The organism is Bradyrhizobium sp. S69 (assembly GCF_009766005.1).
In the GTDB taxonomy this organism is placed as follows: domain Bacteria; phylum Pseudomonadota; class Alphaproteobacteria; order Rhizobiales; family Xanthobacteraceae; genus Bradyrhizobium.
In genome coordinates, this window is record NZ_LMUK01000046.1 from 317,232 (window position 1) to 430,018 (window position 112,787).

106 protein-coding genes (1 of these 106 only partly in view) are annotated in these 112,787 nt (G+C 62.7%); 58 read left to right on the forward strand and 48 right to left on the reverse strand.

The window, feature by feature from the left end; translation table 11 throughout:
* Both GSQ88_RS26235 and GSQ88_RS26240 read left to right on the forward strand, forming a co-directional pair.
* On the forward strand, window positions 1-321 hold a 321-nt coding region (locus GSQ88_RS26235; RefSeq protein WP_174248125.1), incomplete at its 5' end, for a flavin reductase family protein.
* Window positions 318-1,007 (forward strand): TetR/AcrR family transcriptional regulator, encoded by a 690-nt coding sequence (locus GSQ88_RS26240; RefSeq protein WP_159010666.1) that lies wholly within the window; start codon window positions 318-320, stop codon window positions 1,005-1,007. The genes GSQ88_RS26235 and GSQ88_RS26240, both read left to right, overlap by 4 nt.
* A gap of 335 nt (window positions 1,008-1,342) precedes the next feature.
* Here GSQ88_RS26240 and GSQ88_RS26245 read toward each other — a convergent pair whose 3' ends face one another.
* The 3 genes from GSQ88_RS26245 to GSQ88_RS26255 form a co-directional block, all read right to left on the reverse strand.
* Entirely contained in the window at window positions 1,343-1,561 is a 219-nt protein-coding gene (locus tag GSQ88_RS26245; RefSeq protein ID WP_159010667.1) for a DUF6894 family protein, read from the reverse strand.
* A gap of 50 nt (window positions 1,562-1,611) precedes the next feature.
* Window positions 1,612-1,806, reverse strand: a complete 195-nt coding sequence (locus tag GSQ88_RS26250; protein WP_159010668.1) for a hypothetical protein — start codon at window positions 1,804-1,806, stop codon at window positions 1,612-1,614.
* 168 nt (window positions 1,807-1,974) lie between these two features.
* The gene (locus GSQ88_RS26255) at window positions 1,975-2,292 is read right to left on the reverse strand and encodes an HPF/RaiA family ribosome-associated protein (protein ID WP_159010669.1); all 318 of its coding nucleotides are present in this window, start codon (window positions 2,290-2,292) and stop codon (window positions 1,975-1,977) included.
* A gap of 105 nt (window positions 2,293-2,397) precedes the next feature.
* On the opposite strand from GSQ88_RS26255, the gene GSQ88_RS26260 reads away from it, so the two are divergent.
* The 3 genes from GSQ88_RS26260 (at window position 2,398) to GSQ88_RS26270 (ending at window position 4,755) form a co-directional block, all read left to right on the forward strand.
* A complete protein-coding gene (locus GSQ88_RS26260; RefSeq protein ID WP_159010670.1) occupies window positions 2,398-3,150 on the forward strand; it encodes an SDR family NAD(P)-dependent oxidoreductase in 753 nt (250 codons plus the stop codon).
* Between the two features lie 113 nt (window positions 3,151-3,263).
* Window positions 3,264-4,403, forward strand: a complete 1,140-nt coding sequence (locus GSQ88_RS26265; protein WP_159010671.1) for an oxidoreductase — start codon at window positions 3,264-3,266, stop codon at window positions 4,401-4,403.
* 127 nt (window positions 4,404-4,530) lie between these two features.
* On the forward strand, window positions 4,531-4,755 hold the full coding sequence (locus GSQ88_RS26270; protein ID WP_159010672.1) for a hypothetical protein: 225 nt from the start codon (window positions 4,531-4,533) through the stop codon (window positions 4,753-4,755).
* A gap of 635 nt (window positions 4,756-5,390) precedes the next feature.
* On the opposite strand, the gene GSQ88_RS26275 is transcribed toward GSQ88_RS26270, so the two are convergent.
* Window positions 5,391-6,272: a polysaccharide deacetylase family protein gene (locus tag GSQ88_RS26275; RefSeq protein ID WP_159010673.1), complete on the reverse strand. Its 882-nt coding sequence runs from the start codon at window positions 6,270-6,272 to the stop codon at window positions 5,391-5,393.
* 27 nt (window positions 6,273-6,299) lie between these two features.
* Window positions 6,300-7,406: an LLM class flavin-dependent oxidoreductase gene (locus tag GSQ88_RS26280; RefSeq protein WP_159010674.1), complete on the reverse strand. Its 1,107-nt coding sequence runs from the start codon at window positions 7,404-7,406 to the stop codon at window positions 6,300-6,302.
* 345 nt (window positions 7,407-7,751) lie between these two features.
* On the opposite strand from GSQ88_RS26280, the gene GSQ88_RS26285 reads away from it, so the two are divergent.
* The 9 genes from GSQ88_RS26285 to GSQ88_RS26325 all read left to right on the forward strand — a co-directional run bounded on the left by GSQ88_RS26285 (window position 7,752) and on the right by GSQ88_RS26325 (window position 17,764).
* On the forward strand, window positions 7,752-9,005 hold the full coding sequence (locus tag GSQ88_RS26285; protein WP_159010675.1) for an ABC transporter substrate-binding protein: 1,254 nt from the start codon (window positions 7,752-7,754) through the stop codon (window positions 9,003-9,005).
* A 46-nt stretch (window positions 9,006-9,051) separates the two neighbouring features.
* On the forward strand, window positions 9,052-9,936 hold the full coding sequence (locus GSQ88_RS26290) for a branched-chain amino acid ABC transporter permease (RefSeq protein ID WP_159010676.1): 885 nt from the start codon (window positions 9,052-9,054) through the stop codon (window positions 9,934-9,936).
* Between the two features lie 2 nt (window positions 9,937-9,938).
* Window positions 9,939-10,937, forward strand: a complete 999-nt coding sequence (locus GSQ88_RS26295; protein WP_159010677.1) for a branched-chain amino acid ABC transporter permease — start codon at window positions 9,939-9,941, stop codon at window positions 10,935-10,937.
* Window positions 10,934-11,704, forward strand: coding sequence for an ABC transporter ATP-binding protein (locus GSQ88_RS26300; RefSeq protein WP_159010678.1), 771 nt, complete (start codon window positions 10,934-10,936; stop codon window positions 11,702-11,704). The genes GSQ88_RS26295 and GSQ88_RS26300 overlap by 4 nt, the downstream gene beginning before the upstream one ends.
* A 4-nt stretch (window positions 11,705-11,708) precedes the next feature.
* Complete coding sequence (locus tag GSQ88_RS26305; protein WP_159010679.1) at window positions 11,709-12,413, forward strand: ABC transporter ATP-binding protein; 705 nt, start codon at window positions 11,709-11,711, stop codon at window positions 12,411-12,413.
* A 180-nt stretch (window positions 12,414-12,593) separates the two neighbouring features.
* Window positions 12,594-13,253, forward strand: coding sequence for a hypothetical protein (locus GSQ88_RS26310; protein WP_159010680.1), 660 nt, complete (start codon window positions 12,594-12,596; stop codon window positions 13,251-13,253).
* Window positions 13,254-13,284: 31 nt separating this feature from the next.
* Window positions 13,285-15,435 (forward strand): adenylate/guanylate cyclase domain-containing protein, encoded by a 2,151-nt coding sequence (locus tag GSQ88_RS26315; RefSeq protein ID WP_159010681.1) that lies wholly within the window; start codon window positions 13,285-13,287, stop codon window positions 15,433-15,435.
* A gap of 311 nt (window positions 15,436-15,746) precedes the next feature.
* Window positions 15,747-16,151, forward strand: a complete 405-nt coding sequence (locus GSQ88_RS26320; protein WP_159010682.1) for a VOC family protein — start codon at window positions 15,747-15,749, stop codon at window positions 16,149-16,151.
* Window positions 16,152-16,246: 95 nt separating this feature from the next.
* Window positions 16,247-17,764, forward strand: a complete 1,518-nt coding sequence (locus GSQ88_RS26325) for an amino acid permease (protein WP_159010683.1) — start codon at window positions 16,247-16,249, stop codon at window positions 17,762-17,764.
* Here the strand turns inward: GSQ88_RS26325 and GSQ88_RS26330 are convergent.
* The gene (locus tag GSQ88_RS26330) at window positions 17,734-18,645 is read right to left on the reverse strand and encodes an NAD(P)-dependent oxidoreductase (RefSeq protein ID WP_159010684.1); all 912 of its coding nucleotides are present in this window, start codon (window positions 18,643-18,645) and stop codon (window positions 17,734-17,736) included. The two genes, GSQ88_RS26325 and GSQ88_RS26330, sit on opposite strands and share 31 nt — an antisense overlap.
* Before the next feature lie 171 nt (window positions 18,646-18,816).
* On the opposite strand from GSQ88_RS26330, the gene GSQ88_RS26335 reads away from it, so the two are divergent.
* The 3 genes from GSQ88_RS26335 (at window position 18,817) to GSQ88_RS26345 (ending at window position 21,919) form a co-directional block, all read left to right on the forward strand.
* On the forward strand, window positions 18,817-19,797 hold the full coding sequence (locus tag GSQ88_RS26335; protein WP_502706772.1) for an ABC transporter substrate-binding protein: 981 nt from the start codon (window positions 18,817-18,819) through the stop codon (window positions 19,795-19,797).
* Between the two features lie 147 nt (window positions 19,798-19,944).
* A complete protein-coding gene (gene ilvD / locus GSQ88_RS26340) occupies window positions 19,945-21,654 on the forward strand; it encodes a dihydroxy-acid dehydratase (RefSeq protein WP_159010686.1) in 1,710 nt (569 codons plus the stop codon).
* A 97-nt stretch (window positions 21,655-21,751) separates the two neighbouring features.
* Window positions 21,752-21,919: a hypothetical protein gene (locus GSQ88_RS26345; protein ID WP_159010687.1), complete on the forward strand. Its 168-nt coding sequence runs from the start codon at window positions 21,752-21,754 to the stop codon at window positions 21,917-21,919.
* Between the two features lie 174 nt (window positions 21,920-22,093).
* Here GSQ88_RS26345 and kynU read toward each other — a convergent pair whose 3' ends face one another.
* Entirely contained in the window at window positions 22,094-23,344 is a 1,251-nt protein-coding gene (kynU, locus tag GSQ88_RS26350) for a kynureninase (RefSeq protein ID WP_159010688.1), read from the reverse strand.
* Window positions 23,345-23,618: 274 nt separating this feature from the next.
* On the opposite strand from kynU, the gene kynA reads away from it, so the two are divergent.
* The 6 genes from kynA to GSQ88_RS26380 all read left to right on the forward strand — a co-directional run bounded on the left by kynA (window position 23,619) and on the right by GSQ88_RS26380 (window position 28,833).
* Window positions 23,619-24,482 (forward strand): tryptophan 2,3-dioxygenase, encoded by an 864-nt coding sequence (kynA, locus tag GSQ88_RS26355; protein ID WP_159010689.1) that lies wholly within the window; start codon window positions 23,619-23,621, stop codon window positions 24,480-24,482.
* Window positions 24,482-25,114 carry an arylformamidase gene (gene kynB / locus GSQ88_RS26360; RefSeq protein WP_159010690.1) on the forward strand — a complete coding sequence of 211 codons (633 nt, stop codon included), beginning with the start codon at window positions 24,482-24,484 and terminating at the stop codon, window positions 25,112-25,114. The genes kynA and kynB overlap by 1 nt, the downstream gene beginning before the upstream one ends.
* Window positions 25,115-25,256: 142 nt before the next feature.
* Window positions 25,257-26,102 (forward strand): ABC transporter ATP-binding protein, encoded by an 846-nt coding sequence (locus GSQ88_RS26365; protein WP_159010691.1) that lies wholly within the window; start codon window positions 25,257-25,259, stop codon window positions 26,100-26,102.
* Window positions 26,099-26,884, forward strand: a complete 786-nt coding sequence (locus GSQ88_RS26370) for an ABC transporter permease (protein WP_159010692.1) — start codon at window positions 26,099-26,101, stop codon at window positions 26,882-26,884. The genes GSQ88_RS26365 and GSQ88_RS26370 overlap by 4 nt, the downstream gene beginning before the upstream one ends.
* Window positions 26,881-27,648 carry an ABC transporter permease gene (locus GSQ88_RS26375; RefSeq protein ID WP_159010693.1) on the forward strand — a complete coding sequence of 256 codons (768 nt, stop codon included), beginning with the start codon at window positions 26,881-26,883 and terminating at the stop codon, window positions 27,646-27,648. The genes GSQ88_RS26370 and GSQ88_RS26375 overlap by 4 nt, the downstream gene beginning before the upstream one ends.
* 138 nt (window positions 27,649-27,786) lie before the next feature.
* On the forward strand, window positions 27,787-28,833 hold the full coding sequence (locus GSQ88_RS26380) for a 2,5-dihydroxypyridine 5,6-dioxygenase NicX family protein (RefSeq protein ID WP_159010694.1): 1,047 nt from the start codon (window positions 27,787-27,789) through the stop codon (window positions 28,831-28,833).
* A 164-nt stretch (window positions 28,834-28,997) separates the two neighbouring features.
* Here the strand turns inward: GSQ88_RS26380 and GSQ88_RS26385 are convergent, their stop codons facing one another.
* The 6 genes from GSQ88_RS26385 to GSQ88_RS26410 are packed head-to-tail and all read right to left on the reverse strand — an operon-like array spanning window position 28,998 to window position 35,159.
* Window positions 28,998-29,984 (reverse strand): 3-hydroxybutyryl-CoA dehydrogenase, encoded by a 987-nt coding sequence (locus GSQ88_RS26385; protein WP_159010695.1) that lies wholly within the window; start codon window positions 29,982-29,984, stop codon window positions 28,998-29,000.
* Window positions 29,981-31,075 (reverse strand): NAD/NADP-dependent octopine/nopaline dehydrogenase family protein, encoded by a 1,095-nt coding sequence (locus GSQ88_RS26390; RefSeq protein ID WP_159010696.1) that lies wholly within the window; start codon window positions 31,073-31,075, stop codon window positions 29,981-29,983. Before GSQ88_RS26390 ends, GSQ88_RS26385 begins: the two co-directional genes overlap by 4 nt.
* Window positions 31,072-32,607: a class I adenylate-forming enzyme family protein gene (locus GSQ88_RS26395; protein ID WP_159010697.1), complete on the reverse strand. Its 1,536-nt coding sequence runs from the start codon at window positions 32,605-32,607 to the stop codon at window positions 31,072-31,074. The genes GSQ88_RS26390 and GSQ88_RS26395 overlap by 4 nt, the downstream gene beginning before the upstream one ends.
* A gap of 6 nt (window positions 32,608-32,613) precedes the next feature.
* Entirely contained in the window at window positions 32,614-33,897 is a 1,284-nt protein-coding gene (locus GSQ88_RS26400; protein WP_159010698.1) for an acyl-CoA dehydrogenase family protein, read from the reverse strand.
* Complete coding sequence (locus GSQ88_RS26405; RefSeq protein WP_159010699.1) at window positions 33,894-34,703, reverse strand: alpha/beta fold hydrolase; 810 nt, start codon at window positions 34,701-34,703, stop codon at window positions 33,894-33,896. Before GSQ88_RS26405 ends, GSQ88_RS26400 begins: the two co-directional genes overlap by 4 nt.
* Before the next feature lie 6 nt (window positions 34,704-34,709).
* Window positions 34,710-35,159, reverse strand: coding sequence for a cupin domain-containing protein (locus tag GSQ88_RS26410; RefSeq protein WP_159010700.1), 450 nt, complete (start codon window positions 35,157-35,159; stop codon window positions 34,710-34,712).
* Between the two features lie 162 nt (window positions 35,160-35,321).
* Here GSQ88_RS26410 and GSQ88_RS26415 point away from each other — a divergent pair, with 162 nt between their 5' ends.
* From GSQ88_RS26415 to GSQ88_RS26430, 4 genes are all read left to right on the forward strand, one after another.
* A complete protein-coding gene (locus tag GSQ88_RS26415; RefSeq protein ID WP_159010701.1) occupies window positions 35,322-36,083 on the forward strand; it encodes an SDR family NAD(P)-dependent oxidoreductase in 762 nt (253 codons plus the stop codon).
* Window positions 36,084-36,208: 125 nt separating this feature from the next.
* Window positions 36,209-37,045, forward strand: a complete 837-nt coding sequence (locus tag GSQ88_RS26420; protein ID WP_159010702.1) for an enoyl-CoA hydratase family protein — start codon at window positions 36,209-36,211, stop codon at window positions 37,043-37,045.
* Between the two features lie 247 nt (window positions 37,046-37,292).
* Entirely contained in the window at window positions 37,293-39,644 is a 2,352-nt protein-coding gene (locus GSQ88_RS26425; RefSeq protein WP_159010703.1) for a bifunctional salicylyl-CoA 5-hydroxylase/oxidoreductase, read from the forward strand.
* 51 nt (window positions 39,645-39,695) lie between these two features.
* Entirely contained in the window at window positions 39,696-40,946 is a 1,251-nt protein-coding gene (locus GSQ88_RS26430) for a flavin-dependent oxidoreductase (protein ID WP_159010704.1), read from the forward strand.
* A gap of 444 nt (window positions 40,947-41,390) precedes the next feature.
* Here the strand turns inward: GSQ88_RS26430 and GSQ88_RS26435 are convergent, their stop codons facing one another.
* Together GSQ88_RS26435 and GSQ88_RS26440 are read right to left on the reverse strand one after the other, a co-directional pair.
* A complete protein-coding gene (locus tag GSQ88_RS26435) occupies window positions 41,391-41,846 on the reverse strand; it encodes a cupin domain-containing protein (protein ID WP_159010705.1) in 456 nt (151 codons plus the stop codon).
* A gap of 49 nt (window positions 41,847-41,895) precedes the next feature.
* Window positions 41,896-43,068: an ABC transporter substrate-binding protein gene (locus tag GSQ88_RS26440; protein WP_159010706.1), complete on the reverse strand. Its 1,173-nt coding sequence runs from the start codon at window positions 43,066-43,068 to the stop codon at window positions 41,896-41,898.
* Between the two features lie 265 nt (window positions 43,069-43,333).
* Here GSQ88_RS26440 and GSQ88_RS26445 point away from each other — a divergent pair, with 265 nt between their 5' ends.
* The 4 genes from GSQ88_RS26445 to GSQ88_RS26460 all read left to right on the forward strand — a co-directional run bounded on the left by GSQ88_RS26445 (window position 43,334) and on the right by GSQ88_RS26460 (window position 46,977).
* Window positions 43,334-43,834, forward strand: coding sequence for a MarR family winged helix-turn-helix transcriptional regulator (locus tag GSQ88_RS26445; protein WP_174248111.1), 501 nt, complete (start codon window positions 43,334-43,336; stop codon window positions 43,832-43,834).
* Entirely contained in the window at window positions 43,831-44,649 is an 819-nt protein-coding gene (locus GSQ88_RS26450; protein WP_246785013.1) for an alpha/beta hydrolase, read from the forward strand. The genes GSQ88_RS26445 and GSQ88_RS26450 overlap by 4 nt, the downstream gene beginning before the upstream one ends.
* Before the next feature lie 143 nt (window positions 44,650-44,792).
* Window positions 44,793-46,499 carry an AMP-binding protein gene (locus GSQ88_RS26455; RefSeq protein ID WP_246785015.1) on the forward strand — a complete coding sequence of 569 codons (1,707 nt, stop codon included), beginning with the start codon at window positions 44,793-44,795 and terminating at the stop codon, window positions 46,497-46,499.
* 19 nt (window positions 46,500-46,518) lie between these two features.
* Window positions 46,519-46,977, forward strand: a complete 459-nt coding sequence (locus GSQ88_RS26460) for a RidA family protein (RefSeq protein WP_159010707.1) — start codon at window positions 46,519-46,521, stop codon at window positions 46,975-46,977.
* A gap of 201 nt (window positions 46,978-47,178) precedes the next feature.
* On the opposite strand, the gene GSQ88_RS26465 is transcribed toward GSQ88_RS26460, so the two are convergent.
* The 9 genes from GSQ88_RS26465 to GSQ88_RS26505 form a co-directional block, all read right to left on the reverse strand.
* The gene (locus tag GSQ88_RS26465) at window positions 47,179-47,973 is read right to left on the reverse strand and encodes a class II aldolase/adducin family protein (protein ID WP_159010708.1); all 795 of its coding nucleotides are present in this window, start codon (window positions 47,971-47,973) and stop codon (window positions 47,179-47,181) included.
* 171 nt (window positions 47,974-48,144) lie between these two features.
* Window positions 48,145-48,933 (reverse strand): sulfur oxidation c-type cytochrome SoxA, encoded by a 789-nt coding sequence (soxA, locus tag GSQ88_RS26470; RefSeq protein WP_159010709.1) that lies wholly within the window; start codon window positions 48,931-48,933, stop codon window positions 48,145-48,147.
* Window positions 48,930-49,250, reverse strand: coding sequence for a thiosulfate oxidation carrier complex protein SoxZ (gene soxZ, locus GSQ88_RS26475; RefSeq protein WP_159010710.1), 321 nt, complete (start codon window positions 49,248-49,250; stop codon window positions 48,930-48,932). Before soxZ ends, soxA begins: the two co-directional genes overlap by 4 nt.
* Complete coding sequence (locus GSQ88_RS26480) at window positions 49,250-49,741, reverse strand: SoxY-related AACIE arm protein (RefSeq protein ID WP_159010972.1); 492 nt, start codon at window positions 49,739-49,741, stop codon at window positions 49,250-49,252. The genes soxZ and GSQ88_RS26480 overlap by 1 nt, the downstream gene beginning before the upstream one ends.
* A gap of 44 nt (window positions 49,742-49,785) precedes the next feature.
* Window positions 49,786-50,244 (reverse strand): sulfur oxidation c-type cytochrome SoxX, encoded by a 459-nt coding sequence (gene soxX, locus GSQ88_RS26485; RefSeq protein ID WP_502706770.1) that lies wholly within the window; start codon window positions 50,242-50,244, stop codon window positions 49,786-49,788.
* Window positions 50,237-51,505, reverse strand: coding sequence for an NAD(P)/FAD-dependent oxidoreductase (locus tag GSQ88_RS26490; protein WP_159010712.1), 1,269 nt, complete (start codon window positions 51,503-51,505; stop codon window positions 50,237-50,239). Before GSQ88_RS26490 ends, soxX begins: the two co-directional genes overlap by 8 nt.
* A 56-nt stretch (window positions 51,506-51,561) precedes the next feature.
* Window positions 51,562-53,745 (reverse strand): xanthine dehydrogenase family protein molybdopterin-binding subunit, encoded by a 2,184-nt coding sequence (locus GSQ88_RS26495; protein WP_159010973.1) that lies wholly within the window; start codon window positions 53,743-53,745, stop codon window positions 51,562-51,564.
* 19 nt (window positions 53,746-53,764) lie between these two features.
* On the reverse strand, window positions 53,765-54,214 hold the full coding sequence (locus GSQ88_RS26500) for a (2Fe-2S)-binding protein (RefSeq protein WP_159010713.1): 450 nt from the start codon (window positions 54,212-54,214) through the stop codon (window positions 53,765-53,767).
* A 158-nt stretch (window positions 54,215-54,372) separates the two neighbouring features.
* Entirely contained in the window at window positions 54,373-55,761 is a 1,389-nt protein-coding gene (locus tag GSQ88_RS26505) for an MFS transporter (RefSeq protein ID WP_159010714.1), read from the reverse strand.
* Between the two features lie 346 nt (window positions 55,762-56,107).
* Between GSQ88_RS26505 and GSQ88_RS26510 the strand changes: the two genes are divergently transcribed.
* On the forward strand, window positions 56,108-58,066 hold the full coding sequence (locus GSQ88_RS26510; RefSeq protein WP_159010715.1) for an alkyl/aryl-sulfatase: 1,959 nt from the start codon (window positions 56,108-56,110) through the stop codon (window positions 58,064-58,066).
* Between the two features lie 109 nt (window positions 58,067-58,175).
* Here the strand turns inward: GSQ88_RS26510 and GSQ88_RS26515 are convergent, their stop codons facing one another.
* The 5 genes from GSQ88_RS26515 to GSQ88_RS26535 form a co-directional block, all read right to left on the reverse strand.
* Window positions 58,176-58,880: an ABC transporter ATP-binding protein gene (locus tag GSQ88_RS26515; protein WP_159010716.1), complete on the reverse strand. Its 705-nt coding sequence runs from the start codon at window positions 58,878-58,880 to the stop codon at window positions 58,176-58,178.
* Window positions 58,880-59,623 (reverse strand): ABC transporter ATP-binding protein, encoded by a 744-nt coding sequence (locus GSQ88_RS26520; protein WP_159010717.1) that lies wholly within the window; start codon window positions 59,621-59,623, stop codon window positions 58,880-58,882. The genes GSQ88_RS26515 and GSQ88_RS26520 overlap by 1 nt, the downstream gene beginning before the upstream one ends.
* A gap of 10 nt (window positions 59,624-59,633) precedes the next feature.
* Window positions 59,634-60,620 (reverse strand): branched-chain amino acid ABC transporter permease, encoded by a 987-nt coding sequence (locus GSQ88_RS26525; RefSeq protein WP_159010718.1) that lies wholly within the window; start codon window positions 60,618-60,620, stop codon window positions 59,634-59,636.
* The gene (locus GSQ88_RS26530) at window positions 60,620-61,489 is read right to left on the reverse strand and encodes a branched-chain amino acid ABC transporter permease (RefSeq protein WP_159010719.1); all 870 of its coding nucleotides are present in this window, start codon (window positions 61,487-61,489) and stop codon (window positions 60,620-60,622) included. The genes GSQ88_RS26525 and GSQ88_RS26530 overlap by 1 nt, the downstream gene beginning before the upstream one ends.
* Before the next feature lie 107 nt (window positions 61,490-61,596).
* Complete coding sequence (locus tag GSQ88_RS26535; protein WP_159010720.1) at window positions 61,597-62,871, reverse strand: ABC transporter substrate-binding protein; 1,275 nt, start codon at window positions 62,869-62,871, stop codon at window positions 61,597-61,599.
* Between the two features lie 192 nt (window positions 62,872-63,063).
* On the opposite strand from GSQ88_RS26535, the gene GSQ88_RS26540 reads away from it, so the two are divergent.
* The gene (locus GSQ88_RS26540; RefSeq protein ID WP_246785016.1) at window positions 63,064-63,807 is read left to right on the forward strand and encodes a GntR family transcriptional regulator; all 744 of its coding nucleotides are present in this window, start codon (window positions 63,064-63,066) and stop codon (window positions 63,805-63,807) included.
* 6 nt (window positions 63,808-63,813) lie between these two features.
* On the opposite strand, the gene GSQ88_RS26545 is transcribed toward GSQ88_RS26540, so the two are convergent.
* The gene (locus tag GSQ88_RS26545) at window positions 63,814-64,881 is read right to left on the reverse strand and encodes a glycosyltransferase family 4 protein (RefSeq protein WP_159010721.1); all 1,068 of its coding nucleotides are present in this window, start codon (window positions 64,879-64,881) and stop codon (window positions 63,814-63,816) included.
* A 329-nt stretch (window positions 64,882-65,210) separates the two neighbouring features.
* On the opposite strand from GSQ88_RS26545, the gene GSQ88_RS26550 reads away from it, so the two are divergent.
* The 4 genes from GSQ88_RS26550 (at window position 65,211) to GSQ88_RS26565 (ending at window position 71,176) form a co-directional block, all read left to right on the forward strand.
* A complete protein-coding gene (locus GSQ88_RS26550; RefSeq protein WP_159010722.1) occupies window positions 65,211-66,974 on the forward strand; it encodes an ABC transporter ATP-binding protein in 1,764 nt (587 codons plus the stop codon).
* A gap of 66 nt (window positions 66,975-67,040) precedes the next feature.
* A complete protein-coding gene (locus GSQ88_RS26555; RefSeq protein WP_159010723.1) occupies window positions 67,041-69,242 on the forward strand; it encodes an amylo-alpha-1,6-glucosidase in 2,202 nt (733 codons plus the stop codon).
* 27 nt (window positions 69,243-69,269) lie between these two features.
* Window positions 69,270-69,824, forward strand: a complete 555-nt coding sequence (locus tag GSQ88_RS26560) for a PRC-barrel domain-containing protein (protein ID WP_159010724.1) — start codon at window positions 69,270-69,272, stop codon at window positions 69,822-69,824.
* Entirely contained in the window at window positions 69,821-71,176 is a 1,356-nt protein-coding gene (locus GSQ88_RS26565) for an MFS transporter (protein WP_159010725.1), read from the forward strand. The genes GSQ88_RS26560 and GSQ88_RS26565 overlap by 4 nt, the downstream gene beginning before the upstream one ends.
* Window positions 71,177-72,010: 834 nt before the next feature.
* Here GSQ88_RS26565 and glgA read toward each other — a convergent pair.
* Entirely contained in the window at window positions 72,011-73,426 is a 1,416-nt protein-coding gene (glgA, locus tag GSQ88_RS26570) for a glycogen synthase GlgA (RefSeq protein WP_159010726.1), read from the reverse strand.
* A gap of 182 nt (window positions 73,427-73,608) precedes the next feature.
* On the opposite strand from glgA, the gene GSQ88_RS26575 reads away from it, so the two are divergent.
* The 3 genes from GSQ88_RS26575 to GSQ88_RS26585 all read left to right on the forward strand — a co-directional run bounded on the left by GSQ88_RS26575 (window position 73,609) and on the right by GSQ88_RS26585 (window position 77,179).
* Window positions 73,609-74,814, forward strand: a complete 1,206-nt coding sequence (locus GSQ88_RS26575; protein ID WP_159010727.1) for a CaiB/BaiF CoA transferase family protein — start codon at window positions 73,609-73,611, stop codon at window positions 74,812-74,814.
* Window positions 74,815-74,898: 84 nt separating this feature from the next.
* On the forward strand, window positions 74,899-75,966 hold the full coding sequence (locus tag GSQ88_RS26580; RefSeq protein WP_159010728.1) for an alcohol dehydrogenase: 1,068 nt from the start codon (window positions 74,899-74,901) through the stop codon (window positions 75,964-75,966).
* Window positions 75,967-76,099: 133 nt separating this feature from the next.
* The gene (locus GSQ88_RS26585) at window positions 76,100-77,179 is read left to right on the forward strand and encodes an isocitrate/isopropylmalate dehydrogenase family protein (RefSeq protein ID WP_159010729.1); all 1,080 of its coding nucleotides are present in this window, start codon (window positions 76,100-76,102) and stop codon (window positions 77,177-77,179) included.
* Between the two features lie 79 nt (window positions 77,180-77,258).
* On the opposite strand, the gene GSQ88_RS26590 is transcribed toward GSQ88_RS26585, so the two are convergent.
* The 4 genes from GSQ88_RS26590 to GSQ88_RS26605 all read right to left on the reverse strand — a co-directional run bounded on the left by GSQ88_RS26590 (window position 77,259) and on the right by GSQ88_RS26605 (window position 81,615).
* Window positions 77,259-78,488, reverse strand: coding sequence for a CaiB/BaiF CoA transferase family protein (locus tag GSQ88_RS26590; RefSeq protein ID WP_159010730.1), 1,230 nt, complete (start codon window positions 78,486-78,488; stop codon window positions 77,259-77,261).
* A 12-nt stretch (window positions 78,489-78,500) separates the two neighbouring features.
* Window positions 78,501-79,322, reverse strand: a complete 822-nt coding sequence (locus GSQ88_RS26595) for an enoyl-CoA hydratase (protein WP_159010731.1) — start codon at window positions 79,320-79,322, stop codon at window positions 78,501-78,503.
* 34 nt (window positions 79,323-79,356) lie between these two features.
* On the reverse strand, window positions 79,357-80,091 hold the full coding sequence (locus tag GSQ88_RS26600; RefSeq protein ID WP_159010732.1) for a glutathione S-transferase family protein: 735 nt from the start codon (window positions 80,089-80,091) through the stop codon (window positions 79,357-79,359).
* Window positions 80,092-80,292: 201 nt separating this feature from the next.
* Complete coding sequence (locus tag GSQ88_RS26605) at window positions 80,293-81,615, reverse strand: L,D-transpeptidase family protein (RefSeq protein ID WP_159010733.1); 1,323 nt, start codon at window positions 81,613-81,615, stop codon at window positions 80,293-80,295.
* 286 nt (window positions 81,616-81,901) lie between these two features.
* Here GSQ88_RS26605 and GSQ88_RS26610 point away from each other — a divergent pair, with 286 nt between their 5' ends.
* On the forward strand, window positions 81,902-82,882 hold the full coding sequence (locus GSQ88_RS26610; RefSeq protein WP_159010734.1) for a Bug family tripartite tricarboxylate transporter substrate binding protein: 981 nt from the start codon (window positions 81,902-81,904) through the stop codon (window positions 82,880-82,882).
* Between the two features lie 100 nt (window positions 82,883-82,982).
* The gene (locus tag GSQ88_RS26615; RefSeq protein ID WP_159010735.1) at window positions 82,983-84,620 is read left to right on the forward strand and encodes an FAD-dependent oxidoreductase; all 1,638 of its coding nucleotides are present in this window, start codon (window positions 82,983-82,985) and stop codon (window positions 84,618-84,620) included.
* 143 nt (window positions 84,621-84,763) lie between these two features.
* On the opposite strand, the gene GSQ88_RS26620 is transcribed toward GSQ88_RS26615, so the two are convergent.
* The gene (locus tag GSQ88_RS26620; RefSeq protein ID WP_159010975.1) at window positions 84,764-85,159 is read right to left on the reverse strand and encodes a helix-turn-helix domain-containing protein; all 396 of its coding nucleotides are present in this window, start codon (window positions 85,157-85,159) and stop codon (window positions 84,764-84,766) included.
* Between the two features lie 771 nt (window positions 85,160-85,930).
* Between GSQ88_RS26620 and GSQ88_RS26625 the strand changes: the two genes are divergently transcribed.
* Both GSQ88_RS26625 and GSQ88_RS26630 read left to right on the forward strand, forming a co-directional pair.
* On the forward strand, window positions 85,931-86,344 hold the full coding sequence (locus GSQ88_RS26625) for a DUF3830 family protein (protein WP_159010736.1): 414 nt from the start codon (window positions 85,931-85,933) through the stop codon (window positions 86,342-86,344).
* Window positions 86,345-87,616 carry an allantoate amidohydrolase gene (locus GSQ88_RS26630; RefSeq protein ID WP_159010737.1) on the forward strand — a complete coding sequence of 424 codons (1,272 nt, stop codon included), beginning with the start codon at window positions 86,345-86,347 and terminating at the stop codon, window positions 87,614-87,616.
* A 20-nt stretch (window positions 87,617-87,636) separates the two neighbouring features.
* Here the strand turns inward: GSQ88_RS26630 and GSQ88_RS26635 are convergent, their stop codons facing one another.
* Complete coding sequence (locus tag GSQ88_RS26635; protein ID WP_159010738.1) at window positions 87,637-88,956, reverse strand: dicarboxylate/amino acid:cation symporter; 1,320 nt, start codon at window positions 88,954-88,956, stop codon at window positions 87,637-87,639.
* Between the two features lie 146 nt (window positions 88,957-89,102).
* Here GSQ88_RS26635 and GSQ88_RS26640 point away from each other — a divergent pair, with 146 nt between their 5' ends.
* On the forward strand, window positions 89,103-89,837 hold the full coding sequence (locus GSQ88_RS26640; protein ID WP_159010739.1) for a cytochrome c biogenesis CcdA family protein: 735 nt from the start codon (window positions 89,103-89,105) through the stop codon (window positions 89,835-89,837).
* A gap of 26 nt (window positions 89,838-89,863) precedes the next feature.
* Here GSQ88_RS26640 and GSQ88_RS26645 read toward each other — a convergent pair whose 3' ends face one another.
* Together GSQ88_RS26645 and GSQ88_RS26650 are read right to left on the reverse strand one after the other, a co-directional pair.
* Entirely contained in the window at window positions 89,864-90,865 is a 1,002-nt protein-coding gene (locus tag GSQ88_RS26645) for an ABC transporter substrate-binding protein (RefSeq protein ID WP_159010740.1), read from the reverse strand.
* A 67-nt stretch (window positions 90,866-90,932) separates the two neighbouring features.
* A complete protein-coding gene (locus tag GSQ88_RS26650) occupies window positions 90,933-92,414 on the reverse strand; it encodes a sensor histidine kinase (RefSeq protein WP_159010976.1) in 1,482 nt (493 codons plus the stop codon).
* Window positions 92,415-92,797: 383 nt separating this feature from the next.
* On the opposite strand from GSQ88_RS26650, the gene GSQ88_RS26655 reads away from it, so the two are divergent.
* On the forward strand, window positions 92,798-93,838 hold the full coding sequence (locus GSQ88_RS26655) for an IS110 family RNA-guided transposase (protein ID WP_159010977.1): 1,041 nt from the start codon (window positions 92,798-92,800) through the stop codon (window positions 93,836-93,838).
* 328 nt (window positions 93,839-94,166) lie between these two features.
* Here the strand turns inward: GSQ88_RS26655 and gor are convergent, their stop codons facing one another.
* From gor to rpiA, 3 genes are read right to left on the reverse strand one after another with little or no spacing between them, the layout of a single operon-like run.
* Window positions 94,167-95,552, reverse strand: a complete 1,386-nt coding sequence (gene gor, locus GSQ88_RS26660; RefSeq protein ID WP_159010741.1) for a glutathione-disulfide reductase — start codon at window positions 95,550-95,552, stop codon at window positions 94,167-94,169.
* A gap of 44 nt (window positions 95,553-95,596) precedes the next feature.
* Window positions 95,597-96,100, reverse strand: a complete 504-nt coding sequence (locus GSQ88_RS26665) for a DUF2059 domain-containing protein (protein ID WP_159010742.1) — start codon at window positions 96,098-96,100, stop codon at window positions 95,597-95,599.
* 24 nt (window positions 96,101-96,124) lie between these two features.
* Window positions 96,125-96,820, reverse strand: coding sequence for a ribose-5-phosphate isomerase RpiA (gene rpiA / locus GSQ88_RS26670; RefSeq protein ID WP_159010743.1), 696 nt, complete (start codon window positions 96,818-96,820; stop codon window positions 96,125-96,127).
* Window positions 96,821-97,009: 189 nt separating this feature from the next.
* On the opposite strand from rpiA, the gene GSQ88_RS26675 reads away from it, so the two are divergent.
* The 6 genes from GSQ88_RS26675 to GSQ88_RS26700 all read left to right on the forward strand — a co-directional run bounded on the left by GSQ88_RS26675 (window position 97,010) and on the right by GSQ88_RS26700 (window position 102,365).
* Complete coding sequence (locus GSQ88_RS26675; RefSeq protein ID WP_159010744.1) at window positions 97,010-97,696, forward strand: HAD-IA family hydrolase; 687 nt, start codon at window positions 97,010-97,012, stop codon at window positions 97,694-97,696.
* Between the two features lie 155 nt (window positions 97,697-97,851).
* Window positions 97,852-98,355 carry a hypothetical protein gene (locus GSQ88_RS26680; RefSeq protein ID WP_159010745.1) on the forward strand — a complete coding sequence of 168 codons (504 nt, stop codon included), beginning with the start codon at window positions 97,852-97,854 and terminating at the stop codon, window positions 98,353-98,355.
* A gap of 142 nt (window positions 98,356-98,497) precedes the next feature.
* Window positions 98,498-99,535 (forward strand): GTP 3',8-cyclase MoaA, encoded by a 1,038-nt coding sequence (gene moaA, locus GSQ88_RS26685; RefSeq protein WP_502706771.1) that lies wholly within the window; start codon window positions 98,498-98,500, stop codon window positions 99,533-99,535.
* 305 nt (window positions 99,536-99,840) lie between these two features.
* Window positions 99,841-100,380 (forward strand): TRAP transporter small permease subunit, encoded by a 540-nt coding sequence (locus GSQ88_RS26690; protein ID WP_159010747.1) that lies wholly within the window; start codon window positions 99,841-99,843, stop codon window positions 100,378-100,380.
* Entirely contained in the window at window positions 100,377-101,981 is a 1,605-nt protein-coding gene (locus GSQ88_RS26695; protein ID WP_159010748.1) for a TRAP transporter large permease, read from the forward strand. The genes GSQ88_RS26690 and GSQ88_RS26695 overlap by 4 nt, the downstream gene beginning before the upstream one ends.
* 129 nt (window positions 101,982-102,110) lie before the next feature.
* Window positions 102,111-102,365 carry a hypothetical protein gene (locus GSQ88_RS26700; protein ID WP_159010749.1) on the forward strand — a complete coding sequence of 85 codons (255 nt, stop codon included), beginning with the start codon at window positions 102,111-102,113 and terminating at the stop codon, window positions 102,363-102,365.
* 394 nt (window positions 102,366-102,759) lie between these two features.
* Here GSQ88_RS26700 and GSQ88_RS26705 read toward each other — a convergent pair whose 3' ends face one another.
* The 3 genes from GSQ88_RS26705 to GSQ88_RS26715 all read right to left on the reverse strand — a co-directional run bounded on the left by GSQ88_RS26705 (window position 102,760) and on the right by GSQ88_RS26715 (window position 105,554).
* Window positions 102,760-103,848 carry a TRAP transporter substrate-binding protein gene (locus tag GSQ88_RS26705; protein ID WP_159010750.1) on the reverse strand — a complete coding sequence of 363 codons (1,089 nt, stop codon included), beginning with the start codon at window positions 103,846-103,848 and terminating at the stop codon, window positions 102,760-102,762.
* A gap of 309 nt (window positions 103,849-104,157) precedes the next feature.
* Entirely contained in the window at window positions 104,158-105,246 is a 1,089-nt protein-coding gene (locus GSQ88_RS26710) for a TRAP transporter substrate-binding protein (protein ID WP_159010751.1), read from the reverse strand.
* A 68-nt stretch (window positions 105,247-105,314) separates the two neighbouring features.
* Entirely contained in the window at window positions 105,315-105,554 is a 240-nt protein-coding gene (locus tag GSQ88_RS26715; protein ID WP_159010752.1) for a hypothetical protein, read from the reverse strand.
* A gap of 136 nt (window positions 105,555-105,690) precedes the next feature.
* Here GSQ88_RS26715 and GSQ88_RS26720 point away from each other — a divergent pair, with 136 nt between their 5' ends.
* Both GSQ88_RS26720 and GSQ88_RS26725 read left to right on the forward strand, forming a co-directional pair.
* A complete protein-coding gene (locus GSQ88_RS26720) occupies window positions 105,691-106,362 on the forward strand; it encodes a transposase (protein ID WP_159010753.1) in 672 nt (223 codons plus the stop codon).
* Between the two features lie 157 nt (window positions 106,363-106,519).
* A complete protein-coding gene (locus GSQ88_RS26725) occupies window positions 106,520-106,852 on the forward strand; it encodes a DUF6572 domain-containing protein (protein ID WP_159010754.1) in 333 nt (110 codons plus the stop codon).
* 64 nt (window positions 106,853-106,916) lie between these two features.
* Here the strand turns inward: GSQ88_RS26725 and apbC are convergent, their stop codons facing one another.
* Window positions 106,917-108,083, reverse strand: coding sequence for an iron-sulfur cluster carrier protein ApbC (gene apbC, locus GSQ88_RS26730; RefSeq protein ID WP_159010755.1), 1,167 nt, complete (start codon window positions 108,081-108,083; stop codon window positions 106,917-106,919).
* 180 nt (window positions 108,084-108,263) lie between these two features.
* Complete coding sequence (locus tag GSQ88_RS26735; protein WP_159010756.1) at window positions 108,264-108,665, reverse strand: VOC family protein; 402 nt, start codon at window positions 108,663-108,665, stop codon at window positions 108,264-108,266.
* A gap of 341 nt (window positions 108,666-109,006) precedes the next feature.
* On the opposite strand from GSQ88_RS26735, the gene GSQ88_RS26740 reads away from it, so the two are divergent.
* The 4 genes from GSQ88_RS26740 (at window position 109,007) to GSQ88_RS26755 (ending at window position 112,516) form a co-directional block, all read left to right on the forward strand.
* Window positions 109,007-109,876, forward strand: coding sequence for an NAD(P)-dependent oxidoreductase (locus tag GSQ88_RS26740; RefSeq protein ID WP_159010757.1), 870 nt, complete (start codon window positions 109,007-109,009; stop codon window positions 109,874-109,876).
* A 230-nt stretch (window positions 109,877-110,106) separates the two neighbouring features.
* Window positions 110,107-111,702: a sensor histidine kinase gene (locus GSQ88_RS26745; protein WP_159010758.1), complete on the forward strand. Its 1,596-nt coding sequence runs from the start codon at window positions 110,107-110,109 to the stop codon at window positions 111,700-111,702.
* A gap of 60 nt (window positions 111,703-111,762) precedes the next feature.
* Window positions 111,763-111,972, forward strand: coding sequence for a DUF1289 domain-containing protein (locus tag GSQ88_RS26750; RefSeq protein ID WP_159010759.1), 210 nt, complete (start codon window positions 111,763-111,765; stop codon window positions 111,970-111,972).
* A gap of 31 nt (window positions 111,973-112,003) precedes the next feature.
* Window positions 112,004-112,516: a TIGR02281 family clan AA aspartic protease gene (locus GSQ88_RS26755; RefSeq protein ID WP_159010760.1), complete on the forward strand. Its 513-nt coding sequence runs from the start codon at window positions 112,004-112,006 to the stop codon at window positions 112,514-112,516.
* Window positions 112,517-112,621: 105 nt separating this feature from the next.
* Here the strand turns inward: GSQ88_RS26755 and dusA are convergent, their stop codons facing one another.
* Window positions 112,622-112,787, reverse strand: partial view of a tRNA dihydrouridine(20/20a) synthase DusA gene (dusA, locus tag GSQ88_RS26760; RefSeq protein ID WP_174248112.1) — the final stretch only. The gene runs 824 nt beyond the window's last position; only the last 166 of its 990 coding nucleotides appear in the window; the start codon falls outside the window, past its right edge — the gene reads right to left on this strand; its stop codon occupies window positions 112,622-112,624.

Sequence of the window (112,787 nt, forward strand, 5' to 3'; positions counted from 1 at the left end):
TTCCAGAACGCCAGCCATTTTACCGTCAATGTGCTCGGCGCGTCGCAGCAGGAGCTTTCCAACAAATTCGCAAAATCCTCCAACGACAAATTCGCCGGTGTCGACTGGACGCCGGGACTTGGCGGCGCGCCGGTCCTCGCCAATTGCGTTGCAAGTTTCCAGTGCCGCGCGGCCAACCGCTATTATGGCGGCGACCACATCATTTTTCTGGGCGCGGTCGAGGCCTATGCCTATAACCGGCAGGAGCCGCTATTGTTCGCGCGCGGCGGTTACGGGCGGTTTGCGCCGCCTGAAGGTTCGGGGACCACCACATCGTCATGAACAAGAAAGCATCGCCCAAGCGCGCCCGTACCAAGCAGCGGCGGCTTTCCCCGGACGATCGCCGCAAGGAGTTCGTCGCCAAGGCGACTGAGTTCTTTTCCGAGGAAGGATTTGGCGGCGGCACGCGCGATCTCGCCCGCCGGCTCGGGGTGACGCAGCCGCTGCTGTATCGCTATTTTCCCAGCAAGGACGACCTGATCAAGGAAGTCTATCGCACGGTCTATCTCGAGCCGTTCGATCCTGGCTGGGACAGGCTGCTGGCCGACCGTTCAAGGCCTATTCGCGACCGGCTGCGGGAGTTCTACGGCGCCTATACCGCTGTGATTTTCACCCGCAAATGGCTTCGCATCTATCTCTATTCGGGCCTGAAGGGGCTCGACATCAACCGCTGGTATCTCAGCGTGGTCCGGGACAAGGTCCTGACCCGCATCATCAAGGAATGCCGCCACGAGGCCGGCCTGCCGGCGCAGGGTAAGCCGACCGCGTCCGAACTGGAAATGGCCTGGGTGTTTCACAGCGGCATATTTTATTATGGCGTCCGCAAATACATCTACGAGTCGCCGGTGCTGGTGGAAAAAGAGCAGATGATCAGCGAAGCGCTGGACGCGTTTCTGGCCACCTTCGAGCGGCATTTTGCTGCTGCCGCGCCCGCCGCGCGGCGCACGCCGGTGAAGGTGGTGGGATAAATCCACCTGACCGGCCCGGCTGCGCCGAGCCGCGTAAACGGTGCGGCTGGTACCTCAAGTCGGGGGTGATCAAGCCAAATTGGCAGGCATCGTTAAATTGTAATCGCAAGACTCGATGGTGCAGCGACCATCAAGTACCTGAACTGATCCGTTACTGGTCGGAACATTTTCCACCAACCCAGCATCGTTTGCGCAATCCCAAGCATCGCCCTCGGTTTGAAAGGGCCGGCTTATAGGTTGGCCGCCCCTGAATACGGCGTAGGTCATCATGCTCTACCTTCTGGCGATTAAGTCGCTTGGTTGATGATGGCCGGGATACCGCCGCAGATCATGCATCAGAATCCCGGCTTGGATCGAATCGGTGCCTGAAATATCTCAATGCCTGCGTCGTTCAGAACCGCGACATGCCGCTGGTTGAGCTGCGGGGTATCGATGGCAATCTGGGTCGCAATAAACTTCGCCCTTGCGATCGCGCCCTTGTCATCATTGCAATCCAATCCTAACGAGTCCGCATGTCTGCGCCCATTCCTCACATCAAAATAGTAATGTGGCATGATGCCTCCAATTGAGGGAGGCCCGGCAACGAACCGGACCTCCGTCTCAGTTACTTCTGTTGTTGGCTCTTGGCGTGGGCCTGATCACTTTGCTTGCTTGCGCTCTGGGAGTGTTGCTGAGCACTCTTTGAATGCTCCATTCCCTTCACATGATCGCCTTTGCCATGCTGCTCAGCGGCCGCCCGATGAGACTTCGCCGCATTTTCGTGAAGTTCAGCGGCTTTGTTGTGATCGGTATTTGCCATGTACGGCTCCTACAGTTCAGCTCCCAGGGCGCGACAACACGCCGTTCCCTAAGCCGTTCCTGAAAGTCACGTAATGGTGTCATGAATATTGCAAAAAGTTCCAATGGAAAAATTCCAATTGAAAAATTCCCAATCGAAGAGTTCCGATCGAAACGATTGGGAACGACCTCATGCCGTTAACGCATCGACCTGACGCCGCGCAGCCACGAATGCATCCTTGATGGCCACTTGAGCATATTCGTTCCGTGCGTCGTCGCGCCCTGTGTGGTTCACCACAATGTTCTCGTGTGGTGGAACCGTCAACCAAATGTGGACCTGAAATCCGATGCCGTGGCGGTGGTTGTGACTGGGAGCGATCACCTTCACGCGGCAACCTGTAATGCGTTGGTTATGCGTTTCCAGCCGCTCTATTTCCAACAAGATCTGGTCGCGGGCGGCGTCTGATGAATCCGAGCCTTCGAACGTAATCTGCGGCGCGATTTGCATGTTTTCCATTTGGCGTTAGAGTTTAGATTATGAGCCAATCCCCCTGTGGCAGAATGGTTGCCTGGCGGCGATGCGACAGCGCATTCACATTAAAGGAGAGAAGCGATGGACCTGAAGGGCGTGGTTGCACTGGTGACGGGCGGCAATGGCGGGCTGGGGCAGCGCATCTGCCATGCGCTGGCGCAGGAGGGCGCACATATCGCTGTCGTGTATGCGCGCAGCCGCGACCAAGCGGAAAGCGTCGCCAGTGAACTGGCGTCACGTCATCACATCAAGGCTCAAGCCTTTGCCTGTGACCTCACGGACGGCGCGGCTGTGGATCGGCTGGTCGGCGAGGTGACGAAGGCCTTCGGCCGCCTCGATGTTCTGGTCAATGACGCCGCCTACAACCACGCGATCCCGTTCGACGATCTCGACAATCTGACGCAGGAGGTATGGGACAAGATCATGGCCATCAACCTGACCGGGCCGATGCGCCTGACCAAGGCGGTGGCCCCTGTCATGAAGGTCCAGGGGCAAGGCCGCATCATCAACATCGCTTCGGTCGCGGGGCTCAGCCCAACCGGCTCTTCGATCGCCTATGCCGTGTCGAAGGCGGGGCTCATTCATCTGACGCGCTGCATGGCAGTGGCGCTGGCGCCCGAGACGCTCGTCAACTGCGTGGCGCCGGGTCTGCTGGACGGCACGCGTGCGACGGCCAATCTGCGGTCCGAGCAGATCGAGCGTTCCGCATCGGCCTCGCTGCTGAAGAAACCGGCCGACAAGGACGACTGTGCCGACATGGTGGTCGCGATGTGCCGCACCGAGACCATGACCGGCCAGACCGTCGTCATCGATTCCGGACGCATCTTTCACTAGAGCCTTTTCCGTTCCGATGGAATCGGAACGGGGCTCTCGTCTTTTTGTTTGACGCGTTTTCTTCACGCGAACCGGTACCCACTTCGCTCGAAAACGCTCTGGAGGTTTGTTCGATGGTCGCCTGGTCTTCTTTGCGGTTCAACTGTGGGCAAGAGATCGCAAATCGGTTTGTTGTTGCTCCGCTGACAACCGATTCGTCCCATGAAGATGGGACGGCTCCCGACAACGAACTCGAATTTGTCCAGCGACGTGCCGCCAACGGATTCGGAGCTGTCATTTCCTCCGCGGCTTACGTCGAATACGACGGGCGCTCCTGGCAGGGAATCGGCGCGGCACATGATGGACATCTGTCCAGTCTGCACCGGCTCGCTGATGCGATGCGTGCCGCGGGATCTCTTGCGATACTCCAGATCTATGATGGTGGCCGCATCGCAAGGCCCGAATTAACAGGTGAACGAGGTCTGCGTGCGCCTTCCGCGGTGGCATCGCTGCGTCCCGGAGCCAAGACGCCAAGGGCGATGACATCAGATGAGATTGCAAAGCTGATTGCGAGTTTTGGCGAAGCTGCTTCGCTTGCGCGAAAAGCCGGCTTTGACGGCGTTGAGATTCACGGCGCCAACCACTACGCGGTTCATCAGTTTTTTTCGCCTCGGGCCAATCATCGCGTCGATGATTGGGGAGGCACGATTTCAAAGCGTATGAACTTTGCTCTCGCGGTCGCGCAGGCCGTTCGCGACGCACTCGGTCCGAAGCTGATCGCGGGGTTTCGCGTGACGCCGTTCGAGTCCGAGGCTGACGGTTATACGCTTGAGGACGCCAAACTGCTTTGCAACGAACTTGCCAAATTGGATCTCGACTACATCTCGGTTTCGCTTGATGATTACCGGAAGAGCAAGCCGATGCGAGAGACCCGTGTCTATGATGGGTCGGGCGAGGAGAGTTATACCCCGGCAGAAAGTCCGATCACGGAATTTGCCCGCGTCATCGCGGGCCGCTGTGCGGTCATGGCAAGCGGTGGGATTAAAACATGCATGGATGCCGAGGCGGCGATCGACATGGGAGCCGATCTGGTGGCGGTCGGACGCGCCGTGGTGGTCGATCCGGAGTGGCTTTCCAAAGTCCGAAGCAAGAGCGAAGCATCGATCCTTGCGGGACTGCCGAAAGATGAACGCGAGATCGCCAACGCTCTGAGCATTCCTCCGCGAATGGTCGAATATTTATTGAGCCGTCCAGGTTGGATTCCTCGGCTTTAGCCAGGCACCTTAGGGTGGGTTAGCGGTAGGTGTAACCCAACTAAGGCGGGCGGAAAGAGGGTGGGTTACGGCTGCGCCTAACCCACCCTACGAGCTGCACGCCATATGCCTAGCGGAAGGAGGCTCTATGGCTCTCGACTATCGGCCGGGCATGAAGATGTACCAGGTCATTTGGGAACGCGATGGCGAGCGTATTTTTACATACGCGCTTCACGCTGCCAACGAAGCCGATGCTTGTTCGAGGGCGGAAGCCTCTTTTGTGGAGCATCCAGAGCACGATTTTGATCGCAGCGGAACGACGGTACGAGTTCGTGTTATAACGTTCCCGCTCAGCCTTGATGACGACTACTAGGGCGGGATGACCTTCGAATCGTCATCGCGATCTACGCACCTCCTTGCCGGCGTGATCCCTGATTTGCCCGCCGTGGCAAGCCCCCGAAACAAAAATATTTCTGTTTATCCGAAATGCAAATCACTGTAACAATTCGCTCGTCCCACCCGACAAGAGGGGCGGCTCGCGACGTCACGAACGTGCGGTGGGATGCGGTGGACGTGGAGCGCGCAACTGACGAGGGCGCGCGAGACGGACGGCGAAGTCGTGTGGTCCTGACGCCCCAATGGCAGGTGTCAAGTTCGCAAGGAGCTCACGCTTCTGGCGGGCGACGGTGACAAGCAAGCTCTGGTCTCGCCGGGGAGAGCACGAAATAAGCTGTAAACCATTGCGCAGGGAAGGCCGGACTGCTTCCGCTGAACCTGTATGCTCGTGTGCATCTTCTATTCTACTTTGGCACACGGGACCTCGGGTGCAGCGCGCACCCGGTCTTCCCTGCGCCCCTCTGTCTTCGAGGAGGGTGAAACCAGACGCAAGGCTCGGACAGATCATGTCGCGAGAATGCGGATACATGTCTACGAGTTGTTTGACAATTAAATCAGAAATTATGATCGGGACGTAGCCCGGATGAGCGCAGCGATATCCGGGATGCGAGACTACACCAAGATCTTCGCCATCTCGCCGCGGTACCAGTCGCCGATCTCGCTCGCGGTCATTAGTGCAACGCCGTCATGGCCGATGACGTAGTCGAGCAGCGCCTCCAGATATTTGATGCGATGGGGCACACCGGTGATGTAGGGGTGTATCGAGATCGCCATGATCCGCGCGTTGGTGTCGCCTTCGAGATAGAGCCGGTCGAACTGATCGGTGCAGCGCTTCAGGAATTGTTCCGAGGGCAGATGCTGCAGCGCGTGGATGACGATGTCGTTGGTTTCCACCGAATAGGGTATCGTCGTCATCACGCCGTGTGGTGTTGCGATATCCTGCGGCAGATCGTCGATCACCCAATCGGCCAGATATTCGATGCCGTTGAGGCGCAACAGGTCGATGGTCTCCTCGGTCTCGGTCAGGCCCGGGCTTTCCCAGGAACGCGGCGCCTTGCCTGCAAATGTCGCGATGGTGTCGACCGCGCGCTTGATCGCATCGGCCTGGTTGTCGAGCCTGTGCATCGGGCCCTGGACAAAACCGTGGCCCATGAACTCGAAGCCGGCCTCACGCGCGGCCGAGGCCACGCGCGGATAGGAGTTGCAGACATTGCCGTTGATCGCGAGGGTCACCGGCATGTGGCGGTCGGTCAGCGCCTTGAACTGCCGCCAGAAGCCGGCGCGCATGCCGTATTCGTGCCAGGACCAGTTCGGCACGTCCGGCAACAGCGGCTGCCCCATCGGCGGGCTGAGCACGGTGCGCGGCATCGGGTTTTCGATCCGCCACTCCTCGACATTGAGGATCACCCACACGGCAAGCTTCTTGCCGCCGGGCAGCGTCAGTTTCGGACGGTCGATTTGCGCCTGGTAGGGGATGCGATCGGTAAAAGCCACGGCTAACCTCTTGCAAATAGATACGGGCTATCCCGCAGCGCTGGGTTTGTTCGAGATGCCGGCGTTAACGAGCGGCATCACTTTCTCGGCCATCAGGATCATGGACTGGCGCCCCAACTCAGGATCGGTCCAGTCCTTGCCGGCATAGAGCAGCGTGCCGAACGGGCCGACCTCGTCGTGGAACGCCAGCACCTGATCGGCCACGCTGTCGGGCGTGCCATGGATGATCAGCCTGTCGCAGACCATCTCCAGCGTCACTTCGTCGTCGGGCTGGTCGCGGCGGGTCTTGAACAGTTCGATGCGGCCGTTTCGTTTCAGCTTGGTGAACAGCGAGCGGTAATAATAGACATACGGCCCGTTCGGATCGGTGGCGTAGGCTTTCGCGGTCGCCGCATCCTTGGCGACGAACACACTCTTGGCGACGCGCCAGTTCGAAGGGTCCGCAGGCCGGCCGCCGCGCTTGCAACCCTCGACATATCTAGGCCAATGGCTCTTGACCCAGGCCGGCATCAGGAAGTTGGCCGAGATCGGATCCCAGCCGCGCGCGGCCGCTTCCTCGACGCCCTTCGAGAAGGGTGCCACCGCGGTCACCACGATCGGCGGATGCGGTCGCTGCAACGGCTTGGCGATAAAGCCCTGGCCGATGTCCTCGATCAGCGTCTTTTGGGTCGTGACGTTCCAGTATTTTCCGTTGATATTGTAGGGCGGCTCGCTGGCCCAGATTTCCAGCACCTGATTGATCGCTTCCAGAAACATCTCGTTGCGGTTGGCAGCGAGATTGCCGAACAACTCGGCATCCGACAACAATCCGCCGGGGCTGATCCCGAAGATCAGGCGCCCGTCGAGCATGTGATCGAGCATTGCCAGGCTCGCCGCGATGGCCGCGGGGTGGCTGTTCGGCATGTTGATGGTGCCGGTACCCAATCTTATCCGCTTGGTGGCGGCGGCGACCCAGGCCAGGAATGCGATACAGGAGGTGATGTTCTCGGCCTTGTCGGTGGCATGCTCCCCGACATAGGCTTCGGTAAAGCCGAGTTCGTCGGCCAGCACGAAGGCTTCACGGTCTTCCTTCAGGGACTTTCGCCAATCCTTGTCGAGCGGATGGATCGGCATCGTGAAGAAACCGAGGTTCATGTGCGTGCCTCTCCCGGCGGGCGTCTTCTTCTCCGAACCGAACGGTCCGCTCGCGCCATTATGCCACGCCCCAAAGTCTGGTGTCTTTCGAAATAATCGCTCGATAAACAAACTTGACCTTTGGGAGTCCCCACCTTCTAATCCCTCAAAAAATTCGCCACAACCGGCCCGGGAGGTCGCATCCGATGGGAGGTCGCATCCAACCAATGTCCGGCTTTTGCCCATCACCGGGATTCCCCTGACGCCGCAGCTCATCCTTTCGACGTGAGAGCGCATTTGAGCGGGGACGGCCCAAATAAAATCACCTATAGATACCCCAAAATATAAGGTTCTCGGGAGGATACCATGACGAGGCGCATCACCACATCCGGATCGATTTCCCGCCGCCGCCTGCTCGCGACGGCCGGCGCGGGGGCGGCACTGGCCGCCTCGCCGTTTCGCATCAATCTGTTGCAGGCGCAGGAAGCCAACATAAAGATCGGCTTTCCGGTACCGCTGACCGGACCCTACGGGGCGGAAGCCCAGGATCAAGTGCGCGCCGCGCAGCTCGCCATCGCCCAGTTCAACGACGGTGGCGGCCTCAATGGACGCAAGGCCGAACTGGTGGTGCGCGACGACAAGCTCAACGCCGGTGAAGCCGCGACGCGCTCGCTCGAACTGGTCGAACAGGAGAAGGTCAATTTCGTCGTCGGCAGTCTTTCTGCCGCGGTGCAGCTTGCGATCAACAACGTCACCAAAGAGCGCGGCATCATCTTCAATTCGATCAGCCAGTCCGACGCCATCAACGAAGCCAAGGATTTCAGCAAATACACCTTCCACGAGGCGCTGAACCCGCACATGACCGCGGGCGCGGTCGGCCGCTACGCCTTTCCGAAATTCGGCAAGAAGGTCGCGTTCCTGACCGCGGACTATGCTTACGGCACGGAGATGCTGCGTGGTTTCCTCGAAGCCGGCAAGGCCTTCAACATCGAGAATCTCGGCGACGTCCGTCACCCGATCGGCGCCACCGACTTCTCGACATTGCTGCCGCGGCTGCAGTCGCTGAAGCCCGATATCCTGTGCATCTGCAATTTTGGGCGCGATCAGCAGATTGCGCTGAAGCAGGCGACCGATTTCGGCATCAAGAAGACGACCCAGATCATCGCGCCGCTGTTGTCGCATGCCAGCCGCGTCGCGGCAGGGCCGCAGGCGTTCGACGGTGTGATCGGCGGATGTTCGTTCTATTGGGGCCTCGAGGACAAATTCGCGTCCACCAAGGCGTTCAATGCGGCGTTCAGCAAAATGTACGACGGCAAATTACCGACCGACTACGGCGCGCTCGGCTATGGCGGCGTCCGCACCGTGCTCGAGGCCGTCAAGACTGCCGGCAGCGTCGATACCGACAAGGTGATCGTGGCGCTGGAGGCGCTGAAATACGATGACTACAAGGGACCGCAATATTACCGGAAATGCGATCATCAATCGGTGCAGTCCGTGCTGGTCATCAAGTCGAAGTCGAAGGATATGAAGAACGAGTCCGACGTGTTCGAGATCATCGGCACCGAGGAGCCCAATGAGGCCAATCTGCGTAGCTGCGAAGAACTCGGTCACAAGGCCTGAGGTGGCGGATGAGGCGTGTTGAGGAAGCGCGTGGTTGGCTTAGGCTATGACGGGTCTTAGTTTCGATCTCATCGCATTGCAGTTGTTTGCCGGCCTCGCGCTCGGCGCGATCTATGTGCTGTTCGCGATCGGGCTTTCCCTGATCTTCGGCATGCTGACCGTGGTCAACTTTGCCCATGGCGCGTTTTATATGGTCGGGGCCTATGTCGGGCTCTACATCCTGATGCTGGGCGGCAATTTCTGGGTCTGCCTGATCGCGGTGCCGCTGGTCGTCGGCCTGTTCGGCGTCGTGGTCGAACGTTTCCTGATCCGTCCGCTCTATGGCCGGGGCATCGACTATCCGCTGCTGCTGACCTTCGGACTGAGCTACGTGATGGTTGAGCTGGTGCGTATCGCCTTCGGCAAGAGCGGCTATCCGTTCGATACCCCTGAAATCCTGCAAGGCGCGGTCGATATCGGCGTCGGATATTTCCCGCTCTACCGTCTGTTCGTGATTGGCGCGACCGCGGTGGTGCTGCTGGCGCTGTGGCTGTTCCTGGAAAAGACCAGTTTTGGCCTGATCATTCGCGCCGGCGCGCGCGATCCGCAGATCGTCCGCGTGCTCGGTGTCAATGTCGCGCAAGTCTGGCTGATCGTGTTCGGGATCGGAACCGCGATCGCAGGCTTTGCCGGATTGTTGGCGGCGCCTTTGCAGGGCGTCATTCCGGAGATGGGCGGCACGATCCTGGCCGAGGCCTTTGTCGTCACCGTCGTCGGCGGCATGGGATCGATCGGCGGCGCCGTGCTGGCCGGCCTTCTGGTCGGCGTGGTCGTCAGCATGACGTCGCTGTTTGCGCCCGAGATGGCCAAGGTCTCGATCTTCGCGTTGATGGCGGTCGTTCTGATCGTCCGGCCGCAGGGATTTTTCGGCCGTGCCGGGTTGATGAGTTGAAGATGCAATCCAGCACCAACGAGGTCATCCAGCCCTTGCCGGGGGCGCAGGCGAGCCCCGTGGGCTGGTTCGAATTGGCAAAACTGCATCGCGCCAGCCTCGCGAGCCTGGTGGTTCTGGTGTTTCCGCTGGTGATGCCGTTCACGGCACTCGCCGCCAACATCCTGATCTACGGTCTGTTCGCGCTCGGTTTCAATCTGGTCTACGGCTATCTCGGCCTGCTGTCGTTCGGGCACGCCGCTTTGTTCGGAACCGGCGCCTATTTCTGCGGCATCGCGATCGTGCATCTGGGGTTGCCATGGTATGCGGGGATCGGCCTCGGTGTCGTCGGCGGCCTGTTGATGGCGGCGGTGATCGGCGTGCTCGCCATTCGAACGCGCGGCATTTACTTCGCAATGGTCACGATGGCGTTGTCGCAATGCGCCTATTATTTGTTTTATGAGGCGGTCGACTGGACCGGCGGCGAGAACGGGCTGCGTGGCATCAATATCCACCAGATCAGCGTGTTCGGCCTGAAGCTGGACTTTATCAATCCGCTGACCCGCTATTACGTGATCGCGGCGTTCGTGATAGCAGCCTTCTTCGTGCTGTCGCGGATTCTGGCATCGCCGTTCGGCGCCGTGATCGAGGCGGTGCGCGAGAACGAGGCACGCGCCAGGGCCTCCGGCTACGACGTCACGACGACGCGGTTGATTACGTTCGTGCTGTCAGGCGGGTTTTGCGGCCTTGCCGGCGCGCTGCAGGCGCTTCATTTGTCGATCGTGCCGATCGAGATCCTGCACTACGACACCTCGGGCATCGTGGTGATGATCGCGCTGCTCGGCGGCATGGGCACCTTCTTCGGCCCGATGATCGGGGCTGCGGCGTTCCTGATGCTGGAGAATATTGTGTCGACCTGGACGGTGCATTGGCAGCTCATAGTCGGCGCCGTCTTCATGATTTGCGTGCTGTTCTTCCCGGCCGGCATCTGGGGGACGCTGATCAAGCGCATCAAGCCATGACGGATACCAGCAACCGATCCGCTGAAATCATCCTGCGCACCCATGGTGTCGGCAAGGTGTTCGGCAAGTTCGTCGCCCTGAAGGATATCTCGGCGGAATTTCCCAAGGGGGCGATCACCTCGATCATCGGTCCCAACGGCGCCGGCAAAAGCACCTATTTCAATCTGCTGTCCGGGGCGCTGCGACCGTCCAGCGGCCGTGTCGAGTTCGAGGGCCACGACGTCACCGGATTGCCGCAGCATCGCTTCGCCCACATGGGGGTAGCAAAATCGTTCCAGATCACCAACGTGTTCCCGCAGTTGACCACGCGCGAGAACATTCGCGTTGGATTGCAGGCGCTGGTGTCGCGCTACGATATGTGGCGTCCGCGCGCGCGGCTTCACGAACTGGCCGAGCAGGCCGATGAATTGCTGGCGCTGGTCGGATTGTGGGAGGCGCGCGAGCGAACCGCAAAGACGCTGGCGCATGGCGAGCAGCGCGCGCTCGAGATCGGGATGGCGTTGGCAAGCCGTCCGCGGCTGTTGCTGCTGGATGAACCGACCGCGGGAATGAGCCCGGAAGAAACCCGCACCATGATGGATCTGATCGTCAAGCTCGCCACCGAGCGGACGGTCATCCTGGTCGAGCACAAGATGAAGCTGGTACTCGGGATCAGCGATCGTATCCTGGTGCTGCATCACGGCGAGTTGCTGGCGGAAGGCACGCCCGCGGAGGTTCGCAAGAACGAGGCGGTCAAGCGGGTCTATCTGGGCCAGCGGGAGCACTGAGCGGATGTTGCAGATCAGCAACCTGAACGCCTGGTATGGCGCCAGCCACGCCATCCAGGACATCAATATCGAGGTGGCGAAAGGCGAGATCGTTTGCCTGATCGGCCGCAACGGCGCCGGCAAGACCACGACGCTGAAGTCGATCATGGGCCTGATGGACAAGACGCGCGGCTCGGCTGTGTTCAAGGGCAAGGAATTACTGGACCAGCCGGCGCATGTGCGCTTCGCAATGGGGCTCGCTTACGTGCCGGAAGAGCGCCGGATCGTTCAGGGGCTGTCGGTGCGGGAAAATCTTCGGCTCGGGCTGGTGGCCTCGCCGCAGAAGAAGAAGGAAGCGCAATTGATCGAGGGCATCGCCGAGATTTTTCCGCGGCTGGCCGAGCGCCTCGATCAGGAAGCGGTCACGATGTCCGGCGGCGAACAGCAGATGCTGGCGATCGCGCGCGCCATGATCTCGAAGCCGGACCTCATCATGCTCGACGAGCCCTCCGAAGGGATCATGCCGGTGCTGGTCGACGAAATGTTCGAGCTGTTTCGCTCCATGAAGGCGCAGGGGACCACGGTGCTGCTGGTTGAGCAGAATGTCGAACTGGCGCTGGATATCGCCGATCGCGCCTACGTGCTCGATCAGGGCACGGTGGTTCATCAGGCCACGGCCAAGGAACTGCTCGCCGACGATGCCATCAAGGAACGCTACTGCTCGGTGTGATCGACCGCACAGATGCCTGCCATTGGAGAAAGCTTAGGGCGCCGGAGCCGCGTGCGGCCCGTGCAGTACTTCCGCCCCATTCGAGCCGCAAGAAATAGGCTTATCGATAAGGTTATCGATAGCGGCGCGATTTGCCGGGGATCGGCAGAAGCGCGAATCGATCCATTGAGGTTTTCGAAAATGAAGAGTCTCTGTGCCGCCGTTGTCGCCCTGGTTGCCTTCACCGGCGTGGCTGCGGCGCAATCGCCGGTCGCTGTGGTCGAGGATGTGCAGGGCCAGGTGACCGGCGTCGAGTTCATGGACTATGTTGCGCCCGGAGCGATTATAAAGATGGGGCCGGACGGCAAGGTCGTGCTCGGCTACATGAAATCCTGCCGGCGGGAAACCATCACGGGCGCGGGAACGGTCGTCGTAGGTGCCGCCGAGAGCACCGCTCAGCTCAGCGCGATTGCGGCCGGCAACGTCCAGTGCGATTCCGGCCATTCGCAACTGCTCGATCGGCAAGTCAGGGAAAGTGCCGCATCGGTCATCCGCGGCCTTGGCGATGACGCTTCACCCCAGGTGACGCTCTATGGGCGGTCCCCCGTTGTGGAGGCCACAGGCCGTGGCAAGCTCGTCGTGGAAAGGCTCGATGTGAAGGGTGAACGATACGATGTAAACTTCACGGCGGCTTCTTTGACGCGGGGCAAATTCTATGACTTCGCCAGGACCGGAACTGCCTTGCAGCCGGGTGGGACCTATGCGGCAAGCCTGGGGTCGCAGCGGGTGATTTTCCTGGTCGATCCGGCCGCCGTGCCCGGCTCGAGCCCGATCATCGGCCGTTTGGTGAGTCTGGAATGATCGAGCGCGTTCGATAAAGGCGGATGCAGCCATGGCCCGCGTCACCAGGCGAGATGCGCTCGCCATCGCTCTTGTTGCCCTGCTGTGCGGCTTCGCTTCCGTCGTCCCCCCGTTCAACCTGATCCATGGCTGGTCGATTGACGTGCTCACCGCACTGCGTTGGGAGGTGTTCGGCCCGCGGCGCGATCCTGCTTCCTCGCCCGTCGTCGTGGTCGCGATTGACGAGGAGACCTATCAGACGCCGCCCTTCAAGGGATCCCCGACCGTTACCTGGACCACGGAAGTGGGGCGGGTTCTGAGCGCGGTCGTCGATGGCGGAGCCAAGGTCGTGGGCTTCGATATCGTGTTTCCGACCTCGATCGAACAATCCGAAATTCCGTTTGGTGACGATCTGCTCGGAGCGCGGATGCGCGGCTTTGACCGGGCGTTTCTTCGATCGCTGGCCAAAGGCGGTGCCGCCGGCAAGGTAATCCTTGGCGAACAACTCGATGGCGACGGGCCTTCTCCAGGGCAACGGGCCGCGGTGGGGTACCAGAAGAATATCCGGGCCCTCAACGTCGTGACGGATCCTGACGAGGTGATCCGGAAGGTGCCGCTGATGTTTTCAGCCGACGGCAAACAAGTGCCCGCGATGGCCCTCGAACTGGCGTCACGCGCCCTCGGCGCCGAGCCGATGGTTGCCCCAGATCACAGCGTGACGTTGGCGGGCTATCGCATTCCGGGCGTGACGCCGAATACGCTGACACTGAATTTTGAAGGCGGCGGCGACGGTATTCCAACGTTCTCGTTCGCCGATCTGCGCGCCTGCGTCGAGCGCAATAATGTGGATTTCTTCCAGCGCGAATTCGCCGGCAAGATCGTGATCTTCGGCACCGTGCTCAATTCGGATGACCGAAAGCTCACCTCCAGGCGCTTTGCGAACGGGCTGGACGGAGCTCAAGCGCCGCGTTGCGCACTGCCACGCGCCGCAGCAGCCGAGGGGCAATTCAAGCGCAGCACGATCGCCGGCGTTTATGTTCACGCCACGGCCGTCGATAATCTGATCGCCCGTGACGCGGTTGTCGAACCCGGCACTTTGTCGGTGGCGATCATTGCGGTCGCTTTTGCCGTGCTGGCTTCGTTCGCAGCGCGAATGCTGGGGCCCGGTGCGGCCTTTGCGGTCTATCTCGGGCTGGTCGCGATCTGGACATCCATTGCGACATTGGTATTTACGCGTTCATTGGCATTGCCGTTGAGCGAGCCGTTTCTGGCCGGACTCGTTTCGATGATCGCGATTGTCGCCTATCGCCTCGTCGTTACGGATAGAGGAGAGCGCCTGCTTCGAAGCAGCTTCGCGCTTTATCTTGCTCCAGAGGTTATCGAGCGGATGCTGGCGTCACGGAAATTGCCGGTGCTGGGCGGCGAGACGCGCGATGTCACCGTGTTCTTTTCGGATCTGGTCGGATTTTCGTCCATCGCCGAAAAGATGACGCCGGCTGAACTGGTGGCATTCATGAACGAGTATCTCTCTGCCATGACCGACATCATCGAAGCCAACGGGGGCTATGTCGATAAATATATCGGCGACTCCATCGTTGCGATGTTCGGTGCTCCGGCCGAGGATAGCGACCATGCCAGCAATGCGGCGCGGGCGGCGCTCGGCTGCCGCGCGCGTCTTGACGAGCTTAATCGAAGTTCGGTGGCGTTCCACGGCCATGAGGTCGCGCAGCGGATGGGCCTCAATTCCGGTGCCGCCCTGGTCGGCAATATCGGCTCGCGACGGCGCTTCAATTATACCGTGATGAGCGACGCGGTGAATGTCGCGTCGCGGATCGAGGGTGCGAACAAGTTCTACGGCACCACGATTGCCGCGTCGGAGATGACGGTGGCGCTGACCGGCGCGGCATTCGCTTGGCGCGAGCTTGACGCGATCCGGGTGCAAGGGCGGTCCACGCCCGTCAAGATCTACGAACTACTTGCAGAAGCGGGACAGGAGACGCTGCGACAGGCCAAGTTGGCGGACATCTACGCACAGGGTCTTGCGCATTGGCGCAGCCGTGAATTCGAGGCCGCCGCCGACATTTTCGCGAGGGTTGCCGATGTCGACAAGCCATCGGCGATGTTTCTAGGCCGAGCCAAGGCACTGATGAGCGATCCTCCCGGTCCGGACTGGGAAGCCGTCAGCACATTGGATGCCAAATAGGCATCACGATGGGTCGCAGTTGGCGATCGTCGCTGAATCTCCGATTCATCTGTTGTGCACCGGAGACTTGTCGGCAGCGGCAGCCTTCGCTAGAACGAAGTGCCGAAAAAGACATGGCCGGATCGGTAAGCCCGGCCAATTCCTCGATGCAGGAATTCTGCCCGCCGCTCAGCGGTTGGACCCACGGCCAGACAGGTGGTTGATTTCAACCGCGCTGCTGGCGGGTCCGTGTCTATCGGTCGTATTATCCCGTCGGTATCGTTGTTGGGCCTCCCCCTGTCTGATCATTCAACCCTGACAGGAGCACTCTGATGCAACTCAAACATGCCAATCTCGTTACGCCCGACGTGGCGGCTTCCGCTGAATTCTTTCAGCGTTTCTTTGGTTTCGAAATTGTCGACAAGCGTGGCGCCGATGCGCTTGCGGTGATGCGCGACCAGGACAATTTCGTCCTGACCTTGATGAAGTCGAAGAAAAGCGATCCGGACCGCTATCCGCAGACCTTCCACGTCGGATTTTATTTCGACAGCCCTGAATTGGTGAATGCCAAGCGTGCCGAGCTGTTGGCGGCGGGCTTGTCGCCGGGCGAGGTGGATACCACAAATCGTGGCGGCGCCGTCTCTACCTTCTACTGCGTCTGCCCCGGTGGCATCACCGTCGAAGTGTGCACACCGCCGGGCTTCGTCACCGCTGGGCCTCTTGCCATCGCCGGATGATCGGCGTGATCTGGACTGCCGGGCAGGCGCTGCCCGGCAGTCCATTGGCATAGTCTGTGCAATGATACGGCGGATGTTTCTTGAAGGGCGGGCTGTTGGCACATCTCTGGGCTCGGAAATCGACGGCGGAGCTGACGTTAGAGGCGGCTCGGAGCGATGACGGCCGTGAGCTTGATGCGCCGAAGCGCGTATTGTCGGCGCTGAACCTGATCGGGCTTGGCGTCGGCGGCACCATCGGTGCCGGGATTTTTGTGCTGACGGGAACCGCGGCCGCGACCAATGCGGGTCCCGCGGTCAGCCTGTCCTTTGTGCTCGGCGCGGTCGCCAGCGCGTTGGCTGGCCTGTGCTACGCGGAGCTTTCGTCGAGCATACCGATCGGTGGCAGCGCCTACACCTATGCTTATGCGACGCTCGGCGAATTGGTTGCCTGGATCATCGGCTGGGATCTGATCCTCGAATATGCGCTCGCCGCGGTCGCGGTCGCTATCGGCTGGTCGAGCTATGTCGTCAGCGTCGCCAACGATCTGGGTGTGAGCGTCCCCGCGCGCTTCGCGTCCTCGCCCTACGCTTTCGACGCCGGCCAGCACGCCTGGTCGGCGACCGGCGCCGTGCTGAATGTTCCGGCGGTGGTCATCGTCGTGATTATCACGGCATTGCTGACGATCGGCATCCGCGAGTCCGCGCGGTTCAACGACTTCATTGTCGCCTTGAAGTTGATCGTCATCCTGCTGTTCATCGTGTGCGCGGTGCCGGCTTTCAGCACCGCGAACTGGGTCACTTCAACCAATCCCGCGGGCGCATTCATTCCGCCAAACGCCGGTCCCGGCCTGTTCGGCTGGTCGGGTGTGCTGCGCGGCGCCGCCGTGGTGTTCTTTGCCTATGTCGGGTTTGACGCGGTCTCTACCGTGGCGCAGGAAGCCAAGGTGCCGGGCCGCGACATGCCGATCGGCATCCTGGGCTCGCTGGTGATCTGCAGCGTGCTCTATGTCGCGGTCGGCTTTATCCTGACCGGGATCGTGCCGTTCGACCGATTGAACGTTCCCGATCCGATCGCGATCGGCATCGACGCTGCCGGCGTGGGCTGGCTTTCGCCGCTGGTCAAGCTCGGCATCATCCTCGGCCTGACCTCCGTCATTCTGGTGACGCTGCTCGGGCAGCCGCGGATTTTTCGCGCCATGGCGCATGACGGGTTGCTGCCGCCGGCCGCGGCAAAAATTCATCCGCGCTTCCGCACGCCTTACGTGGCCACCATCGGCACCGGTGCCGTGGTGGCCTTGCTCGCGGGGCTATTGCCGATCGAACTGGTCGGCGAACTCGTCAGCATCGGCACCCTGTTCGCATTCATGGTGGTGTCGCTCGGAACGCTGGTGCTGCGGATCAAAGAGCCGGAATTGGTTCGGCCGTTCCGGGCACCGGCGATCTGGATCGTCGGCCCGGGCGGCGCTGTGATCTCGCTATTCTTGATGTTCGGCCTGCCGGCCGATACCTGGATCAGGCTGGCAGTATGGCTTGGTATCGGCCTGGCAATCTACTTTCTCTATGGCGCGCGGCACAGCCGGATCGCCGCAAGCTGCCGCAGCGATCAACCAACCTGCGAGGCCGACAGTTTGTAGATTTCAAGCGCGTCGGCGTCGGCGCCGCGCGCGGATTTGGCCAGCCGGAACAACTGCGCCGCCAGCGCCGACATCGGCACCGGGCTCGATGTATTGCGGGCGACATCGACCACCGTGTCGAGATCCTTCAGCATCGTTGAGATGTGGCCGAGCGGCGGCGAATGAATACCCTGCGCCATGCGCGGCACGAACAGTTGCAAGGGAATCGAATCGGCAAAGCCGCCGGCCAGTGCTTCCGGCAATTTGCTGGCGTCGATCCCGGCATTGACCGCAAGCCGCGTGGCCTCGGCCAGCACCGTCATGGCGCAACCGACGATCACCTGGTTGCAGAGTTTTGTGGTCTGCCCCGCGCCGACCGGCCCCATATGCGTCAGCCGCCGCGCCATCGCCAGCACATAGGGCCTGATACGTTCGATGTCGGCGGCATCGCCGCCCGCCATCACCGCGAGCGTTCCTTCTTCGGCGCCCTTGCTGCCGCCCGAGACCGGTGCGTCGATCCATCCCATGCCATTGGCCTCTCTCAGCCGCGCCGCGATGGTGCGCGCCGCGTCCGGGTGGATCGAGGAAAAGTCGACCACGAGCTTGCCGTGGCCGGCGACCGTGGCGAGGCCATCTTGGCCGAACACCACCTCTTCGACGGCGGCAGCATCCGTCAGGCACATGAAGATCAGTTCGGCGGCTTCGGCGACCTCGCGCGGCCGGCTTGCGAGCTTTGCGCCGGCGTCCACCAGCGCCGCGGCCTTGCCGGCGGAGCGGTTCCAGATCGTGACGTCGTGGCCGGCGTTGACTAGACGCCGCGTCATCGGAAATCCCATCATCCCGAGCCCGAGATAGCCGAGCTTTTCCATTCGCCCTTGATCTGATCCGGCAGCCCCAGCCATGTCGCGTTCTCCCTCGTTGCCGCCGAAAATCCATTCCGGCAGGCCCGCTCTAGCATAGATCGGGTCGCGGCCGGAATGTGCCCGCCGGAAGCTACTTTCGGTGGCTTGCCTCATCATTTGAACCATGAAAGGTTTGCCGGCGGGTGTGGTCTGAAGTGGAGTTGGGGCATGATGCGGTTATCTCACAAGTGGATTTTGGCGGCGGCGATGTCGGCCGGCGTTCTGGCTGGCGTCGGCGCGTCGCATGCCCAGCAGACCATCCGCGTCGGCTGGACCATTCCGGCTGAAGAGTCGAAATACTGGATGATGCGCCGGCCGGCCGAATTTCCCGATATCGGCAAGACCTACAATATCGAATGGACCCAGTTTCAGGGCACCGCGCCAATGACGCAGGCACTCGCTGCCGGCGCGCTGGATTGCGCGACGCAGGCGCCGTTGTCGTTGGCGAACGGTGTGGTCGGCGGCAATCTGAAGGCCTATATCGTCGCCCAGCACGTGTTCGAGAAGCCCGGCGGCTTTTCGGTCTATTGGGCGGTGAAGGACGATTCGCCGATCAAGACCATTGCCGATCTCAAGGGCAAGACCATCGGCATTTCGGTGATCGGCGGCGGCACCCAGGGGCCGCTCAACATGCTGCTGAAGCAAAATGGCGTCGATCCGGCCAAGGACATCAAGCTGGTCGAGGTCGGTTTTGCGGTCTCCGAAGACGCGCTGCGTCAGGGCCGCGTCGATGCCGTCAACATGAACCAGCCGTTCGCCGCGCGCGCCGAAGCCAAGGGCGGCACGCGAAAGCTGTTTTCGCTGTCGCAGGCGATGCCGAACATCGTCCACATTCTCGAAGCCTGCCGCGCCGAGTTCGTCGACAAGAATCCGGAGCTGGTCAAGGCTTACGTGCGCGACATCACCACCGGCATGAAAAAGGCGCTGGCCGATCGCGACGAGACGCTCAAGGTGGTCTCCGAGGTGCTGAAGGCGCCGATCCCGGTGCTCGACACTTATTTGCTGAAGGATAACGACTTCGGCCGCGATCCCGGTGCGGCGCCGAATTTTCCGGCGATCCAGAAAATGCTCGACATCTATACCGAAGCCGGGATGCTGCCGAAGATGGACGTCGCGCAGTTCAAGGGCCCGGTCACCGCGCCGATCCAGTAGAAAAAACTGCGTCGTCCCGGCGAATGCCGGGACCCATACGCCGTGTCGCTTCGTTTCGGCGTTGTGGCTAAGGCCTTTTGCACCAACCAGCGCCAGGGGTTATGGGTCCCGGATCAAGTCCGGGACGACCTCAGGGGACGACAACCGATGACATCATCCAACAAAAAATGGCGCTCGCGCGTCACCACCGACGGGCTCGATCGGGCGCCGCACCGGGCGTTCATGCGGGCGATGGGGCTTGACGACGAAGCGATCGCCAAGCCGATGATCGGCGTCGTCAGCATGAAGGGCGAACAGACACCCTGCAACATGACCCATGATTTCCAGGTCGCTGCCGCCAAAGAGGGGATCGCGGAGGCCGGCGGCACGCCGCGCGAGTTCTCCACGATTTCGGTGTCCGACGGCATCAGCATGAATCATGAGGGCATGAAGTTCTCACTGCTGTCGCGCGAGTTGATCGCGGATTCGATCGAGGCCGTGGTTCACGGCCTTGCCTATGATGCGCTGATCGGATTTGGCGGTTGCGACAAGACGCTGCCCGGCGTGATGATGGGCATGATCCGCTGCAACGTGCCGTCGATTTTCATCTATGGCGGCAGCGCGTTGCCGGGCAGGTTTGAGGGCAAAACCCTGACCGTACTGGATTCCTATGAGGCGGTCGGCAGCTTCATGACCGGCGAGATCGATCAGGCGACGCTGGCCGGCATCGAGCGGGCGTGTCTTCCGACCATCGGCGCCTGCGCCGGGCAGTTCACTGCCAACACCATGGGCATGGTCTCCGAGGCGATGGGGCTGACGATCCCCAACGTCTCGATGATTCCCGGCGTCTATATCGAGCGCGCACAAGCCGCGCGCAAGGCTGGGCGGCTGGTGATGGAAATGCTGGAGCGGGGCGGGCCGTTGCCGCGCGAGATCGTCACCCGTCGATCCCTCGAAAACGGCGCGGCGATCGTCGCCGCCACCGGCGGCTCGACCAATGCCGCGCTGCATCTGCCGGCGATGGCCAACGAAGCCGGCATCGCCTTCACCATCGACGACGTCGGCGAGGTGTTCGCGCGGACGCCGCTGATCGGCAATCTGCGCCCGGGTGGCAAATACACCGCCAAGGATGTCTATGACATCGGCGGTACCGCAGTGGTGATCCGTGCGCTGGTCGAAAGCGGCCACATCGACGGAAGTTGCCTGACGATTACTGGCAAAACCATCGCAGAAGAATATGGCAGCGCCAACGCGCCCGACGGCGAGGTCATCTATCGTACGTCAAAGCCGATCATGCCGGACGGCGGTGTCGCGGTTCTCAAGGGCAATCTGTGTCCCGACGGTGCAGTGATCAAGGTCGCGGGTCTCAAGAAACTGGTGTTCGAAGGCACCGCGCGCGTGTTCGAGGATGAGGAGCATTGCGTCGACGCGGTGCGTAATCGCAGATATAGCGAGGGTGACGTTCTCATCATTCGCAACGAAGGCCCGGTGGGCGGACCCGGCATGCGCGAGATGCTCGGTGTCACCGCATTGATTTACGGGCAGGGCATGGGCGAGAAGGTCGCGCTGATCACCGACGGACGGTTTTCCGGCGCCACCCGCGGCATGTGCATCGGCTATGTCTCACCGGAAGCATTCGTCGGCGGTCCGCTGGCGCTGGTGCGCGAGGGCGATCGCATCCGTATAGATGCCGGCGCGCGCCGCATGGATGTGCTGATCGACGAGGCGGAACTTTCCGCGCGGCGACAGGCATGGAAACCGCGGCCGCCGCGGCATCGCGCAGGGGCGCTAGCCAAATACGCGCGGTTGGTCGGCCAGGCGCCCGGTGGCGCCGTGACGCATGACGGCGCAGCCGAGTGGCCGTGGTTTGATCAGTAGTCAAGAGTGGATGCCACCTTGACCATGAAAAAAATGTAACGCAAAAAGCGTTCGGGCAGGCCGTATCATGGGCGGGTTCCTCTGAAGGAGATCACCGATGCGCAAATGGCTCAAACATGCTGACAGCGATGACGTCACGATGGTGGTGTCGGGCTTTGTCGCGGTCGCAGCGTTTTGTGCGTTTGTATTGATCTGGTTTGTCGAAGCCCCGGCGCCGGAATGCGGAAGAAATTGCGCAACGGATTTCTCGTCGGTTAATCGCTAGAGCCGAGTCCCTTCTTGAACAGTTCCCTCCTTAACTCAGAGGCCATGAAGCTATCTGAGACGTCATCCTGAGGTGCGAGCCTCTTGGCGAGCCTCGAAGGATGGTTGCGCGCACTGAGCTGAACACCATCCTTCGAGGCGCGCAAGAGCGCGCACCTCAGGATGACGTCTGCTCTCAGGTGACCGCCAGTTTGCGGTCGTAGCGGGGATCGCGCCAAACCTTGGTTCGGATGCATTCGGCGAGGATTTCGACGGCATCCCAGACGTCCGCATGGCGGATATAGAGCGGGGCAAAGCCGAAGCGCATGATGTCGGGCGCGCGGAAATCGCCGATCACGCCGCGTTCGATCATGGCCTGCACCACCGCATAGCCCTTGTCGAAGGCGATCGATACCTGGCTGCCGCGCAGCGCCGCCTGGCGCGGGGTTACGATCTTAAGTTCCGGTAGCAGCGCGGTGACGCGCGCGATGAACAGTTCGGTGAGCGCGAGGCTCTTTTGCCTCAGCGCGGCCAGCTCTACCCCGTTTAGCGCATCGAGCGCCACATCGATACCGCGCAGCGAGATGATCGGCGGGGTGCCGCACAGGAAGCGCTTGATCCCGGCATCGGGGTGGAAATCGCGTTCGAACGCAAACGGCGCGGCATGTCCCCACCAGCCCGAAAGCGGATGGGTCGCGGCGGCCTGATGAGCCTTGGCGACCGCGATGAAGGCGGGCGATCCCGGACCTCCGTTGAGATATTTGTAGGTGCATCCGACCATGAAATCGACCGCATGCCGGTCGAACGCGAGTTCGACCACGCCGGCGGAATGGCACACGTCCCATATCACCAGCGCACCCGCGTCGTGGACCTTCCGGGTGATTGTCGCCATGTCGAGCAGCGCGCCGCTGCGATAATCGACATGCGACAGCACGACGACGGCTGTGCGTTGATCCAGCAGCGCATCGAGCGACGCGCCGTCCGCGCCGATCAATCGCCGCTGCATCGGACGTCCCGCGGACTTCGTCGCGCCTTCGATGATGTAGAGATCGGTGGGGAAGGAGCCTGCTTCGGCGATCACCACGTCGCGCTCGGGCCGCAGTCCCATCGCGGCATGAAGCGCCTTGAACAGGTTGATCGACGTGGTGTCGCTGACCACCGCCTGGCCGGGGCCCGCGCCCAACAGCGCGCCGATGCGGTCGCCGAGCCGGACCGGCATATCGAACCAGCCAGCGGAATTCCAGCTTCCGATCAGGTCGCGACCCCATTCCTGCGCGATGGTGCGATGGAGGATCTCGGTCGCGGCGCGCGGCATTGGGCCGAGCGAATTTCCGTCGAGATAGATCAGGCGATCGGGAATCACAAAACGATCGCGGAAGGCGCCAAGGGGATCGCTGAGGTCGCGCGCCACGCAGGCCTCGCGTGTATCGGGCGATGGGGACGGCATCTTGAACACCCCGCGGTCGAGAGAACGGCAGCGCGCCCGATCATGGTTGCGCGTTGCCCTCAGCAAATCCCGATTGACAGCAAAAGTCTATCATTTTAGGCTTAAAGTAATCCGCCAATCTTTCTGCCGGGGTTTGGCGGCCATCGACAGGGTACACGCGATAGCAGGTACACTGGAGTACTCTGAATAGACACGTCGCGTTCGGTTTTACCGCAACGAGGATGAGGCCCATGCGCATGCCCAGGCATTTTGACGAGCTGCACGAATCCTGGAAATGACCGATCATCGCGCCGACCCGTCACAGGACGCATCGGGCGCGAAAGCTGGCGCGACAACTGACGCAAGAGCTGACGTCACTATGTCCTATTCGGACTATCTCCAGCTCGACAAGATTCTGAACGCCCAGCATTTGCTCTCGGCGGCCCACGACGAGACGCTGTTCATCATCCAGCACCAGACCTCCGAACTCTGGATGAAGCTTGCGATCCACGAGTTGAACGCGACCTGCCGGTTGATCGCGGCGGACGATCTGCAACCCGCTTTCAAGACCCTGGCGCGGGTATCCCGCATCCTGGAGCAGCTCAATTCGGCCTGGGACGTGCTTCGCACCATGACGCCGAGCGAATACACCCAGTTTCGCGATGCGCTTGGGCAATCGTCCGGCTTGCAATCCTGGCAGTACCGGATGATCGAGTTTCTGGTCGGCAACAAGAACGCGGCGGTGCTGCGTTTTCACGAGCACGACAAACCCGTGTTCGAGCGGCTCGAAGCCGCGCGCCGCGCGCCCAGTCTCTACGATCTCACGATACAATTGCTGGCCCGCCGTGGCCTGCTGATCGATCAAGCGGTGCTGGAACGCGACGTGTCGCTGCCGCATGCCGACGATGACAGCGTCAGCGCCGCCTGGCTCTCGGTCTATCGCGAGCCCTCCCGTTTCTGGGAATTGTACGAGCTTGCCGAAAAGCTGGTCGATCTGGAAGATTACTTCCGCCGCTGGCGTTTCAACCACGTCACCACGGTGGAGCGGGTCATCGGCTTCAAGCGCGGCACCGGCGGCACGGGTGGCGTTTCTTACCTGCGAAAGATGCTGGACGTGGTGCTGTTTCCAGAGCTCTGGCGCTTAAGGACCGAACTCTGATGGAGCTGATCGACATCTCGCCGCCGCTTCGCGTCGGCATGGGGGTATTCCCGGGCGATACGGCCTACCAGGTGTCGCAGACTTTTGTCATCGGCCCGGGATGCCCGGTCAATGTCGGCAGCATCGCGATGTCGACCCATTGCGGCGCGCACGCCGACGCTCCGCTGCATTACGATGCGCAGGGCGCCAGCGTCGATCAGCTCGAACTCGGTGACTTCATTGGGCCGGCCCGGGTGATCGACGCCCGCGGTGCCGGCGCGCTCTGTCAATTTGAAGAGATCGCGTCCGCGCTCGACGGCGCGCCGCCGCGGCTGTTGTTCCGGCTGATGGACCGGCTCGATCCCATGCTGTGGCCAACCGGCTTCCGTGCGCTGGCCGCGGAAGCCATCGAGCAGTTGGCGGCGCGCGGCACGCGCCTGATCGGCGTCGATGTCCCCTCGGTCGATCCGGAGACCTCGAAGGAGCTGCCGTCGCACATGGCCTGCAACCGCCACGACATACGCATTGTCGAGAATCTCATGCTCGCCGATGTCGCGCCCGGCGATTATGAATTGATCGCGCTGCCGCTGAAGCTGCAGGGCCTGGACGCCGCGCCGGTGCGTGCGGTGCTGCGGCGGCCGTCCAAGCCATGAGCATCGCGATGAAACATCGCCTTGAAACCTACGCGATGAAACATCGCCCTGCCGCGCCGGATTCCGCTATGCTGGAACGGACCGGACAAGGTCGGGGCAGCGTCGCCGGCTGGCGGGGCCGAAGTCGGAGAGAACAGCGGGGATGAAGGCTTTGTCATTGCGGTCGGAAGTTCAGGCGCAATCCGTAACCGCAGGCGCACAGGCGGCCGCGATGATCGAGATATCAGGGGTTTCGCAGGTTTTCCAGACCTCGGGACGTCAAAGCCATCTGGCGTTGTCGAACATATCCCTGACCATCCAGGATGGCGCCTTCGTTTCGATCCTGGGTCCCTCGGGCTGCGGAAAATCGACGCTGCTCTATATCGTCGGCGGCTTTGTCGCCCCAAGCCAGGGCACAACCCGGGTAAAGGGCAAGGCGATCACCGGGCCCGGCCCGGATCGCGGGCCGGTGTTTCAGGAGTTCGCGCTGTTTCCCTGGAAGAGCGTGCTCGGCAACGTGATGTATGGACCGCGTCAGCAGGGCGTCAGCTCGGCGGAAGCGGAGGCGCAAAGCCGCCAGCTGATCGAAATGGTCGGCCTCAAAGGGTTCGAACATTTCTATCCCAAGGAATTGTCCGGCGGCATGAAGCAACGCGTCGCGCTGGCGCGCACGCTGGCCTATCATCCCGCGGTGCTGTTGATGGACGAGCCGTTCGGCGCGCTCGATGCGCATACCAGGACGCGGCTGCAGAACGACCTGCTCAATATCTGGGAGCGCGATCGCAAGACGGTCTTGTTCGTCACCCACTCGGTCGAGGAGGCGGTGTTCCTGTCCGACAAGGTCGTGGTGATGACGCGCTCGCCCGGCCGCATCAAGCGTATCATCGATATCGATCTGCCGCGGCCGCGCCGCCGCGCCGAGCTGTTGCTCGACCCGCATTATCAGAAATACGTCGTCGATATCGAAGGCATGATCGACGATACCAGTGAAGACGAGCTGCACCCATGATGTCATGGCGTACGCTGGTCTCGCGTCTGGCGCCGCTGCTCGCCTGCCTTGGGCTGCTCGGAATCTGGCAGATCGGGGCGCTGATCCTCGACACCGACAGTTTTCCGACCGCGATCGATGCGCTTCGCGCGGTGCCTTCCATCCTTACCGACAAGGAATCGCTGATCAATATCCTGGCGTCGCTGCGCCGCATGGCGATCGGCTTTGGCGTCGGCGTTGGCCTCTCGATCCCGCTCGGATTGATGATGGGCCGCAGCCGGGCGGTGGCTTCGTTCTTCAATCCGCTGTTGATGATCACCTACCCGGTGCCGAAGGCGGCGCTGATGCCGATCATCATGCTGTGGCTCGGGGTCGGTGATCTCGCGAAAACGCTGGTGATCTTTCTCGGCGTCAGCCTGCCGGTGGTGTTTCACAGTTTTCAGGGCGCCAGGGCCGTCGAGGAAAAGATGCTGTGGTCGGGTGCTGCGATGGGCCTCTCGGCGGGGCAGCGGATGCTTCGCATCGTGCTGCCGTCGGCGCTGCCGGAAATCCTGATCGGCTGCCGCACGGGTCTCGTGCTGGCGCTGATCACCATGATCACGAGCGAGATGATCGCGCGTCAATCCGGCGCCGGAAACATTCTGTTCAATGCGCTGGACATGGGACAATACGATACGGTGTTTGCGATGATCATCATCGTCGGCGCGATGGGGATCGGCCTCGACGCCGCGTTCGAGCAATTGCGCAAACGGCTCGTGAGATGGTCCGAGCCGCGGTTCGATTTGCCGCTGAGCTTCTCATGAAGGGGCGCGTGCTGACATCGGATGTCCTGCTCGGCATCGCGCCGATCGCGCTGATGATCGCGGTTTGGCAGGCGCTGATTTCGTTCGGCTATGCGCCGGCGACCTTGCTGCCGCCGCCCGGGCAGGTCTTCATGCGTCTGGTCCGGCAACTCGGCAACAACGAATATCAGCAGGACATCGCGGCCACGCTGTTTCGGCTGTTCGCGGGCTTTGCGATCGCGGTGGTTCTCGGTGTCGGCATCGGCCTCGCGGCGGCGGCGAGCCCGGCGGTCAACGCCGTGGTCCGCCCGATCGTGCGGGTACTGGCCCCGCTGCCCAAGGTCGCGCTGTATCCGGCGCTGTTGCTGCTGCTCGGCTTCGGCCATGAATCGAAGATTACGCTGGTGGTCGCCGACGCGCTGTTCCCGATCCTGTTGTCGACCTATTACGGGGCCTCGATGGTGGAGCAGAAATTGATCTGGTCGGCGATGGCGGCGGGGACGCCGCCGCGCCAAATTCTGTTCAAGGTGGTGCTGCCGGCCGCGATGCCGTCGGTGCTCACCGGCTGCCGCATTGGCCTGGTGATTTCGTGCATCGTGGTATTTCTGGCCGAAATGATCACCTCGACCGATGGTCTCGGCCATGTGCTGGTGACGGCGGCGAGAACGTTTCGCGCGGTCGACATGTTCGTTCCCCTGATCACGATTTCGCTGTTGGGGCTGATCCTCAACGGCCTGCTGCAATGGTTACGGTCTTATCTGTTGCGCGGCTTTCCTGAAGTTTGAGGTATTGGTATTTGTCATGGCCGGGCTTGACCCGGCCATCCACGTCTTCTCTGCTGCTGGTCTGCAAAGACGTGGATGCCCGGGACGAGCCCGGGCATGACGACGTCATGATGAAACGTCGCTAGTGGAGTGAGAAGCATGCTGTCCGATCGCATCGAGGCAAAATGGATTGACGCGTTCTGCGAGATTTTTGAGCGCTGCGCGGTCAAGCCGGGCGACACCGCGGCTATTCTCTCGGAGACCCAGTCGCGCGCGCTCAACGTCCACCTCGCCGAGCTCGCTTTGTTGCGCATGGGTGCGCGGCCGTTTCATGTCGTGGTGCCGACGCCGCGCAATCGGCAGATCGTGCCGATCCGCTCCACCGGCGCCAGCGAGGCGATCGCGCGGCTCGGGCCGGTCGTCACCGCCTTGCAGCAGGCCGGCTTTGTGGTCGATTGCACCATCGAAGGCCTGATGCATGCGGTGGAGACGCCGGAAATCCTCAAAGCCGGCGCGCGCATCCTGGTGATATCGAATGAACACCCGGAGGCGCTGGAGCGCATGGTGCCCGATACCGCGCTCGAAAAGCGCGTGCGCGCCGCGGCCAAGATGCTGCGCGGGACCAAGCGGATGCGCGTGACCTCCAAAGCCGGCAGCGATCTCGACGTCGATATGGTCGGGGCTTCCACCGTCGGCGTCTGGGGCTGGACCGACAAACCGGGCACCTTGGCGCATTGGCCCGGCGGCATCGTCGTCAGCTTCCCCAAGAGCGGCACCGTCAACGGCACCCTGGTGATGGCGGCCGGCGACATCAACCTGACCTTCAAGCGCTATCTGACGTCACCGATCCGGATGACGCTGAAGGATGACTATGTCACCGACCTCCAGGGCGAAGGCGCCGACGCCACGATGATGCGGGCCTACCTCGCGGCGTGGGGCGACCGCGAAGCCTATGCGGTGTCGCATGTCGGCTTCGGGATGAACCCCGCGGCGCGCTATGAGGCGCTTTCGATGTACGATCAGCGCGACACCAACGGCACCGAATTGCGCGCGGTCGCCGGCAACTTCCTGTTCTCCACCGGCGCCAACGAATTCGCCGGCCGCTACACCGCCGGCCATTTCGACCTGCCGATGATGGGGACGACGATCGAACTGGACGGCACAGCGGTGATCCGTGACGGCGTGCTGCAGGACGTGTTTGGGTAGGGCCTCGACACATCCGGTTGCGCTTAAGTTCGTCATGCCCGGGCTTGTCCCGGGCATCCACGTCTTAACTGCATCGCCGCAAGAAAGACGTGGATGGCCGGGACGAGCCCGGCCATGACGAACAAAAGATCGATGATAGCATTGAGCCGTGGGGGGCAATCCCCTCACATCACCGGCGGCCGCGCGAGGCCGAAATGCCGGAGCATGTCGACCAGTTGCGCCAGGCGTTGCTCGCGATAGGCATCGACATCGAGGCCGGAATAATCCAGGAAGCCTGAGCCGGTACGCAGGCCGATGCGGCCCTCGCGCATGTTGCGCGAGATCACCTCAGGCGCGCGGTAACGATCGCTGCCGAGCGCGCCTTCAAGATAGCGGCTGGCGTAATACAGAATGTCGCCGCCGCCCCAGTCGATGAATTCCAACAGTCCCAACACGGCGTAGCGGAAGCCGAAGCCGTAGCGGATCGCGGTATCGATATCCTCGGCGCTGGCGACGCCTTCCTCGACCATCCGCGCCGCCTCGTTCATGGCCAGCGCCTGGATCCGCGGCACGATAAATCCGGGTGTCGCCGCGCATACCACCGGCTTCTTGCCGATGCCCTCAAGCAGGGCTTTGACCTGGGCGATGATGGCGGGATCGGTCGCAGCTCCCGGCGATATCTCGACCAGCGGGATCAGATAGGCCGGGTTGAGCCAGTGTACGTTGAGGAAGCGCGCGGGATGCTCGATCGCGCCGGAGAGATCGTCGACCAGGATCGTCGATGTCGTCGAGGCGATGATGATGTCGGGCCCGACGCATTTCGAGGCCGCCGCCAGCACCTCGCGCTTGAGCTCGACCACTTCGGGCACGCCCTCGAACACGATGCCGGCGCCGGCCAAAGCCGCCGCGTTGTCCTGCGCCGGCACCACCGAGACCCGCGCCAGCACCGCTTCGGCCTCTTGCTCACTCAGCAGGCCAAACCGCGCCAGGCTCGCCAGCGTCTTGTCGACCTCGCTCAGCGCTTCGTCTCTCAGCGTGGCAAACTGCTCGGCCGATCGCGTCTTGACGTCGATCATGGTGACGGCATGGCCGGCATAGGCAAAGGCCACCGCGATGCCGCGGCCCATGCGGCCGGCACCGAGGCAGGCGATGGCGGGACGGGGACTGGTCATCGGCGAAAACCTTCGCGTAGCAGGGTTTTCAGTTGGTCGCGGTCGAGATCGCCCAGGCCGAGGCTTGTGAGTGTGCGGCCATGTTGCATGAAATCCTCGCCGCAGATGGCGCCGCCGATCGCGAGAAAGGCCTTTGCCAGCGGCGTGCTGACATTGGCGAGTTCGGCGACCGAGACCAGCAGCGACAGGCCGAGCCGCAGATCCTCGCGCATGTAGCGGTGGTCGGTCAGCACGATGCGCTCGCGCCAGTCGCCGGAGTCGGTGAGGCGGTCGTGCGAGCCACGGCCATACATCCAGATATCGCCTTCACTGGCGTAATGATGCGCCAGCGGGAAATGTGGGGCGCCATAACCAAAACCTTCGCGCACCGCGATGCGCTCGGCATCGAGCGCATCGGTGACCCTTCGGATCGAGGCCTGGGTGCCTTCCTTGTGAATGTCCCAGCGCTCGAAATGCTCGATCGGCCCGGTGTTCATCACGATCAGCGGCGGGTGGATGATCGGCCCGGCATTCATCAGCGCGCCCGACAACGCGTCGCCGCAGGGTTCGATCGCGCCGGGAAACGCTTGGCCGATGATGTCGAGCGCGTGCTCGGCCGCCTGAAACGGAAACACGCCGACCGGCAGCCGCTTGGCGCGGATGGTGATCGCGACTTCAAATGGGCCATGCTTGCGGGTCAGCCATGGCAGCGTGCCGGTCTCGGCAAAACTTACCTTGGCGCGGTTGCCGCCATCGTGCGCGGCTTTCGCGAAGATCATCGAGCCGAACGTCGCCGGCGGCAGGAACACCACCTGGCCATCGGCCAGATGCGGCGCGAGCAGGTCGGCGATATCGGGCTGCGCGAAGGCCGGCGCCGGGCACAGGATCAACGCGGCGTCGCGGACGGCGTCCGCGATATCCGACGTCACCTGCGCGAGCTGGACGTCATGGCGGCCGTTGGCGTCCTTGACGATGATGCGCGAACCCGCCGCGCGATGTGCGGCGACTTGCGCTGCATCCCGCCGCCACAGTGAGACCTCGTGGCCTCCAAGGGCAAAATCTCCGGCGGCGGCGAACGAGCCGTTGCCGCCGCCGAGAACCGCGATCTTCAAGATGTTTCTCCTTGGCCGGGCGCGCGCCCATCAAGCTCGCGCAGCCTGAAATGCTGTACTTTTCCGAGCGCGGTGCGGGGCAGGTCGTCGACAAACACGATGTCGCGCGGCACCTTGAAGCGGGCAAGCTGCGTCAGCAGATGCGCTTTCAGGCTTTCCGCCTCGATCGAACATCCCACGCGCCGGATCACATAGGCCACCGGCACTTCGTCCCATTTCGGATCGGGACGGCCGATCACGCCGCATTCGCTGATATCCGGATGCTCCAGCAGCACACGTTCGACTTCGGCGGGATAGATGTTTTCGCCACCGGAGATGATCAGGTTTTTCTTGCGCTCATGCACCCAGAAATAACCGTCGGCATCGCGCAACCCGATGTCGCCGCTGCGATACCAGCCGTCGTGCAGCGCCTCGCGTGTCGCGGTTTCATTGCCCCAATATTCGCAGAATACGTTGGGACCGCGCACCACGATTTCGCCCGGCATATTCGGCGGCATGTCGTTGCCGGCGTCATCGACGACGGCGGCCTCGCAGCACAGGCCGGGCAGGCCGGTCGAGCCAGTGCGTGAGAGGTCGCCGCCAAGCCTTGTATAGACCGCGACCGGACAGGTCTCGGTCGAGCCATAGACCTGAAGCACCGGCACGCCACGCGCGACGAAGCGCTCGATCAAATGCGGTGGCACGAGGGTCGATCCGGTCGAGATCGCTTTCAGCGACGAAAGATCCGCGCTCGCCCAGCCAGGGTGATCGGTCACCGCCTGGATGATCGCGGGCACCAGCACCGTCAAGGTCGGGCGCTCGCGCGCGAAGCTGGCAAGCGTGGTGTCGGCCGTAAAACGCGCATGGATCGTCACGGTCGCGCCATGGTGTAGCGCCGGCGTGGTCTGGATGTTGAGGCCGCCGACGTGGAAGAACGGCAGCACCGTCAGCACGTGATCTTCCGAGGTCAGATCGTGCATGTGCTGGCTCATCACGCCATTCCACAGCAGTGCGTCCTGCCGCAGCACCGCGCCCTTGGGCCGTCCGGTGGTGCCCGAGGTGTAGACGATCAGCAGCGGACAGATGAGGTTCGCGCCCGCATCGCGGCCATCGCCGCACGCCTGCGCCAGCAACGCGTCAAATGTTGTTCCCGCAGCCGGCGTGAAATTTAACCCCACGACGTTGATATCGGGCCGGCTCTGTTTCAGGGCTGGCAGGATATCCGCAAAGGCCTGCTCGAGCACCACGACCTTGGCGCCGGCATCCGACAGGATGAATAATTGTTCGGCGACCGCGAGCCGCCAGTTCAGCGGCACCAGCATCGCGCCGAGCCGCGCGCAGGCGTACAGCAGCACCAGATAATCCGGCCGGTTCAGGCTGAGAATGGCGACGCGATCGCCCTTGGTAACGCCGAATTCTGTTTGCAGCGCCTGTGCCGTCCGCACGATGCGGGCGTGGAACGCGGCATAGCTCAACACCTCGCCCTCGAAAATCAGCGCGGGCTTTTCGGGCGCGAAGGCGGCATTGCGCTCGATCAGGTCGGAAAGGTCCATGGTGAATTAGTCGTCCGTCTCGCCGGTCTCGTACAGCGCTTCGCGGCCGATGCGGTCGAGGCACAGTTCGGCGGTCCAGGGCAGCATCAGCGATCCGCAGCGGCTGTCGCGATAGATCCGCTCCAGCGGCAGCGACTTCAGCATCGCCTGGCCGCCGCAGGTGCGGATCGCCAGCGTCGCGATTTCGTTGGCGCCTTCCATCACCGAATATTGCGCGGCATAGGCCCGCAGCACCTGTTCCTTGCTAGGGCTGGCGCGCGCTTCGGTGACGGCCTGGAACCAGGTCGACTTGATCTGCTCGAGCTTGATCTGCATCTGGGCAACGGCGATCTGTTTGGTCGGATACATCCGCCGCTTGACCGGCGGCGTGCCCTTCATTTCGCCGCGCAGGTAACGCACGGTGAAATCGTAGGCGGCTTGCGCCAGGCCGACATAGGTCGGCGACAACGTCAGGAACATATGCGGCCAGCGCATCGCGGCCTGGAAATATACCCCGCGCGGCATCAGCGCGGCGTCATCGGGCACGAACACGTCCTTGAACAGCAGCGTGCGCGAGACCGTGCCGCGCATGCCGAGCGGATCCCAGTCGCCGACCACCGAGACGCCGTCCGCCTTGGCGGGCAGTGCGAGATACAGCGTATTGCGGCGCGAGGCCTTTTCGCCCTCGACGATTTCGGTGCAGAGCACGCCGTAATAATCGGCGTGGCCGGACAGTGACGCAAAGATCTTCTTGCCGTTGACGATCCAGCCGCCGTCGACCGGTTTGGCTTCGGTGCCGAACGCGACGCCACCGGCTGCGGCGGCGCCGCCTTCCGAGAACGGCTGCGAATAGATCGCGCCGTCGCCGACGATGCGCCGATAGTGCACGGCGCGGCGGCGCTCGTGCTCGGCGCGGGTCGCTTCATCCATATCGAGGTCGTCGGCCAACGGCCCCGACCACAGCGTCGAGCAGACGTGCATGTTCCAGGTCAGCGCGGTCGCGCCGCAATAGCGTCCGATCTCGGCGGCGGCCAGCGCGTAGGTCTGGTAACCGGCGCCGAGGCCACCATGTTGCTGCGGGATAGCGATCCCGAGCAGGCCGGCGCGGTGCAGATCGCGATAGTTCTCGACCGGGAATTTGGCCTCGCGATCGTAGGTCGCGGCGCGGCCGGCGATCACGCTCTGCCCAAGCTCGCGCGCGGTCGCGATGATCGCAGCCTGCCGATCGTCGAGGCGGAACGCCGCGGGATCGAAGATCGGCCGGTCGAGCGCCACTTTCTCCGGATCGATTTTTCCGACAGGCATGGTCATGATTCAGTTTCCGATATGTCGTCGCTGTCCATCAGGAAGTCCCACAAGACGGCGTTGAATTCGTCAGGGCGTTCGAGATTGGCGAGATGGCCGACGCCTTCGAGTTCGACATAGATCGCGCCGGGCACATAGGTTGCCATCTTTGCCATCATCGGCGCCGGCGCGTTGTTGTCCTTCGAGCCTGACAGCAACAATGTCGGCACCGAAATTTCCTTCAGCGCATGGCGCAGATCAAACCCCATCAGCGCCCGCATGGTGGCGCGATAGGTTGCCGGCGGAACGTTTGCCATGCAGTCGCGGGCGAGCGCCATGCCGTGAGGATCGGGATCGTCACCGATCAACTCCTTGACCAGCGTGGGCGCCAGCGAGACCAGCGTTTCACCGCGATCGAGCGGACCGAGCCGTGCCTCGATGAATTGCTTCTGCCACTCGCCTTCGGGCTTGCCGAAGGCTGGGCTGGTCTGCGCCAGCACAACCGCGCTGGCGATATCCGGATCGTCGGTCAGCAATTGCTGCACGATCATGCCGCCAATCGAATGGCCGACGATCACAGGCTTGATCGCGCCGGTCGCGTGCAGGAAATCCTGCAATGCGTCCGCAAGGCTCGCGATGCTGACCGCGGCAAGCGGCGCCGAGCCGCCATAGCCGGGCATGTCCCAGGCGATGGCGTGGTAGCTATCCCCGAAATAATCCAGTTGTCCGCGCCAGGCTCGCGCCGCGCCGCCGATGCCATGCAGGAACACCAGCGCCGGCGAGGCCGGATCGCCGGCGGCCTCGTAGCCGAAACGGCCGTCGTCGGTCTTCATGCGTGCTTACTCGTTGGCCTCGGGCGGCAGGAAGTTCACCTCGTGCTCGGCCGAGATCCGGACGATTTCCTCGACATCGGTCAGATTGTGCAACTTGGTGAACAGCGCCTCGAGCTTCTGCGTCGGCGACACCCAGAACAGCGCGCGCGCCGGCTTGTCGGACTTGTTGAAATAGCCGTGCGGGATGCCGCGGGGCAGCCGGACCAGATCGCCGGCATTGGCCCGCACCCAGACGCCGTCGAGCTTGAGGTCGAGGATGCCGTCCTGAACCAGGATGAATTCCTCCTGGGTGGGATGAATATGAACCGGCACGAATTGCCCGGGGTCGCTGTTGGTCTCGAACGCGAAGGTCGAGTCGGTGACCGCCTTGGGGAAATAAACCTGTCCGAGGATATTCCAGGTCTTGCCGGAATATCCCGTTCCGTTCTGCGTGATGCCTTTTTCGAGCGCGGCCATGATCGTCCTCCTCCTCATTCGGTTCGGCCGACGCTACCTGCGGAGCTTCGCCTGTCAAGGCGTGCCCACGGCGCCCGGCGTCGCGATGCCCCTCGGCATTGTTGCAAAAGCTTGAAGTATAAAATATATTGTCGATGCAAATAAATTTTGGGGAGACCGCGCATGTCCGCACCACCGCGTTCCGCGCATGCGCTGGTCACCGGCGGCGGCCGTGGCATCGGCCGCGCCATTGCGTCTGCGCTCGCGCAATCGGGCGTCACGGTGACCCTGCTCGGCCGTGATCGCGCCACGCTGGAAGCGGCGGTTGCCGCCGGCGCCGCGCATTTTGCCGCCGTCGCCGACGTGGCGGACCAGGCCGCGGTCAGCGCCGCGATCGCGCAGGCTGCGGCGCGGCAGCCGATCGATATTCTGGTCGCCAATGCCGGGATCGCGGAATCCGCGCCCTTTACCAAGTCAGATGCCGCGCTGTTTCACCGCATGATGGACGTCAACTTCATGGGCGTGGTGCACACCGTGCAGGCGGCGTTGCCGTCGATGAAGGGCCGGCCCTATGGCCGCATCGTCGCGGTCGCCTCGACCGCGGGTCTCAAGGGCTATGCCTATGTCAGCGCCTACAGCGCCGCCAAGCATGCGGTGATAGGACTGGTGCGCTCGCTGGCGCTGGAACTCGCGAGCAGCAACGTCACCGTCAATGCGGTGTGCCCCGGTTTCACCGAGACCGATCTGGTCGCCGGCAGCATCGATAACATCATGAGCAAAACCGGCCGCAGCAAAGAGCAGGCGATCGCCGAACTCGCCAGCCACAATCCGCAAAAGCGGTTGATCCAGCCGTCCGAAGTGGCCGATACCGTGCTCTGGCTATGCGGCGAAGGCGCCGGCGCGATCACCGGGCAGGCGATCGCGGTGGCCGGCGGCGAGGTATAGTTAGAAACCGTCATTGCGAGCGCAGCGAAGCAATCCACAGCCACGAAGAAAGACTGGATTGCTTCGTCGCAAGTGCTCCTCGCAATGACGGCAGGACGCAATGACGAAAAAAAAGGGAGTTTCCCATGTCGAGACCAGCCAACCCCGTCACGCTGCCATTGATCGAATATTCACCACAGCATTTCCTGTTGGCGGTGACCGACGGCGTGGCGCTGGTGACGCTCAATCGTCCGGAGCGGAAAAATCCGCTGACCTTCGAGAGCTACCGCGAACTGACCGATTTCTTTCGCGCCTGCGCGTTCGACGACCAGGTCAAGGTGATCGTCGTCACTGGCGCCGGCGGCAATTTCTCGTCGGGCGGCGACGTGTTCGAAATCATCGGCCCGCTGGTCAAGATGGACACCAAGGGCCTGACCGCCTTCACGCGGATGACCGGCGATCTGGTCAAGGCGATGCGGGCCTGTCCGCAACCGATCGTGGCCGCGGTCGAAGGCATCTGCGCCGGAGCGGGCGCGATCGTCGCGATGGCCTCCGACATGCGGCTGGCCGCGACCGGCGCCAAGGTTGCGTTCCTGTTCAACAAGGTCGGATTGGCCGGCTGCGACATGGGGGCCTGTGCGATCCTGCCGCGCATCATCGGGCAGTCGCGCGCCTCGGAACTGCTCTATACCGGCCGCTTCATGACCGCCGAGGAGGGCGAGCGCTGGGGCTTCTTCAGCCGCATCGTGACGCCGGAACAGGTGCTGGCGCAGGCGCAATTGCTCGCCAAACAGATCGCGGAAGGGCCGACCTTCGCCAACACCATGACCAAGCGGATGCTGGCGATGGAATGGGCGATGTCGATCGAGGAGGCGATCGAGGCCGAGGCGATAGCCCAGGCGCTGTGCATGACCACCGCGGATTTTGCCCGGGCATTCGAGGCGTTTTCGAATAAAGTGAAGCCAGTGTTCCAGGGGAATTGAGGCTCTTTTCCCTCTCCCCTTGTGGGAGAGGGTGGCTCGCATCGAAGATGCGAGACGGGTGAGGGGTCACAACCTATCGTTATGTTGCGACCCCTCATCCGGCGCTTCGCGCCACCTTCTCCCACAAGAGGAGAAGGGAAGTAGGGCGACTGCGGTTGGCGCTAGGCACAAAGCCCTTGCCGGAAAATTACTTTAGACTTAAAGTAATTTCGAAGTGGTCCGGAAAGCACAAAGCACGGAGGCTGTCATGAAGATCGCGATCATCGGTGGCGGCCCGGCCGGGCTCTACGCGGCGATCCTGCTGAAGAAGCAGCGGCCGGCGGCCGAGATCACGGTCTATGAGCGCAACCGCGCCGACGACACCTTTGGCTTCGGCGTGGTGTTCTCCGACGCGACGCTGGACAATTTCGAGAAATATGACGGCCCGAGCTACCGCCGCATCACCCAGGAATTTGCCTATTGGGATGATATCGCGGTTCATTTCCGCGGCTCGGTGCATCGGGTCGGCGGCAACGGCTTCTGCGGCTGTTCGCGCCGCATGCTGCTCCTGATCCTGCAAGAGCGGGCGCGCGAACTCGGCGTCCACTTGATGTTCGAAGCCGACATCGATGAAATCAGGGGCCTTGCCGACGCCGACCTCGTGGTGCTGGCCGATGGTTCCAACAGTCGCTTCCGCGACAAGTTCGCCGATCATTTCCAGCCCGAGGTCGATCTGCGTTCCAACAAGTTTACCTGGATGGGCTCGACCCGGCCGCTCGACGCCTTCACGTTCATTTTCCAGGAGACCGAATGGGGCCCGTTCATCGCCCACGCCTACCAATATGAAGTGGGCCGCTCGACCTGGATTTTCGAGACCGACCCCGAGACCTTCATGCGGGCCGGGCTCGAAGAGTTGGACGAAAAGCAATCCGCCGACCGGATGGCCGAGATCTTCGGCTGGTTCCTCGACGGGCATCGACTCCTGACCAACCGCTCGATGTGGCGCAATTTCCCGATGATCCGCAGCAAGAGGTGGGTCAAGGACAACATGGTGCTGCTCGGCGACGCCAAGGCGACCGCGCATTTCTCGATCGGCTCTGGCACGAAGCTTGCGATGGAGGACGCGATTGCGCTTGCGGATGCGATGCATCGCGCGCCCACGGTCGAGCAGGCGTTGCAGCAATATGAATCCGGACGCCGCGAGGAGGTCGAGAAAACCCAGCACGCCGCTGACGTGTCGCTGGTGTGGTTCGAGCATGTCGACCGGTTCTGGGAATTCGATGCGGTGCAGTTCGCATTCGGCGTCATGACCCGGGCCAAGGCGATCACCTACGACAATCTGATGCTGCGCGCGCCGGACTTTGTCCGCGAGGTCGACAAGGCGTTTGCCAGGCAGGTCCGCACCCAGGGCTTCGACGTCGATACCGAAAAACCGGTCGCGCCGATGTTCCAGCCGTTCAAGCTGCGCGAGATGGCGGTTGCCAACCGCGCCGTGGTGTCGCCGATGTGCATGTATTCGGCGAAAGAAGGCGTTCCCGGTGATTTCCACCTGGTGCATTACGGCTCGCGTGCGCTCGGCGGCGCCGGGCTGATGTTCACCGAAATGACCTGCGTCGGCCGCGATGCCCGCATCACGCCGGGCTGCACCGGTTTGTGGAATGACGAGCAGGAAGCCGCCTGGCGCCGCATCGTCGATTTTGTCCACGCCAATTCGGCGACGAAGATCGCGCTGCAACTCGGCCATGCCGGCCGCAAGGGCGCAACCAAGCTGATGTGGGACGGCATCGACCGGCCGCTCGAACAAGGCGGCTGGGACGTGGTGTCGGCATCGCCAATTCCTTATTTTCCGGACAGCCAGGTGCCGCGCGAGATGGACCGCGCGGCGATGCAGGCGGTCAAGGCCGAGTTCGTCGCGGCTGCGATGCGCGGCGAGCGCTGCGGTTTTGATATGCTGGAGCTGCATTGCGCCCACGGCTATCTGCTGGCGAGCTTTATCTCGCCGCTGACCAATCACCGCACCGATGCCTATGGCGGCTCGCTTGCCAACCGCTTGCGTTTTCCGCTGGAAGTGTTCGAGGCGCTGCGCGCGGTCTGGCCGGCGCACAAGCCGATGTCGGTGCGCATCTCCGCGACCGACTGGGCCGAAGGCGGCATCACCGGGGACGACGCGGTGCTGGTGGCGCGCGCCTTTGCCGAGGCCGGCGTCGATCTCGTCGACGTCTCCACCGGACAGACCGTGCGCGATGCCCAGCCGGTCTATGGCCGGATGTTCCAGACGCCATTTTCCGAGCAGGTTCGCAACGAGGCGCGGGTCGCGACCATGTGCGTCGGCAACATCACGACCGCGGACCAGGTCAACACGATTTTGGCCGCCGGCCGCGCCGACCTGGTGGCGCTCGGCCGGCCGCATCTGGTCGATCCATCGTTCACGCTGAAGGCCGCCGCATGGTACGGCGCGTCGGATGTCGCATGCGCGCCGCAATATCTGCCCGGCAAGGAGCAGATTTTCCGCAACAGCGTCCGCGACCGGCAGGATTTCGATGACCTGAAGATTAAGGCTAAACCAAAGACCCGGGCCGAGTTGAAGTCGGAGGCTGCGAAGCCGCTTGCGGCGGAGTAACCGGTTATGCGACCCTGACGTTATGGTGCGGGTTTGTGTGGAGTTCGGACGATGAAGGCGATTATCGTCGGCGGCGGTATTGGCGGGTTAACCACGGCGCTGATGCTGCGCGCCCGCGGCATCGGCTGCGAGCTTTTTGAGCAGGCCGATAGCATCCGCGAACTCGGCGTCGGCATCAACACGCTGCCGCATGCGATCCGCGAACTCGCCGGCCTCGGGCTGTTGCAAAAGCTCGACGACGTCGCGATCCGCACCGACGTGCTGTATTATCTCAATCGCCACGGCCAGGAAGTCTGGCGCGACCCGCGCGGCATCGACGCCGGCCACGACGTGCCGCAATTCTCGATCCATCGCGGGCGGCTGCAAAGCGTGATCCACCAGGCGGTCGAGGAGCGGCTCGGGAAAGAGGCGATCCATACCGGCTGCCGGCTTGGCGCCTTCACCCAGGACGAAGGCGGCGTGACGGCGCATTTCTTCGATCGCTCCGGCAGCCACATCAAGACCGTACGCGGCGATATCCTGATCGGTGCCGACGGCATTCATTCGCGGGTGCGCGACACGCTGTTTCCGAACGAAGGGCCGCCGTGCTGGAACGGCCTGATGCTGTGGCGCGGCGCGCGCGACTGGCCGGCCTTCCTGACCGGGCGTTCGATGATCGTCGCCGGGGGCCTCAACGCCAAGGTCGTGGTCTATCCCATCGCGGAAGGCTCGAGCCCGGCGAGCCGGCTGACCAATTGGGCGGTGCTGGTCAAGGTCGGCGATGGCAACGCGCCGCCGCCACGCCGCGAGGACTGGTCGCGGCCCGGCAAGCGTGAGGAATTGATGCCGCATGTCGCGCGGTTTTCGGTGCCCTATGTCGACGTGCCCAATCTGATTTCGGCGACGCCCGAATTTTACGAATATCCGACCTGCGACCGCGATCCCTTGCCCTATTGGTCGAGCGGCCGGGTCACCCTGCTCGGCGATGCCGCGCATCCGATGTATCCGGTGGGCTCCAACGGCGCCTCGCAGGCCATTCTCGATGCGCGTTGCCTCGCCGATGCGCTGGCGCGCTCCGAGCATCCGCGCCAGGCGCTGATGATCTACGAGCAGAAGCGGTTGCCGATGACCGCGGAGATCGTGCGCTCCAACCGCCGCGGCGGCCCGGAAGGCGTGATCGACGCCGTCGAGCAATTAGCGCCCGACGGCTTTGACAATATCGACCACGTGCTGAGCTACGCCCAACGCGAAGCCATCGTGCGCGGCTACGCCAGTAAAGCTGGTTTTGCGACGGTGCCGGGCTTGGCGGCGGTGCGGGCTTGAGTTAGCTGCGGCCGCGGCTAGTCCCGCCGTCATCCCCGGGACGAACGCAGCGCGTTCGCCCGCGAGGTGCGCGTCGTCTTCGACGCGCCTTGAAGGGTGGTGTTCAGCGCCGTGCGTGCGGCCATCCTTCGAGGCACGCAAGAAAGTGCGCGCACCTCAGGATGACGGCGGGGTTGCGGCAACGTAGCCCGGATGAGCGAAGCGACATCCGGGATCTCATGTCCCGCATATCGCGGAGCCTGTCATCGGGCGCGCGTTCGCGCGACCCGTTGGCTCATGCGGGCTACGGGCTATGCCTCGACCTCTCAACGTCAATGCGAGGAGCCCTTTGCGACGAAGCAATCCAGCTCTTCGCTTGCCGCCTGGATTGCTTCGCTATCGCTCGCAATGACGATGCTTAAGCGGCATTCGAAAATGACGCGGCGTTCGCTGCGTGATCGCCGCTCACACCCCCGGAGGTGGCGGCAGGAAGTGGACGTTGTATTCGGCGGCAAGCGCCACCACGTCCTCGGGCTTCTGCTCCTTCATGTTGTGCAGGCCCCAGAACAGATCGTACAGTTTCTGGGTCGGCGACACCCAGAACAGCACTTTCGCGGTCTGGTCGGACTTGTTGAAAATGCCGTGCGGCATGCCCATGCCGAGCCGGATCAAGTCACCCGGCGTCGCCTGGGCTTCGGAGCCGGCGAGCATGAAATCCAGTTTGCCTTCCAGCATATAGAGATATTCGTCCTGGTCGGGATGGATATGCGGCGGCACGAAGGTGCCCGGCGGCAAGGTCGCATGCCATGAAAAGGAATGCTCGCTGCAGCTTTTCGGCACATAGGTCTGGCCCAGGATATTCCATGAAATTCCCTGCATGCCCTCGTTGGCGCGGGTGATGCCGGTGATCTCGCTCTTCATCGTGTTGCTTCCTCCGTTGTGGCGCCGCTTGTCGGGCTTTGAAAACGCTCTAGTTGGCGACGCAATCCTTGGCATAGCGGTCGCCGTAATTCTCGAACACTTTCTGGACGATCTCGGTCTGGAATTTGCCGTCGGCGCGTTTTGCCACTTTGGTCAGATAAAAATCCTGGATCGGATAGCCGTTGGTGTTGAACTTGAAGCCGCCGCGCAGCGAGGTGAAGTCGGCCTTCTTCAGCGCCGCGGCCACCGCGTCCTTGTTGCCGAGGTCGCCCTTGACCGCCCTGACAGCGCTGTCGATCAGCATAGCTGCATCATAGGCCTGGAAGGCATAGGTGGCGGGCACAGCGTTGTAGGCCGCCTCATATTCGCCGACGAATTTCTTGTTCTGTGGATTGTCGAGATTGGGCGCCCAGTCGGCGCCGCCGAACATGCCGATTGCGGCGTCCTGCTGCGCCGGCAGGGTCGATTCATCGACCGTGAACGCCGAAAGGAACGGGATCTGGTCGGCGAGGCCGGCCTGCTTGAACTGCTTGACCAGGCTGACGCCCATGCCGCCCGGCATGAAGGTGAAGATAGCATCGGGCTTCATCGAGGCGATCTTGGAAAGTTCGACCTGGAAATCCAGCGTGCCCAGCGGCACATAGGTCTCCTCGACGATCTCGCCCTTGTAGTCGAGCTTGAATCCGGCAACCGAATCCTTGCCGGCCTGATAGTTCGGCACGATCACGTAAACGCGCTTGTAACCGCGGTCCTGCGCGACCTTGCCGAGGACTTCATGGACCTGGTCGTTCTGGTAGGAGGTGACATAGAAAAACCGGCTGCATTCCTTGCCGGCATAACTCGACGGCCCGGCGTTCGGACTGATCAGGAACGTGCTGGAATCCACCACCGGTTTGTGGATCGCTTGCAGGATGTTGGAGAAGATCGGTCCGACGACGAAATCGACCTTGTCGCGTTCCAACAGGCCCCGGACCTTGGTCACCGCCGTGTCCGGCTTGAGTTCGTCGTCGACGGCTATGACCTCGACATCGCGGCCGCCCATCTTGCCGCCGAGATCCTTGACCGCCAGCATCAAGCCGTCGCGCGCCTGTTGGCCGAGCACCGCGGCCGGACCCGACAAGGTCACGATCACGCCGATCTTGATCTTCTCTTGGGCCGCGGCGGGATTGGCAGCGACGCCCAGCAACATCGCCAGTGCGGCCAGTTTCAACGGCTGTCTCATGTTCTCTCCATTGATTGCCGATTGCGCGACGCTGAAATCCGCAGGAAGGCTGAAGTCTGCAGCAAGATAGCTTATTCCGATGCAAGCTCCCGCCGCAAGCCAAGCAACGCGTGCGCCGATCGTCAAAAGCTTTGCATGCAAGCCGCGCGCCAATTGTTTGAACCCTAAAGAAAGTTGAAAATCGCGCCGGTTGCCGCCATTGTCGCTTTGACTTACCCCACCGGTGAGCCATTATCGAAGGCCCAAAGCCAGATATGATCGCATCATGATCCTTGATTCCGAGACCAAGGCCGTCGAGCTCCCGCACGAGCACGGCGATGAACTCAGATTGTGGCTGCGGCTGCTGACCTGTACGACCCTGATCGAGGGCGAGGTGCGCAGCCGGCTGCGCGAGCGCTTCGACGTCACGCTGCCGCGCTTCGACCTGATGGCGCAACTCGACAAGGCGCCGGAGGGCATGACGCTGTCGGACGTCTCCAAGCGCATGATGGTGTCGAACGGCAATGTGACTGGGCTGGTCGAGCGGCTGGTCGAGTCAGGTCATCTCGATCGGCGGACTTCGGACACCGATCGCCGGGTGCAGGTGATACGCCTGACAAAAGCCGGCCGTGTCGAGTTTCGCAAGATGGCCGCCGAGCACGAGAGCTGGATCGCCGACATCTTCTCGGATCTGGCGCCCAAGGACGTCCGCGAATTGATGCGGCTGTTGGCCAAGACCAAGGCGTCCGCGCAGAAATCCGCAACGGCGAGAGCGTCATCGTGTTGAGCGAGCCCATAGACTTTGAGGTCGAATACAACAACCGGGCGCGGGTTCCGGAGCACCCGGGGCTGATCGCCGGTTGGGCGAAAGACGCCGCCGCCTATCGCGAAACGCATGCGCCGCGCGTCATCGCCTACGGCCCCGGCGCGCGTCACACCGTCGATGTGTTTGCCGCCGACCGCGGCGGCCCAATGGTGGTGTTCATTCACGGCGGCTATTGGCAGGCGCTCGATGGCTCGTTCTTCAGTCACATGGCGCGCGGGCTCAACGCCCACGGCATCAGCGTCGCGATCCCGACCTACGATCTGTGTCCCGCCGTCACCGTCGATCAGATCATCCAAGAGATGCGGGCCGCGACGCGCGAACTGGCGCGGTTGGGCGAGAAACTTGTGGTTAGCGGCCATTCCGCGGGCGGTCATCTCGCGTCCTGTTTGCTGGCCACCGATTGGCCCGCGCTCGACGCCGCGCTGCCCGCCGACTTGATCAGCGCGGTCTACAGCATTTCGGGCCTGTTCGACCTGGTTCCGTTGGTGGGCACGTCCACCAATACGCCGCTGCATCTCGACGCGGCCTCGGCGCGGGCGGCGAGCCCGTTGTTCTGGCAAGCGCCGGGACACGGCAGCCTCGATGCGGTGGTCGGCGAGGACGAGAGCGCGGAATATTTCCGGCAAAGCAAGACCGCGATCGAGCGTTGGGGCGCGGCGGGTCTCGCGACCCGGTTCGGCGTCGTGCCCGGCGCCAACCATTTCACCGCGATCGCGCCGATGGCCGATCCCGATACGCCGATGGTGCAGCGCCTGCTGCAATTGGCGGCGCGCTGACTTTACCTCCCGAATTCAAAAACTGGAGAACAGCCCCCGGCGGCCCTTGCGCCAAACTATTTTAAGCCTAAAATGATTACCGGATAGCTGCCGGGCGTCCTCAAGATTGATTTCAAGCCGTTCATCCCGAAAGCGAGGGGACGATGGAAATGTCAGGTGGAATTCCAGATATTTTAGGGTCATCTCTCGGCCCGTCGGGGCACGTCGATGATTTTGCGCGGCGCAGCCTTCCGCCGCGCGATCAGTGGCCGGAATTGCGACTCGACCGGCCAGAGTTTCAATACCCGGATTATCTCAACATCGCAGTCGAGCTGACCGACCGTATCGTCGAGAAGGGCCTCGGCGACAATGTCGCGCTGATCGGCAATGGTCGCCAGCGCACCTACAAGGAACTGGCGGATTGGTCGAACCGCCTGGCGCATGCGCTGGTCGAGAATTACGGCGTCAAGCCGGGCAACCGGGTGCTGATCCGCTCGGGCAACAATCCGGCTTTGGTTGCGGCATGGCTGGCGGCGACAAAAGCCGGCGCCGTCGTCGTCAATACGATGCCGATGCTGCGGGCCGGCGAACTGACACAGATCATCGACAAGGCGGAGATCGCGCTGGCGCTGACCGATAGCCGCATCGCCGACGAACTGGTCGCGTGCGCCAAGACCAGCCGGTTTCTCAAGCAAGTGGTGAATTTCGACGGCACCTCGAACCATGACGCCGAACTCGATCGCGTCGCGCTGGGCAAATCGGTGCGGTTCGATGCGGTGAAGACCGGGCGGGATGACGTGGCCTTGCTGGGATTCACCTCGGGCACCACGGGCGAGCCCAAGGCGACGATGCACTTTCATCGCGATCTCATGATCATCGCCGATGGCTATGCCAAAGAGGTCCTCAAGGTCACGCCGGATGATGTCTTCGTCGGGTCGCCGCCGCTGGCCTTTACCTTCGGGCTCGGCGGCCTCGCGATCTTTCCGTTGCGGTTCGGCGCCACCGCGACGCTATTGGAAAACGCCTCGCCGCCCGAGATGGTCAGGATCATCGAAACCTACAAGGCCACGATCTGCTTTACCTCGCCCACCGCGTATCGCGCGATGATGGCCGCGATGGACAAGGGCGCCGATCTGTCGTCGCTGCGGCTGGCGGTGTCGGCGGGCGAAACCTTGCCGGCGCCGGTGTTCGAAAGCTGGACCCGCAAGACCGGCAAGACCATCCTCGACGGCATCGGCTCTACCGAGATGCTGCACATCTTCATCACCAACCGGGTCGGCGATGCGGTGGCGGGAAAGACTGGAAGGCCGGTGTCCGGTTACGAGGCGAAGATCGTCGATGCAGAGATGAACGAGTTGCCGCCGGGCACCCCCGGCAAGCTCGCGGTTCGCGGGCCGACCGGATGCCGCTACCTCGCCGATAGCCGGCAATCGAATTATGTGCGCGACGGCTGGAATCTGACCGGCGATACATTCGTCTGTGACGAGAACGGCCGCCTGTCGTTCGTCGCCCGTTCCGACGACATGATCGTCTCCTCCGGCTACAACATCGCAGGGCCGGAGGTCGAGGCGGCGTTGCTGGCTCATCCGGCGGTGGCCGAATGCGGCGTGGTCGGAGCGCCGGACGAGGCGCGCGGCATGATCGTCAAGGCCTACGTGATTTTGGCGTCCGACGTCACGGGCGACGCTGCGTTGGCGACCGAACTACAGGATCACGTCAAGCAGACGATCGCGCCTTACAAATATCCGCGCGCGATCGAGTTCGTCGAACAATTGCCGAAGACCGGAACCGGCAAGCTGCAACGATTTGCCTTGCGGCAAATCGCGATGCAAGCCGCGGCCTCGAATTCATCCGGCATGGCCGCGGAATGAAGGCAAGGGAGACCCGATCGTGAGCATGCCAAAAGGCCCGTCGCTGGCCGTGCTACCCGTTGCCGATAACGAGGCGTCAGATACCGGCTTGCAGATCTTGCAGCCGAGCGGCTGGCCGATGCCCAAGGGATACGCCAACGGCATGGCGGCCGACGGCCGGCTGGTGGTGACCGGCGGCGTCATCGGCTGGAATATCGCGGGCGAATTGGCCGATGAGTTTGTCGCGCAAGTGCGGCAAGCCCTGAGCAATATCGCAGCCATCCTGGCCGAGGGCGGCGCGCGGCCCGAGCACCTCGTGCGTCTCACCTGGTATGTCGTCGATATCGAGGAATATCTCGCAAATCTGAAATCGCTCGGACAGGTCTATCGCGAGATTTTTGGCGCGCATTATCCGGCGATGGCGCTGGTCCAGGTCGTGCGCCTGGTTGAAAAGGCCGCGCGGGTCGAGATCGAAGCCACCGCCGTGGTGCCGCGCTAGAGCCTTTTCCGTTCCGATGAAATCGGAACGGGGCTCTAGTCTTTTGTTTGACGCGTTTTCTTCACGCGAACTGGTGCCCACGGAGCCTGTCATCGGGCGCGCATTCGCGCGACCCGTTGGCTCGAAAACGCTCTAAAACAAAACCCCGACCGTTGCATAACGATCGGGGTTATCAGTTCTGTAGCTTGAGTTTATTGTTGGTTAGTTCCGGTACGAAGGATCGACCCGGTCGAGCTTACGCAGCAGCGCCGGCCACGCCAGATCGCCGTTGCGGTTCGGCATGTTCGGGCGCGGCCTTACCTTGTCGAACGTCGCCTCAAGAACCTCCTGCGGCGGATAGATCAGCTTGGTGTTGCAGGACAGCGCCATCACCTGGACTTCGCAGGCGCGCTCCATCCGATAGAGCAGGTTGAAGGCGGCGGCGACGGTTCGCCCGACCACGAGCAGTCCGTGGTTGCGCAGGATCATCGCTTCGTGTTCGCCGAGATCCGCGACCAGCCGCTCACGCTCGCCGACATCGTCGGCGATGCCTTCGAAGTCGTGATAGGCGATGTGCAGGAATCGCATCGAGGTCTGCGCCAGCGGCAGCAGCCCGCATTCCATCGCCGAGACCGCCATGCCCGCGGGCGTATGGGTGTGCGCCACGCAATCGATATCGGTCCGGGCCATGTGAATGGCGCTGTGAATGACAAAGCCGGCGGCGTTGACGCCATAGTCCGAGGCATTGAACAGCGTGTTGCCGTCGACATCGATCTTGATCAGGCTCGAGGCGTCGATTTCCTCATAGAGCATTCCATAGGGATTGATCAGGAAGTGATCATGCGTGCCGGGAACGCGGCATGAAATGTGGTTGGCGATCATCTCGGTATAGCCGTACATCGCGGTGAGGCGGTAGGCGGCGGCGAGGTCGACGCGGGTTTGCCATTCTTCGGGGCTCACCTGTTCGCGGACCGATTTGACGACTTTGATGGCGGGAGAGCTGACGGGCGGGGTCATGGCGTTTCTCTGTCGATCTCTGTTGAACGGACCTAGCTTCAGGATAGCGGCAACCTGCGCTGCGCCGCAAGACAGGCGAGGCCGCCATCGCTGCAACGCAGCCATCGCCAATGCGCTGCGGAAAGGCCTATTGGAAGGCTAAATTGGCTAAAATGCCGTCCGGCGAAGGGCCTAAGGCCGCACGGCCGGTGTTTCGATCGGCATCCCCCGGGCCCGCGACATCAAATAGAGCTCGAGTTCGACCAGTTCCGGCGCGCCATAATCATAGGGTTGCGCCCGAACGCCGGCCATGCAGCTGCGCAGCCGCCGCTCCAGCGATCCAAGCGACTGCCATTCCAGCCGATACAGCGGATAACCGGTCGGCTGTCCCTGCGTGATCGCCGATCCCGCCAAATGCTTGTCCCAATTGTCGTCATGGCAGTTGGTGCAGCCGAGATTGAGCTGCCCCTGCCGGTGCATGAACAGGTCGCGGCCTTTGGTGATAAACGGTTCAAGCTGCGGGTCCGCGCCGGTCTCGATCGCGACGCCGCGCGATTGTTCGGCGACAAAGGCGGTGAGCGCCAGCAGTTCGTGGCTTTCGTAAGCGAGCGGCGTCGCCTGCTGATTCCGCACACGACAGAGATTGATGCGCTGTTCCAGATTGACCGGGCGTCCGAGCGCCTGATCGAAGGCCGGGTAACGCGCCGCGACGCCGCGCATGCTGACGCCGGCGTCATGGTGGCAATCGGCACAGGCCTTGCTCAATGCGCCGGCTTTGTCCTTCCACAAGGAAGCGCCGTCCAGCACCGATAGCATGCCGGGATTGGCGGTATCGTCGTTCTGGATGGCCTGGGTTTCCGGCGCCGTGAAGCTGTAACCGGAGCGGCGGGCGCCTTGCGGAATTTCGGTGGCGAGCAGCGGAGCGACGATCCCTGCCGTGACGAGCAGCGCTGCGCCGATTATCGCGGGAATTGATTTCATTCGACGGTGATCAATGCCGAGGCCGATTCGGCAAAGCCGTTATCGCCGATCCAGTCGAAGTCGAATTTGCCGCTCTCGGTCGCGACCGTGAAGAAGGTGATGAACGGATTGGCCGCGATCGCGGGGAACAGATCGGCGCGAAAGATTTCGGCGCCGTTGTAACGGCAACTGAAGCTCGTGATGATGTTGCGTGGTATGAGCTCACCGGTCGCGGTGCGGCGATAGCCGGTCTCCATGATATGCGACATCAGCGTTTTGATCTCGATGATCTCGCCGCGTTTGGCTTTGGCCGGAACGTTGATCAGGGCGGACGCCATCAGATCACCTCGTCGGTGCAGGCGGCCAATGTCACGATGACATCGACGCTGGTCTGCCAGAACGAGCCGTCGGAGAGTTGTGCGATGGCGACGATCTTCTGGCTGTCGGCCAACCGAATGCGGGTCGAGATTTGGCCCCGGCCGGCGCGGGGACCGAGGTAGAAATTGCCGATATTCGGCTGCGGGTTCTTCTCGTTGAAAACGTGAATGCTCTTCACATAATCATCCGGCGTCATCGGGCTCGTCACACTGACGGTCATCGGCACGGTGTTGCCGTTCTCGACCAGCGGCGGAATATCGAGTCTCACTTTGCCAGTCTTCACCACGGCCGCGCCGGTCACGTTGCGGATGGCGGTCGCGAGCATCGCGGGCGTCGCTTCCGCAGGCCGCAGCGTCAGAACCGAAACCGCGCCAAGCGCGGCCGTGCCGCCGGCGAGGCCCAAGAACTGGCTGAAGAACTCGCGGCGTGTGGAAGTGTCCGGTTCGCGCATCGCTGCTTTCTCGTTCAAGCTATCCCGCATGCTATTCCCGCATCCTATTCCCGCAATGTCACGAGATAGGCCACGATATCCTCGATTTGTTCCGCCGACAGGATCGGCTTGCCGCGCCAGGCCGCGCCGACACGATCCAGCCCGTCGACGCGGTAATAGGACGGCATGATCGTTGACGCATTGAGGCGGGATGCATCCACCAGCCGAAGCCGCAATTGACCTGCCGACCAGCGGCTGCCGGTGCCAGCCAGATTGGGCGCGAGATCGCCCTCGAACCTCTGCTCGGGAAATGGGCCATTGTGACAGAGGATGCAAGTGCTGCTGCGCTCGACCACGAGCGCCCGGCCGCGCGCGGCGTCTCCCGGCGTGCCGGTCAGCGACGTCGCAATGCCGTCGCCGATCACGACAAAATTTTGCAGCGTCTGCGCGGCGGCGGCACAAGGCAGTGCGACCGTAGAGGCCGCGATCCAGATACTGCCTGAAAGGATCGTTGATCTAACCAAAGGCGTCCACCGTAATCGTCTTGAACCAGGCTTGCGCCGTATCCGCTTCGCGCTGCCGGACCTCGCGTGGTGCATCGACGGGGCTTGTGACATTTGCCTCGACCTCGACGAATTGGCCATCTTTCGGTTGATAGAGACCGGACAATGAAAAGGCATAACCGGGGGCGACCGTGTTGTAGCAGGCGCCATTGAGCCGCGGCGTCTCAGGGGATTTTCCCGCCATCAGGCTGATGATCGCCGTGGCGCAGGCTTTCGCTTCGGCATTCGCAGCAGATGCGGATTTTGGGATGCCGCCGGCAATACAGGCGTCGCCGATGACGTGGACATCAGGCACGAGCTTTGAAGCGAATGTCACCGGATCGATCGGGCACCAGCCGGTATGATCGGCGGCGCCGGCGATCTCGGCGATACGGCCGGCCTTTTGCGGCGGGATGACGTTGGCGACCTTGGCCGGGTAATTGCCGAAATCGGTGACGATCGTATTGGTCGCGGGATCGACCGACACCACCCGGCCACCTTGCGACAGCGCGATCCGCTCGATCATCCCGGGATACAATTCCTTCCAGGCATTCTCGAACAACCGCTGCTGCGGAAAGGCGTCCTTGGCGTCGAGGATCAGCACCTTGGAGCGCGGCTTGTTCGCTTTCAGGTAATGCGCGATCAGGCTGGCGCGTTCGTACGGCGCCGGCGGACAGCGCGACGGGCTGGCGGGCACCGCGAGCACGACCGTGCCGCCGTCCTCCATGGCTTCGAGCTGCCGCCGCAACAACGCGGTCTGCTCGCCCGCCTTCCAGGCATGGGGCATTTTGGTGGAAGCCGCCTCGTCATAGCCGGGCAATGCGTCGAATCGCAGATCGATACCGGGCGCCAGCACCAGCCGGTCGTAGCCGAGCGTGGTCCCGTCGGCGAGGCCGACTGTGCGGGTGGATGGATCGATCCTGGTTGCGGCTTGCGCGATGACGGTGACGCCTTCGGCGATGATCCTGTCGTAGGTGAATTGCTGGGATTTCAACTCGCGCAATCCGGCGATCACCTCGTTGCTGAACGGGCAGGCCGTGAAAACGCGGTTTGGCTCGATCAGCGTCACCTGCAATGCGGGATCGATCCGTCGCAGCGCCCGTGCGCAGCTTGCGCCGCCGAAGCCGCCGCCGATCACGACAACGCGCGCCGCGGACTGTGCGAACGAGGGCGATGCGAGCGTCAACGCCGCGGCCGCAGCTAAGCCACGAACGACGTTCCTCCGCGTTTGTAGCGCGTTCATCGATAGTCCGGTGCGAGAGAGCGAGCGGCGGCCCTGAGGCCGCCGCTATGGTTTCATCAGGCGAAGGTGATGTTCTGATCCCGCAACGGCACCGAGCGGATTCGCTTGCCGGTCGCGGCGAAATACGCATTCAGCACCGCCGGCGCCGCGACGCAGATGGTCGGCTCGCCGACCCCGCCCCAGAAGCCGCCGCTCGGCATCACGATCGCCTCCACCTTCGGCATTTCGTTGATGCGCATCGAGTTGTAGGTGTCGAAATTGGTCTGCTCGATGGCGCCGTCCTTGACGGTGCAACCGCCATAGAACAAGCCGGTCAGGCCGTAGACAAAGGAGCCGGCGACCTGCCGCTCGATCTGCGCGGGGTTGACGGCATAGCCGGGATCGGTCGCCGCGACGATCCGGAGCACCTTGACCTTGCTGCCGTCGGTCACCGAGATTTCCGCGGCGGCCGCGACATAGCTGCCAAAGCCCATATATTGCGCGAGGCCGCGATAGACCCCTTGCGGCGCCGGCTTGCCCCAGCCGATTTTCTCGGCGACGGCCTCCAGCACCGCAAGATTCTTCGGATGATCCTTCATCAGCTTGCGCCGGAATTCCAGCGGATCCTGACTAACGGCGTGCGCCATCTCATCCATGAAGGATTCCACATAGAGCGCGTTGTGGTTGACGTTCACGCCGCGCCAGAAGCCCGGAATGATGTGCGGGTTGCGCATCGAATGGTCGATCAAGAGATTGGGGACCGAATATCCGAACGTGGCATCGCCCTTGGGCGCGAGACCCTGGAACGTGGAGGGATCCATGCCGTTGATCAGTCCTTCCGGACGCAGCGTGAACTGGATCGACTGACCGGATACCCGCATGTGCAGCGCCGTCAGATTGTTGTCGGCGTCGAAGCCCGCCGTCATCTTGCATTGCGTGATGGGATGATAGCGGCCGTGCGTCATGTCCTCTTCACGGGTCCATAGCAGCTTGATCGGCGTGCCGGGCATCTGCTTGGCGATCAGCACGGCCTGTCGGACATAGTCGGTCTGGCCACGCCGGCCGAAGCCGCCGCCGAGCATCAGCTTATGCACGTCGCATTTGTCGGCGGGCAACTCGGAGGCTTCCAGCACCGCGGCAAAGGCGGCCTCGCCATTCTGCGTGCCGCACCACACTTCGCATTTGTCCTGCGTATAAAGCGCGGTGGCGTTCAGCGGCTCCATCGCGGCGTGGTTCTGGTAGGGGTAGCTGTAAACCGCCTCGACCTTCTTCACCGCACCGGCGAGCGCGGTGTTCACGTCGCCATTGGAATTGCCGACATAGGCCTGACCGCCCTCAAGTCCTTCCGACAGCCATTTGGCAATCGAAGCGCTGGAGACCTTGGCATTCTCGCCCTCGTCCCAGACGATTGGCAGCGCATCGAGCGCGGTCTTGGCGTGCCAGAACGTATCGGCGACGACGGCAACCGCGGTGTCGCCGACTTTCACCACCTTCTTCACGCCCTTCATGCCCGCGATCTTGGCTTCGTCGTAGCTTTTCAGTCTGCCGCCGGTGACCGGGCAGTCCTTGATCGCGGCATTGAGCATCCCCGGCAATTTGACATCGATGCCGTAGACGGTCTTGCCGACAACCTTGTCGGGCGTGTCGAGACGCTTCAGCCCCTTGCCGGCGAGCTTCCAGTCCTTGGGGTCCTTTAGCTTGACGTCGGCCGGCGGCGTCAGTTTTGCGGCGGCTTCGGCCACCTTGCCGAACGTCGTGGTCTTGCCCGACGGCTGATGCGTGATGACGCTGTTGGCGGCGATGCATTCGGCAGCCGGTACCTTCCACTCATTGGCCGCGGCTTCGATCAGCATCACGCGCGCGGCGGCGCCGCCCTTGCGCACGTAATCCTGCGAGGTCCGGATGCCACGGCTGCCGCCGGTGGAGAAATCACCCCAGACACGCTTGCGGGCGACATTCTGTCCAGGCGAGGGGAACTCGGTGGTGACCTTCGACCAGTCGCATTCGAGCTCTTCGGCGACCAGTTGAGCCAGACCCGTCAGCGTACCCTGGCCCATTTCCGATCGTGCGATACGGATCACGACGGTATCGTCGGGCTGGATCACCACCCAGGCATTTACTTCCGGCGAACCGTCGGCCGCGCGTACTGCGGCGGGCCCGCCAAAGGGAATGTCGAGGCCGAGCGCGAGGCCGCTTCCGACCGCGGCGGTGCCGATGACGAAGGCGCGGCGATTCATGGTCGGCAGGTTGAGTTTTGGCATGTGATTCATGGCTGTCCCCTCACGCGTTCGCGGCAGCGTGAATCGCCTCGCGGACCTGCTGGAAGGTCCCGCAACGGCAGATGTTGGTGATGGCGTCGTCGATGTCCTGGTCGGTCGGCTTTGGTTTGTCCTTGAGCAGCGCCGCCACCGCCATGATCATCCCGCTCTGGCAATAGCCACATTGGGGAACGTCGTTATTGATCCAGGCCTGCTGCACCTTGTGCAGGGCGCCGTTGCCGGCGAGGCCTTCGATCGTGGTGATCTGCTTGCCGACGGCGTCGCTGACCATTACGCCGCAGGAGCGCATTGCCTCGCCGTCGATATGAACGGTACAGGCGCCGCATTGCGCAATGCCGCAGCCGTATTTGGTGCCGGTCAGACCGGCATTCTCCCGGATTGCCCACAAGAGCGGCGTATCCGCTTCGACATCGATATCGATCGATTTGCCATTGATAGTGAGGTTTGCCATCGCGTTCCCCTGATTGGTTCAATCCATCGATTGAACTGCAGGGGATGTCTGGACTGAAAACTGGAATAGTTCAAATCAAGATTCTGCGCGCCCGCGAGGGAAGATAATTCGCCGCGCGGTGTTGCGGTGCGGGGATTATTTTCGATAGCTGCAGTGCATTATCGCGAGACCGCCAGGCGCAGGAAGCTCATCACGCTTCCCACCACGGCAAATCCGGCGCCGAGCGCCAGTGCGAGCGCAGCACCCTGGTGGCCGGCGAGGCTGAAGCACAATGCCGCCAGCGCCGCGCCGATGGTTTGGCCGGTCAGGCGCGCGGTCGCCACGATGCCGCTCGCGCTGCCGCTGCGGCCGGGCGGGGCGCTCGACATCAGGCTTCTCATGTTGGGTGTCTGGAAGAAGCCGAAGCCCATCCCGCAGATCATCATGCGCCAGACGATATTGGCGACGCCGGGGCTTGCAGGAAGCATCGCCAGCAGCGCCATTCCAATAGCCAGCAGTGCCAACCCAAGGCCGCCGAGAATTCCGGCGGGGTAGCGATCGGACAGCCGTCCGCCAATCGGCGCCATGATGGCCACCACGAGCGGCCAGGGCGTCATGAAAAACCCGGTCTCGACCTGAGAGCGCAGCAGCACGTCCTCGAAGTAGAACGGCAAGGATACGAAGGCCAGGCCCTGCACCGCGAACGAGCACACGGCGGTCGCCGTGGAGAGCGCGAACACCGGTCGCCGGAAAAGATCGATGGGCAGCATCGGCGCCGGGTGATCGGCATGCCGGCGGGTCAGAATCCAGCCCAACAGCAACGCGCCGACCACCTCGGCCGCGACCAGCGGCGGCGGTGCGTTGTGGCCCGCACTGCCGATCCCGATGACGAACAGGCCGAGGCAGCCCGCGGCCAGCATTGCGCCGAAAAAATCGAACGCATGCACCGCCCGCGGCGTAGGCGGCAAGGTCTTCCAGCCGATCAGCATCGCGATCACGCCGAACGGCAGATTGATCGCGAACAACCAGGGCCAATGGCCGACGGCCAAGATGCCGGAGGCGATGGTGGGTCCGAGCGTGAATGCGGTGGCAACCACCAGCGCATTATGGCCGAATCCCCGGCCCAGCATCCGGCTTGGATAGACGAAACGAACCAGTGCCGTGTTCACGCTCATGATGCCGCTGGCACCCAATCCCTGCAGCGTCCGGGCGACCAGCAGGCTGTCCAGCGACCACGCCATGGCGCAACCCAGCGACGCCAATGTGAACAGCAGCAGGCCGCCGAGATAGATGCGCTCATGGCCGACGATTTCGCCGAGCGCGCCAAGCGGCAGCAGCGTTGCGACCAGCGCGATTTGATAGACGTTGACCACCCAGATCACGTCGGCAGGGCTGACATGAAGGTCGACGGCGATCGCGGGCAGGGCAATGTTGGCGATCGCGGTGTCCAGCGAGGCCATCGTCAGCGCGGTGAAGATCGCCGCGATGGCCCATCGCCGGCGTTCCCAGGGCAAGCCGTCCATGACCGGTCCGGAAGGCGGCTTGGCGGTGGTGACGTCGGTGGGCATATCGTCAAGTTCTCCGGACCAGATGGCGATGGCGCCACGAGCCGCAGGTACACCAGAAAAGCGGCGGCCCCCAGCCGTGCTGTTGCATGATGCGTATGCGATCTACCGGCCGGGCCTGGGCCATTTCGGCCCGAGATTCTGCCAGCTTTCCGTCCCCGGCGCTATCGACTAGAGCGTTTTCGAGCGAAGTGGGCACCGGTTCGCGTGAAGAAAACGCGTCAAAAAAAAAAGACCAGAGCCCCGTTCCGATTCCATCGGAACGGAAAAGGCTCTAGGTTTGGCAGGCACGGCAGCCGCGAACCCCAAAAAGACGGCTGGTGGCAAGACGAAGTGAGGGAGTGCGACAATGACCGAGACTGGCGCCAGCGAAACACCCAAGGAAATATCAAAGGAATTGCCAAAGGACGCTTCGGCGTCGGTGGTCGCCCGGCACGCCGCGACGCTGAAGGTATTGCCGTTCTCCGACACGCGCGATTTTGACGAGGCCTCGCGCGGCTTTCTCGGCACGCTGGAGCATGCGCGGGTCGCCACGGCGCAGGGCAGGGTGGTCTGGAGTCTCGAGCCTTACGGCTTTCTCGCCGATGCCGACGCACCTGCGACCGTGGACCCGAGCCTGTGGCGGCAATCGCGTCTCAACATGAATCATGGATTGTTCGAGGTGGTGCCGGGCGTCTACCAGATCCGCGGGCTCGACATTGCCAATATGACGCTGATCGAGGGCGACCGTGGCGTGATCGTGGTGGATACGCTGACCTCGATCGAAGGCGCGCGTGCTGCGATGGAGCTCTATTTCCAGCACCGCGGCAGGAAGCCGGTCGCCGCCGTGATCTTCACCCACACCCATACCGACCACTGGGGCGGCGCGCGCGGTGTGCTCGATGACGAAACGCTCGCCAATGGCAGCGTTCAGATCATCGCGCCCAATCTGTTCATGGAGCACGCGGTTTCGGAAAACATCATCGCGGGCCCCGCGATGCTGCGCCGCGCGCAATATCAGTTCGGGCCGTTGCTGGCCAAGGGCCCGCGCGGGCAGGTCGATTGCGGACTCGGCAAATCCATGGCGGCGGGCTCGGTGGCGCTGTTGCGTCCGACCGATCTGATCATGGCGACCGGCGATACGCGCGTGATCGACGGGCTCGAATTCGAATTCCAGATGGCGCCGAACTCCGAGGCGCCGGCGGAAATGCATTTCTTCATTCCGCGCTACAAACTGCTCAATCTCGCGGAAAACTGCACGCATAATTTCCACAATCTGCTGCCGTTCCGCGGCGCCGATGTGCGCGATGCGCTGGCCTGGTCGAAATATCTCGGCGAAGCCCTGCAGATGTGGGGCGGCAAGGCGGACGCGATGTGCGGCCAGCACCATTGGCCGGTGTGGGGCGATGAGCGCATCGACAGCATGATTCGCCAGCAGCGCGATCTCTATAAATTCGCCCATGACCAGACCATCCGGCTGATGAACCATGGGCTGACCGCATCCGAAATCGCCGAAACGATCCAACTGCCGGCGAGCCTCGAAGGCGCTTGGCACGGCCGCGGCTATTACGGCCATATCCGGCACAATGTGAAGGCGATCTATCAGAAATATCTCGGCTGGTATGACGCCAACCCGGTCAATCTCGATCCGCTGCCGCCGGTCGAGTCCGGCAAGAAATATGTCGAATACATGGGCGGCGCGGACGCGATCCTCGATCGCGCCGCGAAGGATTTCGCCAAGGGTGAATTTCGGTTCGTGGCGCAGGCGCTGAGCCATCTGGTGTTCGCGCAGCCGGATCATCCGCGCGCCCGCGCGATGCTGGCCGATACCCTGGAGCAGCTGGGTTACAGCGCCGAGAGCGCGACCTGGCGCAACGCCTATCTGTTTGGCGCGCAGGAGTTGCGGCTCGGCATGCCGAAGGTGCCGCCGCGTCCGCCGATGCCGCGCGAAACGCTGGCCGCCCTGCGCACCGAACAATTATGGGACGTGCTTGGCGTCAGGCTCAACGGCCCCAAGGCCGAAGGCAAGCGCATCGTGCTGAACTGGAATTTTACCGACACCAGCGAGAGCTTCGTGCTCAATCTCGAAAACAGTGCGCTGACCTATGTCGCGGGCGCGCAAGCGGCCACGGCCGATGCCGGCTTCACACTGGCGCGGGGCACCCTCGACGAAGTGATTGCAAAATTGACGTCGTTCCCGGAAGCGGTCGCCGCCGGCAAGATAAAATTCACCGGCAATCCGATGCGGCTCAATGAATTGATGGCGCTGATGGATGAATTTCCACGAATGTTCGAGATCGTCGAGCCGAAGCGGGCGGCGGTGAGCTAGGGGTCGGCCTATCGACCGTCATTGCGAGCGTAGCGAAGCAATCCAGGGCCGCGATACGAACGCCCCTGGATTGCTTCGTCGCTACGCTCCTCGCAATGACGGATAAATCTCAAATCCCCAGATACGCCGCCTGCACCTGCTTGTTGTTGGCGAGTTCGGCGCTGGTGCCGTGCATGATGACGTTGCCGCTTTCCAGCACATAAGCGCGCTGCACCAGCGACAACGCACGGCTGACGTTCTGCTCCACCAGCAGGATCGCGGTGCCCATCTTGTGGATCTCGCCGATCTTCTCGAAGGTCACGTCGGTCATCACGGGGGCGAGGCCCAGCGAGGGTTCGTCCAGCATCAACAACCGCGGCTTGAGCATCAGGCCGCGGCCGACCGCGAGCATTTGCTGCTCGCCGCCGCTCATGGTGCCCGCGAGCTGCTTCTTGCGGTCGGCCAGTCGCGGAAAGATGCCGTACACCAGTTCGAGCGTGCGGCGGCGTTCAGCCTTGGCCCTCGGCACATAGGAGCCGATCTCGAGATTTTCCTGCACGGTCATCTCGGGAAACACCTGACGCCCCTCCGGCACATGGGCGATGCCCAGCTCCGGAATCCGGTGCGGCGGCAATGTCGAAAGATCGACGCCGGCAAAGCGGATGCGGCCCGAGGTCATTTTCACCAGGCTCGAGATCGCGCGCAGGGTCGTGCTTTTGCCGGCGCCATTAGCGCCCAGCAGTCCGACCGCTTCGCCTTCGCCGATCGTGATGCTGACGTCGTGGATGGCGGGAACCGAGCCGTAGCTGGCGCTGACACCGGACAATTCGAGCACTAATGTTCTCCCGCCGCCGGTGGGTGCACGTAGGAACCGAGATAGGCGCGGACCACTTCCGGATTTTCCACGATCTCCTTCGGCGTCCCTTCCGCGATCTTCTGGCCGTGATCGAGCACCACGATGTGGCGCGCGACCGCCATGATGGCCCGCATCACATGCTCGACGATCACGATGGTCAGTCCGCGTTGCGACAGTTTTCCGATCAGGCCGACCGCCTGGTCGATTTCGGCGGGGTTCAGCCCGGCCATCACTTCATCGAGCAGCAGGAGCCGGGGCTGCGTCGCCAGCGCGCGCGCCATTTCAAGCCGCCGCTGGTCGATGGTGGTGAGGTCCTTGGCGGGGGTCTGTTCCCGAGCCGAGAGCCCGACGAACTCGATCACTTCGCGCGCCTTCTCGCGCGCCACCGCGGCGTGCTTGTCGCGCAGGAACGCGCCGGTCATGACGTTGGCGAGCACCGTCATCGCGCCAAACGGCTTTGCGACCTGAAACGTCCGCGCGACGCCATGCGCGCAGATATCATGCGGCCGCAGGCCCACGATCTCGCGCCCATAGGCCAACACCGACCCGGAATCCGGCCGATGAAAGCCGGTGATCAAATGAAAGCTCGTGGTCTTGCCGGCGCCATTGGGGCCGATCAGCGCCACGGTTTCGTTCTCCTTGATGGTAAAGCTGACATCCTGCACGGCGCGCAGCCCGCCGAAGCGTTTGCTCAGTCCGCGAACCACCAGCGCGTCTGTCATGGCGATACCCCTAGGCCCGCACTGGGCGGCGACGCAGATAACGCTGATAGGCTTCGCCTACGATTCCGATCAGGCCGGTCGGTCGCCACAGAATGACCGCCATCAGGATCAGGCTGTACACCGTTAATTGCAGGCCGCCGATCGAGCTGCCGAGCCAACTCTGCAACAACGTCGATGTGGTTTCCAAAAGAACCGTGCCGATCACCGGGCCCCACAACGTACCGATGCCGCCGACGATCGACACCAATGCGGCCTCGATCGAGATGTTGAAACTGAACGCGGTCGCGGGATCGATGAAGTAGATGTATTGGGTATAGAACGTCCCGGCCAGCGCGGTCAGAAAGGCGCTGATCATGTAGATGTTGCGCTTGATGCTGGGCGCGTTGACGCCGATCGCTTCTGCTGCGTCTTCATCCTCGCCGATCGCGACCAGATAATAGCCGATCCAGGAGTTTTCGATTGTATAGGTGACCGCAAGTCCGATCGCGAGCAGGCCAAGCACGACATAGTAATAGGCCGACTTGGCCTCGAACTGCATCATCAGCGGGGCGTTGCCGAGGTTGGGAATCGTGGTGCCTTCGGCGCCCCAGGCGAAATCGCGGAATTTCAGGAAGATCAGCATCAAGGCCTGAGCGGTCGCGATGGTGGCGATCGTAAAGTAGGGGCCGCGCAGCCGGAAGCACAGCCAGCCGATCGGCAGGCTCGCCAGCATCGCGACCACGCCGCCGGCGACCATCCCGATCCAGGGCGAGATACCGAAATCCACCTGCATGATGGTCGAGGTGTAGGCACCGAGTCCGAAATACGCCGCGTGCCCCAGTGAAAGCTGCTTGGCGTAGCCGCCCATCAGGTTCCAGGCGACGCCGAGGAACGAGAACAGCAGGATCCTGATCAATATGTTGATCGCAAACGAGCTGGTCACCAGCAGCGGCAAGGCCAGGGCAATCGCCGCCAGTGCGGCGATCGACAGCACGCTCCATTTGTTGGTCTTGTCCATCACCGCGCCCTTCCGCCGCCAAGGCCGTTCGGCTTGAAAGCCAGCGTCAGCAACAGCATCGCGAACACCACGAGCAATCCGGAATCGGCGCCGACATATTGGATGCCGAGCGACTCGGCAATGCCCATCATCAGGCTCGCGATCAGGGCGCCCATGACGTTGCCGAGCGTTCCCAGCACCACCGCGACAAAGGCCATCAGCACGAACACCTGCCCCACGAAAGGGTAGGCCGAGTAGAACGGCATCAATAGCGAACCGGCGGCGCCGGCCAGCGCCAGCGCGATGCCGAGCGCGACGCAGAACACGCGGTTGGGATTGATGCCCATCAAGGTCGCGACGTCGCGGTTTTGCGAGGCAGCGCGCATCGCCTTGCCGAGGTCGGTGGTATGCAGGAATACCCAGAGCGCGCCGCTCAGGAACATCGCGACGACAAAGGCGATCAGTTTTGCAACGGGGATGTAGAGGCCGCCGAGGTGGAAGGCTTCATCGGAATAGGAGGTGTGAACCGTGCGATAATTGGCGGTGAACAGCATCAGCGCCAGGTTCAGCAGCAACAGCGACAGCGCGAAGGTCAGGAAGATCTGCGGCATGTCGTTTGGCCCCAGCACCCGGCGGATCAGGAAATGCTGGATCAAGACGCCTGCGACGAACAGCACCGGCATCGTGATGACCAGCGAGGCAATGGGATCGATGCCGAATTGGGTCGAAAGATAGAAGCTGAGGTACATCCCGATCATCACGAATTCGCCCTGGGCGAAATTGACGATCTTGACCACGCCAAAAATAAGCGTCACGCCGATGCTGACGAGCGCATAGATACCGCCGATGAGCAGGCCGTTGATGACGGCCTGGGCCACTGTCTCCAACATCTGATGCGACCGCGTCTTGGAGCATGATCCGGAAAAGCGGGTACCGGTTTTCCGAAAAGATCATGCTAGATAAAGGAATAGAGCGGGATGACGAATGTCATCGCGCTCTAGGTTTTCAATAGCGGCGCGCGCTTGTCTTCGTCGGGGAAGACGCTGGCGAGATCGCCGTTCTGCCACTGCACCCCGACCGGATGGCCAAAGATGTTCTTGCCGTCAGGGCCGAATTTCACCTTGCCGCCCGGCGCCATCGCCGCATAGCCGGAGGAGACATCGAGCGTCGACAGCGCCGCGCGAACCTTCTGCGGGTCGGCGGAGCCCGCGCGCTCCAGCGCGTCCGCGATCATGAAGGTCTGCGCGACCAGGCCGCCGGCATATTCGAATAGAAAATCGCCGGTGCGTTTCTTGTACTCGGCATTCACCTTCTGCGCGTCGTCGCTCATGTCATGGTTCCAGTGCGCCACGCCCTGGAGGCCTTCGGCGAGCTTGCCGACGTTTTTATAGAAATCAGGAATGACAAAACCGCCCGAGCCGCCGTTGATCGCGACGTTGAGACCAACCTGCTTGACGGTCCGCACGATCAGAATGAGATCGTTGAGATAGGAGACCGAAAACAGCGCGTTGGCGCCCGACGCCTTGACTTTGTTGATCAGCGGGCTGGCGTCGGTGAAGCCGGCCGAGTAGGGCTCGAACATCACGATTTCGACGCCTTCGGCCGGCGCCAATTCCTTCAGGCCGTTCGAGGTCGAGGTGCCGAACGCGGTATTCTCGAAGATCACCGCGACCTTCGGCTTGTCGCCGACAAGCTTGGCCATTTGCAGCTGCGCCTTGGCGAATTGCGAGGCGCGGGCGAACGGCGTGAAGGTGTAGTTGCGTCCCTTGTTGAGCTGGTCGGAACTGGAGCCGGTGATGATCGGCACCTTCGCGCGCTCGCACACTTCGCTCGCGATCAAGGTCAGCGCGCTGGCGAAGCAGCCGTGGATCGCCGACAATTTGTTTTCGGTGATCAACCGGTCGGTCTCGGTCCGCGTCACCGTGGTGTCGCTCTGGACGTCGGAAAGAATGAGATTGAGTCGGGCGCCACCGAGCGATTTGATGCCGCCGGCCTCGTTGACCATCTCGACCGCGAGCTTGGCGGCCGCGACGCAGCCGACGCCGATCTGCGCCATGCCGCCGGTGGTCGGATAAAGCGCGCCGATATTGACCGGATCGGCGGCCCATCCGCGCAACGGCACCGCGCCGAATGCGCCGGCGGCGACCGCACTGCCTGCCTTGATGAGGAATTTACGGCGGCTTTGCCGCTTCGACAGAATTTGACCGGTGCCGTTTGGATTGCTGAAGACAGATGGATTGCTGAAGACGGATTGCCGGCGATCTCTTGTCATGTCGTCTCCCCCTTGTGCGATGCGGCACGGATTTGGTCCGCCTCGGCCGCTCGTGCTTGTTCTTCGGGCGGGATGCTAACCGCGTTGAATATTGTTTACAATATAGTTTTCAATATTATCATCGCCGGGAAAATATCGCTCCCGGTCCGCTGGCTGTACCGGGGGAGACATCATCTTCCAATCGGGAAAAATATGGCCGGAAAGCCGCTCAAGCGGGCGACCGCACGGATATCGAAATTAGCTCCCGTGCTGGAAGCGCCGGCCCGTGAGCCTTCCGCCGCCATGCTCATTGCAAAACGGATCGAGGAGGACATCGTTCTTGGACGGCGTCAGCCGAGGGAGCGCCTGATCGAGCAGGATCTCTGCGATTTATTTCAAACCCACCGCGGCGACGTGCGGCTGGCGCTATTCGAGCTCGAGAAAAAGGGCTTGGTCGAACGCATCCCCAACCGTGGCGCCATGGTGCGCGGACTGACGCCGCTCGAGGTGAGGGAAATCTACGCGGTGCGCGAAGAGCTGGAGGTGATGGCGGTCCGCATCATTGCGTTTCCGGTGGCGCCTTCGGAAATCAACCGGCTGGAACAATTGCAGCGGCAGCATAGTGCTGCGGTTGCCAAAGGCGATCTGCTGACGGTGTTCTACAGCAACCTCCGCTTTCACCAGATCTTGTTCGGCCTGTGCGGCAATGCCTGCCTGATCGAGACCATCGATTTCCTGGCACAGAAGGTCCATGGCATTCGCTCTTACGCCCACGCCTTTCCGCAGTCGCTCGACCGTGCCCGCCGCGATCATCTGGATATGATCAAGGCCTTGCGCGGCTCGCGCCGGGACGCGCTGATCGCGCTGACCCGGCGTCATCTCGAGCCGTCGCCGCAGGCCTACATCAAGGCCTATGAACGCCGCTTCGGCACGGCCGTATTGGCGTCCACCGACTGATCCGGCTTACTCCGCGCTGCTCACCAGTTTGATGCGCGGCTGGGCTGCTTCCATCAGGCCGCGATAGGCGGCGAGATAGTCGAGCGCCATGCGGCGCGCCGTGAAGCGCTTCTCGAACTGGCCGCGTACGGCCGTGCGATCCAGGGTGCCAAGCCGGCCGACCGCGTTAACGGCGCTGATTTCGTCTTCGACGATGAATCCGGTCAGGCCTTCATCGATGATCTCCGGCACCGATCCCCTGTTGAAGGCGATCACAGGCGTACCGCAGGCCATCGATTCGATCATGACCAGCCCGAACGGCTCCGGCCAGTCGATCGGCAGCAGCAGCCCGATCGCGCCGCTGAGAAATTCGGATTTTTCGTGATCGCCGATCTCGCCGATATATTCGATCAGCGGATGATCCATCAGCGGCTTGATCAGCTCGTCGTAATAGTCCTGGTCGGCGCGGTCGACCTTGGCGGCGATCTTCAGCGGGATGCCGCACCGGATCGCGATCTTGATGGCGCGGTCGACGCCCTTTTCCGGTGCGATCCGGCCCAGCACCGCGAGATATCCCGGCGTTGCTTTCTGCGGCATCAACAATTTTTCCGGCAGGCCATGATAGATGGTGCGGGTCCAATTGGCTTGCGGCACCGGCCGGCGCTGGGCGTTCGAGATCGAAATCACCGGAATGTCGGAGAATGTCGTGAATACCGGCTGGTGCTCGGGAAGATCGAGCCGGCCGTGCAGGGTGGTCAGAAAGGGCGTCGGCTGCCGGGAGAACAGCGACCACGGGTAATAGTCCAGATGGAAATGCAGGAAGTCGAATTCCTCGTCGTCGCATTTCCGCCGCACCCGCTCCAGCATCACCATGTGAAGCGCGTTCGGATCGCGCACCGAGCCATCGAGGCGCAGGGCCTTGGGCCACGTCGCATCGAGTTTCGCTGAGGTCTGGGAATCACCGCTGGCGAACAGCGTGACGTCGTTTCCCAATGCGACAAGTTCCTCGGTCAGCCAGTGTACCACCCGTTCGGTTCCGCCATACAATTTGGGTGGAACAGCCTCCGTCAGCGGAGCAACCTGCGCGATGCGCATTTTATCAGTCTCCTGTTTGTGATCGTGGATGAAGAAAAGTTCCTGTGATGAGCGGCACCGGCATGCCGAGACGGGAACGTTCTCGCATCTGCGAAGTTCCCCTCATGCAGCGTACTTCTTGCACATCGCGTTTGTTCCACATCGCAGTTCGTCCACATCACGGTCTTGCTGATGCCATCTGGTCCGATCAGTTTGTTTGTTGCGCGCCATTGCTGCAAAATTGTTGCGCAGGGATGGCGTCGGGACGGGAACCGCCTCAATTGGTCCAGCGTTCAACTAAACGGCGCGCATCCAGCTAAAATCTTCCCCTCCAAGAGGTTTGCAATCACATGGACAGTCTCTCAGGATATGCGCACCGTCCGTTTCCCTTTGTGCTGCGCTATCTTCGCCAGCGTCCTGCATCGCATGTGATCATTCTGACTGCGGTTGTCGCAGCGGTCGCCTGTTCGGTAGGCACCCAATATGGCGTCAAGAACATTGTCGACAGTCTGTCGGCGGGTCCTGCGCATTCGGGTGGCGTATGGCTGGCATTCATTTTCCTCATGTCGCTGATCGCCGCCGATAACTTTCTGTGGCGGATCGCGAGCTGGACCGCGAGCTACACCTTTGTCGGCGTGACCGGCGATCTCCGCCGCGACATCTTTCGTCATCTGACCGGGCATGCGCCGAGTTATTTTTCCGACCGGCTGCCGGGCATGCTGACGAGCCGCATTACCGCGACGTCGAACGCGGTCTTCACGGTCGAGAACATGTTCGTGTGGAACGTGCTGCCGCCGTGCATGGCGACCGTTTCCGCGATCGCATTGATTGGAACCGTGAGCCCCTACATGGCTGGCGGCCTGATCGTGATCGCTGGCGCGATGGTCATCGCCATGTTCTATCTGGCGGCGGCCGGCAGGCCGCTGCACGACGACTTCGCCAACAAGGCCGCCGCGGTCGATGGCGAGATGGTGGACGTCATCAACAATATGCCGCTGGTGCGCGCGTTCTGCGGCCTCAGCTTCGAGCATGACCGGTTCGATGCGACCGTGAACCGGGAAACCACCGCGCGTGGCCGCAGCCTGCGTTATCTCGAAAAGCTTCGGCTGTTGCACGCCGGCGTTACCGTGGTGCTGACCATCGGGTTGTTGGCCTGGGCCATCGTGCTTTGGCAGCGCGGTGCTGCGACCACGGGCGACGTCGTACTGGTCTGCACGCTGGGACTTTCCATTCTGAGCGCGACGCGCGATCTCGCCGTGGCGCTGGTCGATGTCACCCAGCATGTGGCGCGGCTGACCGAGGCCATTGCGACGCTGCTGCTGCCGCATGAACTGAAGGATCATCCCGAGGCCGAACCGCTGGTGAAGGCGGGCGCCGCGATTACTTTCAACAACGTCGGATTTCGTTATCCCGGCGGCCTGAAAGTGTTCGAGCGCTTCAGCCTGCGCCTGCAAGCGGGGCAGCGGGTCGGGCTGGTCGGTCAGTCCGGTGGCGGCAAATCGAGCCTGTTCGTGCTGTTACAACGGTTCTACGATGCGCAATCCGGCAGCATCACGATCGACGGCCAGGATATTTCACGCGTTACCCAGCAAAGCCTACGTGAGGCGATCTCGGTGGTGCCACAGGATATCTCGATGTTTCATCGCTCGATCATGGAAAATATCCGCTACGGCCGGCCGACCGCGACCGACGATGAAGTGCTGCGCGCCGCGATTTCGGCCCGTTGCGATTTCGTCGAGACGCTGCCCGAAGGACTGGCGACCATGGTTGGCGACCGCGGCGTCAAGTTGTCGGGGGGCCAGCGCCAGCGCATCGCGATTGCGCGCGCCTTCCTGAAGGATGCGCCGATCCTGCTGCTCGATGAAGCCACCGCCGCGCTCGACAGCGAATCCGAAGAGGCGATCCGCGAGGCGCTGAGCCGGCTGATGCGCGGGCGCACCGTGATCGCGATTGCGCACCGGCTTGCAACCTTGCGCAATTTCGACCGGGTGGTGATGTTGAGGGCCGGCAAGATCATCGAGGACGGACCGCCGGATCGCCTGATGCAGGGCGAGGGACCGTATCGCGAGCTGGTGACGCAGGAAATGAGCCGCCTGGCAACCCATGCGGCCTGATCCGCGGTGGCAGCGTTGCGCCAAAGTGCGCAATCGCAAGGCAGTGGGGAAACCGCGCGAGGTCAAATGCCAGCCGAAGTCGTAGCTCAAATCGCAACAGCCCGGACCGTCGAACTGGTTCAGGAACAGCCGTTCTACATCCCGATGACCGGGCCCGCGGCGCGGCCGCGGCGCTCGCTCAAGCATGATGACACATTCATCGTGCTGGACAGTCATGGCGACATCGGCGCTTCCGCCGGCGGGCCTGACGGCCTGTTCAACGCCGACACGAGGTATCTTGCCCGGCTCGAGCTGGCGCTGGATGACGTGCAGCCGCTGCTGCTCGGCTCGAATTTGCGCGACGACAATTCGTCATTGACGGTCGACCTCACCAATCCCGACATCTATCAAGACGGCCGGATCGTGCTGCAAAAGGATATGCTGCACATCGTCCGCACCATCTTTTTGTGGCGCGGAACGGCCTATCAGCGCATCGGCCTGCAGAATCACGGCGAGAACAACGCCAGCTTCGATTTGACCCTGCAATTCGATAATGATTTCGCGGATTTGTTCGAAGTGCGCGGCGAAAAGCGGCCGCACCGGGGTATCGGCTCCAGCAAGCAGTTGGGGCCGGCCGATGTGCGGCTCGACTATCAGGGACTTGACCATACGTCCCGCAGCACAATGCTGCACTTCGATCCCAAGCCGAGCCGCCTGAGCGCGAATACCGCGACCTATCATTTCGAGCTGGGCCCGCAACAGACCAGCTCATTGTTTGTCGCGGTGTCCTGCAACAAGCCGGTGGGTGCCAAGCCAGTCCCGTTCTTTCGCGGATTGCTGGCGCATCGCCGCGAAATGCGGCAGTCGACCGCGGGCGCGACCAGTATCGAAACCTCGAACAGTATTTTCAACGAGGTGCTGTGCCAGTCGATGGCCGACCTCAATATGCTGATGACGGATACCCCGCAGGGCCGCTACCCCTATGCCGGCATTCCCTGGTACTCGACGACATTCGGCCGCGACGGGCTGATCACCGCGCTGCAGATGCTGTGGATCGATCCACGCGTCGCCCGCGGCGTGCTCAAGCGGCTGGCTTTCTATCAGGCCAAGGCGGTCGATCCGCTGGCTGACGCGCAGCCCGGAAAAATCCTGCATGAAATGCGCGGCGGCGAGATGGCCGCGCTGCGCGAGGTGCCGTTCGCGCAATATTACGGCAGTGTCGATTCGACGCCGCTGTTCGTGCTGCTGGCAGGGCTTTATGTCGAGCGCACCAATGACGAGGAAACGCTCGCCGAGCTGTGGCCGGCGATCGAGGCGGGGCTGCGCTGGATCGATGGTGCGGGCGATCCCGACGGCGACGGTTTCATCGAATATCAACGCGCTTCCGAGCAAGGGCTCGCCAATCAAGGCTGGAAGGATTCCTTTGACGCGATCTTTCACGCCGATGGCAGCCTGGCCGAAGGCTATATCGCGCTGGCCGAAGTCCAGGGCTATGTGTTCGCCGGCAAACAACTCGCCGCGCGCTGCGCGGCGCGCCTCGGCAAGAAAGACCAGGCCAAAAAGCTCGAAGCCGAAGCGCGGCAGTTGGCCGAGCGGTTCGAGGACGCGTTCTGGTGCGAGGAACTCGGCAGCTATGCGCTGGCGCTCGACGGCAAGAAGCAGCCGTGCAAGGTGCGCACCTCGAATGCCGGACAATTGCTGTTCAGTGGCATTGTCAGCGAGGAGCGCGCGCGGATGGTCGCCGCCGATCTGATGCGGCCGCATTTCTTCAGCGGTTGGGGCATTCGCACGGTGGCGCGCGGCGAGGCCCGCTACAATCCGATGTCCTATCACGACGGTTCGATCTGGCCGCACGACAATGCGCTGATCGCATTGGGTCTGGCGCGTTACGGCCTTAAACATTCGGTCGCGCATTTGTTCAGCGCGCTGTTCGACGCCGCCGCCTATATGGATCTGCGGCGGTTGCCTGAATTGTTCTGTGGCTTCCGGCGCGAGAAGGGGCGGGGACCGACGCTCTACCCGGTCGCCTGCGCGCCGCAGGCCTGGGCCAGCGCGACGCCGTTCACGCTGTTGGAGGCGGCCCTCGGTCTGGAATTCGATGCACTGCATGGCGAAATCAGGCTGCGCAACCCGCGCCTGCCGCCGTTTCTCAACGACGTGGTGTTGCGTGATTTGCAGCTTGGTCCTTCAAGCGTCGATCTTCGGGTGCGTCGCCACGGCGACGATGTTTCGCTGGAAGTATTGCGCACGCGCGGCCAGATCCGGGTGTCGATCGTTCTGGCGCACTGAAAGCGGCTCTTGGTCAAAGGAGACCCTATGCGCGTGAAAAGCCTGTTTGCGTCCGTGATGATCACGTCCCTGACATTTGCGACGGCTTGGGCCGCCGACGAGGCTGTGCCGCCGCCGCCGGCTGCCGGGGCTCCGTCGGAACTGACGCCCACGCCGGCGCCAACACCCACGCCGCTGGCTGTACCCAAGGAAGCTTCGAAACCAAAGGAGCCGCCGAAAGAGGCTCCGCCGGCTTCGGTTACCATCCTGAGCGCAAGGGAAGTGCATGGCGTGCTGGGGCGGGACATCCGCAGCGCGGCCAATGAGGATATGGGAAAAATCATCGACGTGATCGTCGATCGGAGCGGCGCGGTGCGCGCGGCGGTAATCGATTTCGGCGGCTTTCTCGGCGTCGGCAGCCGAAAGATCGTCGTCGACTGGAACGCGTTGCGGTTCGGCCGTGTTGCCGACAAGACCGACAGCGTCTCGCTCGAATTGACCAAGGACCAGGTCAAGGCCGCCCCCGAATACAAGGAAGATGCGCCGGTCGTGGTGCTGGGAGCTACCGGAAGCCTGGAGCCGCTGCAATTTGACGACCAATGAATGAAGGGGAGAGAGACACGCTGCTCGCGCCCGCGCCCAAACCCCCGATCGAGCGGATCGATGGCGATGATCGCGGGCGATCGATCGGCGACGATAAACATGGGCCGTCGCCACCGATTGCTCCTCTGCCGAGCCCTTCGCCCTGCCGCGAGAGCTTGCGCGGTCTCGATTGGTTCATCTTCTTCCTGGCGGATGTACAAACCGGGTTTGGCCCGTTCGTCGCGGTTTACCTGACGACACAAAAATGGACCCAGGTTGAGATCGGCTTCGTGCTGTCGATCGGCGGCGTCATCGGCCTGATCGGGCAGATGCCCGGCGGCGCCATCGTCGATGCCGCCCGCTCGGAACGGCTGGTCGCGGGTATCGCGGTCGCACTCATCGGCGTCAGCGCGCTCGGCTATGCGGCATGGCCGATTCTCCCCATTGTGATCGCGGCCGCGACACTGCACGCGGCTGCAAGTTGCGTGCTCGGTCCGGCGATTGCCGCGATCAGCCTCGGACTGGTCGGACCGTTGGCGATCGGAGAACGGCTTGGACGCAACGCCCGCTACGCCTCGCTCGGCAATGGAACGGCGGCGGCGGTGATGGGCACCGCCGGCTATCTTTTGTCCAGCCGATCGGTGTTTATCGTGACCTTTGTTCTGGCGATCCCAGCACTACTGGCGCTCGCCCAAATTCGCGAGCGTGAAGTCGACGCCGCGTGCGCGCATGGTGCGATCAAGCGCGAGGCTGACGACGTCGCCGGCACCAGCATCTTCAGCCTGATCCGCCAGCCGACATTGCTGATCTTCGCCGGCTGCATCCTGCTGCTGCAGCTTGCCAACGCGGCGATGCTGCCGTTGATGGCGGGTGTCGTGACCACCCGCTCCAGCCAATGGGCGCCGATCCTGATCGCGGCCTGTATCGTGGTGCCGCAGGCCATCGTGGCCTGGACCTCGCCCTCGGTCGGACGCAAGGCGCAGCAATGGGGGCGGCGGCCGTTGCTGCTGATCGGCTTTGCTGCGCTGGCGATCCGCGGACTGCTGTTTGCGCTGGTGAAAGACCCATTTCTTTTGGTCGCGGTGCAGGTGTTCGACGGCGTCACCGCCGCGGTGTTCAGCGTCATGGTGCCGCTGATTGTCGCCGATGTCGCCTTCGGCAGCGGTCATTTCAATCTGGCGCAGGGCATCGTCGGCACCGCGACCGGCATCGGGGCGTCGCTGAGCACCGTGGTGGCCGGTTACGTCAGCGACAAATTCGGCAGCAGCGTTGCGTTCACCGGACTTGCCTGCGTGGCGGCGTTGGGCCTTGCGGCGATCTGGCTGGTGATGCCGGAGACACGACGGCACGGGCTGATAGAAGGCGTACCCTAAAACGTAACGGGATGGGGTTGGATCGAATGAGCCAACGGGTCGGCGAAGCGCCCGATGAAAGAAAAACACGTCGAGCCATCAAATAAATCTTGACAGCATTTTGCTGAGTTGCCCGTCGTGCCAATGTGTCGCAGCAGATCACTGTTGATCGCGAAGGCAAATCAGCTTCACTTCTTGCGTTATCCCGTGCCCACCAAGAGGGGCGTTTCGCGATCGTCACGAACGTTGGATGCGGGGAGCGATGGACGCGAGTGCTGCGACTGACGAGCGCGGCTGACGCGGACGGCAAAGTCGTGTGGTCCTGACGCCCCAATGGCCGGTGTCAAATTCGCAGGAAGCTCACGCTTCTTGGGAATGACGGTGACAAACAAGCCAGGTCTCGCCGGGGAGAGCACGATATAAGTCGTAAACCATTGCGCAGGGAAGGCCGGACTGCCTCCGCTGAACCTGTATGCTCATGTGCGTTTTTTGCTAAGTGCATTTGCACATGAGACCGCGGGTGCAGCGTGCACCCGGTCTTCCCTGCGCCCTCTATTTTTGGGGCGAAACGATTTGCAACACTCGGGCGAATGCCGTCGCGAGAACGCGGAGTTGTGAATCGCGATCACCCATCCACGTCGTCCCGGCCCTGCGCCGGGACCCATAACCCCTGGCGTGGGTTGTGAAGGAAGGCATCCGCCACATTGCCGAAACGAGAACACACGGCGTATGGGTCCCGGCGCAAGGCCGGGACGACGAAAACTGAAAGGCCGCGGCCTCTGGATTGCTTCCGCCTTTGCTCCTTGAGTACGGCGGACAAGTCGCTATCGCTCGCAATGACGGTCGTCAATGCCCCTAAACCGACAGCGCCTTGCGATACAGCGCGCCGTAGCAGGCCGCCGAGATCGCCCAACTGAACGAGCGTGCCATGGCGTTGCGGCGCATCTCGTCGAGGCGATCCTTGGCAGCGAAGGTGCTGAACGCGCGCCGGACGCCGCCGAGAAAAGATTCCGTCGAGGGTTGCGCGAACAGGAATCCGGTTTCACCGTCCTGGATGGTTTCGGCGAGGCCGCCGGTCTGGTGGCCGATCGGCAGCGATCCGAATCTCTGCGCGTACATCTGGCTCAGGCCACACGGCTCGAACCGCGACGGCATCAGGGTAAAATCGCTGCCGGCAAAAATCCGCCGGGCCTGGCCGTCATTGAAGCCGATGGCAACGCCGATCGCGTCGGGCCGGCGGCGGTGGGCGTCGACCAGCGCCTGTTCGATCGCGGGCTCGCCGCTGCCGGTCACGACGATCTGTCCGCCGGCCTCGATAATCTCGTCGGCGGCCGACAGCACGAGATCGACGCCTTTCTGATGCACCAGACGGGCAACCAGCCCGAAGATCGGACCGCGCGAGATCGCCAGCCCGAATTGCTGGCGGACGTAATCGGCATTCGCGCGTTTGCCCTCCCAGTCGCCGGCGCCAAACGGCTGCGCCAGTTGCGCGCAGACCCGCGGGTCCCAACTTTCGTCGATGCCGTTCAATATTCCAGTCAATTGCGCGGCATCGGAGCGCTGCCGGAGCAGACCTTCCAGCCCGCAGCCGAGTTCGGAGGTGGTGATCTCCCTGGCATAGGTCTCGCTGACCGTGGTCAAATGCGAGGCGTAGACGATGCCGCCTTTGAGGAAGGACAGTTTGTCGTAGAACTCCAGGCCGTCGATGTGGAAGGAATCCTGGGGCGCACCGATCCGGCGCAGTGCCTCCTTCGGAAACAGGCCCTGATAGGCCAGATTGTGGATGGTCAGGATGCTAGGAATGCTGCTGCCGTTCCAGCGCAGATAGGCCGGCACCAAGGCGGCCTGCCAATCATTGGCGTGGACCAGGTCCGCCGCCCAATTTTTGTCCAGTGTGCCCACCGCCAACTGAGCAGCGGCCGAGGCAAATCGTCCGAAACGTACGTCGTTGTCCGGCCAGTCCCGGCCCAGCGTGTCGCCATAGGGATTGCCGGGTCGATCATAGAGCTCTGGACACAACAGCACATAGACCGGCAGGCCGTCTCTGGTCGATGCGCGCCCAAGCTTGCAGGCCGGCATTTCCGCCAATGCGGCGCATTCGCCGACGATTTGAATATGGAGCAGTTGTTCGACGACGTCGCGGTAGCCCGGCAACATGATCCTGACATCGCTCAGAGAGCGCAGCGCCCGGGGCAGCGCCGCCGACACGGCTGCAAGGCCGCCCACCCGGACAAAATCGTCCATTTCCGTGGTAACGAAAAGTACCCTCAAGCGACGCCCTCGTACCGGCCTCAACCACGAATATGCAAGATTGGGTCCATTTTTTTCGATCGCAGATGGCGGCCTTGGAAACGCGCACGAGGATCAGGTACTGACGGGAGCAGCTTCCCTGCCGCGGCAGCACAATCTAGGGTCAGGCAGCGCCGGGCGATGCGGCGGAAGGAGCTTCAAGAATGGCAATAACGGGAAACGATGAGGGTATTTTGACAAAGAGCTTTGCCGGTCTGCGCGTACTGGATTTCTCGACCACGATTGCCGGCCCGCATTGCGCGCGGATGCTGGCCGACATGGGTGCCGAAGTCATCAAGATCGAGCCGGCGGAAGGCGAAACCATGCGGACCCGTCCGCCGGTTCGCGGCGGCAGCAGCAGCGTGTTCGGTGGGCTCAATGTTGGCAAGACGAGCCTTGTCCTTGATTTGAAATCGCCGAAGGCGATCGAGATCGTCCGCCGGCTGGTCACGAACGCTGACATCCTGGTCGAGAATTTCCGCCCCGGCGTGATGCGGCGGCTGAAGCTGGACTATGCCACGCTGCAGGCGCTGAACCCGAAGCTGATCTATTGCTCGATCTCCGGATACGGCCAGACCGGTCCGTCGGCCGAACTGCCGGCTTACGCGCCGGTGATTCACGCCGCCTCCGGCTACGACATGGCGCATCTGTCGTATCAGCCCGGCCGCAGCCGGCCGGACTATTGCGGTATCTATCACGCGGACGTCCTCACCGGCGTCTATGCCTTTGGTGCGATCTCGGCGGCGCTCTATCAGCGTCAGGGCAGTCAGCGCGGCCAGCACATCGATGTCTCGATGCTGGAATCGATGCTCAGCCTGACCTTGAACGAGGTGCAGTGGTCGCAATTCGCGGTCGCCCCGCCGAGCCGTCCGATGTTCGGTCCGGTCGAGACCGCCGATGGTTATGTGATGATCGCGATCGCCAGCGAAAAGACTTTCCAGAGTCTGGTTACCGCGGCTGGCCGTTCCGAATGGATCGGCGATCCACGCTTTGCCAAATACAACGACCGCCGCAGCAACTGGGCGAGCCTGATGGATGGCATCGAGGCCTGGTCGCGCACGCTCTCGACCGTGAACTGTCTTGCCGCGCTCAATGAATATGGCGTGCCCAGTTCGGCCTATCGCAGCGTGGCCGAAGCGCTGGCCGATCCGCAGCTCTTGCATCGCGGCGCGCTGGCCGACGTGGAAGACGACGGCGGGATCTTCAAGGTGATGAACCTGCCGTTCCGGATGTCGGGCACCGAGGTCTCGGCGGGCCGGCGCGCGGCGACGCTGGGCGAGCATACCGTGGGCTATCTGCGGGAAGCCGGTTTGTCGGAAGGTGAGATCGCCGCATTTTCGGGCAAGCCGGTCATGGCCGCGCAGCGCTGAAGCTGCACGGCGACGGATTTGTCTCGACCGGACAGACATGGCAATGTCGGTTCAAGAGCAAGAATTATCGACGGGAGAGCAGCGATGAAGAGTTTCCAGGTCACCGAGTTCAACGCCCCCTTGACGGAGGTTGACCATCCCACCCCGCAGCCGGCGGGAAAGCGGGTCCTGATCAAGGTGAAGGCCGCCGGAGTCTGTCATAGCGACCTGCATATCTGGGAAGGCGGCTACGATCTCGGGCATGGCCGCAAGCCGCTGTCGCTGAGGGATCGCGGCGTATCGCTGCCGCTAACCATGGGGCATGAGACCGTCGGCGAGATCATAGCGTTCGGGCCGGACGTGAAGGCTGCCGACAAGGGCGATCTGAAGATCGGCGACGTCGCGTTGGTCTATCCCTGGCTCGGCTGCGGCACCTGCGAAACCTGTCTCGGAGATGACGAGAATATGTGCACCAAGCCGAACGCGCTCGGCGTCTACTGCGATGGTGGCTACGCCGACCACATGACGGTGCCGAACCCGAAATATCTTCTGAATTTGAACGGGCTCGATCCTGTGACCGCGGCACCCTATGCCTGCTCCGGTGTCACCACCTACAGCGCGCTGAAGAAGGTCGAGGAGCATTTCAACACCCCGATCGTGATCTTCGGCGCCGGCGGTCTCGGCCTGATGGCGCTGTCGCTGTTGAAGGCGATGGGCGGCAAGGGCGCCATCGTGGTCGATATCGATGCGCGCAAGCGGGAAGCCGCCGAGGCGGCCGGCGCGCTCGCGACCGTCGACGGCAAGGCGCCTGACGCGCTGGAGCAGCTTGCCAAGAAAGCCGGCGGACCCATTCGCGCGGTGATCGATCTGGTCGGCAACGCGGCGACGGCACAGCTCGGCTTCGACTGCCTGGCCAAGGGCGGCAAGCTCGTGATGGTCGGGCTGTTCGGCGGCGGCGCGCCATGGGCGCTGCCGCTGATTCCGATCAAGGCCATCACCATTCAGGGCAGCTATGTCGGTAATCTCAGGGAGACGCGGGAACTGCTCGATCTCGTGCGCAGCAGGAAGATCGCCCCGATCCCGGTCACCACGATGCCGCTCGCCAGCGCCAATCAGGCGTTGACCGATTTGCAGAAAGGCAAACTGGTCGGCCGCGCGGTCTTGACGCCGTAAGATTTCTACAACCGTCATGGCCGGGCTTGTCCCGGCCATCCACGTCTTTCTCGCTGCAAAGCCGTAAGACGTGGATAACCGGCACAAGGCCGGGCATGACGAACTTAACTTCTTCTGTACCAAGGAACTCTTCATGTCAGCTAACGACGCATTCCACATTGCAGTACTCGGCGGCGACGGTATCGGTCCCGAAGTCATGGCGCCGGCGCTGGAGGTGTTACGCAAGGTCGAAACGAAAGCCGGCCTGAAATTCCGCTTCACCGATGCGCCGGCCGGCGCCAACCATTATCGCGAGACCGGCAAGTCGATGCCTGAGAGCACCGTGCGGCTGTGCGAGGAGGCCGATGCGATCCTGCTCGGCGCCTGCGGCCTGCCGTCGGTGCGCTATCCTGATAATACCGAAATCATGCCGCAGGTGGAGCTGCGGTTTCATTTCGACCTCTATGCCGGCGTGCGCCCGGCGCGGCTGATTCCGGGCGTGCCGAGCCCGATCGTCGGCGCGGACCAGCGCGGCATCGACATGGTGGTGATCCGCGAGTCCACCGAAGGCCTGTTCGCGTCGATGGGCAAGGGCGTCGTTACCGATAGCGAAGCGCGCGAGACGCTGGTGATCACGCGCAAGACCTCCGAGCGGCTGTTCGAGTTTTCGTTCCGGCTCGCCGAACGCCGCAAGGCGCGCGGGCGGCCGGGCGCGCTGACCTGTGTCGACAAGGCGAATGTGTTCAAGGCATTTGCGTTCTTCCGCGAGATGTTCGACGACGCGGCCAAGCGCCATCCCGACGTCAAGACCGACCGGCTCTATGTCGACGCGTGCTCGGCACTGCTGGTGAAACGCCCCTGGGATTTCGACGTGATGGTGATGGAGAACATGTTCGGCGATATTCTCTCCGACATGACCGCCGGCCTGATCGGCGGCATGGGCATGGCGCCGTCGGCCGACATCGGGGATCGCTACGCGGTGTTCCAGCCGTGCCACGGCACCGCGCCCGACATCATGGGACAGGGCAAGGCCAATCCGACCGCGATGATCCTGTCGACGGCGATGATGCTGGATTGGCTCGCCGACAAGCACGGCCTCGAAGGCGCAGCGGAAGCCGGTGAACGCATCGAGCGCGCGGTCGACAAGGTCTATGCCGACGGCATCAAGCCGATCGAATTCGGCGGCCGCAATGGCACCGCGGATATTGCAAAGGCGGTGCTGGAGGCGCTGTAACGTGCGCGGCCTAGATTCCGCGCCGCCTAAATTCTCTCATTGGTTGGACGTGCCGCTCGCAATGACGATGTAGCCCGCCTTAAATGACGCGCGCGGCCTTCAGCTTCTCGATGGCTTCCTCGTCGTAACCGAGCGACCGCAGAATCTCGTCATTGTGTTCGCCGAGATCGGGCGTGGCGGTCCGGATCGCGCGATCGAAGCCTGTAATCTCGCAGGGCTGCGCAATCAGGTCGATCTCGCCGAGGCGGGAATGGGTGACGGCGCGCTTGATCCGCAATTCCTCGACCTGCGGGTCGGCGAAGACTTCCCGGACATTGTACACGGGGCCGCAGGTCATGCCCTCGGCCACCATGATGTCGGACCATTGCTGGCTGGTCTTCGTGCGCAGGGCACTCGTGATCAGTTCGTTCAGCGCCTCCCTGTTCCGTCCGCGCAACGTGGAAGAGGCAAAGCGCGGGTCGCTCGCCATCTTCTCGCGATCGATCAGCCTGCAGAATTTCTGAAAATTCTTGTTGCTGGTGGCGGCCAGATTGAGGAAGCCGTCGGCGGTCGGAAACAGCCCCATCGGCGTGTTGGTGGGATGATTGTTGCCTTCCTGCGGTGGCACCTTCTTGTCCATCGTCCAGCGCGTGGCCTGGAAGTCCATCAGCGCGATACCGGCTTCCAGCAGCGACGTCTGCACCCAGCGGCCTTCGCCGCTCACCTCACGGTCGAGCAGCGCGATCAGAATGCCTTGCGCGAGGAAGGCGCCCGCCATGATATCGGTGACCGCAACGCCGACGCGCAGCGGTCCCTGGCCGGGAAATCCCGTCACCGACATGATGCCCGTCATGCCCTGCGCGATCTGGTCAATCGAGGGACGCGCGGTATAGGGGCCGTACTGGCCGAAGCCCGAGATGCTGCCATAGACGATCCGCGGGTTGCGCTTCCGGACCGCGTCGAAATCGACGCCAAGCCGTTTGGTGACGCCGGGCCTCATGTTCTCGACGACCACGTCGGCCTGTTCGGCGAGCCGCATCAGGATTTCACGGCCCTCGTCGGTCTTCAGGTTCAGCGTGATGGCGCGCTTGTTGCGGTGCAGGTTCTGGAAGTCAGAACCGTCGCGCCGGCCCACCACTTCGCCGGCTTCAGCAGTGTCCGGCGGCGGTTCGACCCGGATCACATCGGCGCCCCAGTCGGCCAGCGTGCGGACACAGGACGGGCCGGCACGCGCCAGCGTCAGGTCGATCACCTTGAAGCGTGACAGCGGTAATCGTGAGGCCTGGGCTTGCGGGTTGGCGGCAGCGGGGGCGTCGACGGGCTTGTGCATGGCAATCGCCCGCTATCGCCCGCGAAATTCCGGCTTGCGCTTTTCCATGAAGGCGCGACGTCCCTCGCGGAAATCCTCGGAGTCCATGCATTCAAGCCCGATCTGCTTGATGGCGTTCATGTCGCGATCGTCACGGTCTTTCAGCACCTGCGCGATGGTGATCTTGGCCGCCTTGATCGCCAGCGGCGCGTTGCCGGAGATAGTGCGGGCGATTTCCATCGTCGCATCCCACAACTCGGCGTCAGGCACCACGCGGTCCACAAGGCCGATCCTGACCGCCTCCGAGGAGTGGATCCGCATTCCCGTAAACATCAGAAGCCGCGCCCAGGATGGCCCGACCAGCGAGACCAGATGCTTGAGGCCGTCAAAGCCATAGGCGATGCCGAGCTTGGCCGCGGGAATGCCGAACTGGCTGTCCTCGGCAGCGATACGGATATCGGCCGACATCGCGACCTGCATGCCACCGCCCATGCAGAAGCCGCGGATAGAGGCAATCACCGGCTTGGGGAAATCCGCCAGCAACGCGCGCTGCGCGGCGCTGCGTTTGGCATATTCTTCCGAGGCTTCGGCGTTGTGGCGGTTCTTTTCGAACTGGCTGATGTCGGCGCCCGAAACAAATGCCTTGTCGCCGGCGCCGCGCAGGATCACGATCCGCGTGTTTGGATCGTCGCGCAATTCGATCAGCGCACTGCCGACCCCCTCCCACATCTCAAGCGACATCGCGTTGCGCTTTTCGGGATTGTTGAAGGTGATGACGCCGATGCCGTCGGCGCTGCTCTGCAGGATCTTGCCGTCGGCATAGGATTTTTCGGCGCTCTTCGGGACATCTAGCATGGCGTTGCTTTCGGTGAGGAGGCGGTCTGCGGTTCTAAAAAAGGGTGGTGATGAAGGGATCGAATTTCGCCCGGCTGAAGGCCGGACGCGCCTGCATTTTAGCCCACCATTCGGTGACGCGGGGATGTTTCTCGGCCGTCACCTCGTCGGGCGCGATTTCCTCGTCGATCCGCTTCACAAACGGCGTTGCGGCGATGTCCGCGATAGAATAGGCGCGGCCGACAAGCCATCCTGAAGGTTTCAGCGCCTCTTCCATCCGGTCCAGCAGCAGGGTCGTGAGTTTGTCGCGGGCCGCGCCGCGCTCTTCCTCGGTGTAGGGCTTGCGCGCGACCCGCAGCCACGCTTCCTGGCGTTCCTTGCTTGGGATGCTCTTGAGCTTTTCGGCGAGCTCTTCGTCGGTCCATTTCTCCGCGGTCTTCTGCAGATGGTGCCGCCAATTGAAGATGATGAGATTGCCGATCAGCCCGTCGATGTGCCGGATCCAGTTGCGCATCAGCGCCCGCTCATAGGGGCTGTTCGGGCGCAGCGGCGGATCGGGATAGGTTTCGTCGAGATATTCGCAGATGGTGCCGCTCTCATGCAGCGGCTGGCCGTCGTGAATCAGGGTCGGGATCACACCCAGCGGATTGATCTTCAGATATTCCGCCGAATGATGTTCCTGGTTGGCCATGTCGACGACATGGCTCTCGTAGCTGAGGCCCTTTTCCTCAAGGCACAGCCGGACCCGGCGCGAGGCGCTCGAGCGCAAGCCATGGTGAAGGACGATCATGCGTTGCCCCTCGGTGGGGAGGGCATCGCAACCACGATCAAAAAGCCGTTCTGATCGATGGGCACGTGATAGATGGGCATGAATGCTCCCCGCAGCCGACGCTCTCGGGCGCCTTGATAGCGCATTGCAGCATTGATTTAAGGCACGCGCAATGTTGTTCCATGCATACGTGCACGGCAGAACAGACGAGGCCCGCAAATCTTACTGCGCGAGATGCGCTGTCAGCGGATGATTGCCGGCGTTGCCGAAGAACGCTGCTTCTTCGGCGGTAGCCTCCAGGAGCTGCTCGTCCTGGTCGTAGATGTCGTTGCGGAACTGGATGGTCTGGTCCCTGGTCATCCACGCCGTGAGATAGATCCAGGCGACCGGGACTTTCTTGGGCAGGGTGATATCCTCGCGCGCGCCGGTCGCGATCGCGGCGTCGATTGCCGCGCGATTCCATTTCGGCATTTCTTCCTGCAGCAGCCACGCGGCGAGGTCGCGCACATTGTCGACCCGCGAGCAGCCGTGCGAATCGAAGCGGTAGTCGTCGCTGAACAGATTGTGCTGGTTGGTGTCGTGCATGTAGACCGAGTAGGGGTTCGGCATGTCGATTTTCACAGCGCCCAGCGCGTTCCACGTGCCGGACTCCTGACGCACGGTAAAGTTCGGCGTGCGGGTGCCGGACCAGTCGATCGATCGCGGGTCGATCGGGGCGTCGTGGGCGTCGAGCACTTCCATGTGCATGCGCGCGAGATAGCCCGGGTCTTTGCGCATGTGCGCGGAGATTTCGGTTTTCGAGATCGACGACGGAACGGTCCAGGTCGGATTGAGGTTGACGCTGGTGATTTCGGCGGTCAGCGTCGGCGAAGGCTTTTCGGTCTTGCCGACGATCACGCGATAGCGCCGCACCACCTTGTCGTTTTCGATCGCCTCGGCGAACGCCGCGGGCAGGTTCACGACGACGTAGCGTTGTCCAAAGCTGAAATTCATGTTGTCGAGCCGTTCCAGCGACGCCTCGAGCTGCTTGATGCGCTTCTGCACGGAAATATTGAGCGCGGTGAGGGTGCGCGGCGTCACCACGCCGGTCGGCGCGAGGCCATGGCGCGCCTGGAAGCGCATCACGCCCTCGACGACCGCCTCGTCAAACGGGCCCGTTGCCTTGTCCTCGGCGAGATCGCCGGTGACGATCAGGCGCTTGCGGAGCAGGTCGTCGTTCGGACCAGCCACGCCGGAGGCGAATTTCGCGTCGGCCGGTATCGTCGGCCATCCGCCGCGCACCGCGAGATCGCCATAGCTCAGCGCCGCCTGCTTGATGCGTTCCGCGGTCCCTTCGTCGTAGGTCGGCTCATGCGAGAGCGCGAGGGCCGCCGCCGAACGCGATTCGGGCGTCGATGCGGCGGCAGGCTTGATCGCGTGCGCCGCCGGCGCTGTCGCCGCTGGCTTGGCTGAGGCACCGGCGCCCGTCGTCGTCTCGGTGCTCTGACCAAAGGCGGAGCCGCTCGCAAGCATGGTAGCGATGGCGATGATCGTCGTTGTTCGCATGTCTGATGGCCCTGCAATGCGCCGGTTGGGCGCCGACAATGAATTGAAAAAGACGGGCTCAATGGAGCCGATCAAGCCGACAACACCCGGTCCGCAAAAGGTTTCCGCAAACATTAACCTTCGAGAGTTGCGTTTCGATTAAGCTGATTTTGCGGCGGTTGCGGTGCCACAACGCCGAATTGGCCATCTGAATTTAACTTTGGTTGCCTTTGATATGTCGTCGGGACCGCTAATGTGGTTCGCAACGATATTCGTCGACAAAAATGAAGCGTGCCTGGGAGGATGAATGCGGTGGACACGTCGAGAGGCGGTGGCTGGATGCGGTGGCGCTCTGGCCTTGCTGGCCGGGTTGCCGGCCCTCGCCGGATCCTATCCCAGCCAGACGATCAAGATGATCGTGCCTTATCCGGCAGGCGGCACCACGGACTTGCTCGGCCGGATGGTCGCGGATGAACTCCAGATCGGGCTCGGCGCGGCAGTTATCGTCGAGAACAAGCCTGGCGCCGGCACGACAATCGGCGCGGAGCAGGTCGCAAGGGCCGCACCCGACGGTTACACGCTGCTGCTGGCGACCTCGACCACGCTTGCCATCAACAAGACCCTCTACAAGAAGCTGCCCTACGATCCGGTGAAGGATTTTACGCCGATCGCGCTGCTGGCCGGCGTGCCGTTTGCCTTGATCGTCAACCCGCAGGTCCCGGCGAAGACGCTGACCGAGTTCATCGCCTATGCCAAATCGAAGCCGGGGCTGGCCTATGGCTCGGCTGGCAATGGCAGTCCGCAGCATCTCGGCGCGGAGATGCTGAAGTCGGCCGCGGGCATCGATATCCGTCACGTTCCCTATCGCGGCAGCGTAGCGGCCATGCTCGATGTGATCGCGGGACATGTGGCCTTCATGGTGATCGATCTTCAGCCCGCGCTGCCGCAGATCGCGGCAGGCAAAGTCAGGGTCTTGGGCGTGACCACGCCCCGGCGCGTGGCGTCGGCGCCCGACATTCCGACCTTGGCCGAAGGCGGTCTTGCGGGTTTTGAACTGGTCGCCTGGCAGGGCGTGGTCGGCCCCGCCGGTCTGCCTCGTCCGATCGTCGACCAATTGGCCGCGCAGATCGGCAGACTGGTTGCCGATCCTGCTACGCGTGACAAGTTCAAGGTGCTGGCGCTGGAGTCGCTGCCGCCGTCGACCCCGGATAGTTTTGCGATTTACGTGAAGACCGAGGTCGATCGATGGGCCGAGATCGTCAAGCGTTCCGGCGCCGAACTGGAATGATGCAACGGATGTACCGCGGTTCTCTCTGCAAGGCGCTATTGATGGCTGAAAATGAAGTCTGTTTCGCAATGCGGTCTATCCCTGAGATGCGGTCCCTGAGATGAATGAGGCGGATGTCCTGATCGTCGGCGCCGGGCCGGTTGGGCTGACGCTCGCGATTGACCTCGCGTGGCGCGGTATCAACGTCACGATCGCGGAAACGCGTGCGCGGGCTGCACCACCGGAACCGAAGTGCAACCATGTCGCCGCGCGCACCATGGAAATCTTTCGGCGGCTCGGCCTCGCCGAAGCGGTGCGCAATGCCGGATTGCCGGCGGATTATCCGCATGACGTCAGCTATCGCACGTCGTTCACCGGCCAGGAGCTGACGCGCATCAAAATTCCGTGCCGCCGCGATCGCTTCACGGCGACCGATGGTCCCGATTGCAACTGGCCGACACCGGAGCCGCCGCATCGCATCAACCAGATCTTTCTTGAGCCTATTCTGTTCGAACACGCCGCGGCCCAGCCGCGTATCCGCGTTATCAACCGCACGTCCATCGAAGATGTCATGGTGGAGGATAGCTCCGCGACCGTCGGTCTTCGCGATCTGGAAAGCGGCACAATGCGGCGCGTGACGTGCCGTTATTTGATCGGCTGTGACGGTGCCCGCTCCATCGTGCGCAAGGCGATCGGCGCCGAGTTGAACGGCGACGCGATCATTCAGCGCGTGCAATCCAGCTACATCCGCGCGCCGGGGCTGATCGATCGCCAGCAACACGCCAATGCCTGGGGCACCGGTGCGATCAACCCGCGGCGCTCCGGCATGGTGTATGCGATCGATGGTCGGGAGCGATGGCTGGTGCACAATTACATGAGGCCCGGCGAGACCGAGTTCGAGGCGGTCGACCGCGACGCCTGCCTGCGAACTATTCTCGGGGTGGAGGCTGATTTTAAATACGACATCATCTCGAAGGAGGATTGGTACGGACGCCGGCTGATCGCCAACAGGTTTCGCGACCGTTGCGCGTTCATCGCCGGCGATGCCTCGCATATCTGGGTGCCCTATGCCGGTTACGGCATGAATGCCGGGATCGCCGACGCCATGAATCTGTCCTGGCTGCTGGCCGCACATCTCAACGGCTGGGCGCCGGCGTCCATTCTCGACGCTTACGAGGCGGAGCGCTGGCCGATCACGAACCAGGTCTCGCGATTTGCGATGTCGCACGCCGAGGCTGAGATTCGCCGCCGCGGCGCGGTGCCCGACGAAATCGAGGATGCGGGAGCGGCGGGCGAGTTGGCGCGCGTGGAGGTCGGGCGTCTCGCCTACGAGATCAACGTGCAGCAATACGCCTGCGCCGGTCTCAATTTCGGCACCTATTACGATCGCTCGCCGATCATTGCCTATGACGGTGTCGAGCCGCCGGCCTACACGATGAACAGCTATTCGCCTTCGACGGTCCCAGGCTGCCGCACGCCGCATCTGTGGTGCGATGGCGTCTCGCTCTACGACCTCATGGGGCCGGAGTTTACGCTGCTGCGGTTTGACCCGGCGGCGGATGTGGCGGGGCTGGAGGCGGCGGCGCGCAAAAAGGGCTTGCCGCTAAAGCTGCTTGAGGTCGCGCGGCCCGCAACCGCCATTTGCGACGGCAGCGGGCTCGTACTGTCGCGGCCTGACCAGCATGTGGCATGGCGCGGCGACAGGCCACCGTCCGATCCGCTGGCGCTGATCGATCATGTCCGTGGCGTCGTGAAGTAGAAAAGCAGGCGGGGGATCGGCCGAACGAACAGCGTCCGGAGCGCGGTCAGCACGGGTGAGGCCCGGTCTTGCGACCGATCGGGCGCTGAACCGCAGCGCGCGTGATCCTTCGCGAAACCGCCGATGCCTAGGCGGGCCGTGCGCTAATCTTCGTTCGCAGCGATCGATTCCATCAAGGACACCAGCTGCCGCTGAACGGTCTGGTCCTTGATCTTGCTGTAGGCCCGCAGCAACCTGAGGCTGAACGAGCTGTCGAGAAACAGCAAGCTTTCGACCTCGCGCGCCTTGCCGTCGCCGTCGTAGAAGAACGTGACGGGCACATCGAGCGCGGTCGCGATCTGCTGAAGACGAGCGGCACCAACCCGGTTGACGCCCTTCTCATATTTCTGGACCTGCTGGAAGCTGACGCCGAGTTGGTCACCCAACTCTGCCTGCGAGATGCGCTGCTCGACACGCCGTAGGCGAATCCGCTTGCCGAGTTCAATGTCGGGTTTTCCGGCACTGCGTTGCTTCATTTTCTTCGCCGCTGCTTTAATCATTCTGTTTTTACCGTCCTTCCGTCGAGAAGACCCCGAACAAATGGGTGAGAGATTCATCCTTACTTATATACTGCTTTGGGCCTGCTTAAATGGGCGAAATTGTGCGTAAACCACCGGAATCTTGTCGCGCCACACACGTCCACCTGCCGGACGGGTATTTTGGACACACAGCCGCTGCCCGAGAACCGGGGTCGAGCGGCGGCGCAATTCGATGCGCAGCGGTACTATTTTCCTGCCTACTATGCAGGCTTTGGTTGGAAACCCGACAATACTCGCGCGGTTGGCGATAGCTTCCGCAGAGATCGGCGCTGCTGATGCCGTGCCTCGTGGCCGCCATATCCCGCCGCGGCTGACCGGCAAACCGGCGAGACCAGCGACAATCCGGCGTTGAGGAACGCCGCTTTCCCGCACCGGGCGCATACGCAAGTCTTTCCATCCGCCAAACTTGACAGAATATGATACGAGACACAACCGCAGCGGGTTCAGACCCTCCGGCTCAACAAGCAGATTTGTTCGCCGGCACCGCTTTTCGGGGCAAATATATACCACCCTAAGTATTGTTGTACCTGCCGGGCCGGCCAAAGCGGTGCCGGGAAATAACGTTATCGGCGGAAAGTTTTGCCGGGACGTGCGCTGGCTTCGTCGGTCGTCGGCAGCCATATCCGGCGGCGCGCCGGTGCATCCGCGCCTTCGATGCCAAAATGTTCTTGCTTCGATACGCCGTGGCTGCAATCTCATGGCCATACGCTTTGCCAAGCAGGAATCGATCGGATGAGCCAACTTGTTATCCGCGCCGGCGACTTTACGTTCGACGCGATTTTTGAAGATCAGTTGGCGCCGAAGACCTGCGCGGCCTTTCGTCGCGCGATGCCGTTCGAGAGCCAAATGGTCCATGTGCGCTGGAGCGGCGAGGGCGTCTGGCTTCCGCTCGGCGATCTCGACTTCGGCGTCGGCTATGAGAATCACACCAGCTATCCTGCACCTGGCCAGATCATCCTCTACCCCGGCGGCATCAGCGAGACCGAGATCCTGCTGGCCTATGGCGGGGTGCAGTTCGCCAGCAAGATGGGCCAGCTCGCCGGTAACCACTTCATCACGCTGACCTCCGGGCTCGACCGGCTGCCCGAACTGGGCAAGACCGTGCTCTGGAAGGGCGCGCAGAAGGTCAGGTTCGAGGCAGCTTAGATGGCGGGAGCCGCGACGGATCACCCCTTGCTGGGCCGGGAAATTGTCGGCCGGATCGGCGCGCTCGGCGCCATCTCCGAGACGCCGGAAAATCTGACCCGCATCTTCCTCAGTCCGCAGCATCGGGCCGCCGCCGAACTGCTGCTGTCGTGGATGGAGAGCGCCGGGATGCGCGCCCATCTCGACGCCATTGGCAATGTGTGCGGCCGCTACGAGGGCGATCGCCCGGGTCTGCCGTGCCTGATGTTGGGGTCGCATTACGACACCGTGCGCGATGCCGGCAAATGGGATGGGCCGCTCGGGCTGGTCACGGCGATCTCCTGCGTCGCCGATTTGAACCGGCGCGGCCGCCGGCTGCCGTTCGCCATCGAGGTGGTTGGTTTCGCCGATGAAGAAGGCGTGCGATTCGCCTCGACCCTGCTCGGCAGCCGCGCCATCGCCGGCACCTTCGACGAAGCGGCGCTGGGCTCCAGGGACGAGGCCGGCATCACCATGCACCAGGCGTTGTCGCAGTTCGGGCTCGATCCCGCGCACATCGGCGCGGCTGCGCGGGCGCGGCGCGAGCTGCATGGCTATGTCGAGCTGCATATCGAGCAGGGGCCGGTGCTCGAAGGCTTGAACCTGCCGGTCGGCGTCGTGACCGCGATATCGGGCGCCACCCGGCTTGCGGTGAGGCTTGTCGGCATGGCCGGACACGCCGGCACCGTGCCGATGGCGTTGCGCCGCGACGCGCTGGCGGGAGCCGCGGAATGCATCGTCGAGATCGAGGAGTTTTGCCGCACCGATCCGGACGGGCTGGTGGGTACCGTCGGCTACATCCATGCCATGCCGGGCGCGACCAATGTCATTCCGGGCCAGGTCTCGTTCACCATTGATATCCGCGCCGCCGCTGATGCACCGCGCAAGCTCGCGGTGACCGATATCGTTCGCCAAATCGAGACTATCGCCAAGCGGCGGAAGCTGACGCTGCAAGTCGATGTGACCCATGAGAACCGTACCGTGCCATGCGCGCCGTGGCTGAAGCGCCAGGTTGCCGAGGCTGTTGCCGCCGAAGGCTATCGCGTGTTCGAACTGCCGAGCGGAGCCGGGCATGACGGCATGGCGATGATCGACATCGCCGATGTCGCCATGGTTTTCGTGCGGTGTCGCGGCGGCATCAGCCACAATCCCGCCGAACACGTCGAGGAGGCCGACGCCGATGCCGGCGCCCGCGTGCTGCTGCGGCTGATCGAGAATTTTCTTCCGCGGACGGGTGAGGCCAAGGCTTCCTGAACTCCGCAACGGCTGCATTGCTAACCCGCCGTGACATCCACCAGTTCGTCGCCGTCGAGCACGCGGCGCGCTTTGGCGAGATCGAGGTCGCCCTCCCATGCCGCGACCACGACGGTGGCGACGCAATTACCGATCAAATTGCCGCACGCACGCGCCATGCCGATGAACCAGTCGATCGACAGCACCAGCACGAGGCCGATCGCGGGAATGCTTGGCACCGCGTTCAGCGTCGCCGCCAGGATCACGATCGCCGAACCGGGGACGCCGTGGGCGCCCTTGGAGGTGATCAGCGACACTCCGAGCACCAGCATCAGATCGCCGAACGACAGCGGCGTGTTGGTCGCCTGCGCGATGAACACCACGGCCAGCGTCAGATAGATCGAGAACGCATCGAGGTTGAACGAATAGCCGGTGGGGATCACGAGGCCGACCACCGAATCCTTGACGCCGAGTCGCTCCAGTTTGCGCATGATCTGCGGCAGCACGGCGTCCGAGGACGCCGTCGCCAGCACGATGGTCAATTCCTCGCGCAGATAGGACAGGAATTTGACGATGTTCAGTCCGGTCAGCGCCATCACGCTGCCGAGCACGCCGAGCACGAAGATCGCGACCGAGACGTAAAACAAGGCCACCAGGGAGATCAATTGCCGGAGCGAGCCGACGCCGTATTTGCCGACCGTATAGGCCACCGCGCCGAGCACGCCGAGCGGCGCGAGCCGCACGATCAGCCCCATGGCGCGGAACAGCACGCTCGATACCGCGTCGATCAGCGAGCTGATCTTTTCGCCTTTTTCACCGCCGACCAGCGCGAGGCTGACGCCGAAGATGATGGCGAAGAACAGCACCTGCAGCACGTCGTTACGCGCCAGCGCATCGAACGAGGTGGTCGGAATGATGTTCATCAGGAAGCTGCCGATGCCTTCGCCCTTCAGCTTGTGGGCGTTGTCGGCGTAGCTCGCCAGCGCCTTGGCATCGAGCGTCGAGGTATCGATGTTCATGCCGTGGCCCGGCCCGAACAGATAAGCGAGCACAAGGCCGACGCACAACGCGACCGTGGTCATGGTCTCGAAATAGATCAGCGCCTTGACGCCGACCCGTCCGACCTTCTTGAGATCGCCGGCGCCGGCGATGCCGTGCACCACGACGCAGAACACGATCGGCGCCACGATCATCGAAATCAGCTTCAGAAAAGCGTCGCTGAAAATCTTCAGGCTGACGGCAAAATCCGGCACCGCCATGCCGAGCACGATTCCGAGCAGCAGCGCGACCACGACTTGTACGAAAAGTGATTGGTAAAGCGGTTTTCTCGTGGCTACCACGGTCGCTGCGACGGTTGACATGACCTGCTCCCCCTGTGATTGAACCCATGCCCGGATTCAGTTCGTTCTGAGCAACAAATGTGCCAAACAACCGCGACCCAGGGTAGCGGAGATTTCACCCGCTTCGATCTCTCGATGGCCCGGGTCCAACATGGTTCGATGACGGCATGATTCACGATGTTTCGATCCCCGCGGCACTGATCGCCGGCCTGGTCAGTTTCCTGTCGCCCTGCGTGCTGCCGCTGGTGCCGCCCTATCTGATCTATTTGACCGGCGCCACCATCGAGCATGTCGCCAATGACGAGACCGCATCGTCGTCGCGGCGCGCCGTGATGATATCGGCGCTGATGTTCGTGCTGGGCTTTTCGACCGTATTCGTGGCGCTCGGCGCCAGCGCCTCGCTGATCGGCACCCTGATCCGCGCCTGGTCGGCGCAGCTTTCGATCGCCGCCGGGATCGTCATCATCGTGATGGGCCTGCACTTCCTCGGGCTGACGCGGATCGGCCTGTTGATGCGGGAAGGGCGGTTGCCGATTCCAAAGCCGGTGGGGCTGTGGGGCGCCTATCTGATGGGGCTCGCCTTCGCGTTTGGTTGGACGCCCTGCATCGGCCCGATCCTCGCGGCTATCCTGTCGGTCGCGGCCGCCGAGGCGACGGTGGCGAAGGGCGCGGGCCTGCTCGCGGTCTATTCGGCCGGCCTCGGGATTCCGTTTTTGCTGGCGGCCCTGATGGTCGAACAGTTCTCGTCGCTGTTTTCGCGCATCAAGCGGCATCTCGCCAATGTCGAGCGGGCGATGGGCGTGTTGATGGTCATCACCGGAATTGCCTTCCTGACCGGCGCGATCTCCAACGTCAGCATCTGGCTGCTGGAGATGTTTCCGGCGCTGCAGAATTTCGGCTGAACGCCGGCCTCGAAAGATAACCCGCTTCATCGGATGACCTTGTCGGCGGCGAGCAGGAACGACTCCGGAATGGCGAGCCCCAACGCCTTGGCGGTGTTCAGATTGACTTCGAGGTTGAACTTGACCGGTTGGGTGATCGCCAGACTGCCGGGCTTGGCGCCACGCAGGATCTTGTCGACATAATCCGCAGCCCGCTCATTGAGGGGATCGGCGTTGCCGCCATAGGCCAGCAACAGCCCTTTGTCGGCGTAATACGGGTAGTTGCCGAAGGTTGGAATCCGCTGCCGCATCGCCAGGTCGGCGACGCGGGTGAGGTTGGCGTCGAGCAGCGGGCCGGGCTCGACATAGGCCGCATCGAAGCCTTGCCCCGCCAGCCCGGCAAAGATCGCATCATACTTGTCCGGCGCCACCGGGCTGAAGGCTTGCCAGGTAAATCCCAGTTTGGACGCTGCGTCCGTGACGTCTTTTTCGAACTGCGCGTGGACGATCGGGTCGGCTGCGCTGCGCTCGATCACCGCGAGTTTCGTCAACCGCGGCAGCAACCGCCGCACCAGGCCGATCAGCTTGACGGCGACCTCGCGTCCGGACGACGCCACGCCGGTGACATTGGCCTCCGGCTTGGCCAGGTCGGTCACAAGTCCTGATTCGACCGGGTTCGGCGTCGTCACCATCACGATCGGGATGGTCGCCGTCGCCTGTTTCAGCGCCCTCACGTAATCGGTGGGTTGAGCCGCCAGCACGTCCGGCCGCCGCGCCACCAACTCGGCCGCGAGCGCATCAACCTGGCTGACGTCGACCGTCGATACGCAGTCGAGGATCAGCGTTCGCCCGCCAACCCAGCCGAGTTCTGCCAGGCGGCGCCTGAAGGGACTGGGATTGTCATCGGTGCTGCAACCAAAGCCGCTCAGGAACCCGACCCGTTTCGGCGCCACCGCGCCGTCCTGGGCGGCCGCAAGGCCGGCGCAGGTTGCCAGTGCGAGGCCGGCCACCGCGGCCGTTATCAGCTTGATGATGTCGCTTCGTCTCATTTTCCTCGCCCCCGAGGTCCGCGCAAGAACAAGCTAGCAGTCAAATCCCGCCGGGTTTCAGCAATTCTTAGTCCTCCAGCACGCAGATCACGGTGTAGACGACGCCGCGCGGCAGGAAATCGACGGTGGCTTCGCCGCCGAGCTGGTCGCGTGTGCTGCGTTCGATCAGGCGCGATCCGAAGCCGCGCTGCACCGGGGCAGTGACCGGGGGGCCGCCGGCCTCGCGCCAGATCAGCTGCAATCTCGGTTGGCCGCCTTCATTGATGACTTCCCAGTCCAGCGCAATGGTGCCGGTGTCGTTGGAGAGCGCGCCATATTTGGCGGCATTGGTGGCCATCTCGTGCACGATCATCGACAGGATCACCGCGACGCGCGGCGACAGCGGCACGGTTGGTCCGAGCATCCGCATCCGTTCCGGATTGCTCAGCAAATAGGGTTGCAGCACGCGGGAAACCACATCCTGCAACTCCGACCCCCGCCACTTCTCCTGGCTCAGGAGATTGTGCGCCTCCGCCAGCGCGCCGAGCCGGCCCTCGAACTTTTCGCGCTCGAGCTTGCTCGCGCTGCGGAAGGTTTGCGTCGCGATCGCCTGCAGGATCGCCAGCGTGTTCTTGACGCGGTGGTTGAGCTCATCGATCAGCAGGCTGTGCAGCAACTCGCCGCGCGCGATCGTCGTCGCCATCCGCACCGCGAAGGCAAGGCCCGTCAGCAGCAGGATGCCGCCGATCACGCTGGTGATCGCGAGGTTGCGCCACAAGGGACCGACCAGCGAACTTTCCGCGATACCGGCCGCGACCGTCCAGCCGGTCAGATCGGATCGCGCAAAGCTCGTGATCAGCGGCACGCCCTCGAGCGACACCGTCGGCAGCGTCGCCTCGGACTTGCGCGCCATCTCGGCGTACAATGATGGCGCCGCGCGCTTGCCGGCGGTCTCTCGCGGATTTGGAATGCGCGCGAAATTGACGTTGTCGGCATCGAAGATCGAAATCGTCCAGTCCGTACTCGGGCGCTGCTTTTCAAGGATGTCCTGGAAAATCCCGATAGGTGGGCTGAAGGAGATGTCGTAGATGACCTTGCCGTCACGTACCACCGGCACCTCGACGGTCACGATCGGTTTGTTCTTCACCGCGCCGATGAACAGGTTGGAAAATTGCGGGGTCCTGGTCGCGAATACTTTTTCTACGATGTCATGGTTGTTGCGCGCCGGCAGACTGGCGGCGTCGGTCGTGATCGAGGAGAACAATTGGCGGCCGTCGCGATCGGACACCAGCACGACGCTATCGGCGCCGTATGGCTCGAGGAATCCCGAGACGATGGGGCGAAACGCCGCGAAATCGCCGTTGCGCAGCGCACCCGTCAGCGCCAGCACCTGCAAGCCGCCGGTCATGCGCTGGACTTCGGCATCGAGCACCAGACGGATGCTGCGCACGGTCTCGAGCACGCGCTGCGAGGCGTCCTTGCGGTCTTGCTGGTAATTTTCGAACACGATCACGGCCGCGAACACAATGAGCGGCAGCGCGGTGCCCGCGACCAGAAGCGCCAGGCGCATGGGGAGGGAAGGTTTTGGCACGCAGGTCCCGGAATGGAGGATCGCGGTCACGATACGAGAAGTGTCCGAATTGGCCAAGGATTTCAAAAGCATTTCAGCCCGCCGCCGGGTTGCGGCGAACTCCGCGACAACTGTGAGGAGGCTGGATGGTTCCGCGGGGGCGCGAGCGTCCCGAGGTCGTCATTGACGTTGATGACGATGCTCCACCCACCGCCGTCGTCCCGGCCTTGCGCCGGGACCCATAACCCCTGGCGTTGATTGTAACAGAAGGCATCCGCAACACTGCCAAAACGGGAGTCCTCGGCGTGATGGTGTGGACGGCCCCCTACGGCATCAGTTGTGCCAGAATGAGGTTGTTGAGATCTCAGACAAGGGAGCCGTCCGTGAGCCAGATTATCCGCCTTGGAATGGATACGTCGAAGCATATTTTTCAGCTACATGGGGTTGATTCTGCAGAGCGGCCGGTGTTGCGCAAGAAGCTTCGGCGCGGCGAGATGTTGGCTTTTTTTGCCAAGTGTCCGCCCACCATTATCGGGATGGAAGCCTGCGCCGCGTCGCATTACTGGGGGCGGAAGTTGCGCGAACTCGGGCACGAGGTGAAGCTGATCGCGCCGCAGCACGTGAAGGCCTACGTCAAGCGCAACAAGAACGACGGGCGCGACGCCGAGGGACTATGCGAGGCGATGAGCCGGCCGACGATGCAGTTCGTGCCAGTGAAGACCGAGGAGCAGCAGGCCGCCTTGATGCTGATGGGAGTTCGCGAGCATCTGGTCAAAAGGCGTACCCAGCTTGGCAACGCGATCCGCGGCTATGCGGCAGAGTTTGGTCTGATCACCGCCAAGGGTCTCGACAAGATTGAGCCGCTATTGGCGCGGATCGCGCAAGACCAAAGCTTACCAGAACTGGCGCGTGAGATATTTGCGATGCAGGGCCGCGACTATGCGCGGCTGCAGGTCGAACTGAAGACGATCGAGGCTAGGCTGCGGGCTTGGCACCGCGCCAATGCCGATAGCCGCCGTCTGGCGGAGATTCCGGGGGTCGGGCCGATTTGCGCCACGGCGCTGGTGATGAAGGCGCCCGATCCACATGCGTTTCCGTCCGGTCGGCACTTTGCCGCCTGGATGGGGCTTACTCCGAAAGACCATTCCACCGCTGGCAAGACCAGGATCGGCAAGATTACCCGCGCCGGGGATGAGATGCTGCGCAGCGTGCTGGTGGCGGGAGCTACCGCCGTGATCCAGCAGGCGAAGAAGGGCCGTGGTCATCCGGCACCCTGGCTGGTGGCGCTGCTGGCGCGCAAGTCGCCGAAGCTCGCAGCGGTGGCGCTCGCCAACAAGATTGCCCGCATCGCTTGGAAGCTATTGACGACGGGCGAGAGTTACAACGATGCGCGGATGCCCGGCGCATCCGCAGTCGCCACTTAAGAGATCGGCCGGTCGGCTAGCTCGCCAACCGGCTGAGCCGGAGCTGCAAGAGGAGATCAGATGGTAGGATCGATCGATCCGAGGTGCGAGACACTCCGTGGGACCCATTGGCCTGCAAAGGTCGCTGGCGTGTTTGGAACTCGCGTCGCGGAAACCATCTTGGCCAGCGGTCTATCAACCGCATCAACAGGCCGGACATATGGATGCAAGCGATCCGATCAGACCCTGAAAAAAACTCTTGTGGCACGGGGGCCGTCCACATATGGGTCCCGGCTCAAGGCCGGGACGACGTAGATGAGCGCCTTTGCCCACCCTACGCTCCTCGTTCCTACTCCGCGGCTTCCCGCACGTAGCGCGCGGTCGGCGTGCGCATGGTCACGAGTTCTTCCGCGGCGGTCGGATGCAACGCGAAGGTGGCGTCGAAATCGGCCTTGGTGGCTTTCATCCTGACCGCGATCGCGATGGCCTGGATGGTTTCGGCGGCGGCGTCGCCGACGATATGGCAGCCGACCACGCGGTCGCTGCCGGCGTCGACCACCAGCTTCATCAGGATGCGGGTATCGCGGCCGGACATCGTCGACTTGATGGGACGAAAATCGGTCTTGTAGATATCGACGTGGCTGAACTGCGCGCGCGCTTCGGCTTCGGTCAATCCCACCGTGCCGACTTCGGGCTGCGAGAACACCGCGGTCGGAATCGTCGCATGATCGACCTGCACCGGGCGTTTGCCGAACACGGTGTCGGCGAACGCATGGCCCTCGCGGATCGCCACCGGGGTTAGATTGATGCGGTTGGTGACGTCGCCGACCGCATAGATGTTCGGCACCGACGTGCGGGAAAAGCCATCCACGACGATGCCGCCATGATGCGCGCTGACCGCGACGCCGGCCTTCTCCAGCCCAAGGCCGTTGATGTTGGGATGGCGGCCGATCGCAAACATCACCTTGTCGGCGGCAATGCTCGATCCGCTCGACAGATGGGTCGCAAAACTCTTGCCGTGCGGCTCGATACTCTTGATGGTGCAGCCGGTGAGGATGGTGATGCCCGCCATCTCCATCTCCTTGCGGACATGGGCTCGAACGTCCTCGTCGAAGCCGCGCAGGATATTGTCGCCGCGATAGATCACCGTGACATCGGAGCCGAAGCCGGAAAAAATGCCGGCGAATTCCAGCGCGATATAGCCACCGCCCTGGATCACGACGCGCTTCGGCAATTCCGGCAGATGAAATGCTTCATTCGACGAAATCACGTGCTCGATACCGGGAATCGCCGGGCCGTGGTTCGGCGTGCCGCCGGTCGCGACCAGGATATATTTCGCCGTGACAATGCGGCCGTTGGAAAGCCGCAGCGTGTGCGCATCCTCGATCACGGCGCGGGCCTTGACGACCTCCACCCCGGCCTTTTCGGCATTCGTGGTGTAGATGCCTTCGAGCCGGCCGATCTCCTTGTCCTTGTTGGCGACCAGGGTCGGCCAATCGAAACTCACCGAAGGAATGCTCCAGCCGAAGCCCGCGGCATCCTCGATCTCATGATGAACACGCGAGCCGATCACGAACAGCTTCTTGGGAACGCAGCCGCGGATCACGCAGGTGCCGCCCATCCGGTATTCTTCGGCGATCATGACCCGCGCGCCGTAACCGGCGGCGATCCGGGCGGCGCGCACGCCGCCTGAACCTCCACCGATGACGAAAAGATCGACGTCGAACTCAGCCATGAGAAGCCCCGCCCGCTCTGGAGGACCAGATCATATCTGCTTGATCAGATTTGCTTGCCGCGCTTGCGCATCTCGGCGCGGAATTCACCATTGACGATTTGCGCGAACTGCTGCGCCCACTGATTCATGAAGGTCACGCTTTCCTGAATGGCCTTGGGTTCGGTCGACAGCAGCTTCTGGCCTAGCGGCGACTTATAAAACACCACCAGATCCTTCAGTTCCTGTTCGGTGAAATCACCGGCATAGATCTTCGCCATGCCTTCGCCGATTTCGCTCTCGCGGCCGGCCAGCTTCTGGGCAACCATCACCGAGACCTCGTTGAGATCTTTTTGATAGTTGAGATTGTTCTGGATCAGCTGTTCCTTGGTCTGCTCGACAAGGTTGGGCACCGCGGCGGCATACATGGCGCTGGCGTTTTTCATCGCCAGGATTTCCTTGGCGGAAGCAAGCGCGGCCGGAGAAGCCGTTTGAGCCCCTGCCGGCGTGCCGGCCAGCGCCAGCCCCAGTACCAGGCCCGCGGCCGACAAAATTCTCGAAAGGCTCTTCATTCCTAACTCTCCTCGATTGCGGCATTACCGCCGTTCAACAACGCGAATTCCATGGGCCGCACCAGCCAATATCGCCGTGCTCGCAAGACCAATGAACAGCCCGTGCTCGACCACGCCCGGTATGGCATTGAGCAACCCCGCCAAGCGTGGGGCATCGGCTATTCGTTCAAGATGGGCGTCCACAATCCAGTGGCCGCCATCGGTGACGAAAACGTGACCGTCCTTGCCGTTCCGGACCACCATTTGCCCGGAAACACTGCTTTCGGCAAAGGCCTTGGCGATGGCGCGCCGCGTCGCCGCCAGCCCGAACGGAATGACCTCGATGGGGAGCGGAAAGCGGCCGAGAACATCGACCCATTTGGAATCGTCGGCGATGACGATCATGCGGTCGGACGCCGCGGCTACGATTTTCTCGCGCAGCAACGCGCCGCCGCCGCCCTTGATGACATTGAGCGCCGGCTCGATTTCGTCGGCGCCGTCGATCGTCAGATCGAGGCGATCGATGTCGTCGAGCGTGGTCAGGCGAATGCCGCAGCGCTCGGCTTGCGCGCGGGTCACCTCCGATGTCGGCACCCCGATGACATCAAGCCCGGCGCGGACCCGCTCGCCGAGCAGGTCGACAAAATGCTTGGCGGTGGATCCCGTCCCGAGGCCAAGCTTCATGCCGTCGCGCACCTCTTCGAGCGCACGCGCCGCCGCTTGCCGTTTGAGTTCTTCCATATCCACGCGCAAGGCCTGTGTTTTCTTTAGGAATAGCTGCCGATCGAACGATCGGCGGCGGGGGTTCGGCGGGGCATATCTAGCGTCGTTTTACCGGGAGGAACAGTATTATACCCCCCGGTCTGGCGGTAATCGATCACTTCCAGCCGCCCACTTGCATGATTGGGCCGGGAACGCTAGCGATCCCGGATGACCTCTGTTCGCACCGTTGTATTCGATCTCGATGGCACGCTGGTGGATACCGCGCCCGACCTGATCAAAGCGCTCAATTTCGTGCTCGATCGCGAGGGATTGCCGCCGATTCCGCTGCATTCCGCACGCAACATGATTGGCGCCGGCGCCCGGCGGATGATCGAACGCGGCCTTGAGGCCGAGGGGCGCGTCGCAACGCCCGCCGACATCAGCCGGCTTACGAGCGATTTCATCGATTATTACGCCGCCCATATCGCCGACGGCTCGCGCCCGTTCGAAGGGCTGGAAGACGCGCTCGATGATCTCGCTGCCCGCGGCTATCAATTCGCGGTTTGCACCAACAAGCTGGAATGGCTGTCAAAACGGCTGCTCGACCAGCTCGGATTGACCCCGCGGTTTGCCGCGATCTGCGGCGCCGATACGTTTGGCGTCTCAAAGCCCGACCCGGTCATCCTGCAACAGACCGTGGCGCGCGCGGGCGGCCGGCTGGCGTCGACCGTGATGGTGGGCGATGCCGGTCCGGACGTCGGGGTGGCGCGGCGTGCTGGCGTCCCGGTCGTCTGTGTCGAATTCGGCTACACCGACGTTCCGGTCGCCGATCTCAAGCCGGACCTGCTGATCGGGCATATGCGCGATTTGCCGGCGGCGGTCGAAAGCCTGATGGCTCGCCATAAGTCGCCGTAAACACCTGATTTTGTTTCTATATATTATTTGATAAGGAACAAAATTAACCATCACTTAACGATGAAGCCGCGCATGGTTGCGCGGGTCTCCCGAGGCTTCTATGGTCGCCGTTGGGGATTGTGGCAGTTTGCCGCAGTTAAAGTGACGGGTTACTCATGCGTCGTGTCATCGTGATTGCCGCAGCAGGCTTCAGCCTGGCTGGCTGCTCTTCCTTTTCCATGGGTGACTACTTCAAGTCGACCCCGCCGGTGGTGCAGGTCCAGCTGGATTCGACGCCGCAAGGCGCCGACGCCCGCACCTCGCTCGGACCGGGCTGCAAGACCCCGTGCACGGTCTCCGTCCCGGCTCCGGAAAACGGCAGCTTCACGGTCACCTACTCCCTCAACAAGTTCCAGCCGGCCACGGTGCCGGTGTCGGTGGTGCGTAACCCCGGCGACTTCGCCTCGGCAGGCACCGTCAACGTCGATCCCAATCCGGTCGTAGCCCTGCTTCAGCCGGCCGGACCGCCGCCGAAGCCGCCCCGGAAGCACGGGATGCGGCCGAAAAAGCCGAGGCCGCCAAAGGGTGACGCGGCAGCACCGCCGCCGCCAGCGGATTCGCCGTTCCCGGCACCGGCCGCTAGTGCCCCTCCTCCTCCGGCGCCTCCGCCGCCCCGCTGATTGTTTGCACTGCACTCAATACGGGGTGCAGCCAGCGAACTGCGAGGTAGCAATTGTATGCGCCTTGCATGACGCATACATTGTGACTGCAAAGCAGCCGCCATAGGCGTATGGCGGATGGCTTGGTCACAAGGGTAGTTGAATGAACGGACCCGTATTGTTGAGCCCTGGCGCGCCGTTGGCGCGCCCGATGACCGACCCGTTTGGCCGGTCGATCAGTTATCTGCGCGTGTCGGTCACCGATCGCTGCGACCTGCGCTGTTTTTATTGCATGTCGGAAGACATGACATTCCTGCCCAAGGCCGATTTGCTCACGCTGGAGGAGCTCGACCGGCTGTGTTCGGCGTTCATCGCCAAGGGTGTGCGAAAGCTCCGGCTGACCGGCGGCGAGCCGCTGGTCCGGCGCAACGTGATGTCGCTGGTGCGCTCGCTGTCGCGCCACCTCGACAGCGGCGCGCTAGACGAATTGACCCTGACCAGCAACGGCTCGCAACTGGCGCGCTTTGCCACCGAGCTGCGCGACTGTGGCGTACGCCGCATCAACGTCTCGCTGGACACGCTGGATCCCGCCAAATTCCGCGCCATCACCCGCTGGGGCGATCTCGACAAGGTGCTGGATGGCATTGAGGCTGCGCGCGCCGCGGGTCTCGCGGTGAAGATCAATGCGGTGGCGCTCAAGAACATGAACGAGGATGAGATCCCCGCGCTGATGCAATGGGCGCACGGCAAAGGCATGGCGCTGACCTTGATCGAGGTGATGCCGATGGGCGATATCGGCGAAGGCCGCATCGACCAGTATGTGCCGCTGTCGCTGCTGCGCGGCCGCCTCGCCCAGCAATTCACCCTGACCGACCTGGCCGACGATACCGGCGGGCCGGCGCGTTACGTGCACGTCAGCGAGACCGGCGGCAAGCTCGGCTTCATCACGCCGATGACCCATAATTTCTGCGAGTCCTGCAATCGGGTGCGGATCACCTGTACCGGCACGCTGCATACCTGCCTCGGCCACGAGGATGCCTCCGACCTGCGCAAGCCGCTGCGGGCGTCCACCGACAATGAACTGCTCGCGGCGGCGATCGATCGCGCGATCGGGCTAAAACCCAAGGGCCACGACTTCATCATCGATCGGCGGCACAAAGGCCCGAGCGTCAGCCGGCATATGAGCGTCACCGGCGGTTAATTGGGTCCTGTCGGGTGGCATAGCTCTCCCGGCGTGAAGCGAAAATTCCCCTACGATATCAACAAACTTCCGATTGACGGCGGTGTTGCGCGCTGGTTTGGTGCGGCGGCTTCATGCTGGCTCGGCTGGACAAGCCGCTGCGCCTGATGCGCAAGCCAACACAGCAGAAGCGCCGTTGGGGGAGGATGTCAGTTGCAATCGCTCGTGAAGATGAGCCATGAGGCCGCGCGTTCGGATCGCGCCGGCGAAGCGGCGTCGGCCGAAACGATCGGCATCGCCTGATGGCCGGCGCCGGGGAGAAAACCATGCGCCCGTTGCTGGCCGTCAGCACCGCGATCGACCTGATCAATGAAAAGATCGGCTATGTCTGCAATTTCCTGGTGCTGGCCGCCTGCCTGGTAAGCGCCGGCAACGCCATGATCCGCTATGCCTTCGGCTACAGTTCGAATGGCTGGCTCGAGCTGCAATGGTACATGTTCGCGATCCTGGTGATGTTCGGGGCGTCCTACACCTTCAAGCGCAATGAACATGTCCGAGTCGAAATCTTCTATCTGTTCCTGTCGGAACGCGGCCAGCTCTGGCTCGACCTGATCGGCACGCTGTTCTTCCTGATCCCGGCCTGCCTGCTGCTGAGCTATCTGTCATGGCCGTTCTTCCATCAGGCTTACGTGGTCAATGAGATGTCGGGCAATGCCGGCGGACTGATCCGCTGGCCGATCAAGTTCGTGATCCCGGCTGGCTTCGTGATGCTGGCGCTGCAAGGCGTCTCGGAGGTGATCAAGCGCATCGCCGCGCTGCGCGGCGAAGTCACGATCGATGCGAAGTACGAGAGGCCGACGCAATGATTACGCTGCAGACGATGCCGCCGATGATGTTCGGCGGCCTCGTGATCGCGATGCTGATCGGCTTCCCGGTGGCGTTCACGCTGGCCGCGGTCGGGCTGTCGTTCGGATTTCTCGCGATCCACCTCGGATTCTTCGACCTGAACTTTTTGCAGGCGATACCGGGCCGCGTGTTCGGCAGCGTGCTGTCCAACGAACTGCTGCTCGCGATCCCCTTCTTCACCTTCATGGGCGCGATCCTGGAGCGCTGCGGGCTTGCCGAGGACATGCTGGATTCGATGGGCCAGTTGTTCGGGCCGATCCGCGGCGGCCTCGGCTATTCGGTGATTCTGGTCGGCTTCATCCTCGGCGCCATCACCGGCACGGTGGCAGCCCAAGTGATCGCGATGGCGATGATCTCGATGCCGATCATGATCCGCTACGGCTACAACATCCGCTACATCACCGGCGTGCTGGCGGCCTCGGGCACCATCACCCAATTGGTGCCGCCGTCGCTGGTGCTGATCGTGCTGGCCGATCAGCTCGGCAAGTCGGTCGGCGACATGTATCTCGGCGCCTGGGGCCCGTCGATTTTCCAGATCTTCCTGTTCGCCGGCTACACCTTCGTGCTCGGCATCTTCAAGCCACATTATCTGCCGCCGGTGCCGGTCACGGAATTGACGCTGACCGGATGGCCGCTGTGGCGCAAATGCCTGATGGGCATCATCCCCTCGGCGGTGCTGATCTTTGTCGTGCTCGGCACCATGATGATGGGGCTGGCAACGCCGACCGAAGCCGGCGCCATGGGCGCGGTCGGCGCCATCGTGCTGGCGGCGATCCACAGCAAGGACTTCTCTACCACCGGCCGCAAGGTGTTGATCATTGGCGTGATCGCCGGCGGCATCGGCACCATCATCGGCATGTTCATGACCGAGGGCGTGCTGTTCAAGACCGCCTTTGCCGTCACCTATCTGGCGGTGGTGTGGATCTGCCTCGAGGCGGTTCGGATTCCCGAACTGCGCGACCTGATCAAGCAGGGCTATGAGACCACGATGCGCATCACCACCATGGTGACGTTCATCCTGATCGGCTCGACCTGCTTCTCGGTGGTGTTCCTCGGCGTCTCCGGCGGCGTCTGGCTGGAAAACCTGTTGACCTCGCTGCCCGGCGGCGTCTGGGGTTTTCTCATCTTCATCAACCTCTTCATCTTCTTCCTGGCGTTCTTCCTGGATTTCTTCGAGATCGCCTTCATCATCCTGCCGATGATCGCGCCGATCGCGCAGAAGATCCTGGGACCCGTGGTGGGCGATGGCCCGGCGCTGATCTGGTTCGGCGTCATGCTCTGCGTCAACATGCAGACCTCGTTCATGCATCCGCCGTTCGGCTTTGCGCTGTTCTATCTGCGCGGCGTCGCGCCGAAGGAAGTCAAGAGCTCGGACATCTATTGGGGCGCCCTGCCCTGGGTCGGCCTGCAAGCCTTGATGGTGATTCTCGTGATCGCGTTCCCGATCACGGTGACCGGCCTGCTCGACAAGCCGGCCAATGTCGATCTCAACAAGGTCAAGATCGATGTTCCGCAAATGGAGCTGCCGCCGCTCGATTTCGGGCCGCCGGCAAAGCAATAGCGCGCTGGGTTTTTCCGTTGCTGGCGGCGCGTAGCGGGACGACAGGTCGCCCCCGATATCGCGCCGGTTGCGGTTTTTGGTTGTCACCGACTGTGTAATGTTATAACATTACGCCATGGAGATATTCCGATGAGGCCATACATTGAGGCTGCGCTCCCAGGTCCCGAGAATGTCAGCGAATTGCAGACAGCGTTTCGCTTCGACGAAGCCAGGGTGCATGTCCGAAACGCCGTGAAGCGCGCAGAGGCCGACGGCATTTCGAGTGAGACTTTGGCCCTTGCCCTCATTGGCGAGGCGCTGCCGCCGATTGTCCATGAGCACGGGCCAATGTGGGCGGCCACGGTACTGATGCAACTCGCCCGCCGTCTGCGCGCCGGGCTTTAGATTTGGAGCGTCCCTTGGGCGAAGTTGTACAATTTGTCTCAAAGTCCGAGCTTGAACGGGCGCGTCTCATCAGAGAGGCCCGCGCGGTATACGAGAGCATATTCCCTGACGCTGAAGCGCCCCGGCAGCCAAAACGCGGATAGTCTGGCACCGGGCGCGCATTCACGCGTCCCGTTGGCGCATCCGGACGATGGCTGTGCCGAGGAAATAAGGGCGATTGGAATTGCAAAACCCCGAAGCTTTCGCCGGCGTTTTGCGTTCGCGAATTATCTGGACGTGCGACGAGCAAAGCGCGTAGCCCGCATGAGCTCTTGCGATATGCGGGACGACAGGCCGCTCCCGGATATCGCACGAGCTCATCCGGACGACGGCTACTACAACTACGTCGCAGCGATCACCCCTGGGCGTGGCGCGCCATGAAGTTGTCGTAGCCGACTTCGGCGACCTGGAACCATTGATAGCCGGTGCTGGTATAGGCCGTGATCGAGTCGTAGACCTTCTTGAAATTCGCGTTGGTCGCCGCGACCTCGCTGTTGAGCTCCTTGGTCGCCTTGTAGCTCGCTTCCATGATGGCGGGCGAGAAGCCGTGCAGCTTGGTGCCGCCGGCCAATAGCTTCTTCAACGCGAGCGGATTGACCGTGTCGTATTTCGCCATCATCCAGTTGTTGGCGTAATGCCCGGCCTGTTCGAGCACGCTCTGGTAGTATTTCGGCAAGCTATTCCACTTCTCGAGGTTGATCATCGCGAGCAGGATCGGACCGCCCTCCCACCACCCCGGATAATAATAATGCGGCGCGACCTTGTAGAGGCCGAGCTTCTCGTCGTCATAGGGACCGACCCACTCCGCCGCGTCGATGGTGCCTTTTTCCAGCGCGGGATAGATGTCGCCGCCGGCCAATTGCTGCGGCACGCAGCCGAGCTTCTGCATCACGCGGCCGGCAAAACCGCCGATGCGGAATTTCAGGCCTTGCAGATCGTCGACGGTATTGATCTCCTTGCGAAACCAGCCGCCCATCTGGCAGGTGGTGTTGCCGGCGATCAGCGAGGTGACATTGTAGCTCTTGTAGAACTCGTTGAGGATTTCCTTGCCGCCGCCCAGCATGTACCAGGCCTGATTGAGGCGCGCGTTGGGGCCGAACGGAATGCAGGAGCCGAAGGTGAAGGTCGGGTCCTTGCCGAAATAATAATACGACGCGGTGTGGCCCACCTCGACGGTGCCGTTCTGCACGGCGTCGAGAACCTGCAAGCCGGGAACGATCTCACCGGCGGCAAAGGTCTGGATCTGGAATTTATTGTCGGTGGCTTCGGCGACCATCTTGGCCATCTGCTCGGCGGCGCCATGCAGGGTGTCGAGCGATTTCGGCCAGCTCGTCGTCATGCGCCATTTGATCTCCGGCGTCGATTGCGCGATCGCAGGTGCTGCCATGGTCGCCGCACCCGCGGCAGCCAGCCCCGTGACCTTGATAAACTCTCTGCGCTTCATGGACTGTTTCCCCCTGATGGTATGACTCTTGGTTTGAGCCTGATCTTCTCGGAAAACCGGTTTCCACTTTTCCGGATCAGGCTGTAGCCTTCGTATCGAGGCTTGGGTCCGAGCATGGAACATCCCAATGCGGATTGCCATCCCCCAACCGCGGCCCGATGACGCAGAAAGGCCCGGCCTCCTGCGGGAGACCGGGCCTTGTTGCGATGAGCCGTAGGATGGGTTGAGCGCTTGCGAAACCCATCGCCTCCGTCGAAAGCGAAGTGATGGGTATCGGAAGTGCTCAACCCATCCTACAGAAGCAGGCGATCAGCCCCGCGTGCGCGAGCGGATCATGAAGCTGTCGAAGGTATATTCGGCCACCTGCCACCACAGATACTGGTCGGAGCGATAGGCCTGCATCGCGTCGATCGACTTCTTGAAGTCGGCGTTCTGCGCGGAGATTTCGCCCCACAATTCGTTGCTCGCCTTCAGGCAGGCTTCCAGCACCTCGTTGGTGAACGGGCGAAGCTGGGTGCCGCCGGCCACCAGGCGCTTCAGCGCGGTCGGGTTCTGCATGTCATAGCGCGCCGCCATCCAGCTGTTGGCGTTGGCGCATGCGTTGTTGATGATGGCCTGGTAGTTCTTGGGCAGCGAGTTCCACTTCTCGAGATTGCAGAACGCGTGGACCGTCGGGCCGCCTTCCCAGAAACCGGGATAGTAGTAATATTTCGCGACCTTCTGGAAGCCGAGCTTTTCGTCGTCATAGGGACCGACCCATTCGGCCGCATCGATCGTGCCCTTCTCCAGCGCCGGATAGATGTCGCCGCCGGCGAGCTGTTGCGGCACCACGCCGACCTTCTGCAGCACCTGGCCGGCAATGCCGCCGATGCGGAATTTCAGCCCCGACAGGTCGGCGACCGTCTTGATCTCCTTGCGGAACCAGCCGCCCATCTGGGTGCCGGTGTTGCCGCAGGGAAAACCGATCACGCCGAATTTCTTGAAGAACTCGTTGCCGAGCTCCTGGCCGCCGCCCTGATACCACCAGGAATTCTGCATGCGGGCGTTGAGGCCGAACGGCACCGACGCATAGATCGCAAACGTGGGATCCTTGCCGACGTAATAATAGGCGACCGTGTGGCTCATCTCGATGGTGCCGTTGGAAGTCGCATCGAGCGCTTGCAGGCCGGGAACGATTTCACCGGCGGAAAACACCTGGATCTGGAATTTGTTGTCGGTCATTTCCGCGACATATTTCGCGAACTCGAGCGAGCCGCCGTACAGCGTATCGAGCGACTTCGGGAAGCTCGACGTCATGCGCCATTTCAGCTCCGGCATCGATTGCGCGATCGCCGGCGAGGCCACGGCCGTGGCGGCGGCGCCGACTGCGGAAACCTTCAAAAAATCACGACGCTTCATTCAGGCATCTCCTTGGTGGGGCATTCCCCGATTGTGGCGAGCGCTCTTCCGGCGGGACGAATCCCACATCATCCGGGGCGCTCTGGCAGGCGGGCTTTAACACGGAACTGGCCGCCCGAAAACGCGACAATGGCATGACCGCACCGATTAAACCAAAGTCGCATGGCCGAGGCCTGGCTCGGGGGCGCACCGCCGAGCAGAAAACGCCGCGCCACGTCGACGACACAATCGGCCATCATCGGCCATAGAGCATGGCTGCGGCTGCAGACCGCGATCGTCGGGCGGATTAGCGAAGCGTAATCCGCCATCGTTGTTTCCGCGATTCGGGGACACAGGCTACGCACGAGAGCGCAACGATTGCGCGGCACCCACCTACGTTAGAATTGGTATTACGGTGACAGTGCACTCAATTGACTTGTCGCGCCCTGGCGGACACTATGCCCCATGGCCCGCCTCGCCCGTGTCGTCATCCCCGGTCATCCGCACCATGTCACCCAGCGTGGCAACGGCCGCGCGCGGACCTTCTTCGGCGATGATGATTATGCGCTTTATCGCGACCTGCTCACCGAGAATTGCCGCAGCGCCGGGGTCGAGGTGTGGGCCTGGTGCCTGATGCCGAACCACGTGCACCTGATCCTGGTGCCGTCCGATCCCGACGGGCTGCGCCGCGCGCTGGCGCGGGTGCATCGTAGCTATGCGGGCGTCATCCAGGCGCGGCGCAAGCGCAGCGGGCATTTCTGGCAGGGCCGGTTCGGCGCCGTCGCCATGGACGAGCAACATCTCGCGGCGGCGCTGCGCTACGTCGCCCTCAACCCGGTACGGGCGCGGCTGGTGGAGCGGGCGCAGGATTGGCGGTGGTCGAGCACGCGCGCGCATCTGCGCGGCAAGGACGACGGCGTCACCGCGCTGAAACCCATCAGGGATCGCTTCCCCCACTTCGCCGATCTGCTCGCGAGCGAGCCGGAGACTGACCTGTTCGAACGCCTGCGCGCCGCCGAGAGCATCGGCCGGCCGCTTGGAGACGATCGCTTTCTCGCGCGTCTCCAGCGGGTGACAGGGCGTGTCCTCAAACCAGGTAAACGCGGGCCGAAGCCGTCCGCACCGGAAAAGGGTTGAGAATGGGAAAAGGGTTGAAAATGGTCATCGCGGAACCGGGAGTTAAGTGCACTGGACTGCAAAGCGGCGGTACGATTGTTGGCGCGGGTAAGCCTGGGTTCCCTGGCGGGTTGCAGCTTGCCCCCACAGCCGTTCAAATCCTTCGAGGACCTTGATCATGTCGATCGATCAGACGGATACAATTGACTTAGCCACCATAGACAAGGCTTCGGGTGATCTATGGCTTACGATCAGCGATCATCTGTCGTGGGAGGAGAGTGAAGGCGACCACCTCGTTCTCCTACAGAACAAACTCAACGCCTATCTGCGATTCATCGAAAGTGGTGAGGTATTCAAAAAGGTCCCTGATGCCAAGGGGCGCAGCGTCGTTATAAATCTTGTCGGGAAATTCCCTCTGAGCCAAAAAGCTGATTCCTTCTTCGAGAAAGCGCGAGCTGCCATAGAAGGCTCAGGCTTCCGATTACAGTTCAGCCTTATGCGTCCCAATTGAGTTAGCCGATGCGGTCGGTAGAGGCCGATTTTGGTGAAGGGATGACCTGTGGCAGCCGCCGCCGCTACAACGCCGCCCCAGCAATCACGCCCTGCAACTGCTCGCGGACCTTGGCGCCGATCTGCCGATAGATCACGGCATGCGGGCCGTCGGGCTCGCTCTCCACCACCGGGGTGCCCGCATCCGATGCGGTGCGGATTGACATATGCAAGGGGATCTCGCCCAGGAACGGTACGCCAAGCCGCTCGGCCTCGTGGCGCGCGCCGCCGTGGCCGAAAATGTCCGATCGGGTGCCGCATTCAGGACACTGGAAATAACTCATGTTTTCGACAATACCCAACACCGGCACGTTGACCTTGCGGAACATCGCCAGGCCGCGCCGCGCATCGATCAGCGACAGATCCTGCGGTGTCGAAATGATCACGGCGCCCTTGAGCGGAACGTTCTGCGCCAAGGTCAATTGCGCGTCGCCGGTGCCCGGCGGCATATCGACCACGAGCACATCAAGGGTGCCCCACGCGACATCGCGCAACATCTGGGTGATGGCCGACATCACCATCGGCCCGCGCCAGATCATCGCGGTGTCTTCCTCGACCAGAAAACCGATCGACATGATCGCCAGACCGAAACGCGCGATCGGGATCATCTTCTTGTTGTCGTCCAAGGTGGGCTTTTCGCGGATCCCGGTCAGCCGCGGCACCGACGGCCCGTAAATATCGGCGTCGAGCAGGCCGACCCGCAAACCGAGATCGCGCAGGCCGAGCGCCAGATTGAGCGCCGTGGTCGATTTGCCGACGCCTCCTTTGCCGGACGCCACCGCGATCACCGCGGAGATACCGGGGATTTCCGCCTGCTTGGCCATCGGCGATGCCGGACTTTGCGGCGGCCGATGCGAGGCCACGGGCTGCACGCCGTGGCTGTGGCCATGGCTGTGGTTGTGTGGCGCGGATGTTGGTGCAGGTGGCGGCGGCGCTGCCGCGCCGGCCCTGCGTTCGGCCGTCAACGCGACCATCGCATTGGTGACGCCGGGAATGGCGCGGACCGCTTGTTCCGCCTGCGCCCGAATGCTTTCCCAGGCGCGGGCTTCGGCAGCATCGACATTGATCGAGAAAAACACCTTGCCGTCGCTGACCGAAATCGCCGACAGCACATTGGCATTGGTCAGACCGACGCCGCGCGGCGACATCACCTTGGCCAGGCTATCAAGCACCTGCTGCTGCGTCACGCTCACAAAATATCTCCCGAAAAACCCAAAGACCGTAGGGCGGATTAGCGTTAGCGTAATCCGCCGCTAAAGCTGCCGAGTTGGCGGATTACGCCTTCGGCTCATCCGCCCTACGATCTGGAACCCACATCTTGGCGCAACAGATAGTGCGATCCGGCCGAAAAGGATACCCGTTGCCGGGCAGCATCAGGCCGGTTGCTGCACGTCTTCCTTGGACATTTCGTAGTTGAGCTCGATCATCACGCCATTGGGATCGGTGACGAAAATCTGCCAGACCTCGACGCCCGGTACTTCGCGGACATCGAACGGCAGCGCTTTGGAGCTGAGCCGCCGCTTCATATCGGCGAAACCGCGACTGGCAAAGGCGACATGGTGGACGACGCCGGAATCCGGCTTTTGCCGCTCGCTGGTCTGCGCAATATCGACCAGATGAACCACCGGCTTGCCTTCGCTGTACATCCAGGCCCCGGGGAACGCGAAATTCGGCCGGTCGCCCTTGGAAAGGTCGAGCACTTCCTCGTAGAAGCGGACGGTTTCGCCGAGTTTGGCGGTGCGGATATTGAAATGATCGAGTAAACCCACGCTCATGCTGTCACTCCCATTATTTCGCCCATTATTTCGCCGGCATTTTGCCGGTTATTTTGCTGCGATCACAAGGCAGACACCTTAGAGCCTTTTCCGTTCCGATGGAATCGGAACGGAGCTCTGGTCTTTGTTTTGACGCGTTTTCTGGCTCGAAAACGCTCTGGCACCAGAGCATGCCCGCTGGCCAAACGAAGGCGTTGCCCTTCATGCGGCAGGGTTTATGGTGCGGTATTCCACGTCGACGGCGGGGCCTGTTTCAAGCATCGAACCGGTCATTTCGCCCCCCTCTCCTGCATACCATCCGGCCGAGCTAACCGCGCCGGCAAAACCCCAAGGTTGTACACATGGCTAAAGTCGCTTTTCTCGGTCTCGGCGTCATGGGCTTTCCCATGGCGGGACATTTGGTGAAAAAAGGTGGTCACGAGGTGACGGTCTACAACCGCACCGCCGCCAAGGCCAAGGAATGGGCCGACAAATTCGGCGGCAAAACCGCGGCGACGCCGAAGGCCGCCGCCGAGGGCCAGGATTTCGTCATGTGCTGCGTCGGCAACGACCATGATCTTCGCTCGGTCACCCTGGGCGCCGACGGCGCCTTCGCCGGCGTCAAGAAGGGCGCGACCTTCGTCGATCACACCACCGCATCCGCCGAAGTCGCCCGCGAGCTCGATGCCGCCGCCACCAAAGCCGGTTTCAAATTCATCGATGCGCCGGTATCGGGCGGACAGGCCGGCGCGGAAAACGGCGTCCTGACGGTGATGTGCGGTGGCAGCGCCGACGCCTATGCCGGCGCCGAGCCGGTGATCGCGGCCTATGCGCGGATGTGCAAGCTGCTTGGTCCCGCCGGCTCCGGCCAGCTGACGAAAATGGTCAACCAGATCTGCATCGCAGGCCTGGTCCAGGGCCTCTCCGAAGGCATCCATTTTGCCAAGAAAGCCGGCCTCGACGTCCCCGCGGTGATCGACACCATCGCCAAGGGCGCCGCCCAGTCCTGGCAGATGGAGAACCGCTACAAGACCATGAACGAGGGCAAGTTCGATTTCGGCTTCGCGGTCGAATGGATGCGCAAGGATCTGTCGATTTGTCTCACCGAGGCCCGCCGCAATGGCGCCAACCTGCCGGTGACCGCATTGGTCGATCAATTCTATGCCGAAGTCGAGAAGATGGGCGGCAAGCGCTGGGATACGTCGAGCCTGCTGGCGCGGCTGCAGCGCTGAGACGCCAAGACTTCGTCATTGCGAGCGCAGCGAAGCAATCCAGGCCACGAGCACGGCTGGATTGCTTCGTCGCTGCGCTCCTCGCAATGACGGAGAGCTCCCGCAAAACGTTAATTTAACCTCCCGTTAACGAGATTCTCCCGCTCTTTAAGGTCGCTCTTAAGGATTTGGCGCGACAGATAGACGATGCAAAAGCCCGCGCGGTTCGCGGGCAGGATTTGTGTTGTTTGATGAGTAATCCCGCCGATAAGCCAGAGGTCGTGCAGCTCCCGGTCGAGCCGCCGGTCGTACCGTCGGTCAACAACCGGCGTGTCGCCGCCCAGCGGGTGCGGGAGGCCCGCGACCGGTTAACGTCGACCAGCGGAACCCGCCCCGCCTTCGATCGCGAACTGCTCCGGCAATACGCCCAAACCCGGCTGTCGGCGTCCTATGTCGTGATGCTGCTGGTGGTGGCGACCGGCGTGTTGTTCGGGCTGTGGATGAAGCCGGTCGCAGCAGCCGCGTGGACCTGCGGCATGCTCTGCATCCATGCGGTGATGATCCGCAGTTGCCGCCGGTTCCTCGCCGAGCCGCCCTCGCTGATCGCGACCCGCAAATGGCGCACCCGGTTCATCCTGCTCGATCTCTTGTACGGCCTGTGCTGGACCGCGATCCTGATCCATCCGGCCAGCCCCGACATGACGTCGAACACGCTGATGATGTTCCTGATGCTGCTGGTGATCGCAGTATCGAGCATGCTGGCGGCGAACCTGCCGATCGCGGCGTTGGTCGCGACCGCCCCGGTCACCGCGGCGATCGCCGTCAATTTCGTACTCACCGGCACCTTCGACAATTACGTGCTGGCGCTGCTCGCGCTCGCCGCCGAAGGCTACTTCGCCCTGCTCGCCCGCCGCCTGCATTCGACCACGCTCGATACGCTGGAGGCACGCGCCGAAAAGGACGCGCTGATCGGCGAGCTCGAACAGGCCAAGGCGATCTCGGACGAAGCGCGCCATCGCGCCGAATCCGCCAACGTCGCCAAATCGCGTTTTCTGGCGCAGATGAGCCACGAACTGCGAACGCCGCTCAATGCGATCCTCGGATTTTCCGAGGTGATGAAGAGCGAGATCTTCGGCGGCCATGCGGTGCCGGTCTACAAGGAATACTCAGCGGACATTCATAATTCCGGCGTTCATTTGCTCAACCTCATCAATGAAATCCTCGATCTGTCGCGGATCGAGGCCGGCCGCTACGAACTCAATGAGGAAGCCGTGTCGCTGGTGCACGTCGTCGCCGACTGCCATCACCTCCTGAAGCTGCGGGCGTCGAACCGCGGCATCACCATTCACGAGGTATTCGAGCAGGGCATGCCGCGGATCTGGGGCGACGAACGCGCGACGCGCCAGATCGTGCTCAATCTGTTGTCGAACTCCATCAAGTTCACGCCGCAGGCCGGCGAGATCTGGCTGAAGGTCGGATGGACCGCCTCGGGCGGGCAATATCTCAGCGTCAAGGATACCGGCTCCGGCATTGCCGAGGACGAGATTCCGATCGTGCTCGCCTCGTTCGGCCAGGGCTCCAATTCGATCAAATCGGCCGAGCAAGGCGCAGGGCTGGGCTTGCCGATCGCCAAAAGCCTGATCGACATGCATGGCGGTACCTTCACGCTGAAATCGAAGCTGCGCATCGGCACCGAGGTCATCGTCACCTTCCCGCCGGAACGCGTGATGTCGGCGCTGGCTCCGATGGCTGAGGAGGCCCCGCCGCTGCAACCTGATCCCATTGTCACCGACGACAAGCGGCGGGCCCGCAACAAGCCGATCATGAGCGCCGGCACCGGATTGTGATAGAGATGCCGATCACCCAGATACTTGCGCAAGCGACCGAAATCATTTCACACTCCGCCCATGAGCAAAGAAACGCCGTGCGTCGCCGTCTGTATGATCGACCCTCGAACCAGCCTCTGCTTTGGTTGCGGACGAACGCTGCCGGAGATCGCGCGCTGGCACCGCATGGACAGCGCCGAGCGGCATGCGGTGATGGCGCAGCTCGGAGCGCGCATGGCCGACGCCGGGCTGGTTCAGCTCGATGCCGCGGCCTCGCCGAAAGCCGGCTGACCCACGCAGGGTTTTACGCGGGGGGGCTGCTGTGAGCCGTATTCTGCTCGTCCTCATCATGCTGGCGGCGACCGCCGGCGCCGTGGTGGCCTATGGCGATCCGGAGCGGATCGCGCGTGCCGGCGATACCGTCTCGGACTTGCTGAAAACCCGCGCCAAGCCGCCGGTGCGCGCCGTGCAGATCGCGCGTGGCCAGGCCGGAGAATTCGCATTGCAGGCTAAGATCAACGGCGTCAACGCGCCGATGGTGATCGACACCGGCGCGACCTCGGTGGTGCTGACCTATGAGACGGCGAAAGCCGCGGGCCTGCCGCTGGAACTGCTCGAATACGACGTCGACGTCGAAACCGCCGGCGGACACACCAAGGCGGCGCGGCTGACACTCGATCGTCTCGCCATCGGCAAGCTGGTCGAGCGTTCCGTGCCGGCGCTGGTGGTGCCGCATGGCCAGATGAAAACCAATTTGCTCGGCATGAGCTTTCTGGACCGGCTCGAGAGCTGGGAAGTCCGCGCCGACCGCTTGATGCTGCACGGCTATCCCTAGAGCCTTTTGTTTTGACGCGCTTTCTTCACGCGAACCGGCATCCACGGAGCCTGTCATCGGGCGCGCATTTCGTGCGACCCGTTGGCTCGAAAACGCTATGGGCGACTACGCAGCGATAGACGCCGCGACACGGTCCTCGACCAGCGCGACCGCATCGCGTAGCACGTTCACGCCCGCGCCGGGCTTGACGCCATTCTCGGCCAAGTGACGGCGGAACGCGCGCGCCCCCGGCACGCCGTGAAACGCACCGACAAAATGCCGCGTGATCGAA

What these genes read in the sequence shown, in the direction of transcription:
- GSQ88_RS26240 (WP_159010666.1), top strand. Translation starts at nt 318, where the DNA reads ATGAACAAGAAAGCATCGCCCAAGCGCGCCCGTACCAAGCAGCGGCGG.
- GSQ88_RS26245 (WP_159010667.1), bottom strand. Translation starts at nt 1,561, where the DNA reads ATGCCACATTACTATTTTGATGTGAGGAATGGGCGCAGACATGCGGAC.
- GSQ88_RS26250 (WP_159010668.1), bottom strand. Translation starts at nt 1,806, where the DNA reads ATGGCAAATACCGATCACAACAAAGCCGCTGAACTTCACGAAAATGCG.
- GSQ88_RS26255 (WP_159010669.1), bottom strand. Translation starts at nt 2,292, where the DNA reads ATGCAAATCGCGCCGCAGATTACGTTCGAAGGCTCGGATTCATCAGAC.
- GSQ88_RS26260 (WP_159010670.1), top strand. Translation starts at nt 2,398, where the DNA reads ATGGACCTGAAGGGCGTGGTTGCACTGGTGACGGGCGGCAATGGCGGG.
- GSQ88_RS26265 (WP_159010671.1), top strand. Translation starts at nt 3,264, where the DNA reads ATGGTCGCCTGGTCTTCTTTGCGGTTCAACTGTGGGCAAGAGATCGCA.
- GSQ88_RS26270 (WP_159010672.1), top strand. Translation starts at nt 4,531, where the DNA reads ATGGCTCTCGACTATCGGCCGGGCATGAAGATGTACCAGGTCATTTGG.
- GSQ88_RS26280 (WP_159010674.1), bottom strand. Translation starts at nt 7,406, where the DNA reads ATGAACCTCGGTTTCTTCACGATGCCGATCCATCCGCTCGACAAGGAT.
- GSQ88_RS26285 (WP_159010675.1), top strand. Translation starts at nt 7,752, where the DNA reads ATGACGAGGCGCATCACCACATCCGGATCGATTTCCCGCCGCCGCCTG.
- GSQ88_RS26290 (WP_159010676.1), top strand. Translation starts at nt 9,052, where the DNA reads ATGACGGGTCTTAGTTTCGATCTCATCGCATTGCAGTTGTTTGCCGGC.
- GSQ88_RS26295 (WP_159010677.1), top strand. Translation starts at nt 9,939, where the DNA reads ATGCAATCCAGCACCAACGAGGTCATCCAGCCCTTGCCGGGGGCGCAG.
- GSQ88_RS26300 (WP_159010678.1), top strand. Translation starts at nt 10,934, where the DNA reads ATGACGGATACCAGCAACCGATCCGCTGAAATCATCCTGCGCACCCAT.
- GSQ88_RS26305 (WP_159010679.1), top strand. Translation starts at nt 11,709, where the DNA reads ATGTTGCAGATCAGCAACCTGAACGCCTGGTATGGCGCCAGCCACGCC.
- GSQ88_RS26310 (WP_159010680.1), top strand. Translation starts at nt 12,594, where the DNA reads ATGAAGAGTCTCTGTGCCGCCGTTGTCGCCCTGGTTGCCTTCACCGGC.
- GSQ88_RS26315 (WP_159010681.1), top strand. Translation starts at nt 13,285, where the DNA reads ATGGCCCGCGTCACCAGGCGAGATGCGCTCGCCATCGCTCTTGTTGCC.
- GSQ88_RS26320 (WP_159010682.1), top strand. Translation starts at nt 15,747, where the DNA reads ATGCAACTCAAACATGCCAATCTCGTTACGCCCGACGTGGCGGCTTCC.
- GSQ88_RS26330 (WP_159010684.1), bottom strand. Translation starts at nt 18,645, where the DNA reads ATGGCTGGGGCTGCCGGATCAGATCAAGGGCGAATGGAAAAGCTCGGC.
- GSQ88_RS26335 (WP_502706772.1), top strand. Translation starts at nt 18,817, where the DNA reads ATGCGGTTATCTCACAAGTGGATTTTGGCGGCGGCGATGTCGGCCGGC.
- ilvD (WP_159010686.1), top strand. Translation starts at nt 19,945, where the DNA reads ATGACATCATCCAACAAAAAATGGCGCTCGCGCGTCACCACCGACGGG.
- GSQ88_RS26345 (WP_159010687.1), top strand. Translation starts at nt 21,752, where the DNA reads ATGCGCAAATGGCTCAAACATGCTGACAGCGATGACGTCACGATGGTG.
- kynU (WP_159010688.1), bottom strand. Translation starts at nt 23,344, where the DNA reads ATGCCGTCCCCATCGCCCGATACACGCGAGGCCTGCGTGGCGCGCGAC.
- kynA (WP_159010689.1), top strand. Translation starts at nt 23,619, where the DNA reads ATGACCGATCATCGCGCCGACCCGTCACAGGACGCATCGGGCGCGAAA.
- kynB (WP_159010690.1), top strand. Translation starts at nt 24,482, where the DNA reads ATGGAGCTGATCGACATCTCGCCGCCGCTTCGCGTCGGCATGGGGGTA.
- GSQ88_RS26365 (WP_159010691.1), top strand. Translation starts at nt 25,257, where the DNA reads ATGAAGGCTTTGTCATTGCGGTCGGAAGTTCAGGCGCAATCCGTAACC.
- GSQ88_RS26370 (WP_159010692.1), top strand. Translation starts at nt 26,099, where the DNA reads ATGATGTCATGGCGTACGCTGGTCTCGCGTCTGGCGCCGCTGCTCGCC.
- GSQ88_RS26375 (WP_159010693.1), top strand. Translation starts at nt 26,881, where the DNA reads ATGAAGGGGCGCGTGCTGACATCGGATGTCCTGCTCGGCATCGCGCCG.
- GSQ88_RS26380 (WP_159010694.1), top strand. Translation starts at nt 27,787, where the DNA reads ATGCTGTCCGATCGCATCGAGGCAAAATGGATTGACGCGTTCTGCGAG.
- GSQ88_RS26385 (WP_159010695.1), bottom strand. Translation starts at nt 29,984, where the DNA reads ATGACCAGTCCCCGTCCCGCCATCGCCTGCCTCGGTGCCGGCCGCATG.
- GSQ88_RS26395 (WP_159010697.1), bottom strand. Translation starts at nt 32,607, where the DNA reads ATGGACCTTTCCGACCTGATCGAGCGCAATGCCGCCTTCGCGCCCGAA.
- GSQ88_RS26400 (WP_159010698.1), bottom strand. Translation starts at nt 33,897, where the DNA reads ATGACCATGCCTGTCGGAAAAATCGATCCGGAGAAAGTGGCGCTCGAC.
- GSQ88_RS26405 (WP_159010699.1), bottom strand. Translation starts at nt 34,703, where the DNA reads ATGAAGACCGACGACGGCCGTTTCGGCTACGAGGCCGCCGGCGATCCG.
- GSQ88_RS26410 (WP_159010700.1), bottom strand. Translation starts at nt 35,159, where the DNA reads ATGGCCGCGCTCGAAAAAGGCATCACGCAGAACGGAACGGGATATTCC.
- GSQ88_RS26415 (WP_159010701.1), top strand. Translation starts at nt 35,322, where the DNA reads ATGTCCGCACCACCGCGTTCCGCGCATGCGCTGGTCACCGGCGGCGGC.
- GSQ88_RS26420 (WP_159010702.1), top strand. Translation starts at nt 36,209, where the DNA reads ATGTCGAGACCAGCCAACCCCGTCACGCTGCCATTGATCGAATATTCA.
- GSQ88_RS26425 (WP_159010703.1), top strand. Translation starts at nt 37,293, where the DNA reads ATGAAGATCGCGATCATCGGTGGCGGCCCGGCCGGGCTCTACGCGGCG.
- GSQ88_RS26430 (WP_159010704.1), top strand. Translation starts at nt 39,696, where the DNA reads ATGAAGGCGATTATCGTCGGCGGCGGTATTGGCGGGTTAACCACGGCG.
- GSQ88_RS26435 (WP_159010705.1), bottom strand. Translation starts at nt 41,846, where the DNA reads ATGAAGAGCGAGATCACCGGCATCACCCGCGCCAACGAGGGCATGCAG.
- GSQ88_RS26440 (WP_159010706.1), bottom strand. Translation starts at nt 43,068, where the DNA reads ATGAGACAGCCGTTGAAACTGGCCGCACTGGCGATGTTGCTGGGCGTC.
- GSQ88_RS26445 (WP_174248111.1), top strand. Translation starts at nt 43,334, where the DNA reads ATGATCCTTGATTCCGAGACCAAGGCCGTCGAGCTCCCGCACGAGCAC.
- GSQ88_RS26455 (WP_246785015.1), top strand. Translation starts at nt 44,793, where the DNA reads ATGGAAATGTCAGGTGGAATTCCAGATATTTTAGGGTCATCTCTCGGC.
- GSQ88_RS26465 (WP_159010708.1), bottom strand. Translation starts at nt 47,973, where the DNA reads ATGACCCCGCCCGTCAGCTCTCCCGCCATCAAAGTCGTCAAATCGGTC.
- soxA (WP_159010709.1), bottom strand. Translation starts at nt 48,933, where the DNA reads ATGAAATCAATTCCCGCGATAATCGGCGCAGCGCTGCTCGTCACGGCA.
- soxZ (WP_159010710.1), bottom strand. Translation starts at nt 49,250, where the DNA reads ATGGCGTCCGCCCTGATCAACGTTCCGGCCAAAGCCAAACGCGGCGAG.
- GSQ88_RS26480 (WP_159010972.1), bottom strand. Translation starts at nt 49,741, where the DNA reads ATGCGCGAACCGGACACTTCCACACGCCGCGAGTTCTTCAGCCAGTTC.
- GSQ88_RS26490 (WP_159010712.1), bottom strand. Translation starts at nt 51,505, where the DNA reads ATGAACGCGCTACAAACGCGGAGGAACGTCGTTCGTGGCTTAGCTGCG.
- GSQ88_RS26495 (WP_159010973.1), bottom strand. Translation starts at nt 53,745, where the DNA reads ATGCCAAAACTCAACCTGCCGACCATGAATCGCCGCGCCTTCGTCATC.
- GSQ88_RS26500 (WP_159010713.1), bottom strand. Translation starts at nt 54,214, where the DNA reads ATGGCAAACCTCACTATCAATGGCAAATCGATCGATATCGATGTCGAA.
- GSQ88_RS26505 (WP_159010714.1), bottom strand. Translation starts at nt 55,761, where the DNA reads ATGCCCACCGACGTCACCACCGCCAAGCCGCCTTCCGGACCGGTCATG.
- GSQ88_RS26510 (WP_159010715.1), top strand. Translation starts at nt 56,108, where the DNA reads ATGACCGAGACTGGCGCCAGCGAAACACCCAAGGAAATATCAAAGGAA.
- GSQ88_RS26520 (WP_159010717.1), bottom strand. Translation starts at nt 59,623, where the DNA reads ATGACAGACGCGCTGGTGGTTCGCGGACTGAGCAAACGCTTCGGCGGG.
- GSQ88_RS26525 (WP_159010718.1), bottom strand. Translation starts at nt 60,620, where the DNA reads ATGGACAAGACCAACAAATGGAGCGTGCTGTCGATCGCCGCACTGGCG.
- GSQ88_RS26530 (WP_159010719.1), bottom strand. Translation starts at nt 61,489, where the DNA reads ATGTTGGAGACAGTGGCCCAGGCCGTCATCAACGGCCTGCTCATCGGC.
- GSQ88_RS26535 (WP_159010720.1), bottom strand. Translation starts at nt 62,871, where the DNA reads ATGACAAGAGATCGCCGGCAATCCGTCTTCAGCAATCCATCTGTCTTC.
- GSQ88_RS26540 (WP_246785016.1), top strand. Translation starts at nt 63,064, where the DNA reads ATGGCCGGAAAGCCGCTCAAGCGGGCGACCGCACGGATATCGAAATTA.
- GSQ88_RS26545 (WP_159010721.1), bottom strand. Translation starts at nt 64,881, where the DNA reads ATGCGCATCGCGCAGGTTGCTCCGCTGACGGAGGCTGTTCCACCCAAA.
- GSQ88_RS26550 (WP_159010722.1), top strand. Translation starts at nt 65,211, where the DNA reads ATGGACAGTCTCTCAGGATATGCGCACCGTCCGTTTCCCTTTGTGCTG.
- GSQ88_RS26555 (WP_159010723.1), top strand. Translation starts at nt 67,041, where the DNA reads ATGCCAGCCGAAGTCGTAGCTCAAATCGCAACAGCCCGGACCGTCGAA.
- GSQ88_RS26560 (WP_159010724.1), top strand. Translation starts at nt 69,270, where the DNA reads ATGCGCGTGAAAAGCCTGTTTGCGTCCGTGATGATCACGTCCCTGACA.
- GSQ88_RS26565 (WP_159010725.1), top strand. Translation starts at nt 69,821, where the DNA reads ATGAATGAAGGGGAGAGAGACACGCTGCTCGCGCCCGCGCCCAAACCC.
- GSQ88_RS26575 (WP_159010727.1), top strand. Translation starts at nt 73,609, where the DNA reads ATGGCAATAACGGGAAACGATGAGGGTATTTTGACAAAGAGCTTTGCC.
- GSQ88_RS26580 (WP_159010728.1), top strand. Translation starts at nt 74,899, where the DNA reads ATGAAGAGTTTCCAGGTCACCGAGTTCAACGCCCCCTTGACGGAGGTT.
- GSQ88_RS26585 (WP_159010729.1), top strand. Translation starts at nt 76,100, where the DNA reads ATGTCAGCTAACGACGCATTCCACATTGCAGTACTCGGCGGCGACGGT.
- GSQ88_RS26590 (WP_159010730.1), bottom strand. Translation starts at nt 78,488, where the DNA reads ATGCACAAGCCCGTCGACGCCCCCGCTGCCGCCAACCCGCAAGCCCAG.
- GSQ88_RS26595 (WP_159010731.1), bottom strand. Translation starts at nt 79,322, where the DNA reads ATGCTAGATGTCCCGAAGAGCGCCGAAAAATCCTATGCCGACGGCAAG.
- GSQ88_RS26600 (WP_159010732.1), bottom strand. Translation starts at nt 80,091, where the DNA reads ATGATCGTCCTTCACCATGGCTTGCGCTCGAGCGCCTCGCGCCGGGTC.
- GSQ88_RS26605 (WP_159010733.1), bottom strand. Translation starts at nt 81,615, where the DNA reads ATGCGAACAACGACGATCATCGCCATCGCTACCATGCTTGCGAGCGGC.
- GSQ88_RS26610 (WP_159010734.1), top strand. Translation starts at nt 81,902, where the DNA reads ATGCGGTGGACACGTCGAGAGGCGGTGGCTGGATGCGGTGGCGCTCTG.
- GSQ88_RS26615 (WP_159010735.1), top strand. Translation starts at nt 82,983, where the DNA reads ATGAATGAGGCGGATGTCCTGATCGTCGGCGCCGGGCCGGTTGGGCTG.
- GSQ88_RS26620 (WP_159010975.1), bottom strand. Translation starts at nt 85,159, where the DNA reads ATGATTAAAGCAGCGGCGAAGAAAATGAAGCAACGCAGTGCCGGAAAA.
- GSQ88_RS26625 (WP_159010736.1), top strand. Translation starts at nt 85,931, where the DNA reads ATGAGCCAACTTGTTATCCGCGCCGGCGACTTTACGTTCGACGCGATT.
- GSQ88_RS26630 (WP_159010737.1), top strand. Translation starts at nt 86,345, where the DNA reads ATGGCGGGAGCCGCGACGGATCACCCCTTGCTGGGCCGGGAAATTGTC.
- GSQ88_RS26635 (WP_159010738.1), bottom strand. Translation starts at nt 88,956, where the DNA reads ATGTCAACCGTCGCAGCGACCGTGGTAGCCACGAGAAAACCGCTTTAC.
- GSQ88_RS26640 (WP_159010739.1), top strand. Translation starts at nt 89,103, where the DNA reads ATGATTCACGATGTTTCGATCCCCGCGGCACTGATCGCCGGCCTGGTC.
- GSQ88_RS26645 (WP_159010740.1), bottom strand. Translation starts at nt 90,865, where the DNA reads ATGAGACGAAGCGACATCATCAAGCTGATAACGGCCGCGGTGGCCGGC.
- GSQ88_RS26650 (WP_159010976.1), bottom strand. Translation starts at nt 92,414, where the DNA reads ATGCGCCTGGCGCTTCTGGTCGCGGGCACCGCGCTGCCGCTCATTGTG.
- gor (WP_159010741.1), bottom strand. Translation starts at nt 95,552, where the DNA reads ATGGCTGAGTTCGACGTCGATCTTTTCGTCATCGGTGGAGGTTCAGGC.
- GSQ88_RS26665 (WP_159010742.1), bottom strand. Translation starts at nt 96,100, where the DNA reads ATGAAGAGCCTTTCGAGAATTTTGTCGGCCGCGGGCCTGGTACTGGGG.
- rpiA (WP_159010743.1), bottom strand. Translation starts at nt 96,820, where the DNA reads ATGGAAGAACTCAAACGGCAAGCGGCGGCGCGTGCGCTCGAAGAGGTG.
- GSQ88_RS26675 (WP_159010744.1), top strand. Translation starts at nt 97,010, where the DNA reads ATGACCTCTGTTCGCACCGTTGTATTCGATCTCGATGGCACGCTGGTG.
- GSQ88_RS26680 (WP_159010745.1), top strand. Translation starts at nt 97,852, where the DNA reads ATGCGTCGTGTCATCGTGATTGCCGCAGCAGGCTTCAGCCTGGCTGGC.
- moaA (WP_502706771.1), top strand. Translation starts at nt 98,498, where the DNA reads ATGAACGGACCCGTATTGTTGAGCCCTGGCGCGCCGTTGGCGCGCCCG.
- GSQ88_RS26690 (WP_159010747.1), top strand. Translation starts at nt 99,841, where the DNA reads ATGCGCCCGTTGCTGGCCGTCAGCACCGCGATCGACCTGATCAATGAA.
- GSQ88_RS26695 (WP_159010748.1), top strand. Translation starts at nt 100,377, where the DNA reads ATGATTACGCTGCAGACGATGCCGCCGATGATGTTCGGCGGCCTCGTG.
- GSQ88_RS26700 (WP_159010749.1), top strand. Translation starts at nt 102,111, where the DNA reads ATGAGGCCATACATTGAGGCTGCGCTCCCAGGTCCCGAGAATGTCAGC.
- GSQ88_RS26705 (WP_159010750.1), bottom strand. Translation starts at nt 103,848, where the DNA reads ATGAAGCGCAGAGAGTTTATCAAGGTCACGGGGCTGGCTGCCGCGGGT.
- GSQ88_RS26710 (WP_159010751.1), bottom strand. Translation starts at nt 105,246, where the DNA reads ATGAAGCGTCGTGATTTTTTGAAGGTTTCCGCAGTCGGCGCCGCCGCC.
- GSQ88_RS26715 (WP_159010752.1), bottom strand. Translation starts at nt 105,554, where the DNA reads ATGGCGGATTACGCTTCGCTAATCCGCCCGACGATCGCGGTCTGCAGC.
- GSQ88_RS26720 (WP_159010753.1), top strand. Translation starts at nt 105,691, where the DNA reads ATGGCCCGCCTCGCCCGTGTCGTCATCCCCGGTCATCCGCACCATGTC.
- GSQ88_RS26725 (WP_159010754.1), top strand. Translation starts at nt 106,520, where the DNA reads ATGTCGATCGATCAGACGGATACAATTGACTTAGCCACCATAGACAAG.
- GSQ88_RS26735 (WP_159010756.1), bottom strand. Translation starts at nt 108,665, where the DNA reads ATGAGCGTGGGTTTACTCGATCATTTCAATATCCGCACCGCCAAACTC.
- GSQ88_RS26740 (WP_159010757.1), top strand. Translation starts at nt 109,007, where the DNA reads ATGGCTAAAGTCGCTTTTCTCGGTCTCGGCGTCATGGGCTTTCCCATG.
- GSQ88_RS26745 (WP_159010758.1), top strand. Translation starts at nt 110,107, where the DNA reads ATGAGTAATCCCGCCGATAAGCCAGAGGTCGTGCAGCTCCCGGTCGAG.
- GSQ88_RS26750 (WP_159010759.1), top strand. Translation starts at nt 111,763, where the DNA reads ATGAGCAAAGAAACGCCGTGCGTCGCCGTCTGTATGATCGACCCTCGA.